Origin of the sequence: Chryseobacterium sp. MA9, assembly GCF_024399315.1 — a bacterium.
Taxonomy (GTDB): Bacteria; Bacteroidota; Bacteroidia; order Flavobacteriales; family Weeksellaceae; genus Chryseobacterium.
The window spans coordinates 4,477,501-4,592,843 of sequence record NZ_CP075170.1 but is presented as its reverse complement, the minus strand read 5'-3'; the positions used below and the strand labels follow the sequence as shown (position 1 = coordinate 4,592,843).

The following is a 115,343-nucleotide window of genomic DNA, read 5'->3' as shown; positions in this document are numbered from 1 at the left end:
ATTTTATATCGCTTTTTTTGAAAGTATATCTGTTGTACTGCCCAATACATTTATGCGCTAATGTTTTAAAAAATTCTAATTCTCCTTTCCAAATTAAAGAATCTCCAATATTTCTATGATTAGGTATATCTAACAGAATAAAATCATTATCAATGAGTGGAGTAAGCCGAGTAGATATTATATTTTTTAATTGTCTTATATTTTCTTTATTGGAATTCATATTTATTTTTTTAGAGAATTTAATTTATTAAAGACCTTTTTAAAAATATCTTTATTAAAATAACCGAACAGTAATAAGGACAATACCGTTAATGGTATTGAAATTAAATGACTACTGTTTAAGTATAACAGGATAATTATACTAAAAACTACCAGCATCTGTATGATGAAAGACTTAATATCTATATCTAATTTCAAAATCTCAGCAGTCTGTCTGTATCTTATAACAAACATAACAAAGAAGCTGACAAATGTACCTAAAGCAGGTGCATAAAGACCAATATACTTAATAAAAGCCATTGAAATAAATACGTTTATCAATGCTCCGATCATACTTGTAATAAAAATCCCTTTCGTTGATTTGGTTTTCAGGTAAATAGCACCTAAAAAACCTGAGATCGACGAAAAGCAGGAGCCAATATACAGAAGGGTGGCATATTTCCAGGATTCATAAAATTTTGAATCAAACAGAACTTCCGTAATTAATGGAGTAGCTGCTATTAAAATGGTTGATAAGCCAATATTTACAGCGATATATTTATTAAAAAGCTTTGAAAAAAAAGGATTATTAGGATCATTCCCAGAGATTGCCATATCCTGCCAGGCCAGCATAAATACAGTATTGAAAATAGTCAGAATAGCGGGCAACCTTGCAGAAACAGCATAAATACCATTATCTTCTATTGTTAAAAATTTTAAAATAATATATCTATCTGATGCATTAATAACCCACCAGCTTATGGAATTCAATATTAATGGGAGCGAATAAAATAGAATCTGCTTTTGTAATGAATAGTTTATTTTTATACTAACATATTTCTTAAACAGAAAGCTTACTTTAAACAACATCAATAAAATTGCAATAAAATTACTGATAAAAAGTGCATAAAAGATACCCTGTACCTTATCATGAAATATATCCGTCAGTAAGAAAAGTAAACTAAAAGAAAATATAAAAAAGCTATTTATAATTCCTATAAATGAATAGTATCTCGTTAATCCTAACCCTCTTAATATTTGCTGAAAAAAGGGCAATAAACATGAGCTTATAATCAGCAGTGACAATTCTTTCTGATAAGGAATATGATAGAAAAGCCCAGCCAGGTAAAGCAATAGTTCAAAGCTGATAAAGGAAATCAATAATAAAATACTACATTGCTTAAATATATTATCAATATAATTTTCTTTTTCGTTTTCTTTGTCCAGAAACCAGCGATAAATTGCCTCATTCATCTGCAAAGAGACAAAAGGAACTAATAAATTGACACTTGTTAACACTAAGTCATATTCTCCTAATTCTTTTCTGGAAAGGTAGTAGGAATAAATAGGAATTAATAGAAAAGATAAAATCTTAGATCCAAAATTACCAATTGTATATATTAATGTACTTTTTATTAAAGTATTGCTATTCATTATTATAGTAATAAATATTTATTTTCGTTCATATTTATTTATAATCTTGAATGACTTTCTTCTAAGATTCCTTTTACGTCATAAATTATTCCATTTTCTTTTAAATGATTTTTCAAATCCAGATCATTGAATTGTTTATGTGCAACGGTAAGGATAATAGCATCATATTTTTCCTGTGGAATTTCATTCACGACCTCTAATCCATATTCGTGTTTTACTTCATCAGGATTAGCCCATGGATCAAAAGTTGTAACCTGTAAAGCATAGTCTTCAAGCCCATGAATCACATCTACTGCTTTTGTATTACGCACATCCGGGCAATTTTCTTTAAAAGTTATTCCTAAATTCAAAACTGTGGCACCATTAATGGTCACCTTGTTTTTAATCATAGTTTTCAATAACTGAGAAGCTACATACTGTCCCATGGAATCATTAAGACGGCGTCCTGCTAATATAATTTCCGGATGATATCCTTTTTCCTGAGCTTTCTGAGCCAGATAATATGGGTCTACACCAATGCAGTGTCCCCCTACCAGCCCCGGTTTGAAGGGTAAAAAGTTCCATTTGGTTCCTGCTGCTTCCAATACTGCATGAGTGTCAATATCTAAAAGATTGAATATTTTTGCCAATTCGTTTACAAAGGCAATATTAATATCCCTTTGGGAATTTTCAATTACTTTAGCAGCTTCTGCAACCTTGATTGTTGGAGCTAAATGAGTCCCCGCAATGATTACGGACTGATATAATTTATTTACTATTTCCCCGATTTCAGGTGTTGAGCCCGAGGTAACTTTTAAGATTTTTTCAACAGTATGCTCTTTATCACCGGGATTAATACGTTCAGGAGAATATCCTGCAAAGAAGTCCTGGTTAAATACCATTCCTGAAACTTTTTCCAGAACAGGAATACATTCTTCTTCAGTAGCTCCGGGATATACGGTAGATTCGTAAATCACTATATCACCTTTGGACAATACTTTTCCTACAGTTTCTGAGGCTTTATACAGTGGAGTAAGGTCAGGACGGTTATGCTGATCCACCGGAGTAGGAACAGTAATAACGTAAATATCTGCATCCTGAATATCCTTGATATCCGCTGAACAATACAATCCTTTTGCAGCATCCTGATTAAAAGGATTATTCTGAATTAATACAGATTCCAATACTTCGTTTTCCACTTCCAGAGTACTGTCTACCCCTGTGTTTAATTCCGCAATTCTTTTCTGATTAATATCAAAACCTACAACCGGATATTGTGTGGCAAACAACCTGGCTAAAGGCAAACCTACATATCCTAATCCTATAATGGCAATTTTATGTTCTTTCTTCATAAAGATTCAATTAAAAAAATGTTTACTTTAAATTTGTCCAATACCAGGTAATAGCTTCTTCTAAACCTTTATCTATATTATGGCTAGGTTTATATCCTAACAATTTTTCTGCTTTTTCAACTGATGCCAGTGAATGTGGAATATCTCCTACACGGTTTGGACCATGAACAGCATCAATGTTGGCAATCTCTCCATCAAATTCGCTAAGATATTTTTTTAGATACCCTATAAGATCATTCAATGTTGTACGATCACCCACTGCTGTATTATAAACTGTATTTACCGCATCCGGATTTTCAGTAAGCATGGCCAGCTCATTCATCTGAATTACATTGTCTATGTATGTAAAATCACGGGAATAATCACCTGTACCATTAATTTTCGGTGACTCATGATTAATCAACTGTTTTATAAATAAAGGAATCACGGCAGCATAAGCTCCGTTGGGATCCTGTCTCCTTCCAAATACATTAAAATACCTCAGACCGATGCATTCCATTCCGTAAGTTTTTCCGAATACATCTGCATACAATTCATTGACATATTTGGTAATAGCGTATGGAGATAATGGTCTTCCGATAACATCTTCTACTTTGGGTAATGATGCAGAATCACCATATGTGGATGAGGAGGCGGCATATACGAAACGCTTTACGTTGGCATCGCGTGCAGCAATCAGCATATTTAAAAATCCTGAAACATTCACATCGTTACTTGTAATAGGATCTTTAATAGATCTTGGAACTGAGCCGAGTGCAGCCTGATGCAGAATATAATCTACATTTTCCACTGCCTTCTGACAAACTTCCAAATCACGGATGTCCCCTTCAATGAGTTTATAGTTTGGATTTTCAAGGAAAGGTTCAATATTATGGCGGTGTCCTGTTGCAAAATTGTCTAAGCACACTACATAATAGCCTTTATTTAAAAAATACTCCGTTAAGTTAGAGCCAATAAAACCCGCTCCACCTGTAATTAAAATTTTATTCATTTTTATGATTTGAAAATTTTACTCCACCAACTTTTTTTATCATTTGTTTGGCTGTAGCCATATCCATAGCTATAGTTATATCCGTAACCTCCTGCACGTTTTGAAACATCATTAACGACAAAAGATACATTATTCAACTTAGAGTCTTTCACCAGGTCATTAGCAAAATCTATCAAAATATTTCTTGATACTCCGGATCTTACTACATATAATGTTGCATCTGCTGTATCAACAATGCTAAGAGTATCTGAAACCAGCATCAGCGGTGCAGAGTCTATAATAATATAAGCATATTGAGAAGACATCTCCGCAATAAGTTTTTGATATCTTCCGTTAGAAAGCAGTTCCTGAGGGTTAGGAGGAATTGCTCCGGCATAAATGACATCACATGAAGGGTTGGTAGTAGATGTATGGATAAGTTCTTCCACGTTTACGGAATTATCATATAAATATTCTGTAAGACCTTTTCTTTTGGTTGGTTCACTGTCATATCGCTGGATCTGAGGGTTACGAATATCTGAACCTATCAAAAGCGCCCTTGAATTTTTATTGGCAATGGTAAGCGCCAGATTCACAGAAACCAGGGTCTTCCCTTCTCCTTTTACCGAAGAAGTTACCATAATTACCTTAGCAGAATCTTTTACAGGTAAAACAAATTTAAGGTTAGAAACAAGAACTCTGAAAGCTTCAGCCAACTCAGAAAAATCGTTTTTCTGTATCAAATGATTTTCATTATCCTTAAGTGAAGGTATATCTACCAATACCCCCAATTCTGAACGTTCTTTAATATCATCTCTGGTATAAATCTTATCATCCAGCATGAAAGCGAAGTATAAAACAGCAAATGGAAATAATAAACCAAGCAATACTGCTCCTAAAAAGATAATATCTTTTTTAGGGGATACAGGTATATCTTCTGTAAATGCAGGGTTTACAATTTTAGCTTTCGGTACATTTACCGACAGATTGATTGCATTTTCTTCTCTTTTTTGAAGGAGAAATAAAAACAACTGTTCTTTAAGGTTTTGCTGACGTTCAATTCCTCTATAGACTTTAGACTGTCCGGGAACTTTTTCAATCATACTATTATTAGTATTGATCTGGTTCTGCAGCTGAGAAATACCAGTCTGCACCGTTTGCTTCTGCTCACGGATATTATCACGGATTACTTCCTTTAAAGAAGCAATTTCCCTGTTCATTTCTATAACAGCAGGGTTTTCATTGGTTGCCTGTTTAAGGGTTTTATTCCTGCTGATAATCAACGAATTATATTGAGAAATCGATTGTTCCAGTGAAGGATTTAGCCCAAGGTTGGATGGCATAAGCTGGTTATTGCCTTTTGAAGCCTCTCCTGAAAGGGAGTTCAGAAGATCCAGCTGGGCCTGCTGCTGAAGGAGAACTTTGGTATTATCACTTGTATTCTGTAGTGCCAGTTCTGCCTGTGCCTGAATGTCTACAATACGATTACGGTTCTCAAAATCTTCTTTTTGATTTTCTACCCCGGAAAGATCTTTGGTAATTACTTCCAGTCTTTTATCGATGAATTCCTGAGTATTCTGAGCTTGTAAGTTTTTATCTTTCTGCCCATCCAGATTATACTGCCTGGTCACCTCATTAAGAATAGCTTCCGATTTTTCAGGAAGAGTTCCTATCAGGTTAATCTCCATTAGCATGGCTTTTTCATCTGGTAAATTTACCTCTATCTTTTTTTCTAATTTTTTTACTTTCTCAATGGGATTCCAAAAAACTATTTTATATTTTGATTTAAAAGCAATAGCAGGATTTCTCTGAAATACCACACTCCCAAAATCCAGACTTATAGGAGTATTAAATTTGCCTTTAAAGGTCTCTTTTTTTTTATCCTGAAGCGTAAACTGATCTCCCTTTAAATCTATCATCGTATATTCAGAGAATATAAAATTCTCATTATTATTATATGATAATATTTTTGCAATAACAGGGACTTTACTAAACAGTTGTGAATCTTTAATTTCTCCTGTATTGAAATATTCTACACTGAGATTAAGATTTTTTACAACCTCCATGAGGATAGGCCGTGAGGTGACTACCGCTCCTTCACTTTTCAGTTCATCAGCATTGCCTAAACCCATACCTAGATTCTCCAGATCAGATAATGCTGAGGAAAGATTACTTTGTTTTTTATCAAATTTGAGGACTGTTGTTGATTGATACTGAGGTACACTGTATCTAAGATAAATGTAGGCTCCTATTACAAAAACCAAAATAGAAGCAATAAACCACGGCCATTTATATAGGTACTGAGAGATAACTTTTTTTAGGTTCAAACCGTCTTCCTTTTCCTGAAATTCTATCTTCTGCATATTTTATTTTCGTGTTAAAGCAATAATAAGCGTACCTGCTGTTAATAATGCACCAATAATCTGGAATGTAAGAGCTCTGTTTGGGTTCGAGTTAGCCTGAACCTGTTTATTGTTGTCCGGCTGTACATATAATATGTCATTTTGTTTCATATAATAGTATGGTGAACTCACGATATCGGATCTGGTAAGGTCGATATTAGCAATCTGGTCAGTCCCATCATCTCCTGTACGGATAAGTTTTACATTTGTACGATCTCCGAAATCTGTCATATCACCGGCTAAACCTAATGCCTGAAAAATGTTAATCTTTTGAGAGACACTTTCTTTCTGCCCAGGGTTTTTTACTTCACCTAAGATACTCACATTGAAGTTTTTTAGAGTAATGCTCACCATAGGATCTGTAAGATATCTCTTAAGTCGAGCCTCCAGGTCTTGTTTCAACTGTATCTGCGTCATCCCTTTAGCATATACATTTCCTATTACAGGGAAGTATATATTTCCTTCTTCATTTACCAAATATTCACTTGGCTGCGAGTATTGATTTATTCCGGTATTAGAATTGCTTCCTACTTTATTTGTCGTATTGAGATTGAAAGGTTTTACCGCTGCTTCATCAAGTGCAGATACAAGAATCAGCAGTACATCACCTTCCTGAATATGTAAGCCCTGGAATTTTGCTTTTGCAACTTCTTCTTCCATATTATGCTTTGATATATATATCATATTCTGTTTCGGTCTGCATGATAATAAAGTAACCGATAACAATATTATATACGCAATAATAGTTTTATTCATATGTTTTTATTCTAAATCTACTTGTGTTATTGTTCTAAAATCTACTTGAGCTAACTTCAATTTTATTAAAATAATTTTTGAAAGAAAGTTAACCTCACATATTTTCTATATTTATTAGAATATTATTTATGTGAAATGTGTTTTAAATTTATATGTTTTAGATTAATTCTTTCTCTAGCAATTTTCATTCCGTTTAAAAACAAAAACAGCTAAAATTACTACTTTCTATTAAATTTTATTTATTTCATTTTTAAATTCCATTCGTATATACTTCACGTTCAGTTATTCTATCCAGAACTTCAAACTCTGAATTATTGCTTATAAATTCCGGCACAATGACTTTTAAGATTTTCACAATTTGTAAACTATTCTTGTTCACTGCCGACATAATAATTTGTTGACACAAAGCTTCTATATCTTCAAACTCCATCACTGGATCTCTGGATATCATAATTTTTTCATGGTGTGTAGGAATAGTCGTAGAATGATCTGTTAGAAGTTCTTCATATAATTTTTCACCAGGTCGCAAGCCTATAAAATCAATTTTAATATCAATACCTGGTGTATATCCTGATAGTTTTATCATTCTTTCTGCTAAATCCAAAATTTTGACGGGTTTGCCCATATCAAAAACATAAATCTCACCCCCTTCTCCCATTGTTCCTGCCTGAAGTACCAATTCACAGGCTTCCGGAATCGTCATAAAATAACGAATAATATCAGGATGAGTAATCGTAACCGGGCCTCCTTTTTCAATTTGTTTTCTGAAATGCGGTATTACAGAACCGTTGGAGCCTAGTACATTTCCAAAACGTGTTGTAATAAATTTTGTTGTATTCTCCGAAGAATTTTGTAAAGATTGTACAAAAAGTTCAGCTGCTCTTTTAGAAGCTCCCATTACGTTGGTTGGGTTTACAGCTTTATCTGTGGATACCATCACAAAACGATTTACACTATATTTTTTCGATAGGAGAGCTAAATTTTTAGTTCCTCCGATGTTTACAAAAATAGCTTCATGCGGATTATCTTCTATTAAAGGAACATGCTTATACGCAGCCGCATGATAGACAATTGAAAACTGATGATCATCAAACAGTTTTTCCATCCTGGAGTAGTTTGAAATATCCGCCAATACAAATTTGAATCTTTGGTTCGGGAATTTCTCCAATAATTCAAGCTGCAGCTCATATAAAGGAGATTCTGCCTGATCAACTACCACAATAAGCGATGAATTCAATTGTGCAACCTGTCTTACAATTTCGCTTCCTATAGACCCGGCACCTCCGGTTACTAAAATAGTTTTGTTAACATGAAAACTCCTCACCTCTTCCCCTTCTATTTTAATAGCCGGACGATTAAGTAAATCTTCAATCTTAAGTGGACGGATACCTTTTACAACATCATCTTCTTTTATTATGCTGGCTATGGGGGCTTTTAATACCTTCAATCCATTATCCAATGCGAGGGTCGTCCATTCTTCCATTTCCCGTTTCGTCATCCTATCCTTGATTAAAACCGCATCAAACCGTTCTCTCAGATTATCGCTTTTAAGAAACTGCTTTTTATTATAAATTTTATGACCTAGCAGCATTGCTTTTTTAGAATCTGATCTGGTACTAAGAAATCCAGCCAGCTGATAAGGATAATCGGGGTTATGAATAATAGCATTCGCTAACGAAACAGAAGCATCACCTATTCCTACAACAGCAATTCTTTCTTTGGATGAAGTATCTTTAGTATCCATAAGTAAACTGAAAAACTGTTTGGTTATTATTCTGAAAAAGAACATCAGAAAAATAGAAATAAAGAAAAATAAAAACAGACCCGGATATAAAAAAAGAGGCTTATCCAACACCAGTCCAGATATAAAATTCAGTACCAATAATGTAATAAGAGCACTACCGGAAGACCACAAAATTTTACAAAAATCTAAAAAAGTAGAATGTCTTATGATTCCTGCATACGTTTTGAACAGGAGTATAAACAGGATATTAACAATAATTACTGAAAATACTTTTTCATTTTGGTACTCAATAAAGTTCAGTTTTACCTCCAGACTTTTTAAGAACAAATATGAAACTAAAACAGAAAAGAAAATAACTGAAATGTCGATAAAAAAAACCGACCATCTGGGTATATACCTTAACTCCCTGATTTTAAAAATATCCCCCATATACAAATAAACCTAAAATATCATTTTCATTAATTCAACACTCAGTGGCTTTTATTATTGGGCGAAGGTAATAATTATTATTAATATTTTTAGTACTACATGTTAATTTTTATTTAAAATATAAATTAACATTTTGAAACAAAATTTCAAAAACCAAACTATTAAAAAGCCCCGTAGACCAACCGTGATATACGGATATTATTTTCCGTCCAACTTTTGTACCTGATCAGTTTCTCACTTTTTGAAATACACACAAAACAAAAAAAATACTGTAAAACATATATTTTACAGTATTTTATACTACTTTCATATTGCAGTTGCGATCCGGACGGGACTCGAACCCGCGACCTCCGCCGTGACAGGGCGGCATTCTAACCAGCTGAACTACCGGATCAATTTTTTTAAAAGAAATTGAGAAAACTTCTGCGATCCGGACGGGACTCGAACCCGCGACCTCCGCCGTGACAGGGCGGCATTCTAACCAGCTGAACTACCGGATCAATTTTTTTTAAAAGAAATTGAGAAAACTTCTGCGATCCGGACGGGACTCGAACCCGCGACCTCCGCCGTGACAGGGCGGCATTCTAACCAGCTGAACTACCGGATCAATTTTTTTAAAAGAAATTGAGAAAACTTCTGCGATCCGGACGGGACTCGAACCCGCGACCTCCGCCGTGACAGGGCGGCATTCTAACCAGCTGAACTACCGGATCAATTTTTAAAGAACGTCGTTTCTTTTTCGTGGTTGCAAAATTACACCTTTTTTTGTTATCTGCAAATTATTTTAGAAAAAATGCCTCCCAATACTGGAAGGCATTCATTATCAAACTTATTTTTTTATAAGTGAGCGCTTAATTTTTCAGCGATTACCTCTTTTGGAGCTACACCTACTAATTTATCTACCACTTCCCCGTTCTTAAAAATAAGAACTGTAGGGATATTTCTAATACCATATTGCATAGAAATCTCTTGGTTGTTGTCTACATCTACTTTTCCAACTACTGCTTTACCTTCAAAATCTGATGCTACTTCTTCGATGATTGGTCCTAAAGTTCTGCATGGTCCACACCATACTGCCCAAAAGTCTACTAATACCGGTTTGTCAGATTTTAAAACCGTATCCTGAAATGAGCTGTCTGTAATTTCTAAAGCCATTTTTGTTTCTTTTATTTTAATTAATATTATTTTCTTTAATCCTCTATTTGGATGTTCAAAATTACGATTTTTAAAGCATAAGACTATCTATGCTCAACATTAGTTTTTTCTATAGTGTAGTCGCTGGAAATTTCTTTTAAAGCATTCACTAATGTATCAATATCCGTTTTGGTTGTCATATGGCTGAAAGAGATACGCAATGGTGTACAATGATCCATTTCGTCTTCAGAAAGCACCATCATCATAACCATTGAAGGTTTTGAAGCTCCTGATGAACACGCACTTCCCTGAGAGATTGCAATTCCTTTCATATCCAGCTGAAGTCCTATCAATGGATTTTTATAAGGTAATAAAGCACTTAAAACTGTATAAAGACTGTTTTCCTTCTCTGCACTTCTTCCGTTGAACTTAATTCCTTCAATTTCGGCAGAAAGTCTTTCAATTGCATAATTTTTAATATCCTGCATATGGTTGGTATATTCATCCATATGATTCAGAGAAAGTTCTAACGCTTTACCCAGTCCTACAATACCACTGACATTTTCTGTTCCGGCTCTAAGGCTTCTTTCCTGAGGTCCTCCGGTAATAATTCCTTTTAAACCTGTTGCTTTTCTGATAAATGCAAATCCAGCTCCTTTTGGTCCATGAAATTTGTGGGCACTACAGGATGCAAAATCTACAGGGATATCTGAGAAGTCAAGGTTCATATGAGCCATTGTCTGTACGGTATCCGAATGGAAAAGCGCATTATGCTCTTTGCATAATTGGGCAACCTTTTTAAGATCAATTATATTTCCGATTTCGTTATTGGCATGCATTAAGCTTACCAGTGTTTTTTTATCTGATGCTTTTAAAAGCTCTTCTAATTTTGTAAGATCAATATCTCCTTTTTCATTCGGACGGATGTAGTTTACTTCTACTCCTTTTCTGTTTTTCATGTCCAGAATACTTTCAGAAACACATTTATGTTCCAGAGGAGAACTGATGATTCTTTCTACTCCAAGGTGTTCTACCGAGGATTTGATGATCATATTGTTGGATTCGGTTCCACAGGAAGTGAAAATGATTTCAGCTGGAGTTACATGAAGATAGTCTGCAACCTGTCTTCTTACATTTTCAATAAGTATTTTTGCTTCCTGGCCAAAGCTGTGCGTTGAAGACGGGTTTCCGAAATTCATCTTCATAGTACCCACCATTGCATCTATAACTTCTTCTGCAAGCGGAGTGGTTGCGGCATTATCTAAATATACTTTATCCATTATTATTTTGAATATTTTAATTCTACAGAGGTAAATTTGTAATCTGTGGGAACAGTAAAAATAAACCATGGACTGGAGATCACCTGAATTTCCATTCCACCGGAAGGCTCTCCGGCCGGAACTTCTACATAAAGAATCTGATTTTTTACAGATACACTTTTGATTTCTTCAACTTTGTGACTTCCTGATCTGAAGGTTCCCAAATTGTATATAACAACTTTTTTATTTTTCGGAAATTGAGGGTATTTGATATAAGATTCTTTTCCAAGGTCTACAATGCCAAAACTTCCTCTGATAATATTACGAAACTCTTTTTCGTCTTTAATTATCCTAAAGCCAGGTTTATCAGTTCCTCCCTGAGATTCAGAAACAAGGAGTTCAGTATTTCCCTGCATGGCAGAAGACTTCTGAGGTGAAGTGCTTGCACAGCTCATAAATATTACTGCACATGCAATTAACAGGCTTTTCATTTTTTACAATTTTATCTTCCAAAATTAGTGAAAAAATTGATAATGTCCCTCATTTGCCCATTTCAACATTGGCCGATCTCCTGAAGTATCCCCAAATGCAATAATTTTATCGTACTTAGAATTGTTTATTTCTTCTTTAATTCTTACCAGTTTTTCTTTCCCATTGCAGTTTTTCCCTACAAAATTTCCTGTGAAAACTCCGTTTTTAAACTCTGCACGCGTAGAAACAAGCTCCATTTTAAGTTCCTCAGCGAAAGGTTTTACCCAAATATCTAAGGATGCAGTCACCAATAAGCTTTGTGTATTATTCCTATCGATATTTTTAATAAAGTCTAATGCATTTTCTCTCACGATTTTAGGATAATGAAGCTCAAAAAATTGTTTAGACTTCATTTCAATCTTTTCCTGGGTCTGTCCTTTTAAAATAGATCCGATAAAACTTTTTTTCACTTTTTCCGTTTCGGCCAGTTTCAGCTTCAGCAGGATAAAGAGAGGTACATGTTTTAAAAATTGTATCCGGTATTTTGTAGAATCGTAGAATTTAAGATACATAAACATGGTATCTTTATATGTCAAAGTTCCGTCAAAATCAAAACAATACAATTTTTTCATTTCTCTTTAAAGCTTTAATTTTTTGAATATAAATTCAGGGATATTCCTGATAATCATCATAATAATACTCCAAACCGGCAAAACATATGCCACGTTTTGCTCCTTTTTGAAGGCTTTATAAATACAGGCAGCTGCTTGTTTCGGCGTTGCTGTCAGTTTCGGGTTTAGAGGCAGACCTTCTGTCATTTTAGTTGCCATAAACCCAGGTTTTATGGTAAGAACGTGTACTTTTTTATCAAAAAGGTAGTTTCTCAAACCACTCAAATAGGCTGTAAACGCCGCTTTCGCACTTCCATAGATAAAATTACTCTGTCTTCCCCTGTCTCCTGCTACTGATGAAAGCCCAATGATCGTTCCGGATCTTCTGTTTTCAAATTTATGAGCAAAATAGTTCATTACAGGAACCAGTTTTGAATAATTAATGTCTATGATACGTTCCGTATTCCTGTTGTCATACAGTCCTTCTTCTGTTCCTTCTCCTAAATATCCTACGGCACAAAATAATACATTTGAATTGATATTATCAAATCTGTTGTAATCAATTTCTTTAGTCAGATCAAGTTCAATGACTTCTGCCTGCTGCAGAAATTTCACATCAATATGTCTTGCAAACCGCTCTGTAGTTTCTTTATTTGAGGTAAAAAGATAGATTTTTTCAAACTTTTCTCCTTCCTGAAGTGCTTTTTCCACAAAAGCCTGTGCCACTTCCGATGTGCTTCCCAGAACTATCATTATGAGTTGTTGTTTATGATTCTTTTGTGCTGTAAAGACACAAATTTAGGATTTTGAATATTTTTCAGATAATTGGTAAGTGATGATCTGCTCATGCTGTCTTTAGTAAGGTAAATTCTTCCTCCGAACTCCTGAACAATTGCATCAAGCTGATCTACCAGTTTTTTCAATTTTGAATTGACTTTAAAATCCAGTGCCAGCGTATACCCTTCCACCGGAAATGAGTTGTAAGCCTGCGGATTGTGTTTTCCAAAAAGTTTTAACACCGCTAAGAATGATCCGTTTCCGCTTTTCGCAATCGTTTCAAGGATTCTTCTCATTCCTTCTTTTCCCGCTTCCTTAGGAATCACCATCTGATATTGTATAAAACCAGATTTTCCATAGATTTTGTTCCAATCATTAATAGCATCCAAAGGATAGAAAAATGTTTCGTAATCAATAAAATTCTTAACTTCCTTCTTAGACTGTTTTTTATAGTAAAGCCAATTAAATATTTTTACCGTAAGTGCATTCAGTACAAATCCCGGAAAATAAAAAGGAACTGTAGGCTGTAATTTTTTCTTTAATCTTAAAGGAGTTTTCGAAAGACTCTGGGGAAGCTCATGTTGAAAAGCATGCTCACCTCTCATCAGGATACTTCTTCCGATATTTTTTCCTTTCTGAAGACAATCGATCCATGCTACAGTATACGTCCAGTTTTCACTTTCATCAAACAGTTTAAAGATTTCATCCAGGTTTTCTGCTTTGATGCTTTCCTGGCGAATGTATGCTGATTCTATATTTTTAAGCTTAAATTTTGCCGTAAGAATAATCCCTGTAAGTCCCATTCCTCCAATGGTAGCCCAGAATTTCTCTGAATTTTCTTCTCTGGAACAGGTAATAATTTCCCCGCTTTCAGTCATGAGCTTAAATTCAATTACATATTCTGAAAAACATCCTTCTGCATGATGATTTTTTCCATGAACATCGGAAGCAATAGCTCCTCCCACTGATATAAACTTTGTCCCGGGAGTAACATACAGAAAATATCCCTGCGGAACAGCGATTTCCAGAACATCTGAAAGCAGTACTCCGGATTCGCATTCTATCACTCCGTTTAAACGGTCAAAATTGATGAACTTATTTAATTTTTTTGTTGAAAATATAGATTCTCCCAACGAGGCATCTCCATAGCATCTTCCGTTTCCTCTGGCAATAATCTCGTTGTGATTGAGTACAAATTCTTTTATTTTTTTGAAACTGTCCTCTGATCTCATTTCTTTCTCCACTACCGGGAAATTACCCCAGTTTGTAACTTTCTGTGTGAAATTCGGCTTCATTTCTTAAAATAAATTTGAATTAAAAATGCAGCAACCCAAAGTAATAGGGTAACCTGTATATAGCGGTCCCTGTACACAATTTTTGTGGGAGATTCCGTTCTGTTGTAAACCAAGGTCTGCTGAAGATATCTTAATAAGGCAAAAACCACGAAGATCACTGTATAAAAAACTCTTTCATGGAATCTTTCCTGAACTTCCGGTGACAGGGTAAACATCAGGTAGCACACAATAGCCAGTGTGATAGATATGGATAATGCAATATCTGCAAACTGAACGTTATATCCGTCTAATGCCCGTCTTGTTTTCCCTGAAACCTGAGCGTTGATAAGTTCTCCCCTTCTTTTTCCTATTGCCAATACGAGTGCCAACACAAACGTTAAGAGAATAGCCCATTGTGAAATACTGATTCCGGTAATATAACCGCCAGCCAATACACGAAGTACAAATCCTATAGCAATAATAAAAATATCGATGATCGGAACGTGCTTAAGTCTAAATGTATATGCCAGATTCATCACTACATAGAAACCTATTATGATTGCAAACTTCCATAACAACTCATGGAAGTAGAGCTGTGTAAAAAATACAAGAACAATATCTGTGATAACCAGACCGATAAGAATTCCTATAGCTTTTGTTTTTGAAATAGCACCGCTAGCCAGGGGTCTTCTCCTTTTTTCAGGATGCTTTCTGTCTGCTTCAATATCATTATAGTCATTCAGGATATACACTACGCTTGCAGCAAGTGAAAATATAAAAAATGCGAAAATACTTTTGACAAGCAGATCTACGTTGGTAATGTTACCTGAAAAGAATAGCGGGACAAATACAAAAAGGTTTTTCACCCATTGCTCTACACGGAGCAGCTTTAAATATTTCTTCATTTATGTTGTTTCAAATACAAAAATAATAAATTCAAAATTTTCTAGCATAAAAATACAAAAAAAACCGCCGGGGCGGTCTTTTACGAAAATATTTATATGTAAAATTAATTACTGCCCTTGTTTGGCATCATTAATCATTTTTTCATTTGCAGTGATGGCAAACTCAACTCTTCTGTTTTTAGCTCTTCCTTCATCAGTATCATTGCTTGCTACAGGCATTGCCTCACCTTCACCTTTTGTAAACATTCTGCTTGATGCAATTCCTTTTCCTACTAAGTATGACTTCACAGCGTCTGCTCTTCTCTGAGAAAGTTTAAGGTTGTAAGCATCTGCACCTTTGCTATCTGTGTAACCATAGATGTTGATATTAGTATCAGGGTTATTCACCAATACTTCAGCCAGCTTATCAAGGTTAGTCTGTGCAACAGAAGTAAGGTTTGAAGAGTCGAATGCAAAGTTAACGATGCTTTCATTCATGGTTACTTTAATACCGTCTCCTACTCTTTCTACCTGAGCACCTGGTAAAGTTTCTTTAATATCTTTTGCCTGCTTGTCCATTTTGTTACCGATAACGTTACCAGCAACACCTCCGATAATACCTCCTAATACAGCTCCGATAGCACCGTTTCCTCCTTTACCTACATTATTACCAAGGATACCTCCAAGTACTGCTCCGGACGCAACACCTACTGCTGTACCTCTTTGTTGGTGATTTGAATTCTGAACCGCTTCACAGCTTGTCAATAACAATGCTGATGACAAGAAAAGGGCTCCTACGTATGTTTTATTAAAATTCATTTTTTTGATCTTTTATGTTGATAAATTATTTCATTCCTGCTCTCTGGAAGTTGTAAACTACTTTTACATTGCCTCCTTCAAAAGGAACATCTTGCTCAAGTGAAAACTGATCTGTAGTCTGATTGATCATCGTAAGACTGTAACCTGCTGTATTTTGTTTGGCTTTAGTACCTGAAGCAATTTTTTTAAACATAAACGTGTTACCGTCTTTTACTTCAAACTTGATAGGTTGTGTAATTGCCGGGCAATCTCCACCTCCGTTCAAAGTATACGCTCCTGTCCAGTTGTTAGGAATCAATCTCCAGTGGCTTCCTACGAAGCACTGTGCGTCTGCACCTTCGTCAAAAGGTTTAATTTTATAACCTTTATCATAATCTATGCTCACAATCTGCCAGTCTCCTTTCATTTTCAGGAAGTCGGCTCTTTGATTTTGAGATGTAGCTGCTTTGTTAACAGAGGAACACGAAACTGCAAAAAGTGATGTTCCCAACATCCCTGCAAGTAGTAACTTTTTCATTTTGTTGTTTATTATTTTGTTACTATAAAGTTACAAAAAACCGTGCCAAAATTTAAAATAAAAAATAAAAAGTCCGAAAAAAATTCGGACTTTTTATGGTTTCTCCTTAAACACAGGGAGATAAATTATTTTTTAACAGCCTTTTTTACGGATTTCGAAGGCTTAGCCACGTTTGATGGCTTTCCTTTGTAGAAATTGGTATAGGCATATTCTGCGGCTTTTTTCAAATCGATAACGCCTCCAGCCTGCGATTGATCCGTGAATCCGTTCGCTGTACTTGGATTGCTGCTTTTCACAAGCGCTTCAATGATCTGATAAGGTTTCAGATCCGGCATGTATGCTAATAAAACAGCTGCACCTCCAGCTACCACAGGAGAAGCCATAGAAGTTCCCTGAAGGTATTTGTATTCGTTTTTAGGAACGGTAGAATAGATTTCTTCACCTGGAGCGAAAACATTTACCATTTTTTTATTATAGTTAGAAAAATCAGCTCTTAAAGCATTGTTTTTATTGGTGCTTGCTCCCACTACAAGAACGTTACTCACAAATGGTTTTTCATCAGTAACATTTTTAAAATTGGTAGGAAATGCCAAATGTTCTGCTACGTCTTCATTTTCGTTACCCGCAGCTTTTACTAAAAGAACACCTTTATCTTCAGCATATTTAAAAGCATCCCAGACTACATTTTTACCTGGAGAAACAGGTTTTCCAAAGCTCATGTTCAAAACTTTTGCCCCGTTATCTACTGCATATCTGATGGCATTGGCAACATCTTTATCTCTTTCATCACCATTTGGAACTGTTCTTACAGACATAATTTTAGCAACTTTTGAAGCTATACCATACTGAATTTCTTTTCCTTGCGGAAGTCCTGCAATGATTCCGGCTACGTGAGTTCCATGTTCTGCATCTGGCCCTTCATAATGGTTGTTACCATAGCTTTTTTCAGAATAATCATCATAGTTATCACCTACAATCTCTTTTCTAGGATCATATGAAAGATCATATTGTTTTGCTGCCGGAGCAAAATGGTCTATTGCCTCCTTCATCTCTTCTTTCATCTTTTTTTCAAATTCAGCGGAAGATTTCCCTTTGAATTCAGGGCTTTGAGAAATCTGGCCCAGGAATTCCAGTGCGATTGCATCTTTCTGATCTGTAGGGGCTTTAATTGCAGAAAGCGTTTCAGCTGTTACAGGCTTACCTCCTAATAATTTTACCATATTAGGAATCAGCTCATTCAGCATAGAATAAGTTTTGAAATTCTGTACTGCCTCGATACTTTTCTTATTGAACATATCTTTGGCTTTCATATACATATCAAACTCTTCTTTCATTTGAGCCTGATTGGCTTTATTCTTAGTAGAATCATTTCCTTCAAAAACAGGTTTGTATTTGGCAACGACTCTTGTCACTTCCATGTTGTCGATATCAACATCACCGTTTTTACCTCCTATAAAGTTCCAACCATGTACATCATCAATATATCCGTTTCCGTCATCATCTTTACCATTTCCGGGAATTTCATTAGGATTTGACCAAAGATTCTTTACCAATCCGGGGTGGTCAACCTGTACACCACTATCCAAAACTCCTACTACAACTGTTTTAGGCTTCAGCCCTTTAGATTCCAAGTATTTATAAGCATTTGCCGTATTTACCCCATATACTTTTGAAGTTGCAAAATCTTTATGATACCATGTCATCAGATCTTTATCTTCATTTGGATCAATACTTTTAACTTTAGATTCCTGTGCAAAAGAGAAACTAAAACCTGCTAAAAAAACTGCAGCTAATAATACCTTTTTCATATGTTGAAATTTATTTTTTTAAGAGATATACCAATCGCCAACTTCATCTGCTGTATGTTGAAAATTTCATGAATAGCGATGGTATGCTAATATGATTGTTTTATATTTTTTATATATACCAATGATTCCGGTCCTTTATTACAAATAAGATCCAGAACTGACAGGTCTTCCAAAAAGCCTAATTTATCAGAAAACGTCTGGTAATACTCTTCCATTTGAAATTCTGAAGGAAGCTTTGCCGAAAACTTTTCTCTGAAATTGATGCTTTCAGGATTTTTGATATATTCTTCATTCAAAGAGTGTGCCTTTTCTGTTTTCAGTATCTGTTGAATGATTTCTATGCCCTTAAGGTTAAAATCAAGAAGATACTTTTCCTGAAGTTCAAATATTTTTCTGAACTTATCTTCATAGTATTCAAAATAGGGGGAACTCTGATACGCTGTCTTGATTGATTTCCAATGAAGGGTTCTCCAATCTTCACGATAAGAGATCTCAACATCTTTAAATTCTCTTTTCCCATTATGATGGATAGGAATTATTAAGGACAATTTTCCGTTGGCTCCGTAGATGTTCGCTCTGTTTCTATAAGTCTGCTTGGGAAAACTTTCAAATTGTTCCAATGTAATTTCATTCTCAGGATTTAATAATACTGAAAACCATGAAATTGGGGGCATATAAAATGCCGGTAATAAAATATTTTGCATAATAATATAATCTAGTTTCTAGGGTAAATTACTCGTCCTACAGCATCTTTCTCATCAATAAAGCCTAAATAACGGGAATCTAAACTTGCATTACGATTATCCCCTAAAAAGAATAATTTTCCACTTGGAACTTTTATTGGTCCAAAGTTATCTGCATTCCAATCTTTATGATAAATTTTGCGAATATCCTGATCTGTATTTGGATTTATAAACCTTTCATGAAAGAAATTATTATTAAGTTCTTTATCACTTAACTGAGTAATGAAGTAATTATCATCAATCTGAAAGATTTCACTTTCTTCAGTTCCTTTAAATAGGAGGTCATTTGCATAGCCTCTGTCTATTTTATAAGAATGCTTCACATTAAACTTACCTATCAATGTATTATTAACGTATAATTCTCCATTCTTAATTAAAATCTCATCATTTTCCGTTCCTATTAATCTTTGCACATAGACACCTTGAGGGTAATCTAAATTATTCTGATTGTATGCAATCATTTTAAACTTGGCATAAGGAAGGATGTTAGTCATCACAATAAATGACTTTTTTTTGATGGTAGGTTCATTGCCTGCCGTTGGTACAAAAGCATATTGCAAAACCCCGGAGAGTTTTGCAATAAAAAAAAGAGTTACAATAAAGCTACCTATTAAAAGGACTCTATTAAATATTTTACTTTTAAACACTATTCTTCAGTTTTTTTCTTTCTGAATAATTTCACGAAATATTCCCATCCGAAGAACAAGATCAGGATCATCGCTGCAATCCACCAGTAAGAGGTTTTATTAGCTTCTCCTGTATTGGTTGCTTTAAACATTCTTTCCCAACGGATTTTGAATGGTGCCTGATAAGTAGAGCTGCTGTCTGCAAAAGCACCCTGAAGGCTCATCCATGTAAACATCGGCTTTCCTACAATATTTTCTTCAGGAACGAAACCAAAGAATCTTGCATCTAATGAAGCATCTCTGTTGTCTCCTACCATCATATAATAATCCTGCTGAATGGTATACTGGCTGGCTTCTTTTCCGTTGATAAAGATCTTCCCGTTCTTTTTCTCTAAGCTGTTGTGCTCATATTCAGAAATAATCCACTGATAGGTTGGAAGTGTTTCCTGGTTGATGGCTACAACGTCTCCTTTTTTAGGAATTCTAAGTGGTCCATACCAATCAGTATTCCAAGGTTTGTTAATTGGGAAGATAGATTGAGTAGTATCAATTTTTGTTCTCGCCTCATCTTTATAAGCAACTCCTGATTCTTCTTTTGCAAAAACTTGTTCTTTTATGTCTGTAACATGAGGAAGTTCTTTAATTTCTTTGGCAACTTTATCCGTTAAACCCTGAAAGGCATACAGATACCCTCCGCTATCCTGTTGAAATTCACGAACCGGTAAAAATCCATACACTTTATATAAAGTTGGAATATCCAATTGGGCATCTGTGCTTACTACATATCCATGCTGTACTTCCTGATCTCCTAAAACTACTTCCGGCTTTCCGTTAACGAAAAGTCTTCCGGCTCTCATTTCAAAAGTATCTCCTGCTGTAGCAACACATCTTTTTACGTAAGGGTCTTTTCTGTCGATCGCTGTATGTACAGAATCCTGAGGATAGTTGAAAACAACCACATCATTTTTCTGTGGCTTGTTGAATTGTAAAATTCTTGTATAAGGAAGTTTTACTCCGTCTACGTAAGATTTCGGATCATCTTTCGGGTTGCCTTTCTGCCCTGTATCCATAATCGTTCCCTGAAGGAAAGGTATTGCTACCGGACGCATTGGAAGTCTGTATCCATAGCTCCATTTGTTTACAAAAAGGAAGTCACCCACCAATAATGTTCTTTCCATAGATCCTGTAGGAATCCCGAAAGGCTGTGTTACAAAAACGTGGATGATGGTTGCAAAAACTACCGCGAAGGTAATTGAACCTACGAATGTATCTTTCTTTTTATCATTCTTTTCTTCGTCTGTAAGAAACAGGTCGTTTTCATTTTCATCTTCTAACTCTACATCTTTAGAATAGTTGATCACTGCCATATAAATAAACGGCAGGATCACAGTAAGAATCTGATCTTTGAAAAGGGTTTTCCCAAACTTTTTCACTAAATAAAGGTGGAAAACAGACATCATGATTGGTCCTACAATCGGAAGATAAGACAGGATCGCCCACCATTTCGGATGCTTTGTTTCTTTCAGAATAATGAAATAGTTGTAGAAAGGGATAAAAGCAAATAAAGGGCTATAGCCCATTTTCTTGAACAGTTTCCAAGATGAAATACCCATCAATACGGATAGTATGAGGACATATACTGTATAAGTTAAAAAATAATTCATAAATTTTTGTGCCTATTCTTATGATAAAAATGATGAGCAATAAATGATAAAAGCAGTCCGCTGTTTACAATTCACTATCCATCATTTTCTGTTTATTGGTCTGCAATTTACAGAATTTGTTACAAATTAAAGCCCCAAAACGTCTTTCATTGCGAAGTTTCCTTTTTTATCTTTAATCCATTCAGCAGCTACCACAGCTCCCAAAGCAAAACCGTTTCTGTTGAAAGCGGTATGCTTGATCTCAATTTCGTCTACTTCACTTCTGTAATACACACTGTGAGTTCCAGGAACTTCATCTTCACGTACTGCAAAAATTCCTAACTGTTTGCCTTCTGTTTCTTCAAGCTTCCAGGCATCAAATTTCGGGTTGTTCTGGATAATTCCTTCCGCAATGGAAATAGCAGTTCCACTTGGAGCATCTTTTTTGTGGACATGATGAATTTCTTCCAGCTGACAAGAGTATTCATCTACGTTTTTCATCAGATCTGCAAGCTTTTCGTTTAAAGCAAAAAATAAATTTACTCCTAAACTGAAGTTGGACCCATATAGGAATGCGGTACCGTTTTCTACAGCCAGTTTTTCTATTTCTTCTTTTTGATCCAGCCAGCCTGTAGTTCCACAGATCACCGGAATTTTATTTTCAAGACACGCTTTGATGTTTTCAAATGCCACTTCCGGTAATGAGAATTCAATCACAACATCCGGATTATTAAGATTCTCAGCAGTTGGGGTTTCCTTAAGACGGGCAACTACTTCATGACCTCTTTTCTGCGCGATCTCATCAATGATCTTACCCATTTTACCGTAACCAACTAATGCTATTTTCATATAATCTTTTTATTTTTAAATACTGCTTTCAACCGGAGTCTTCTGCAGATATGTTGTCTTCTAAAATCTATAACTTAAACTGAAACCTGTTTTGGGAGCACTGTACCCATACTGATCCTGTATAACAGATGGTTTAAAAACCAAATCCGGGTCATGGCGGCTTTCGTAAAGATGTGCATCTACTACAGCGTCTACAATATTCAGAATATAAATAAGTCCTGTAATCGCAATGGCGTAATCTCTTTGTCTCTTCGCTCTGTCCTGAGCATTCCCCAATGCTCTTTTATCTAAAAACGGGTGGCTATCCACAAACTCATTAGGGGTACCATTAAGTTTAGCGATGTAGTATTCGCGGTATTTTTTGTATTGGTTATCGTTCCATACAGCAATACCTACTCCGGCTCCTACCGCACCCCAAACAATGGGAATCTTCCAATATTTTTTGTTATAAAACTGTCCCAATCCCGGTAAAACAGCAGAATACAATCCTGCTCTGGTAGGGTTCAGCTTTATGGTTTTTACTGTGGGACCATTGGCTTTTTCAAGATCTTCAATGATCTTTGCTTCTGTTTTGCCTGGTTTTACCACACGGGGTTCCTCTTTCGGAGGAGTCTGCATCCGAACGGTATCGATAGGTTTCACTTGTGAATAGGCCAATGCAGCGATACACAAGAAAAATGTGAAAAATATTTTCTTCATTATTTAATATGGGATAAAATATATTCCAGCTCTTCTTCGTTTTTGAAGTCCAGGACAATTTTACCTTTTTTACCATTTCCAGAAGCCTTGATCTCTACTTTTACTTCCAAGATATCAGCAATTGTCTTCTGGGCTTTTTTATAGTTATTGGAAAGCTCCACTTTTGCTTTTTTTGCAGCGGGAGACTTTGGATTCTTCAATGCAGCAGCTGCCTGCTCTGCCTGACGAACATTTAATTTTTCTTTGATGATAAGCTCGAACAATACCTGCTGATCTTCTTCACTTTCAAGACTAATGATTGCCCTTCCGTGTCCTGCAGAAATCTCACCGCTTCTGATAGCATTCTGAATATCCGGATTTAATCTTAATAGTCTGATAGAATTAGTAATGGTACTTCTATCCTTTCCTATTCTCTGGCTCAGGTTTTCCTGAGTAAGACCTATTTCCTCTAAAAGCCTATGATAAGTAAGTGCAATTTCGATGGCATCAAGATCTTCTCTCTGGATGTTTTCAACAAGGGCCATCTCAAGAAGTTCCTGATCATTTACTAAACGGATATAAGCAGGAATAGTCGTTAATCCTGCAATTTTAGTTGCCCTGTAACGTCTTTCCCCGGAAATAATTTCAAACTTCTCACCATCTTTTCTCAGGGTAATCGGTTGGATTACGCCTAAGTTTTCAATTGACTGTGCAAGTTCGTTCAATGCTTTTTCATCAAAATAAGTTCTCGGCTGCGTCGGGTTCGGATAGATATCTTCAAGCGCAACTTCTACAATATTTCCTACAAACTTATCTGCTCCTTCATCAGTAGCGGAATTGATAGTTGCTTTGGATTCTGCACTTAAAATGGCGCCCAAGCCGCGTCCCATAGCTCTTTTTTTGTCCTTCATAGATATAATTGATAAATGATGTTTGATAAGTGGTGGCTAGCATCCACCTATTGGCCATTTATTATTAATTTAATTCTTTATTAAGTTTTCGTTCCTCAAAAGAACTTCTTCAGCTAATTGAATATACTGAACAGCTCCTTTACTTTCGGCATCATAATTCAGGATACTTTCTCCAAAACTTGGTGCTTCACTCAGTCTTACGTTTCTGCTGATAATGGTTTCAAAAACCATTTCCGGGAAGTGCAGGTTTACTTCTTCCACTACCTGATTGGATAATCTCAATCGGCTGTCATACATCGTAAGAAGAAGACCTTCAATTCCAAGATCTTTATTGTGGATCTTCTGAACATTTTTAACGGTATTCAAAAGTTTCCCAAGTCCTTCTAATGCGAAATACTCACACTGGATCGGAATAATTACAGAATCTGCTGCTGTAAGTGCATTGACTGTAATAAGACCTAAACTCGGTGCACAGTCGATAATGATATAGTCATAATCGTCTCTTACACTGGCCAGTGCTTTTCTCAGCATATACTCACGGTCCTCCTTGTCTACCAATTCGATTTCCGCAGCTACCAGGTCAATATGTGACGGAATAATATCCAGGTTCGGAGTTGCTGTCCTTTTGATACAAACCCTTGTTTCTGCACTATGCTCCAAAAGATTATATGTAGAATACTGAACATCTTCAACACCCAAGCCGGATGTAGCATTCGCCTGAGGATCAGCATCAATGATTAATATTCTTTTTTCCAATACTCCTAATGCTGCCGCCAAGTTGACAGCGGTGGTAGTTTTACCAACGCCTCCTTTTTGATTAGCAATACCTATGATTTTTGCCATTATTAGAACTTTAAGTTTCAAAAATACACTTTTTTCTTTGCTCTCGGTGAGTGGGGAAAATCAAAATTGAGTTAAAATATTGTTAATAAGCAATTTAGCAATAAAAAAAATTATCCACAAAAAAAATTCTTTGTGGATAACTATTTAAAATGTGTTTTTCCGTATTAATTATCAAACTTCATTGAGATAGGAAATTTGAAATAACTTCTTACGAATTCTCCTTTTTTGTTTTTGGCTGGAATCCATTTTCCTTTGCTTGAGATGTTTTTAATTGTTCTCATGGCCTCACTGTTAAAGTCGGCGTTGGTTCCATTAGCTTTTACCCCAGAGATGGTTCCGTCCATTTCTACAATAAAGGTAACTGTCGTTTTTACAACATCTTCTGATTCAAATCCTGAACCATCGAAGTTGTTCATTACTTTATTTCTGAAGGAGTCTATTCCTCCTGTAAAACTAGCTTCTACACTTAATTCCGTTTCAATCTTTTTAGGATCTGCTTTTTCAACTACCGGATCAGCTTTTACTGTAGGTGGACCATCACCTCCAATCACACGAGGCACAATCGGAATATAGGTTGTATTTGATATTTCTTTACCTTCCGATGTTTGTGTGCTTGCTACCGCATTTGTTTTATCCTCAACTTGTTTTTCATTGGTGACAATTGCTTTAGGTTCCGGCAACCTGTCATCGTATGTTTTTACAGCGGGAGCTGGCGGCGCGGGTTTTACAATCACTACAGGCTGATCCTTCGGTTTTTCTATCTCCTGAATCTCAACAACTCTCGGAAGTTCATATACCGGTTTTGTAGGTACATCTGCAGTTTTCAATGCAGAAATCACAAAAGGTGTAATAGACACTGCGGCCATTAAGCTTGCTCCAATGAAAAGTGCTTTGGTTAATATTCTATCTGATTCGTTTCTTAATGCATAGGCACCATATTCTTTATTGCGGTGCTCAAAGAGAACTTCGTTAAAACGAAATTCCTGGTTTTGATTATGTTGTTTCATCACTACTACTATTTAAACTGTTAAAAATTGTGATTATTAGTTTTGTTAGCTCTTATCGATAAGCAATGTTGTAATATCAAAACATCTGCCAAAATTTTACCAAAACAACATAATATTAGAAAATTTTATGACAATGCTTAAATTTTAACATTTATAAATAGAAAGTTTATACAGAAAAAGAGACCATCAAATGACAGTCTCTTTCTTATTTTATGTTCTAAAAATATTAGAATAATTCTTTTCTGATAATGTTCTGACTTCTTTCAGGACCTACAGAAACTAAGTATACATTGATTCCTAAGTATTTCTCAATAAACTCGATGTATTTCTGAGCATTGTCAGGAAGTTCATCATAGCTTCTTGCTTTTGTAATATCTTCGCTCCAACCTGGTAAATCCTGATAGATTGGCTCATAGTTATATAATTTCTCTGTAGATGAAGTGAAATAATCAATAATTTTTCCATCTTCAGTTTTGTAATGAGTAACGATTTTAAGGTTTTCAATTCCTGTAAGAACGTCAAGCTTCGTAATCACAAGGTTGTTGATTCCGTTGATCATACAAGCATGCTTTAAAGAAACAAGGTCTAACCAACCTGTTCTTCTTGGTCTTCCTGTAGTTGCTCCGAATTCACCACCGATCTGTCTGATTTTTTCACCCAGTTCGTTATCCAGTTCAGAAGGGAAAGGTCCGTTTCCTACTCTTGTACAGTAAGCTTTTGCTACTCCTATAAGGTTCTGAAGTGAAGTTGGCGGAACACCAGCACCTGTACAAACTCCCCCTGTAGACGGAGAAGATGAAGTTACGTATGGATACGTACCGAAATCGATATCAAGCATTAATGCCTGAGCTCCTTCAAACAATACATTTTTACCGTCTCTGATTGCTTCGTTCAATTCCAATTCAGTATCAACGATTCTGTCCTGAAGCTGCTTTCCGATTTCCAAATATTCGTTGTAGATTTCTTCAACGTCTAAAGTTGGTTTTCCGTAATATTTTTCAAAAAGAGAGTTCTTAACTTTTAAGTTTTTCTCGATTTTATCTCTTAAAATTTCAGGATTTAAAAGGTCTACCATTCTGATCCCGACTCTTGCAATTTTATCTTCATAGCAAGGTCCGATTCCTTTTTTGGTAGTTCCGATCTGAGTTCCTCCGTGTTCCTCTTCACGGTAAGTATCCAAAAGGATGTGGTAAGGCATGATCACATGCGCTCTTCTGCTGATAAAGATATGATCTGATCTCAAGCCTTTACTCTCAATCTGACCAACTTCTCTAATAAAAGACTTAGGGTTTACCACTACTCCGTTCGCAATGATACATTTCCCTTTGCATTGAAGAACTCCTGAAGGAAGAAGGTGTAGAACGAATTTTTCATCACCCACATAAACCGTGTGACCAGCGTTGTCTCCACCCTGGAAACGTACTACATAGTCCGATTTTGCTGATAAAACATCCGTGATTTTTCCTTTGCCTTCATCTCCGTACTGAAGACCTACAACTACATAAGTTGACATATTTTACTTTTGTTTTTAGATTCGTGCAAAATTACTTTTAAAAAAAATGACGACCAAATTATAGAGGATATTTATTTTGGGTTGGGGTGAAAATCATGAGGTTGGAAATACTAAAAACGAAATATTAATAAAATTTCTTCTGTATTATTGTACTTAAAAAAAACTAATATGCCAACCTATTCAACTGAATATTTTATTAGTTTTTACTTTCCGAAAAAGTCTAATATAATTTAAAACTCCTATGAAAAACATCATTTATCTACTCTTTTCTATACTTTTTCTAGGTACTTCTTTGAGTTTTTCACCCAAAAGAATGGAAAACGGGAAATATAAACTGACCGGAAAAATAGTAAGCGATATTTCTCCACCTCCAGATTGTGGTTATATTGCTTATGCTACTGTAATAGAATTCGAAATTATTGACTCAAACATAAAAAACTATACAGATAACAAAATTCCCATCATTGTAAAATGTCCTGAATTTTATGGAGATCACTTTTTTGAAAAAGATAAAATTTATACATTAAATATCATTGATAAAAACCAAACTGATATTGGTTGGACTATTTCAAATTTAAGTCTAGAAAAGAAATATAATCTGGATAAAAAATTATGGGCAGTATCAATTAAAAAGGAGGAATAGCTTTTGCTAATCCAAAACCTTTTTATTTCCTATCTTTGATCAACACCTAAACATGTTCCAATGCTAGTTTCTCCAAAGCCATCATACCTTCCATCAAAAATAGACAGTGACTCACAGCTTTTCTACACTCTATTCTCCCCAGAAACCATAAAAGCTACCCTTCTCATTGTCCACGGCATGCAGGAACATAGCGGAAGATATGCAGAAATTGCAAAATATTTTGCAGATCATGGAATTGCTGTATTGACCTATGATCATTTGGGACATGGAAAATCTGTAAAAGACAAAAAAGAGATTGGTTTCTTTCAACTTGAAAAACCAGATGAAAGATTGGTTGCAGATGCAGAAATGATGGCTAATCATCTTGCAGAGCAATATCCGGATGTTCCTCATTTTATTTTGGGACATTCCATGGGATCTTTTATTACCCGCTGTCTTCTTCAAAAGGCAAACAGTAAATTCTCAGGAGCCATCATTACAGGAACCGGCGGACCTTTACCGGGAATAGATGTATTAAGAGGTTATTTATCATTAGCTACAGCCATTGCGCCTCATCACCGTACTTTCTTGAATTCTGTTTTTACCAGTGTCAATAACAAGCATTTTAAAAAGGATAAAGATTTCAGTGATACCAGCTGGCTGAGTGTAAATGCTAAAAACAGAAAAGCTTTTGAACAGGATGAACTTTGCGGGATTCCGTTCACTCATAATGCTTTTTATACTTTATTCACCATTTATAAAAAAGCTACAGCAAGGAATTGGGCTTCTTCTATTTCAAAATCATTTCCTTTTTTATTTGTAAGCGGGCAGAATGATCCGATCGGTGATTTTGGAAAAGGCGTAATGTATACTGTCAACAACTTAAAAGCTGACGGTTTTCAGCATGTAGACGTGAAGATCTATCCGGATATGCGTCATGAGATTTTGAATGAGGAAATACGGGAGCAAGTGTTGGGTGAAATTTATCATTGGATTTTAAAAAATTAAAAGTTCTCGCAGATTATGGAGACTTTGCAGATTTTATAGACTTAAAAATCATGAGAATACATATTTTCGGAGCTTCAGGTTCCGGGGTTACCACTTTAGGAAGAGCATTATCTGAGGAACTCAATCTTGAATACTTTGACAGTGATGATTTTTTCTGGCTTCCAACACCAATCCCTTTTACAGAAAGACAAAACCCTGAAACAAGAAATTCGATTGTTTCAGACAAACTTCATGCGATTGAAAACTGGATTTTTGGAGGTTCAATTATTCATTGGGGTGAAAATGTATTTCCGGCATTCGATCTGATCATATTTCTTTATCTTCCTTCTGAAATAAGAATGGAAAGGCTGAGAAAAAGGGAATACGAAAGATATGGCGATGAAATGATCACCAATCCTGAAAGAGCAAAAAAATTTCATGAGTTTATAGACTGGGCTAAGGATTATGATCACAATACCGGTATTGCGAACAGAACTTTAAAAGCTCATCTGGAATGGCTGTCTGAAATGAATACTCCTCTGATTGAGCTTTCGGGCGATTATGACCTGCCCCAAAAGGTGAATATTATTATGAATAGAATAAAACAGGGAAATCTGCAGACTCAATAGAAATTGCTTTGCTTTTCCCGCAATGACAAATGTTATGCTACTTTCAGGAGAAGTGTTAATGTAAGACACTTATAAAACAAAATCCCGAATAATGATTATCCGGGATTTTGTTTTATAAGTTTTTGCTGAAGCCAATGGAATTTCATTTATATTAATAGATAGGCTAAACTACCCCTATTGAATATTCCCTACATTATACATTATACAAGTATCAATTCCCGATCAATCCCAATCTCCTCCAGAAAAATTTCATCATGGGAAATGACTAGCAATGTTCCGTGATAATCTTTAATGGAATTGGTGAGAATTTCCACGTTCTGAAGGTCAAGGTTATTGGTAGGTTCATCAAGGATGATCATATCCGGAGCGTTGTTACTGATGGAAAGTCCACATAGAAGCAAGCGCAAACGCTCACCTCCACTCAGTACACCACATTTTTTGTCCCAGGTATCTTTACCGAATAAAAATCTGGACAGAAATGTTTTCACCTCAAATTCCTGTAGTGCGTTGTCATTAAAGGTCTGGACAAAATCATAAAGAGTCGAATCATTATCAATCAGTGAATATTCCTGATCAATATAAATGCTGTTAAACTCAGCTCTGTCTATTTTTCCTTCGGGAGATTCAATATTTCCCAGCAGAAGTTTTATCAGAGTTGTTTTTCCTGAGCCATTCAAACCTTTGATCGAAATTCTTTCCCCGCTTCGGATCTCAAGGTTAAGATTGTCTTTCCATAGAATTCCATTTCCATAATTGAAGTTAATATCTTCGGCAGCAATTAAAATCTTCCCTGAATGCAGATTGGAATCATTAAAGTTCACTTTCATCTGTTCAGCATTCTTTAAAGAGGAACGAAGATCTCTTAAACCATCTGAAATTCCATTGATTTTCTCAGCGTGTACACTTTTCAGTTTTGAGGTGTTTTTCTCAGCATTATTCCGGAGCGTATTCATCATAATTCGTGCAACTCCGGATTTCTCCTGCTTTTGCTTGCCTCTTGCATCTAGTTTCTGCTTGCGTTCCAGCGATTCTCTTTCTTTCTCTTTTGCTTTTTTCAATGCCCGTTCTTTGGCATGAATATCATTATGCAAAGCTTCCTCCTCCACTTCTTTTTGTTCCGCATAGAAGTCATAGTTTCCACCATATGTGGCAATTCCCTGATTACTTAACTCAAATATAGTATCAACAAGATTAAGCAGAATTCGGTCGTGGCTTACAATAACTACTGTTGCATCTGTTTTATCAATAAGGTCATACAGTAACTTTCTTCCCTCAAGATCCAGATGATTGGTAGGTTCATCCAATATGATGATATCAGGCTGACTGATCTGAATTCCGGCAAGAAAAACTTTCGTCTTCTGGCCACCACTCAGGCTTTCCAGTTTTTGAGTTAGTTTAAAATTGTCAAGTCCCCAATGTTCCAATGCCTGTTGGCTGCGCTCTTCAATATCCCAGTCGTCATTCAGAATTTCAAAATAAATTTCATCCACCTCTCCATTGGTGATTTTTTGTAGAGCATTCAGTTTCTGATCTATTTTCAGACATTCAGCAATAGTAAGATGGTTAAAGTTCCCGAACATCTGAGGAACATAAAAAATATGACCTGAAATAGTAATATTTCCGCTTAAAGGCTGTATTTGGCCCGCGATAATTTTCAGCAGGGTTGATTTTCCCATGCCATTGCTTCCCACCAATGCAGATTTGGTGTCAGATGGTATCGTTAAATTGGTATAATTAAATAGAAGATCTCCTCCCGGAAACCCAAAGGATATATTTTGCAGTAAAATCATGATTTCTTTCTTAAAAAATGGTTGAACACCAGTAACATCTTAGTTACTGTTTTTATGAATCTGAAAGAAATGATATCCTACATGTCTGTATTTTGGGTTTTGAAAGAACAAAGATACTCATTTTCCGCAATATGCATTTTTATAAATTATCAGGATATATATCATCTCTTTTTTCTTCTGCTTCTCAAACACAGAACATTTATTCTCTTTCAAAGAATTCATTTGTTGAGGCTATAGCTTTCTATGTCGTTCAATGACTTATACTTATTCTGATTTAAACAGCCTTCATCATGATACACCATTCTGTCATCCCTAAACCTTCAAACTTTCAAACTAATAAAAACAGGAAAGTATTTTAATCAAAAATCCGTAACTTTGCCAACTACTAAAAATTTTATGGAAAGCATTAAAGTTCACGACAAAACTTTCGTTCCTTATTTAAAGGATGCCGAAATTCAGGAAATTGTAAAAGAGACAGCGTTAAGAATTTATGAAGATTACAAGGATGAGGTGCCTGTTTTCATAGGCGTTTTAAATGGGGTGGTGATGTTCTTCTCAGATCTTTTAAAATATTACCCGGGGGAATGCGAAATTGCCTTCATTCAAATGAGTTCTTATGTAGGAACTGAATCTACAGGAATTGTTTATCAGAAAATGGAACTTACTAAAGATGTAAGAGACCGTCACATCATTCTTGTAGAAGATATCGTAGATACAGGAAATACTGTTGAAAGTCTTTTCAAATATTTCAAAGAAACACAACGCCCTAAATCTGTAAAACTGGCTAGTTTCTTACTGAAACCAGAGATCTACAAGAAAGATTTTAAACTGGATTATATCGGTAAGGAAATTCCAAATAAATTTGTACTTGGATACGGACTTGATTATGATGAATTGGGAAGAAACCTACCTAATTTATATCAATTGGAAGACGGACAAATCAACCATTAATTATTGTCATTAGCTACTGGCTATTGGCTGTTAGCTTTAAAACTTAATCGAAATAAAAGTAAAATATTAACTTAAAAAAGCTAAAAGCCAACAGTGTATTACTAACGGCTGGAAGCGTATCAACATTATGATAAACATTGTTCTGTTCGGCCCTCCAGGAAGTGGAAAAGGAACACAAGCTCAGAATCTAATCGAAAAATTCAATTTAAAACAGGTTTCAACAGGTGATCTTTTCAGATACAATATGAAAAATGATACTGAACTTGGAAAACTGGCTAAGTCATACATCGATAAGGGAGAATTGGTTCCGGATCAGGTAACAACAGATATGCTGATCGATGAGATCAAAAAACCTACTGATACCAATGGTTTTATTTTTGACGGATACCCAAGAACGACTGCTCAGACAGAAGCTTTGGAAACCATTGTTAAAGAAGTACTGAATGACGATATTGACATCTGTCTTTCATTGGTAGTAGAGGACAAAATTTTGGTTGAAAGACTTCTGAAAAGAGGTGAAACCAGCGGAAGATCAGACGACAGCAATGTAGAGATCATCGAAAACAGAATTAAAGAATATTATACTAAAACAGCAGAAGTTGCCGAGCTTTATAAGCAGCAGGGTAAATATGTAGAGGTAAACGGTGTTGGAGAAATTGATGAGATTTCCCAAAAACTTTTCGCTGAAGTAGAGAAAATTAAATAATCGGGATACGGGTGCGGGATAGGAAATTTCGTCCCGTAGCCTGCAACTCGCAACACAAACTATATGTCTAACTTTGTAGATTACGTAAAGATCCATTGTAAAAGCGGACACGGAGGTGCTGGTTCTGCCCACCTTCGCCGTGAAAAGTATATCCCTAAAGGTGGTCCTGACGGTGGCGACGGAGGTCGTGGCGGACACGTCATCATGAGAGGAAATGCTAATGAATGGACTTTGCTTCCACTCCGATACACCCGTCACATAAAAGCTGAACGAGGTGAAAACGGAGCGAAAAACCAGCTGACAGGAGCTGACGGTTCTGATATTTATATCGATGTTCCCATTGGAACTATCGCTAAAAATGAAGAAGGTGAAATTATCGGAGAAATCCTTGATGACAAGCAGGAAATAATTTTGATGCAGGGCGGAAAAGGCGGAAAAGGAAACGAACATTTCAAATCCTCTACCAATCAGACTCCAAGATATGCTCAACCCGGAATGGATGGTGAAGAAGGCTATGTGGTCTTCGAGCTTAAAATTTTGGCCGATGTAGGACTTGTTGGATTTCCAAATGCTGGAAAATCTACACTTTTAGCATCTGTTTCTGCAGCAAAACCAAAAATTGCCAATTACGCTTTTACAACCCTGACTCCTAACCTTGGAATTGTAGATTACAGAAACTACAAGTCTTTTGTAATGGCTGATATTCCCGGGATTATTGAAGGAGCTGCGGAAGGAAAAGGATTAGGACACAGATTCCTGAGACATATTGAAAGAAACTCTATCCTGTTATTTTTAATTCCTGCTGATTCTGAAGATCACTTCCAGGAGTTTAAGATTCTGGAAAATGAGCTGAAGGAATATAATCCTGAACTTTTGGATAAGGATTTTATTATTTCTGTTTCAAAGTCTGACCTTTTGGATGATGAACTGAAAAAGGAAATTGCAGCAGAATTTCCTGAAAACAAGCAGCCTTTATTCTTCTCAGGGGTTACCGGAGAAGGCCTTATGGAGCTTAAAGATGCCATCTGGAAACAATTGCACGGATAGAAAAACACGGATTCATCAGTTTTATTTTAAAATGGAACTGCAACATAAAAAAACAGCCTCAGAGAAAACCTGAGGCTGTTTTTCTTTATGGTATTTTTCAATAAAATATTTTAAACCATTAAGAAAGATTTAAGAAATAAAGTATAGTTAAGATGAATCATCATGATTCTTAAGTATATAGTGAAGCTTATCTTCATATTACAATCTTAATGGTTCAGAAAAATACAGGTTAAGTAAAAATATAAGAAGATATTCTCTTTGGAATAATTATTGAAAGACCATCTGAAATTTTAAACTATGAAATATTTGCTAGCCATTTGTGCATTTGTGTTTTTAACATCTTGTACAACTTCTCAGAAAATAAATTCCAAATATTCTGCTATTGAATATGAGGCTACTCCCTGTTTCGGATTCTGTCCTGTTTTTAAAATGACAATCAGCCCGGATAGAACAGCGGTTTTTGAAGCGGAACATTTTAATTTTAATGATAAGCCTTCAAAAGATGAGTTTTCCAAGCCCCGTGAAGGAACTTTCAAAGGAACAATCAAGGAAGAAGATTACAATAAATTAATCAGTTTGCTTGATGGGCTCAATGTAAAAAGCTTAAATGACAAATATGGTGAACAAAATATTACCGATCTTCCAACCTCCTATTTAAGAATCAAATTCGCTGACGGAACTTCAAAAAACATTGAAGATTATGGAAAAAACGGAAGTAAAAAGCTTTCGGAAGTGTATCAGTTTTTTGAAAGCTTAAGAAAGAGCCAGCAATGGAATAAAGTGAAATAGTTTCACTAAAAAAATATTATATTTGCAACAGTAATTCCTTCGTTTGGAGGAATTATTTTTTTGTAAAACTATTAACCATTTAAAATAAATATGAAGAAGAACATTTTTTTCATTGCAGTATTTGCTTTCTCAGCAATATTTAATGCACAAGAAAATACAAAAGACCTAGCATCTATGAGCTTTGGTGTAAAAGGAGGATATTCCTTATCCAATATGAAGTTTTTTGAGACTGGGCTGGATTCAAAATCCTATTTTTATGCAGGTATCACAGCAGAACAGCCTTTATCTTCTAAATTTGGTTTGCAAGCCGAATTACTGTACACTCAATTGGGTGGTAAAGATGCTTATCCTTGGTACCAATTGGTAGGCAATGAAGTGGTAAGCATGGGGGAAATAAACTTTGATTACAAATTCAATCAGATACAGGTTCCTATTTCAGTAAAATATTATATTGTTCCAGAGCTTTCTGCTTCTGTAGGGATGAACTTAGGATTTAACATATCATCCAAAGTAAAAATGAATACTGTTTTTGGAGAGACTGAAACCCACAATTACGAATCTTTAAAAACCTTGAATTTATTTCCATTCCTGGGTGCAGAATATAAGATTAATCAAAAGTTTTTTGTTGATGCCAGATACAATTTCAATTTTATAGAAATGAATAAAAACAATTCAGTTCCTATTAAAATTGGATTTCTGCAGGCGGGTGTAGGATATAGATTTAAATAAAAAATAGATTTAACATTGATAAAATGACTGCTCAAATCTGGGTGGTCATTTTTATTTTACATAATTAGAAATATCTTTACAAAGACATAAAACGCTAAAATAATATCTTAATTTTTTTTAAACTACCTTTGCAGAATGTAATTCTTTCAGACTGAAGGAATTTTTATTTAAAATTTTAAAATAATTCATTTGAATTTTACAGACTTAAACTTAATAGAGCCTATTGCAAAAGCAATTCAGGAGCAGGGATATACGACTCCTACTCCTATCCAGGAAAGATCGATTCCTGATATATTAGACGGTAGAGACTTTTTAGGCTGCGCGCAGACAGGAACTGGTAAAACAGCTGCTTTTTCTATTCCTATTCTACAGAATTTATCCAAAAATAAAATTCCCAATAAACATATAAAAGCATTAATCCTTACGCCAACCAGAGAGCTGGCTATTCAGATTGAGGAAAACATTAATGCTTACGGTAAATATCTTCCATTAAAACAACTTGTTATTTTCGGAGGGGTAAAACAAGGAAATCAGGAAGCTGCTTTGAGAAAAGGAATTGATATTCTGGTAGCAACACCAGGAAGACTTCTTGACTTTATTGCCCAAGGCATCATCAGTTTAAAAAATCTTGAAATCTTTGTTCTTGATGAGGCAGACAGAATGCTGGATATGGGATTTGTACATGATGTAAAAAGAATCATTAAACTTTTACCTCAAAGAAGACAGACTTTATTTTTCTCAGCAACAATGCCGGGGGAAATTCAGAAACTGGCTAATTCTATCCTTAATAATCCTGTAAAAGTAGAGGTTACTCCCGTTTCTTCTACAGCAGATACGATCAAACAATCCGTTTATTTTGTTGAAAAGGATAATAAACTGAATTTATTAACTCACATTCTTGAAAATGATATTTCAGATTCAGTACTGGTATTTTCAAGAACAAAGCATGGTGCGGATAAGATTTCAAGAAAACTTCAAAAAGACAATATCTCTGCTGAAGCCATTCATGGTAACAAATCTCAGAATGCGAGACAAAATGCTTTGAATAACTTTAAATCCGGAAAAACAAGAGTTCTTGTCGCTACGGATATTGCAGCAAGAGGAATTGATATTGACGAATTGAAATTTGTGATCAATTTTGAGCTTTCCGATGTTTCTGAAACGTATGTACACAGAATCGGAAGAACAGGAAGAGCCGGAGCTGAAGGTAATTCTATCTCTTTTGTAGACGGACTCGATCTTTTGAATCTAAAGAATACTGAAAAATTGATTGGGAAGAAAATTCCTGTGATCAAAGACCATCCTTTCCATACTGATGATTTGGTTGCTCAGAAAAGGGATTCTAATAATAAGCCTATGCATGCGGGTGGTGAGAAACCTAAAACAGGCAACAATAATAATTCAAGGCCGAATAATAACCGTAAAAAGCCTTCTGCGGGAGCTTCAGTAGGGTTTAAAAAACCTAAGAACAAAAATTTCACAAGAAAGAAATAAAAAACAAACCCCTTTTCAACATTGGAAAGGGGTTTTTATTTATCTTAAAATTACAATTTTACTACTTAAAAAGATTCTTTGCATTCTCTGTCGTGATGCGGTCTATCTCAGAGAAATCTTTCCCATAGATATCTACCAATTTACCGGCTACCAGATCAAGATAGGAGCTTTCATTTCTTTTCCCTCTGTGGGGGACCGGAGCCAGATAAGGAGAGTCTGTTTCCAGAACAATTTTATCCAGTGGAATTTCGCTCAGAAACTGGTCTATTTTCCCATTCTTGAAGGTCACTACTCCACCAATTCCTAAAATGAAATTAAGGTCAATAGCATGCTGTGCCTGTTCCAGGTTTCCTGAAAAACAATGGAAAATTCCTCTCAGCTTCGGATGTTTTTTTCTTTCTAACACTTCAAATGTCTCATCAAAGCTTTCTCTTGTATGAATTACAATCGGAAGATCCTTTTCTATTGCCCAGTCAATCTGCTGTTCAAAGGCTTTCACCTGGATATCCAGCGTTGTTTTATCCCAATACAGATCAATCCCTATCTCTCCTATTGCAGGAAAATGTCTCTGTTCGAGATAATTTTTCACAATTTCAAGTTCTTTTTCCCAAGATTCAGGTTTTACGTAGCAAGGGTGTAATCCCATCATTGAAAAAATCTGTCCCGGATATTCTGTTTCCAGCTGCAGCATCTTCTCATGTGATTCAGAATCGATGGCAGGAAGATAGAATTCTGTAATTCCTTTATCTAAAGCTCTCTGAATAGCTTCTTTTCTGTCTTCATCAAATTCTTCTGCGTATAGATGTGTATGTGTATCAATCATTTTATTTAAAATTTCAATAGATCTTCGTAAGGATTTTCAAGTCCAAGCAACATTCCGAAAGCCGGCTCTGTTTTTATCCCCTGTTTTTTAAGTTCTATTATTTTTTGTTTAAATTCTTCTCCTTTTTCCTGTAATATTTTGTATTCGGCAACCATATGAAGGTATGCATTCTGCTCTATTGTGGGCTTATTCTGTCCGAAAATTTCGATGGGAAACCCATCCAGTACAAAATTTAATGTAATACATTTTTCGCCGTTTACAATGGGATATTCAACGTCCACATCGTAAGGAATAAACCTGCTAAACATTAAATCGTCCAAAAAGTCTTGTTCAAATCTTAAATCCATCTCAAAAATAATATCCAGATCACTTCCTTCTATATCAATTTCAATAGGAACTGTTCCTGCTAAAATGGGTGAATAGTCTTTTAATTTCTCAAAAATACGATGCTTTGCAAGAACTTCATAAGCTTTTTTCTGTCTTTCATTCCCGCTTTTCAGGTAGTCAATTTTTGTAAAATCGAGCATTTAAAATATTTTATGTTTTACCTTTTTACGCTGCACTTCAATTCTTTGATCTAATTTTTCTCTGAATTCTATAAACTTTGGATCTTTCTTATCACTGGTCTTATGCTCCAGAGCCTTGATAATTTTAAAATTTTCTTTGATAAAATTCTGGGTCTCTACTGAAAAATAGGCATTTCCAAATTTCTCAAAAATATAATTAACCGCCTGTGTGCTGGGATGAATCATGTCTTCTTTATAAAAACGGTAATCCCGGAGGTCATCCATCAAAATCTCATAGACCGGCAGATAATGACAGTTTTCAAACATCGAAATAGACTCATGGATAGCTGTAATTAATTTGGATTTACTTAACTGATTTTCTACCATTCCATCTTTAGTATGTCTTACTGGTGAAACGGTAAACAGGATTTGTACTCCTTCTTTACAAATATCTTTAAGGTCCAGAATCGTCTGGTAAATCGAACTCGTCAGCTCCTGATGGGAAAGCAGTCTTTTTTCAAAAAACTTTTGTGGAATTTTGTGACAGTTGGCCACCAGTTTGTTCTTGGGAAGAAACTCATAAATAAATGAAGAACCATAGGTAATAATGATCCAGTCCGCTTCCTGAAGGAAGGCATTTCCGGCTTCAATACCTCCATTTATTTTATCTAAGGTCTGATGAATATACCGGGTATCAAAACTGGTATGGTGATCCAGAGAAATATATTCTTCATTATAAGTAATCAGCTCCTCTTCTTCATAAAACGCAGAATCATGTAACCTATTGATAGCGTTATTAATTGAAAAAGGGTTAAATATCGTTCCAAAGGGATTGTTAAGGGTTTGAAGTTGTCCGTCTTGGAGTAAATCCGTCATTTCAGAGGCAAAACATGAGCCTATTGAAAATATTTTATCTTCAATTTCAATCTTCTTATCTGAGGCAGGAATATCAACTTCTGTTCTGAATTTCATTGTATAGGGGTTAGGTTGCAGAAAATAGGTTGCAGGTAAATTGCTGCTACCTGCCACCTACCCTCTGCTACCTATATTAACTTTCTCTTCTCAACAAATAATTTGCCAGTTCGATAAAAGGTTTTTTCTTTTCTTCAGGAACGTCTATTTTCTGAAGATAGCTTTGTCCGATTTCATTATGTTTTTCAATCAGACGTAAAGCTTTCTCATCTACTTTTGTTCTTCTGAATATCTTTTCTACGCCATAAACTTTATCAACGTTTTCTGTCTTTTTAGAGTACCAGTAATCCAGTTCTTTTCTTTCTTCATCAGTAGCATGTTCTCTTGCTAACAAATACAGAACGGTTTTCTTGTTTTCGTAAATATCTCCGGCATGTTTTTTCCCAAACTGTGCCTGATCACCGAACACATCAAGATAATCATCCATAATCTGGAATGCGATTCCGATATGTTTTCCGAAATTGAAAATAGCCTTGGCATCTTTAAAATCAGCTCTTGCAATTAAAGCTCCAATTTCAAATGACGAAGCACTCAAAACCCCTGTTTTATAAGTAATCATTCTGATGTAGTCATCAAAAGTAACGTCTTCCTGAGTTTCAAAGTTGATATCATACTGCTGTCCTTCACACAGCAGAAGCCCGGTGTGGGTAAATATTCTGATACAAGCTTTGAAGATTTCAGGTTCAAGATCTTCAAAAAACTTATATGCTTTCAGCATCAGTCCGTCTCCAGAAAGAATTCCTACATTAAGCCCATGTAGCGTATGAATGGTTGGTTTATTTCTTCTTAGAGGAGCTTCATCCATAATATCATCATGAATCAGCGTGAAATTATGGAAAAACTCGATAGCCAATGCCGGCTTAATTGCCTGCTTAAGATCTCCGCCGAACATCTCACAAGCCATCAGCACCATAATAGGACGAAGACGCTTTCCACCATGGGAAATAATATAATTCATCGGATCATACAGCTCCGAAGGTTTATCTTTAAAAGTATATTTAGTGATGGCGTCCGCAACAATCTGCTGGTATCTGTCTAAAAATTCCATAAAATCTTTTAATTTGAACAAAAATACGATTTTTCGGGGCTTTATAAAACAAAAAAACTCATCGTTTCGTCAGAATTTTTAATGTAATAGATTTAATAGAATATTCATTATAAAAGCCCCCTTATGATGATCATAAGGGGGCTTGGTTTTGAGAATAAATCCCAATATTGACTATTTATGGTTTAAAAAAATAAGTAGTCAAGTCAAAAGTGTCAGATGAAATATTTTTGTTGAAATATTTTTCTTTTACCTCTGAAGAGTTTCTATATTTTTCTATTTGCTCTCCAAAATATATAATTTTGGGTCTTACCGTAAATTTTTTCTTTTTCTTGAAGACTAAACTATTATTAAAATCCGAAACATTATAGATGATTTCTTTTTTCTCAAGAGGTTTAATCTCAACTACATTCTGGGTAATATATTCTGAAGCAGAGAGATCCTGATCTATTCCGTACATTTTTTCTCTTTGCCTCATAGGTACAATATTAGAGTAATAATTATAGTTTTTCGGATACTCAAAACAAATCGCTAATCTTGCAAAATTACCAGGTGACGGCCATCTGTTTTTATAATCACAAGAGTATACTAAAGCTCTATCATCTGCTATCAGCTTAATCGTTTCAGTGTGGCTGGTATTTTTAATACTCACTAAAATTTTTGACAAATTTAATTGTTTTGCATTAATACTTAAAGATTGAGCAAATAGCAAATTACTCATTAATAATAAACATAATGTTCTCATTATTTCTTTTTATGATATAAATGTTTGTAATCTTTGTATACACTTGTTGTATCACCAAGACTAAAAATAAATTTAAATGCTCTGCCTTCAGACCAATCGGTTAAACTGCCTGTTATTGTTTCAGCATCTTTATAAGTATTCACTGTCTTAATATATTGTGTTTTATATGCCTGTGATCTCATATCAGCTACATGGTAATATTCATGCAATATACTTTTCCCTAAATTTACCCAGCTAGAAAAAGAACCTTTAAACAAAGTTATTACTATTTTTCCTGATATTTCAACACTCAATACTTTACCTTTTACTCCTTTAGTAGTAAAAACTGTTTTTTCTCCCCATCGTGTATCGGCCGCAAAGTCATCATTTGGATTGCCCGTGTTTTCTAAGTCTAACTTAATATCACTGATAGGAACAGCTTTTACTGCTGCTAACATGGCTTTGGTAAACAATTTTTTAACTTTTCCATATGCTTCTTGCACACATTCCATATTCTCGGCCGGTTTCCCATCAGGATCCTCAAAAGCTTTTCTGATTAAATTATTTTCTTCAATCTTATGGGCAAGGAAATTAAATCCTGTTACAATTAGCCCTTGTCCGGCTCCCATCCAGAAGTTTCCACCTCCAAGTACAGAACCTACACCACCACTTATAGCTCCATTAAATAATGCAAAGCCATCACTTCTCAAGATGTTATTTGACCCTACATGATTTGTTGCCATTTCCAATAAATCAGAAGAAGCACTGGAGAATGCACCACTTAATGCTCCGCTCCAGAAGTTTCCTCCTTGTACATAAGATAAGAGCCCTTGTGTTAAAGCGTGAGCTCCTGCTCTGGCCAGAATAGTTCCGGTGGGTCCCAAGGTATTAATTACTGATGCAATTTTAAATACGTCTCCTATCTGCCCGGCAAACCCGGCACTTGCATATGACATGGCCAAGCTACCGGCAAAACGCATTGGATCAAAAGGAGTCTGGGTATAATACATAGTAAAAAACTCTGAAACTATAGCCACTACTGCCGGTACCCACCAAATAAATTCTCCACTCGGATCATTGTACAACAGCGGATTATTCATTACATATCCATACTTATTGTAATTTTGGGTATTATATGGATCCTGAATATTTTCATCGGCATTTAAAAATCTTCTTAATAATGGATCATATAATCTGCCATTCATATGGATGATTCCTACTTCTGCAAAATATTCATGGCTGGTATACCCACGGTCTATCAGTAGAGAAGAATTGTCAATACTATTCTTATCTGTAATAATCGGGCCGTTACCTATTTGCAAATGAGTGAAATTACCCCATGCATCAAAATGTCTCTGCTCTAATTTATTTCCTGCTTCATTGCTTATTGCCAAAATACTTCCTAAATGATCTTTATGCAGAAACTTATAAGATCCAACACTTTCTGTGTAATCTTTTAGAAATACAATATTGCTTTCATATGGTGTTCCTCCAATATACAGAATATGTTTTTCTTTTCCTGTAGCATTATTTTTCAATATTTCATAACTCCCGTCTTCACTATAATATTTTGTAAACTTACCTTCCCCATCAGGGTTAAAATTACCTCCATAAGTAGCTCTTTGTCTCATGTCTGTCAGCCCATACTGAAAAGCCACGTCTCCTTTCATTCCATCAATAAATACAGGGTCATTGTTTTCATTATAAACAATACTTTGAATCAAATCATTGTTATAATTTTGTGTTCCTGCTGCATTAAGGGTCATTCCGGTAGACTGATAAACCTTTGAAGAGTTTTCAAATTTAATCTTACCTATCTGGTCATTTTCTACAATTCTACCTTTAACATCATATACGTTCCTGTTTGATGTAGGCTTTATACCCGTAACAGGATTTGTCCAATTGACCAATCTGTTATTGCTATCATAATCAAAGGACTCCACAATATTAAAATCACCACCTGTAGTTCTGCTTTTTAATTCATTCTTAATAGCATCAAAAGAATAAGAAAGCTGTAAGATACTTGGCTTAGTTTGTGAAGAGTGATTAGTATTACTTAAAAAACCGTTTGTATCATAAGTATTTGTTATCTCTGCAGCCCCCAATTTAGCTTTTAGAATCTGGCCTTTGGCATTCGTTTCATTAAGTTCAGATAATATTTTCCCGGAATTTTTATCTTTTATTTGATACAATTCTCCATTCCATGTACTGTAGACATTTTCTATTTGTACTTTGGTCAAAACACCAGAAGAATACAGTTGCTTTTCATAGGAAATCACTCTTGCTTTATCGTCGTATGTAATTCCTTTCTGAATAAAATATTTCCCATTGCTACTTTCTGAAGATGATACTATTCTTCCCTGAGGATCATAAGAAATAGCAGAGCTATAAGGCAGTCCGTTAGAAGTTCCTGATTTTGAGGTCAACCTTCCTTTGCTGTCATAGATAAAAGATATTGTCTTATCTGTTGCTTTACCTGCGTCAACTACTGAAAGTTCTTTATTTAAAATAAGTTGTCCTAAATTGTTATACGTATATTCTTTAATTCCTTTAGGGCTTATGATCTTTTTCGGTTGTCCAAATCCATCATATTCATATTTGTAAGTTCCGTTAGAAGGGTCGTTAAATTCTGATTTTCTTCCCCATCCATCATACTTGGTTGTTACAATATTTTCTCCATACTGAGCTTTTATCTGTTCACCTGCAGCGTTATAAACAAATTGTATTGTTCCTCCTTTATCCGTACTTGAAATTACATTTCCTAAAGCATCAGAAATCTTAGAAGTAGTTCTCTGATATCCATTTAGTTCTTTTATTGTGGTTGTAAATCCTGAAACAAGCGTTTCTGTTTGTTTTCCGTTGGATGCAGTAGCCGTGGCTTTAGCAGGAAACACTGAATCATCATAAACAATAGCATTCCATAAACCGGATCCCTGTCCCTCAAAATAAGGATCAGATTCCATTGTTTTTCGTCCTAATACATCATACTGAGTTTCCTGAGACACATATTGCCCCTGGCCAAAAGCTTTCGTGGATATCTTATACTCTTGCCCCAGTTTATTGGTGTATTTTTTTGAAATACCTCCATCAGGGTTGTATTCAGTATTAATAATATTAGAATTATCATCCCTTTCATATTGATAAGTTGTTATTCCTCCTAAATTATTCTTAGAAGTCAATAGTTTCCCCCACTTATCATATGTATTGTCTATAGTGTTTCCAAAAGGATCTGTTTGAGTTAAAACCTGTCCCCAATTATTATATTCAATTTGGGTAATCAACCCAAGATTATCTGTTTTTTTATTTACAAATCTCCCTTGTGGTTCATAACCTGTTTTAGTAGTTTGTGCTTGTGAATCGGTACTGTTTGTAATAGTCTTTTCAGTAACATTCCCAAAGCTGTCATAACTATAGGTTTCAAGTAAGTAAGCGGTATTATCCCTATTCCAAGTTTTTAAAGTTTTTAATAAATTACTGTCATAGGTATACTCCTCTTTACTGGATTTGCTATCACCATATGCCTGGGTCACATTATCCTTTAATTTTGGGCGTCCTATATAATAATTTGTACCAACTCCAGACGGATTATGGTAATAATCAAATGTAGAAGTGGTTATTGCTAATCCATTATTAACATTAGAAATACTTTGTTTTGGAAGATAATAATCTCCATAAGTCACATTTCCGGTTATCACTGTTCCGGTTAAGAAATCCTTAGATTTTGTATTACTAGGAACAATGGCTGTGATTACTTTAGCCTTATTCCCATCAGCTACTGCTGCTGTTACAACCTGCCCATTCAGAAGTTTGTCAATTTTATAATCATATTGTTTAAATGACAATAGCTGTGTATTATTCTCAGAAATGTCTGCCGGGAAAATTTTATTTTCATCGTATGTTCTGATAGACCAATCTTTATAAGGCAGTCCTTCATTTAAAGGAGTCATTTCTGAACCAGTCCAGATTTTTGTATTTTCAAAACCATTGGCAAAAAATGTTGATTGGGCTGTTTGTCTAAAGCCAATCATTCCCTTACCATTTAAATGACCAATTAAATCTCTGTATCTGAATTCCTGTTTTCTTTGATCCTGAATCAATTTAGAAACCACATAATAATTAAGGTTTTCTCTAACATTGATATAAGGGTAATTTACGGGATTGGTATCCAGATAAGATTTGTAAATATTTCCTTCGTTGATCAGGGGAGAATATTCTATATCTGTTTTGATACCTCCTTGTGTAATGGACTTTATTCTTGCCATCTTATCCAACTTACCTCCTAAATCCCATGTGATAAGTTTCGTTTTATGGATAATAGCAAAATCAGTATTGAGCTGTGAAAGTCGGAAGCTTCCTATGAGTGGAAAATAATGTTCTCCATAATTAGAATAGTTAATATCTTCATCGTTCTTATCTCCCCATGCTGTTTCTTCCTTAGAAGCAAGGTTGTATGCAGTGGTAAAGATTGGTTTTCCGGTACTGTCAGCTCCATCATTTCTGAAATAAACAAATCCGTAGCTTGAATCCGGGTTATTAATTGCCCATTCTCTGAACCAAACTTCAGACTGAAAGTGAAGGAAATCACTTTTCCCATCTTTATTCAGATCAGGTGTAAAGTAATTTCTTAGTGTTTTTCTTCGTTTAGTAGGTGCTCCTGTATGTTCGGGTTTATAGAGAGTCAGATTTGAATAATAATATTCTATAACTCCATTACCGGTAGAAATAAACATTTTCCAATCTGCAGAATCTTCCGCTACCGGAGACATCACATCCGTTTTTCCATCACCATTAAAATCTCCAAGTAAAGCCACTCCTCTTACTGAAATCTGTGCCGGTGATTGTACTTTCAGCTCAAATTCCTTTGTAGCATTATTTAAGGAATATACCTTGGTTCCACTAAGAAGGCTGATCAGATCTGTTTTTCCGTCACCATCGAAATCCCCAATTGGAACGGGCTTATAATACCATTGATCGGTAAATAAATATGGTCCTATATATTTACTGTAATCACTTAAAGGCAGATTTACTCTTTTCAGAGTTCCTGACAGCGGATCAAAATAAAAATCAAAAACTTCATTTCCAATAACTTCAGCTCCCTGAAGCTCGGGATATCCGTTCCAGTCCTGTCCCCATATTTCCTCCTGTACCATTTTTAAGGTAGAAATAATAAACTCCGATATTCCATCGCCATTAAAATCTCCTTCCAGGAATTTTAAAGTAGAAGTACTTGCCACTAATGGATTAGATTGGCCATATATAGGAGTGTATCCTACAGTACTACCAAAATTGTATGGGGAGAAATCTAGCTCTTTAGAGGTAATCTCTTCAAAGTTGGTTCCATTAAAATCATAAATCTTAAGTCTGGTTTTTCCATCCGGTTCATTATCAGATAAAGTATACAAAACATCTTTTGGGCTAAACTTGCCGTTCTTCAAAAAAGATCCTTTTGATACAGGCGTTCCTGCATACTGTACAGTGAAAAATGTTGAATTTCCATCAAGCCTGCTAAGCATTAATGTATTCTTTTTTACAAAATCTAATTTTCCATCACCATTAAAATCTCCGGAAATAACACCATCTCCATAAATTTCATCAAATCTAGAATTCTGATTAAACATATTTGATGACTGAGGTGATGATTCATTTTCAAAAGTTATAGGATTTGCCGGCTCATTATTAGCGTTATATTCTGTTATTTTATTAACAAATTTATACTTAGTATCATTATTAACATAGTCAATAACATATCTCTTAAACTGACTTCCGTTTGAATTGACTATAACTTCTGATAAAATTTTACTTTGTGTATGTCTCAATCCCTGTACATAGGATTCTTCTACTAAACCTCTGTCATTATAAGTGAACTCAATTAAGTTAAAATGAGGTTTATTTAGCGTTTCATTTCCTCCCCATGCTATTGTGGATATCCGTACAACATTCTTAGAGCTTCTGAATCCTCCGGTGTCAGAGTCAGATTCATAACTATAGCTAATGTAGTTCCCTTGTGCATCTTTCCATTTTACAATATTGTATTCTAAGGGAGTTGTTACTACAACACTTCCTCTAAATCCTCCTTCATTTTTACCATACCACGCTTGTGAGCCATCCTCAAAAGTAACTTCAAAATGTGCAGGACCTGCATCTTGCCCATTGATACCGTAGGTACCAACAGATTTTATTTTAATATTAGAATACTTCTCAGTAACATATTCTGCTCCATCCTTGCCATATTCACCAGACTTAAGAATCAATCTTTGTCCATTGAAACTAAAATAATCTGAATAATCTAACTGAATTCCTTTAGGTTCGCCATCCTTATCAATATTTTTTCCAATTCTTGAAATAGAAGTCATTCCTGATAAGTTCCAGCTGTATCCGGCAATACCGTTTCCTGATCCACTGGCATAGACAAGATTAATTTGTGGAGCTACACTCTTTATACCTGGAGGAAGAGCTATAGGTAAAGTAAATTGGAGCTGACCTCCACCTGCTACTTCAATATTTCCTTTTGTGTCATGGAAACTTTTACCTGCAGGAGCTGAAGTTCCATTGGGATTATTAGCCCCCGCATTTGAATTTGTTGGTCCTCCACCAGGATTCTCCACTGCAGGACCTATTTTTGCAAGAAAAGGGTTTGAAACATCTGATTTCGCAAAAAATCCTTGTGTCATGACCACCGTTTGCGGATCCTGAACCGTCCGTGAAGTGGATTCTGGCTGGTAGAGTATGGTCTGTGCAAATCCCCATACTGAACACAAGGATAATATCAATGATGAAAATAATTTCATTGTTGTATTAGTTTTTTATAAATAGTAATTGATGAATGATAATCAACAAGTAAAATCATGTTGAATAAAGACAAAGAAGAATATTAAATCTTTCAATCCTTTAATCCTTAAATCTCTTGTCTCCTATCTCTTAGTTATGTTTCTACCAAAGACTCTTCCGTCTTTCAAAGTGAAACGAAGAATATAAACTCCCCAGTCATATCCGGTCATATTAATCTTCATCTGACGATTTAACCCAGGAATATTCTGTTGCTGGAATTTCCAATGAACTGTACTATGCTGATATAGTGAAACAGATTCGATCAAGCCGTCTACTTCCTCAGTCCAGTCAATAGTAAGGTAGTCATTCACCGGAATAGGGTAAAGTTTGATCTGCTTCCAGAATGCTTTTTCATCAATGGCAGGAGGTTGTTGGGTAGCAGCAATCTCTTTTGCTTCTTCTAGTTTGATTTCTTTTGGAACAAGTTCCTGAGTATTTTTTCCTGCTGCATTTGTTCCTCTGTATCGTTGATTTCCGGCTTCATCATACTTGAAGTAGACTTCAGTTTGTGAAAACCCCATAAAACCAATCAGTAGAGAAGCTGCAGAAAGTAGTTTTCTTTTCATCAATATTTATTTTTTTGCAGAAAGAAGTTGTTGTACCTGAGCTTTCAATTCTTTGATCTCTTCAGACTGGGATTTTAGCTGTTTGTTCTGTTCTATAGAATAAAGGGTTAATTCCTCTATTTTTTCCAAAAGCTTAGCGTCCATTTCCCCTAAGTTAATACCCTCTTTTTCTACTTCTTTTGCAGAAGGGATATTAGGTAAATGTCCTTTTTCTGAAATGTGCTTTTCTACATCTTCCAGTGAACGAAGTTTGTAGCCTTTCTTGAATACATAATCTGCCCAGCCGTTAGTTGCAGGGTTTTCAACTTTTATCTGTTCTGCTTTAATTCCTTTGCTTACATAAAAAATAAAATTCGAATCATTATCATATTGATCCGTTCCAACAGTTACCTTTCCCGTATTGAAAAGCACCATTAAGCTTTTATGTACAGCATCAGAAAACCGGACTCTTGAAATTCCTGATGAATTTGGAGTACTTGTATCCGAATTGGGATCAATAACATTATCATTATCCATATGGATATTCAGATTATGTCCGCCTAATAATCTCATCACACCATCGTTGGGTTTCGCCCATCCTGAATAACAACTGTTACAAGGAGATAATGCCAACTGCAAGTTTCCAGTTCCCGGAGCTCCACTTCCGATATTGATACTCTGACCATCGAGTTTAAAAATCTGCTGATTGTTCTGCTTAAAAACGATTGGATTATTATCCGTCGTTCCGATAAAGTTGTTTGAAGGATTGGTTCCGGCATTTCCGATAATGTTCCAGCTTTGTGCAAAAATACTGGAAGTCGCAATAGTAAAAACGAATAGTAAAGTACGTTTCATTGAATAGTGTTTAAATTTATTTATTCCGGCTGCAAATTTAGCACTTTTTCGCTGAAAACACCTTTTAGTGTCTTATAATTAAAATTATATAATAAATACATTTCCAATGAGAGGAAATTTATCATACATAAAGCCTCAAAAGGATTTTTCGGGGCTTTATAAAACAAAAAACTTTGCCCAAACGGACAAAGTTTATATAATTGTATGATTTGTTTTTTAGAAAAGGAAGGTTACCACAAGATAGGTAATTCCTGCTACTATTGCAGAGATTGGGATGGTAAGAACCCAAGCCCAAAGTAAGCTTACTGTGATTCCCCATCTTACCGCTGAAATTCTTTTCGTTAATCCTACCCCGATGATAGAACCTGTAATCGTATGTGTAGTAGATACAGGAATCCCGAAGTGGTCTGTAATGAATAAAGTAATAGCACCCGCAGTTTCTGCACTTACTCCTTCTAATGAAGTTACTTTAGTAATCTTAGTACCCATTGTCTTAATGATTTTCCAACCACCACTCATTGTACCTAAAGCAATGGCAATAAATGATACTAAGGGAACCCAGATGTAATGCTGTGCAAAATAATCAAAACGTCCCGCAGAAGGAATATTCAAATACTGTGCATCCTGAAGCATATTAACGTGATAATAAATTACCGCCGCTCCAATGATACCCATTACTTTCTGAGCATCATTCAAACCGTGTCCTAAACTAAACAGTGCTGATGAAGCCAACTGCAATCTTTTGAAAGATTTGTCTGCTTTGTGTGGATTTGATTTTTTATAAAGATGTACAATAATCAATGTGATAATGATGGAGATAATCATTCCTATAATAGGTGCCATGAAAATGAACAGGAAGATAGGAATTACTTTATCAAACTTTACCACACCCTGATGCGTTACCTGGCTGAAAGCTTCTTTAACGGTGCCCCAAATTCCAAGTTCTGGCTGTGCTGCTGCCACATCATGATAATCCATCATGAAAGCATGCATAAGAGCCGCTCCAAGGAAACCTCCGATCAGCGTATGTGATGATGATGAAGGGATTCCGAACCACCATGTAAGCAGGTTCCAGGCAATAGCTGCCACAAGACCGGAAAATATAACTTCTAAGGTGATAAAATTCTCGTTAACTGTTTTGGCAATTGTATTACCAATTTTGAATTCTCCAATAATGTAAGCAGCAATAAAGAAGGCTGCAAAGTTCCAAAGCGCTGCCCAAAGTACAGCCTGGAATGGAGTTAAAACTTTTGTAGAAACAATAGTCGCAATTGAGTTGGCTGCATCATGAAAACCATTGATATAATCGAAGATCAGGGCCAACGCAATAATAACTACAAGTAAAATCGGAAATTCCATTTTTTGCTATGTATTAGGCGTATTTAATCATGATGTTCTCGATTGTATTGGCAACATCTTCTGCTTTATCCGTTACAATTTCAAGGTAGTTCAATACAGATGAAACTTTAATAATGTTGATCGCATCATTGGTTTCAAATAAGTCTACCATTGAATTGGAAAGCAAATCGTCAGCAATATTCTCAATAGAGTTCACCTTAATACAAGCTTCTTTCACCTGTTCCATGTTTTTAAACCCTTTAAGGTTTTTCATTGCATTCTGAATTTCAAGACATGCTTTGTGGATCAATAAAGAGAAGTCTGAATAAGCCTTCATCTCAGGTGATTTGTAAAGGAAAATATATTTTGTGGAAGCGTAGATATAATCAGCGATATCATCAAGTCCTGTTGCCAATGTGTGGATATCCTCACGGTCAAAAGGTGTAATGAAGTTTTTCCCTAATTCTACGAAAATTTCGTGAGTAAGTTCATCATTCTTGTGTTCGAAGTCACTCATTTTCTTCAGCATAGAATCATCATTAAGATCGAAATCTTTGATTCCTGTGTTGAAATCTTCTGACATTGCAACTAGATTTTCAGTTACTTTTTCGAAAAGTACAAAGAAGATTTTATCTTTTGGTTGAAAAGCGTGGAAAATATTACCAATTCCCATTTTTTAGTATTTATAATTCGTGTGCAAATTTCCTAAAAAAGGATTGCACGTGAAACTATATGACATTAAGTTTTGTTAACATTCGCTTAACTACTGATTATCAAATAAAAAAACCGGCATTAAAGCCGGTTTTATATAGTAATTGATGAGATTTAGTTTGCAACTTCAGCTCTCATATCTTTTCCTTTGAACTTCATAGATTGAATATTGCTCAAGACGTTGTCTTTAAACGATTTTTCAACTTCGAAGAAAGAGAATTTCTCTAAGATTTCGATATCTCCGATTTCAGCTCTTTTCTTAGATTTACCATCAGCAGTAGCCTTATTGATAATATCCAAAACATCAAGCTTCTTCAAGTGGTCTTTTTTTCCAAGATTAAAGAAGAATCTTACCATACTCTCATCTCTTCTTCTTGGCTTTCCACCACGGTCTCTATCTCTTCCGCGATCTCTGTCTCTGCTGTCTCTGTTATCTCTATCACGGCCTCTATCTCTGTCTCTATCACGGCCACGGTCTCTTCTTGAGTAATCATCATCTCTGCTGCTCAATTTCTGCTCAACAAGATCGTGTTTGTCTTTGTAATATAAAGCAAGATCCTTCAATTGGAACTGTAGCAGCTGGTGCACCAATTCTTCTTTTGTAAATTTGCTTAGATCCGGAATTAAGCTATCATCGAATTCGAAAAGATCCTCGTGCTCCGTCAATAATTTTTCGAATACACCTCCTACCTGAGCTTTGATAATATCATCACCAGTAGGAATGAATTTTTCGTTGATTTCAATTTTTGTTGAAGATTTGATTTGTTTCAGTTTTCTGCTTTCTTCAGGCTTTATCAAAGCCATAGAAATACCATCTTTTCCAGCTCTACCTGTTCTTCCGCTTCTGTGAACGAATACTTCAGGATCATCTGGTAAAGAGAAGTGAATAACGTGAGTAAGAGAGTTTACATCCAATCCTCTTGCTGCAACGTCTGTAGCTACAAGAATATCAATGTTCTTCAATCTGAATTTCTTCATTACCGTATCTCTCTGTGCCTGAGAAAGATCTCCATGAAGAGCATCAGCTGCATACCCGTTCTGCATCAGGAAATCTGCTACCTCCTGTGTTTCCATTCTCGTTCTACAGAAGATAATGGAGTACTGATTAGGGTTAGCATCGATCAGTCTCTTCAACGCTTCTTTTTTCTGGCGGTACCCTACTACATAGTATTCGTGAGTAATGTTCTTCTTCACTTCGTTGATAGAACCTACTGAAATACGGTGTGGTTTTGTAAGGTAATTTTTGGAAATTCTTTCCACCTCTTTATTCATCGTTGCAGAGAATAAGAAAGTTTGTTTAGTTTCCGGAGTTTCGCTTAGAATGGTTTCCAATTCGTCTTTGAATCCCATAGAAAGCATTTCATCGGCTTCATCTAATACCAACCAATGAATAGCAGAAAAGTCAAGTGCTTTTCTGTTGATAAGATCAATTACTCTTCCCGGAGTTCCCACAATAATCTGTGGTTTATCCTTCAAAGATCTCATCTGATCTACAATACTACTTCCACCATAAACTGCAGTAGTTTTGATGTCTTTCATGTACTTAGAGTAATTCTTTATGTCCTTCGAAATCTGAAGACATAATTCCCGTGTCGGACAAAGCACCAATAATTGGATTTTGCGACTCGTATCGTCAATCATATCCAAAATCGGAAGCGAAAACGCTGCTGTCTTGCCTGTCCCTGTTTGCGCAAGTGCGATCAAGTCGCGAATATCTGAAAGAATAAAAGGGATAGTCTGTTTTTGGATTTCTGTTGGGCTTTCGTAGCCCAGTTCGCCAATTGCCTTAAGGATATCAGGACTTAAATTGGTTTCCGTAAATAAATTCATTAACTATTTTAAAATTTTTGCAAAGATACAATAAATATTTGACTTGTTTTTGAATAAAGTTTTAAATATACAAACTTAAATTCAGAATCTTTTAATATATCTTGAATTTTTTGAAAATTAAATGTAAAAAAACAAGCCTTAGATTAAAAACTTGTTAAACATTATTTTTTTTTATTAAATTGGATTGATTTTTTCGGTGATATTTATGAATTTTCAAAAATAAAACCATAGAACGCAAATTTTTCTTTTTGATATTCTTATGCATAGCTTGGAAATATTTCCCTATGCTCCCAATTATCCGGCTGTCTGAACTCTGAAAAATTGTATTGAATACGCAAAGGGGAATAATATTTCCTTTTATTCTTTAAGGCTTTCAAAAAAACTCAGTCCAACAGGATCTGCTTCAGATAAAAGAAGCCCAAATTTAACCACAACTATTCCAAAAGAAATGTTTTATTTTAGACCGTGCCGTAACGGGATTCTTTTTCAGGTATTATCCTGCATAAAAGCTTCAAAACTTGATCTTATTGAAGTATTAGGATACGAATAGTTTTTGTACATTTGAATTGTAAGTTTCGAGGTTCGGAATTGAGAAACCGTTTCAAATCTGATTTAGCAACAACAATAAAAAACACCCTACACAACATGTCTGCGAGCATTTCTCCCAAAACATTTGATTTTTTAAACAAATTAAATAAAAACAATAACCGCGAATGGTTTAATGAAAATAAAAGCCTGTATACTGAATCTCAGCAAAACGTTATTACATTTCTGGATGAACTCATTAAAGAGATGTCAGGTTTTGATGAAGAACTTGCTAAAATTGACAGTAAAAAAGCACTGTTCAGAATTTACAGAGACACAAGATTTTCAAAAGATAAATCTCCTTATAAAACCAATTTCGGAGCATCTCTGGGAATGGGAAAAGGGAATCAGAAAGGAGGTTACTATCTTCACATGGAACCCGGCAAATCCTTTTTAGCCGGAGGTATCTATATGCCTGAATCTTCTGTTTTGAAAGAAGTTCGTAAAGAAATATCGGTGTACGGTGATGATTTTCTTAAAATTCTCAACAATAAGGATTTCAAAAAGCACTTCCCGCAACTTAACCAGGATGACAAACTAAAAAAGATCCCTCAGGGTTTCGAGAAAGAGGATCCTATGGGAGAATATCTGAAACTTAAAAATTTCATTGTAGTATATTCTTTAAAAGACGAGGAAGTATTGGATAAAAATGCTGTGAAAAATATGAACAAAATTTTTAAGTTGATGAAGCCTTTCAATGATTTCCTAAATACACCTTTTCTTTAATTTATCCTGAAACACAGATGCTTTTTACTCACAGGCTTTCATAGATAACAGCTAACAAACTTTCAATTTCTGAATCTTTTAGAATATTTACATAAGATTGAGGATATTATGATGTCTGTATGACAAATTTAAAATCCATTAAAAAACAGCTGATTACCAAACAGAAACAAAAGATAATTATTGAAAATCAAATTATTATAATTAACATTTTTTAAGAAAGTTTTACATTTTTGCTTATCTTTGCTGTTCGTCAAAACGCTTACGATGTCTTTATACCAAAAAATCGCAGAAAAACTACAATATATAAGTCCGAATTTCTATAAAAAAAGATATTTTAAAACGTTAAATAATCTTAATAAAAATAATTTTTCGGAACGTAATGTAGAACCGGAACTGGTATGGATTAAGGAATACCTTCCAAAAAATGCTGTTATATTGGACATTGGTGCGAATGTAGGAACTTTCCTATACCAGTTGGAAAATACTTTGAACCACGATAACATTTATGGTTTTGAACCCAATAAAAAGCTTTACCGTCGATTAAAAAGACTGTTTCCGGCAATGCATATCTTTCCTCTGGCTCTTTCTGACGAAAACATAATTGCTGAGTTCAAAGTACCTATTATTAATGGAAAAACAATTGCTTCCCGCGGTACTTTAAACACTTCTTATAAAGAAAAAGGAGAAGAAAAAAGCTATACGGAAAAAGTAAAAGTGATCAAACTGGATGAATGGGCAGCTCTGGAACATTTCAAAAGGCTTGATTTTATCAAAATAGACGTTGAAGGAAACGAAATAAAAACGCTTTTCGGAGCGAGGGAAACCATCCGACAGTTTACACCGACATTAATGGTCGAGATGGAACAAAGACACCACAAGACCCCTATATGGAATGAAATATCTGAAGTAATGAGCTGGGGATATGAAGCGAAATATCTGAACAGAAACAGCTTTACCCTGGAAAGTCTTACAGAAGATATCATAACACAAAATACAAACGACGAAAAAAATAAAACTCAGTACATCAACAATATTATTTTTATACCTAAAAACATTTAAAACAACTTATGAGTGTAGTAGCGAGACAAGGCTTCAAATATTCCATTATCGGTTATATTGGGTTTTTGCTGGGTACAGTTTCCGCAATATTCATATTTCCGAATGATTTTGAATTTTATGGAAAGCTGCGCTACATTCTTCCCACTGCAGAAATGCTGGTTCCTTTTGTAGTATTGGGAATTTCCTATTCAAATGTGAAATTTTTTCACACAGTAGAAAGAGACGGTAAAAAACAAAACATGCTGTCATTATCGCTGCTCACTGTCTTTATCAACTTTCTTATTTTCACAGTTGTATTTTTTATACTTCCTTATTTTTATCCAAAGTTCAGGCACTCTGAAGCATGGAAGATCAAGGAAATGATTCTTCCTCTGATTTTAATCCTTTCATTTTGTGCTGTTTTCAACAAATACACTTCCAATTATAAAAGAATTGTGGTTTCCAATATTTTCGACAATCTGTTTCCGAAAATAGCAAACCTGGGAGCTTTTTGCCTTTTCTTCTTTGCTTTATCGCAGAATATTATTGCTGCAACATCGCAGAAAATAGCTTTTGCTTTCTTTTTTGGAATATTCTTTTTAATGCTTTTGGGGTATATCTATTACACCAACAAACTGGAGAAAATCAAGCTTGATTTTAATACGGATTATTTTAAGAAAAACAATTTCTGGAAAGAATTTTTCAATTACAGTTTCTTCGGATTCCTGGGAACTTTTGGAAATTACCTGGCAATCAACAGCTTTATGATCGGAGAGTTTATGGGAATGGAAGAGGTAGGAATTTATTCTGTTTTATATGCCCTGATCTCATTAATCTCTATTCCACAGCTTGGATTATTTAATATCTCTGCTCCTATCATCAACAAAACGCTGGCAGACGGAGATATGGTAGAACTGGACAGGTTTCATAAGAAAACATCTTTAACATTATATTTTCTTGGCGCTGTTTTGTTCTCATGCATCATGGTTGGATTCCCTTATCTGACACAATTTATGCCCAAGAACGGAACTATGCTCAGAGAATATGAGCCTGTAGTCTGGATATGGGGTTCTGCTGTGCTGATAGATCTCGCAACAGGTTTCAACGGAAATATTATTTCTCTTTCAAAATATTACAGATTCAATATTCTGGTGATGCTTTTACTGGCTGGACTAACTATTGGGCTTAATTATTATTTCATTAAAAATACAGATCTGAAACTGATCGGAATTGCTTTATCTACGGCTATTTCCCTTACTATTTACAATGTTGTAAAAATTGTTTTCAATTATATTGTATTTAAAGTTTCGCCTTTAAGCATTGAAATGATTTTTGTTTCTATTATCTGTACTTTAGCTATTACAGTGGCTATTGTGCTTCCAAACTTCAATAGCAATCTGCTTAATCTTGTTTACAAGCCGGCAGTTGTTCTGATACTCATCTATATCGGAAATTATTTCACCAAAATATTCCCGGTTGAAGACTATCTGAATATGAGGTTTATCAAAAGTGTACTTAAGATTAAGTAGGCTTTTTAAAGCGTATTTATTGAATTACATTGATGTTATTTACATCAGAAAACTATTTAAAAACTGTTCCAGTTTTTTCTGCACCACTTCTTTACTGTAAGTTTTATAAAAGTCAAATGGAGTCTCTGATAAAGTTTCCAACTGATTAAGAATATTTTCTTTTTCAGGAATGATAAATTCAAGTTTTGAAGGATAATTTCCAGGAAAAACGGCCAATTTTCCGTAAGCCACTGCATCCCCAAGATTCCCTGTCATTTTAGTCACTCCATAAGTTTCTTTCATGCTGAAAAACTCTGTTTCCTGCTGAATCGGGCACCATAGAATATCTGCTTTCTGCATCCATTTCCCGAAATTTTCAGAAGAGACTCTTTCAGAGAAATAAGTAATACTGATATTTTCAGGCAGTCTTTGAGACATTTGTTCCAGATGTCTTAATTCATGATCCTTTGCTTTTCCAAGAAATACAAACTCACAATGCCTATCTGTCTTTACATTCTGAATAGTCTCAAAAATATAAGCATAATTCCTTCTTTTCTGTGAAACACCGCCTGGAATTACCACTACGAGATTTTCATTTTTAATTTTATCAAAATCTCTGGTATAAAACAGTGGCAAAAACTGATATTTCTCCGAAACCAATGCTTCATCCAGCACAAAAAGGGATCTGGAAGTCTGATAAACTTTAGTTTTATAAAATAATCCTTCTTTCAGCCACAATTTCAGTCTGAAAATAACATCTCCTTTGAAAACACTTTTCATCAGATTCAGTTTTGAAGCTTTTGTAAAATTAAGATTATGGGTAATGATTGCTGTATTGTACTTTTTTGTTATCGCTAAAAATGTATTAAAATAACGATGTACAGTTCCTATGACAACCAGATCATATCCTTTCCCTTTTAACTGATCCAGAATCATAGAACTGTCAGATAAAAAAACAGCTTCATTACGATGATTTATGTGATCTTTGACCCTTTTTGAAAAATAATAGTCTACCTTAAAATCCTGAGACCCTCCCATAACATCTATGAAAGCCTGGGCAATTTCTGCGTGTGTGTCTATTTCTATGTAAGCTATTTTTTTCACAGGGTTAATGGGAATCTTTATAAGTTTTGGCTAAAGCCAATTGATTTTTATTTTTATTAAACGGGCTAAAGTCCGCTCCTATTGAATTTACTAATAATTATTTATAAAACCTGTACAGTTTTACATCCTACATCTTCAGCCATTTCTTTTTCAGCATTCTCCAACGCTGATCATTAACAGTTTTTTGCTCTTCTTTTGTAATTTTAAGTTCCATTTTTTTTGATCTGCAATTTTCGTAGGAATTTATTATATCAAAGAAAAATGATGGTGATTTGCTTTTCATAGCTTCTTTTGAAGAGGCTATATAAGCCAGGAACCTGTTAAGACCTAAGAAATAAAAATACCTGCCATAATAATCTGCAGGCCGTATGGTGTAATCAGCTCCTTTTACTTTTATCAGTTTCACATGGAGTTCCGGAAGGACAACTTCCTTCCATCCCAGGTTTTCCAACAGTATGGAATCAATATTATCCCAGCCCAATGTTTCTCTTAAGCCTCCGATCTGAATAAAACATTCTTTACGGTAAGCCTTCATAGGGCCTCTTACGTGATGTTTATTAGAATTTCCTTCATAGACCCAGTTCCCTTCTTTTTCTATATACAAAAGACCTCCTACAAGTCCATATGCTGGATTGTTGTTAAAAGCTGTTTCTACTGCTGCCAGATAATTTTCGGGAAGAATGATATCGGCATCAAATTTACAGATGACATCAAATTCATCCATAGATTGAGTCCGGAGACCATTTTTAAAAGCATGAACGACTTTAGATCCGGGCTGATGTTCAGATTTCTGAAGGTTGATCGTTTCAAAACGGGAATCAGTTTCTGTATATTTCCTGATAATTTCAGGAGTTCCATCTACAGAACCGTCATTCACTACCACTACTTTAAAATCTTTGCTGCTTTGCAGTTGTAAAGAATCAAGTGTAAAGGAGAGATTGTCTTCTTCGTTATGAGCAGGAATTATGATTAAAAACCTCACGAATTATGGTATAAATGATGAATAATAAGTGATAAATGACCGCTAACAGGATCATTTACCACTTATTGTTTTTTATTATTTATTATGCGGTTTCAGCATATTTTTCGGATCAAGGATTTCATCCAGTTTCTCCTGGGAAAGAATTCCCTTTTCAAGAACAAGGTTATAAACGCTTTTTCCGGTTTCCAATGCTTCTTTAGCAATCTGTGTAGATTGTTTGTACCCGATATAAGGGTTCAGAGCTGTTACAATACCGATGCTGTGCTTTACCATATTCAGACAAATCTCTTTATTGGCTGTAATTCCAACCACACATTTGTCACGAAGGGTATCTAAAGCATTACAAAGGAAGTTGATATTTTCCATAATCGCATGAGAAAGCACCGGCTCCATTACATTAAGCTGTAACTGTCCTGCTTCTGCGGCAAAAGTTACGGTAAGATCATTCCCGAATACTTTGAAACAAACCTGGTTTACCACTTCCGGAATTACCGGATTTACCTTACCTGGCATAATAGAAGATCCAGGCTGCATTGGTGGAAGATTGATTTCAAAAAGACCGGCTCTTGGACCTGATGAAAGTAATCTTAAATCGTTACAGATCTTTGATAATTTCACAGCAAGACGCTTCGTTGCTGAAGAGTAGATCACATATGATCCTGTATCTGGTGTTGCTTCCACTAAATCCGGTGCTGAAACAATTGGGTATCCTGTAATCTGAGCTAAGTTTTTAGCACAAAGTGTAGCATAACCCACCGGAGCATTTAATCCTGTTCCGATAGCTGTTGCTCCCATGTTTACTTCTACAAAGAGGTTTGCATTGTTATTCAGCTTAGAGATATCTTCTTCTAATGTAGCTGCATATGCTTCAAACTCCTGCCCCAAAGTCATTGGAACAGCATCCTGAAGCTGTGTACGCCCCATTTTGATAACATCATGAAACTCCTGTCCTTTTGCACGGAATGCAGCAATAATTTTTTCAAGTTTTTCTACCAGACCGATGTTCATCTGCAGCAATCCCATTTTGATGGCCGTAGGATAAGCATCATTGGTTGACTGTGAAAGGTTGATATGATCATTAGGTGAACAGAATTCATATTCTCCTTTATTTTTCCCTAATTTCTCCAATACGACATTGGCAATCACTTCATTTGCATTCATATTGATGGAGGTTCCTGCCCCACCCTGAATCATATCTACCGGAAACTGGTCATGATATTTCCCGTCTACAATTTCATCACATGCTTCTGCTATTTTAAAATATAGGTTTTCGTCCAGAAGTCCTAATTCATAATTGGTTTTTGCTGCTGCTTTTTTTACAAAAGCCAACCCTTTTATAAAATCCGGATATGAAGACAAAAGCTGTCCTGAAATTTTAAAATTGTCGATAGCTCTTTGTGTCTGAACCCCATAATAAGCATCTAAAGGCACATTCAGTTCGCCTAATAGATCACTTTCTTTCCTGAAATTTTCCATTACAGATATTTTACTGTTTTTGATCGTTTAAAGATAGCAAAAACGCATCTAACCGATGCGCTTTAATTTGAATTATTTTACTGGATATTTTTGATTTAAAGCTTGCAGTATTGCCCATGTTTCGGCATCCATGATTCCGTCATAATTCTGTGGACGGAAGTGGTACTGGAATGCTTCAATTGTTTTTTTGGTAGCATCATCCCATGTTCCGCTAAGATCCAATCCATACCCAAATTTCTGTAATGAGGTCTGAATAAGGAAAATAAAGCTGGTTTCATTATATTTTGCCGTAATATCTGACTGTGCCGCCTCAAGATAAGCCTGCTTTGCTGCTTCATCATACCACATCCCAATCTGGTATTCGTCATACAGCTTTTTCCATGGGAACATAGGTCCCGGATCCTGTTTTCTTGTTGGAGCAATATCTGAGTGAGCAAGTACATAAGTAGGCTGAATCTGATATCTTGTCACAATATCTTTAACCAATGCGGCCACTTTTTTCACCTGATCATCACTAAAAGGAGCAAATGTTCTTTTACCTGCAGCATCTGTAGAATAGCCAGCATTTACAATTTCAATCCCGATAGAAGTATCATTAAGATTTTTATCATTTCTCCATGAGCTTACTCCTGCATGGTATGCTCTTTTATTTTCATCTACCAACTGATAGATCTCGTTATCTCCTGTATTATTTACCAGATAGTGGGCACTCACCGCCTGCTGGGTAAGAACGGTAATCGATTTATCATCTGCAAGAGCTGTATAATGTAATATTAAGTAACGTTGTCTGAAATTTTGAGCTACTGCAGGAAAATAAGTCTTTACAACTTTATATCCTCCTGGTTTTGCAGATACAATAGAACCATAACTTGCCGTATTATCATTTTTTGTTGGGTCTGCTATATTAGTAGTAAAAAAGTCTACTCCATGATCGGATACTACTTTTGGTTTTGGAGCCACCGGCGGTGTTGTCTGAACCTTCGGTTTGGCCTGTGTTATTGGGGTTTTCGGTTTGTAAGTATTTTTTTTCACATTTGGCTGAGAAGTACATGAAAAAACAAAAGTGCTTAATCCGATGATATATAATGTCTTACGCATCAGTTTGGTTTTTGGATGATTTATTACTTCAAAAATACACAAAATTTTCTTGAATTTTATTTGGTAAATAAAGAAATCTGTTCTATATTTGCACTCGCAATAACGGAACAACGATCATTAAAAAATCAACAAAAAGGAGGGTTGCCGGAGTGGTTAACGGAGCAGTTTGCTAAACTGTCGACGCGAAAGTGTCGCAAGGGTTCGAATCCCTTACCCTCCGCTCTTCTTATATATTCGGGGCGTAGCGTAGTCCGGTCATCGCGCCTGGTTTGGGACCAGGAGGTCGCAGGTTCGAATCCTGCCGCCCCGACTGTTTTAGTAGTTTTCTCAAAATTACTTAATGGGTGCGTAGCTCAGCTGGATAGAGCATCTGCCTTCTAAGCAGACGGTCAAAGGTTCGAATCCTTTCGCGCTCACTTAAAGACTTACTGGATACAGTGAGTCTTTTTTGTTTTTATACAATACCAAAAGCTTTTACAGCAAAAAAATAGAGCATCCCGATTTATAATCGGGACGGCAAAGGTTCGAATCCTTTCGCGCTCACAAAAAACCTCATATTTTTTTGAGACAGTTTTTATTTTTTCATCCACCATCAGACTTATATATTTCCCGGAACAAGGAAAACAAGACGAATTGACATCATTTTTCGTATGGCATTATTTTCGGCCAAAGAATAAATAGTTTTCATATAAATCTTTTGTTTTTTATTAAATTTAAAATCAAATAAGAAAGTGAACAAGCATTTAGCAACTGTATAATTTGAATGGATGAAAAAAATACTTTACACTTTTATAGTTTCTGTCATTGCAGTTTTAATCCTGAATAAAATTGTTTTTAAAGATATTCCTGAAAAAGAAAAACAGGAACTCCTGAAAGACGTCCAGCGGTATAAACATCCTATAAAAAGTATTTCTATGGAATACCCAGACAACAGTGACCTTAAGGTTCTGGGTTCTGTGCTTAAAGATAACAGGATTTTAATGTTGGGAGAAAACATTCATTATGACGGAGCTACCATGCAGGCCAAAAGCAGACTCATCAAATATCTTCATGAAAATTTGGGATATAGCGTTGTACTTTATGAAGCAGGACAATATGATACCTGGGTGATGAATGAAGAAATGAAGAACAATAGCCTGAAAATTCCTTCAGCTTCCATAGGAGGAGTGGGACTTTTCGATTTTTGGTGGGATAACAGCGAAACCCAACCTCTGATCAGCTATTATCAGAAAACTAAAACATCATCCCATCCGATAGAGCTGGGCGGATTTGATATACAATTTTCCGGAAAGGAACTTTATGACAAACGAAGTAAGTTATTGAACGATTTTTTAAGCAAAAATTCGATTGACCTTAAGCCATTTCCTCTTCTAAACAAAAACCTTAATCAGATCTCCAATTTTATGTACAAAGGGTTTGCCGGAAAAACTTTATCAGAAAATCAGAAAAAAGACTTTCTCAATGAAATCAGCCGGCTTGAACAGGTGGTTTCAAAACTGAAAAAAACACCTGAAAATAGAATATATACCCGGTATTTACATGATATGAGAAACAATTTTGATAAAATATGGAAATATAAGGCCGGATCTATGCAGAGTATGCAGTTCAGAGACTCTCTGATGGCTAAAAATCTTATTCATCAGATTGATTCTGTGTACCAGGGACAAAAGATTATTGTGTGGTGTGCAAATCTTCATACTTTTGCGAGCCGGTACAACAAAGATTACTTACCTCTGGGCGCTTATATCAAAAGTAAATACGGAAAGGCTTCTTATATGGTTGACTTTTCATCCTATGCCAAATATAATAAAACAGGAACCCCTATGGATAAGCCTGGAAAGCTCGCCATCGAAAATACGTTTCATGCAACGAAGACTCCTTATTTTTTTATCAATCTCAGAAATATCCCGGAAAGTTCTGTACTGAAGAACGAGTTTGTATCCACTATCAATCAGGGAACAGATCAGAAAAAAGTCTGGAGCCAGTTTTTTGACGGAATATTCTATATAGACACCAATACTTTTTTAACCTCTCACGAATAATGGAAAGCATTACTACTCAAAACCTCAGTTATACCATAGGTTCTAAAACTATTCTGAACAATATCAACCTTAACATTCCTGAAGGCAGTATTTACGGCTATCTGGGAAGAAACGGAGCGGGAAAATCGACTACGATTAAACTTCTTCTGGGACTTTTGGAATCATCTGCAGACAATATTTTCATTCAAAATAAAAGCTTAAAACAGAATCGGACAGAGATTCTTGCCAACACAGGAAACCTGATTGAATCCCCTTGTTTTTATACAAAACTTACTGTTTTTGAAAACCTCAAATACCTGGACATTATCTATGGCAAAGGAAACAAAAGGATTGATGAGGTTCTAGAACTGGTAGATCTTCATAATGAGAAAAAGAAAAAGGCAACAGCTCTATCAATGGGAATGAAACAGCGTCTGGGAATTGCGATGGCTATTTTTCATGATCCGAAACTTCTGATCCTGGATGAACCACTCAACGGACTTGATCCTCAGGGAATCTTTGAAATGAGAAAACTCTTCCAGCATTTGAATGAACAGGGAAAAACCATATTTCTTTCAAGCCATATTTTGAGCGAGCTTGAAAAAACGGCAACCCACATTGGAATTATTGAAGGCGGACAAATGATTTTTCAGGGCACAAAAAATGAACTTTTAAGCAATGTGGAAAAAGAAGTTGTTTTAAAAGTTAATCCTGTTGAAAAAGCATTAGCTCTACTCCAGGACACATTTTCCGCAACGCTGAATAATACAAACAAAATTTCTGTAAGAATCAATGATGATAAAGAATTCAATAGCCTTCTCACCACGTTGATCCAAAATGGAATTGAGATCTATGGTATAGAATCTCAAACCACCAATCTTGAGCAGATCTTCATTAATTTAATTTCTAAAAATCATGACTAATACCAATATTTTCTTAAAAGCTTTTTCATCCGAGCAGTATAAACTCTCGAAAAACAAAGAGATTTTCGGAATTCTGCTGCTTCCTGTTTTAATCATCTTTGCGATTGATCTGTACATGGTGTATGATGTGCTCCGTTCCGGAGCGGAAGAAACAGAGGGAACAGTAAATCCCTGGAAAATGTCATTGGGAAGGACTATATTTATGTTTTTCTATCTTCTCTACCCTATTCTGGTATCACTTTTTGTACACGCCTGCTGTGATGTGGAATACAGAAATAATAATTATAAAATTCTTTTCACGCTTCCAGTTTCCAAAACCAAAATATTTTTCTCGAAAGCTATATTTATCCAGATAACTGTTTTTTTCTCTGTTCTTTTCTCTTATCTGACTTTACTGCTAAGCGGATATCTGCTAAGTATCGTTTTTCCACAACTGGGTTTCCAGAATTATGATTTCAGAGAAGTGATATTTTATGTCTTTCTGAAGTTTTTTATTACTCTTTCTGCTATCGCTATGGTACAGCTAACTTTGAGTCTTCTTTTTAAAAACTTCATTTATCCTATTGGTTTTGGAGTATTCATGCTGCTTTTCACGACGATTATCTATCAGAAAAAATTCGCTGATTTTCTGATTTATACCGGAGGCTACAAATCAATGGAAAACTTCATGAACGAAAATATCGCTTTCGAAAGAATAGATTACTGTAATATCGCTGCTATTTTTATCTTCATGGCTACGAGTTTTTATCTTTTTGTAAGGAAGAAAGGGGGTTAAAAGGATGGAAGATGGAAGCTTGAGGATGGAAGTTCATACTACATCAATCGATAGATATCGACCAACTTCCCTCTATCATCTTCACGCTTCTTTATCCAATATTTATGCTACTGCTTTTACTTTTGTTCCGGTTTTGGCGGCCTCGATTTTCTTATTATTTCTAAGCTCACGTTTCATTTTACGGTAATCCCAGGGTGCAACAGCATTCACATCCTGCCAGAGACCGACTTTTCTATATTGTGCATTTTCCTGAATTTTACCTAAAGAAGCATCTTTGGAATAAGAAAAATACCACCATCCCATTCCGGCTTTAATAAGCTCTTTGGAAAGGTATTTCCCGTCATCATAATATACTTTCGCAATAGACCTTCCATAACGGTCTGTAGTGGTTTCTACAAAGCTTACCGTTTTCCCAAATACCTGGGCAGAAGTAAACTGTTTGGCATTTTTCCCGAATGCCTGTCCACTTTCCGGACAATCGACTTCAGCCAGCCTGATTTTTTTTTGCTGATTGCCTTTTAACAGTAAAGTAATGGTATCTCCGTCTGAAATTTTGACCACTTTTCCGGTAGTCTGTGAGAATAGGAATACAGGGAAAAGTACGTACAGCAGCATTAATCGTTTCATGGGGCAAATATAGGGATTAGTGGGTCTTGTTTAATTAAAAAAACCTCGCGTTTTGTGAGGTTTTTTATTACTTTGTACAGAAGTGACACAAGGATAAATACTTATCTAAATTATTCGAAAGATCTATTTCTTAACTTATCTAAATATATATACAACTTATTATCTCTTCTAATAAAATCATAATAATAGTATCTTTTATTTATTATAAAACAATAATTCTCAGTTCCTATTGATAACCTAACAATAGAATCTTTTTTCCCTTTAATAGAAAAAAAATTAAAATTATGTTCATAATTTTCTTCTGTATCTATATATTTTTTTATTATTTCATTATCAAACTCTACTTTAACAGTATCTTTAATACCTGATCTAAATAAAAATTTATATTCATTGTGGTCATATTTTTCTTTACTATTATAATTTAAAATTATCTCATTTGATCCACATTCATTTTTTATTTCCAACGGACCTTTAATCGATTCACATGAAAAAAATAATGTAAATAAAATCACAGAAATTAGAGTCTCTTTTTTCATTTTATTTATCTCCAAAATCAAATTTTTCAATCTTATCAGAATTTTTTATAATTACATCTAAAGAACCTTTTGGTTTTAGTATAGAATCTCCAACAGAAACCTTATCCCACCAATCTCTGTAAACAACTATACTATCTTTATTGCCATAGACCAAAAATGATATATTGTGATTATCATAGTCAATATACTTTTTACTAACTATAGATTTTATACCCTTATCTCTAATTTCATCTAAAAAACCGCCTTCGTCTTTTGACGAAAATATAAACTTATATAAAAAAACTAATGCAGCAACGATTAAAATCACTAATAAATTTTTATTTCTACTCATTTAAAAAATCAATTTTTATATCCTTACAGAAACAATTTCTAACAGACTATGTTTTTAATACCATCACCCGCTAAAAGGCATTGCTACATATGTATTTTCAAAAATATTCAAGGGCAAAGTTTCGGTTATTGTTGAGCAGGCTTTATCACTCTCCACAATGCAGACTTTAAGTAATTCCCCACGATGATGATAGCCATTTAAGATCAATGCCTGAATACCATCAGTATCTAAAATCCTGACAACCGCTCTAAATTTATCTACTGTATCCGTTAATTTCAGAAATCCTAAATCAATATCAGCAAATGATATATTCTCATCGGTCACAATCTGAACAAAACGTTGTCCTGTATCGTATGCAGTCAGGTCTTTAAATTTTTTATCCACAGTTGTAAGATTGGTTTCTAAGCAATCCAGATATACTTTTTGTTCTCCTGACAGATAATTTCGGGTATGCAGCTTAGCTTCCTGTAAGATCTCAATATCATTTCTCCTGAACGCTCTTTTCCACTCATCAATTTTTACTAAAATATCTTCATCTGCATACTCCCATAAAAACGAATACACTTTTTGACCAGGAAAAAAAATTCCCATTTGAATTTCATCTTCGCGATTATAAAACAACCAGAAACTTTCGTACTTCAATTCATTATGTTCAAAAAAATTTGACAGGTAATAAACATTAGTATCTCTATATTTCTTCATAAAATTTTATTTCAATTTTTCGGCAAACCCTTTGGCAGTAATAATTATACTTCCCAATAACCAATATGTACTGGCATTGATGAGTGGATCTTCATAAAATCATCATATTCAAAAGAGTGAGAGTAAAAATCTTCAATATTGATCTCAATTTTATCAATCTTAATTTCCTGATGTAAAAAAAATGTAAGGAATTCTTTTATAAAATCATTGATATTAATGTCTACACTCTCATCAATATATAATCCTCCATTTATCTGATTTTCAGAATAACCACCTCCCCAAAACACAGAATTATTTTCTATAAATGCAATAAAACTGTCTACAACGTGTTCCGACAAATTTTCATGAATCATAATTGTAAACTCAAATATATCTTTCATTATTATTTTAAATCAGTATATAAAGTTGAAGTATCAAAAGGAAATGTAATAGATCTGATGTCCGAATTTTTTGTTTTCCTAAAAATAATATCCGAACCAATGAATAATGATTCAGTTTTCAATAAAAAAACATGATCATTTTTATTATTCTTTTCAAAAATCACATTGATAATGTTCCAATCATCTGTAGTGAGTTTCTTTTTCTCCATTATATCCCGAATTTTCTGAGACGAAATTCTATCTATTTTTACACAATAATATGTTTTCTCTCCATTATTAACATCTTTACGAATACAATTAAAAATATACATATCATTTTCAAATAAAGTAACTGATGTTATAATATCATCATACCAGTCAAGTATATACAATTGAGTAATAACCACTTATTATTTTATTTTTTACTAAAATTAATATTGAACAGAGTTTATTTTAATGGTTTTAAAGATTTTTAAAAACAACTCTTTATTCTCTTCACTCAAATCATTAATAATAATTGCCATCTTATTTTTGTGAACATCTACACTATCAAAATGAACACCGATAGATCCTTTATCCATTTTCTTAGGCAGCATAATCTGAGCCCTGTGCAGATTGATGGTATCGTAGTAGTAGTAATTAACATTATAAATTCCGTTTCTGTAATCTCTATCGGAATTATCTGACAAATAAGTATTAAGCTCGATATTACTCTTAAGCTTTTCAAAAATTTCGGGTTCTGAAACAACCATATAATTATCCTCTTCAAAAGGTTTATAATCACCATAATAAACATATCCGATATGCTTATTTCCAATATTGATACTAAACACCTGAGAATCTTCAGCAGGTTCTTTTTTAACAACAAATGATTCAGGTAAACTAAGAGATATGTTGGCAATTTTATGGGTTACAAATTTTTCATCCCTGCAACAAGAATACATCATCAAAAGGCAGCTGAACAGAAGAAAACGAGCGCCTGTTTTAAAGGCTGTTTTTTTATATTTTGGGATAAGAATGTTTAATGTGAACAAAAAAAGCGGAAATTTTTTCATCATTTTTAAAGCAGGCTAAATCAATGGTTATTAACAGGCTAAAGGTAATAAAAAAGGGTTAATGAAAAATTAATTAAAAATTATCCTTCATTTTATTTTTTTATTAAAAAAAGAATTGCAAATTTGCAGCCCTAAAAACGAAGTAAAATTCGTTATTGATGACACCTTCGGGGCGTAGCGTAGTCCGGTCATCGCGCCTGGTTTGGGACCAGGAGGTCGCAGGTTCGAATCCTGCCGCCCCGACTGTTTTAGTAGTTTTCTCAAAACTACTTAATGGGTGCGTAGCTCAGCTGGATAGAGCATCTGCCTTCTAAGCAGACGGTCAAAGGTTCGAATCCTTTCGCGCTCACTTAAGGAGACACTATTTAATAGTTGTCTCCTTTTTTTATATCCATAAAAATATGTAATCCAAAATTTACTATTGAGACATTTAGAATTTAATTTTTAAAGCCAGAATTGATAAAATTTCCATCTGCACATCAGATTTTCCGTTATATCTACTTTTATGTCAACAAAGACATATCTTTGTTTCTATGTTTATTAAGTTTAACTTTTTCTCATAGTCATTCTGTAACTCTTGGGAGTCCAGCCTGTTTGTGTTCTGAAAAAATAGGAAAAATGAGAGAAATTATTAAATCCAAGCTCAAAAGCTATTTCTTTAATTGATTTATTTGAACTGTGTAACAATTTCTTTGCCTCCAATAATATTCTTTGTTTTATAAATTCTAATGGAGATATTTTATATTGCTTTCTGCACAGAACTCCGAGGTAATTGGGAGTAATACATAGTTCTTCAGCATAAAAGGCTACGCCTTTTTGTGTTTTGTAGTGGGTTTCTACAAGTTCATGGAACCGGAAAACAGGATTATTGTAATCACTCAATGCTGATTTTCCATGCATCTGCTCTATCCAAAGGTTAATCATTAGCGCTAAAAGTCTTACCCTTGCATTAATAAGTTCCGGAAATACTACTTCCGAATGTATTTCTTTACGAATCGCATCAAACTCCATACTGAATTTTTCATAGGCTTCTTCATTTGACTGAATCATTTCGTATGTACTGTGAGGCGAAAAAGTATGCTTTAATGTGGGAGAAAATGTTTCAAGAATAGAATCATTAATGATCAGCCTTCTGCCACTCGCATGTGAAGGCAGATTCCATATATATTTCCTTTTAGGGAGATGAACAAATAATTGCCGGGAATTTAAGGTATAAGTATCAATATCCGTAATACAGTTACCATCAATACATTCATCTAAAATAATGATTGTGAAAGAATTGTCAGGAAAGCGGTTAAGCTCGGAAGAACTTATTTCGCCCTGATAAATAACATCAATGTCTTTTTTATCCTCTTCTTTCAATACAGCTGAATTATTCTTTTGTTGCATCTCTTATTAATGTACGATAAAGTTACTTAAATTCAATATTAATACTCATCAATATCCGGAATTGTGAAATAAATATTGTCTATTATCTGCAAGTATAGAATTACCGTTTTCAAAGAAAAACATTCAGTATATTTGTAATAAGACTTATTATATTTAAATGTTGACAGATCAATTTGGAAGGAGCATAAACTATCTTCGGCTTGCTATCGTAGACCGGTGTAATCTCCGCTGCACCTACTGTATGCCGGAAAACGGTCTTACCTGGATTAAGCAAAAGGAATTAATGACTGACGAAGAAATGCTCAGAATCTGTTCGGTATTTACAGAATTGGGAGTAGATAAAATCAGGATAACAGGAGGAGAGCCTTTTGTCAGAAAAAACAGTATTGAACTCATCCAAAATATATCGCAATTAGATGGACTTACCGATCTCAGTATAACAACCAACGGTCTTCTTACAGAACAGTATATTCCGCAACTTAAAAAATTCGGGATCAAATCTGTCAACTTAAGCCTTGATACACTCGATAAGGAACGCTTTTTCCGAATCACCAGAAGAAATAGTTTTGATCAGGTGATGAAAACTTTAGACAGTTTATTACAACATCATATAAAAGTAAAAATCAACACGGTAGTCATGGAAGGGGAAAATACTGAGGATATCATTCCATTGGTTATGCTCGCAAAAGAGCTTCCGGTAGATGTCCGCTTTATTGAAGAAATGCCTTTTAACGGAAGTGATACTGATATTTCCCTGAAATGGAATTTTACACAAATTTACAGCTATATTAAAGATCATTTCCCAGAAATCCAAAAGACAGATGATCCTAAAAGCTCAACGTCTTACAGTTATAAGATCCCAGGCTTTACAGGAAATATTGGAATCATTGCAGCTTATACCCGTTCATTTTGTGGAGACTGCAACAGAATAAGAATCACTCCTTCTGGTATTCTCAGAACCTGTTTATATGAAGGAACCGGTGTCAATCTAAAAGATGAAATCCGTATGGGAAAAACAGATGAAGAGTTGAAAAACATAATTATCAGCAGCATACAAAAAAAACCGAAAGACGGCTGGGAAGCTCAGAAACTGAGTTTAACCGCCTCACAAATCCATCAGTCAATGGCAACAATAGGAGGATAACTATGGAAATGATTAGCGTACAGCAGGCAGAAGAGATCATACTTTCCCAAATCAAAGACTTCGGAACCGAGGAGATTTTCTATGAAAATGCCTTAGGAAGAATTTTAGCAGAAAATATTTTGGCAGATCGCGATTTGCCGCCATTTGACAGGTCAACAGTAGATGGAATTGCCATCAGTTTTAATTCGTTTGAAAAAGGAATTCGCACCTTTACCATCAAAGCTGTACAGGCAGCGGGAGAAGTTCCAGTTTCTATTGATGACGAAAACGAATGCATAGAAATTATGACTGGAGCAGCTTTGGATTCTTCAATGGACACTATCATTCGTTATGAAGATATTTCGATAAACAAAAATTTTGCAAGCATTACTATCGATGTTAAAAAAGGACAGAATATCCATCTGAAAGGAAGAGATAAAAAGGCAGGAGAAATATTGGTAAAAGCCAATCAAGTGATAACTCCATCTATTCTCGGGATTGCTGCGTCAGTGGGAAAAACATTTCTAACAGTGAAAAGACTTCCCAAAGTAGCCATTATTTCTACAGGGGACGAAATGGTACCACCTGAAACGATCCCTACTCCATTTCAGTTAAGACGCTCCAACGGAATTACTATAAAATCCGTTTTGGAAAAATACAGAATAAATGCTGACTGGCTGCATTGGAATGATGATTTTGAATTCATAAAAAAGGAACTTTCCCAATGCATCGAAAATTATGATATTTTGCTGATGAGCGGTGGGGTTTCTATGGGGAAATTCGATTATCTGCCCAAAGCCTGTGATGAACTGGGAATAGAGAAAATTTTTCATAAAATAAGACAAAGACCGGGAAAACCGTTCTGGTTTGGAAAAAGCCAAAATGAAAAATTGATTTTTGCATTTCCGGGAAATCCGGTTTCCGTATTTATGTGTCTGTACCGGTATTTTATTCCCTGGTTGGAAAAATCTTTGGAGATCCCGAAAACAGCACAATATGCCGTTTTACAAAATGATATAGATTTTCCATCTCCACTTCAGTATTTTGCGCAGGTAAAACTCAGTGTGAACCCATCGGGACAATTAATCGCCGAATCAGTAAATACCAATGGTTCCGGAGACTTTTCCCATCTCGCAGAGACTCATGCATTCATAGAGCTTCCCCTGGAAAAAACTGAGTTTAAGAAAGGCGAAGTGTATAAAATCTGGAAATATAATTTTTAATGTATTTATGACAAACTTTTCACATCTTAATAAAAAGGAACAGCCGGGCATGGTAAATGTTGGCAGTAAAAAAGTTACGCACCGAAAAGCCGTTGCCAGAGCTATTGTGAAAATTCCTGAAAATATCCTGGAAGCACTTCAAAAGGATGATTTTAAAACTAAAAAAGGTTCTGTTTTCCAGACTGCCATCATTGCAGGAATAATGGCAGCAAAAAAAACCGGTGATTTGATTCCTCTCTGCCATCCGATCGGCATGGATAACTGCGAAATAGATATTGAAATCAACTCTCAAAATGAAATTGAAATCTATTGTACTGCAGAGATTGAAGCAAAAACAGGTATCGAAATGGAAGCACTGACAGGAGCTTCTGTTGCTGCACTTACCATTTACGATATGTGCAAAGCAATGAGCCATGACATTGTGATAAAAGAAATACAACTCATCGAAAAAACAGGAGGAAAAAATGATTTCAAAAGAGACTGATTTCCCCAAATTAAACGGACTGATACTGGCAGGAGGAAAAAGCCAGCGAATGGGAAATCCTAAAGATAAAATCAATTGGCATGGCAAAGAGCAGCGGTATTTTGCGGCTGATCTTTTAGCTCCATTTTGTGAGGAGGTTTTTATTTCCTGCAGACAAGACCAACTGGAAAATTTTGATACGGATTACAAGCCCCTTACCGATACTTTTCTGAACATGGGACCTTTCGGCGGCATACTTTCGGCGTTGCGCTCTCAAAGAGATAAAGCATGGTTAGTCGTTGCCTGTGACTTACCTTTATTGGATGAAAAATCTTTAGAATTTTTAATTGAAAACAGAAATACCGAAAAAGCAGCAACCACTTATGAAAGCCCGTTTGATGGGCTTCCAGAACCGTTGATTACCATTTGGGAATCTAAAAGTTATCCTCTGCTCCTTAATTTTTTAGGATCAGGAAATACCTGTCCAAGAAAAGTTCTGATCAACAGTGATACATTAATCCTGAAACCAGGTAACCCAGAAGCTTTGATGAATGTGAACACACCTGAAGATATGGCAAAGGCAAAGGAAATTTTAAGAAAATAGATTTAACCGAAGATAAAAAACATATGAGTGACCCGCTTGAACGTTATCATTGCCAGATGGCTTTACCCGGATTTGGTGTTTCTTCCCAGGAATTACTTAAAAAAGCTAAAATTCTGATAGTAGGTATGGGCGGATTGGGCTGTCCTTCGGCACAATATCTTGCTTCTTCAGGTATAGGGACAATTGGTCTTGCGGATGATGATACAGTCTCAGAAAGCAATCTGCACCGCCAGATTTTATATGCTCCGGAAGATATTGGAAAATCAAAAGTTGACATTGCCGCTACAAAATTACAACAACAAAATCCATCGGTAAAAATCATTCCTTTCAATTTTCGGGTAACTTCCGAAAATGTAATGGATTTGATTTCAGACTTTGATTTAATCATTGAAGGAACTGATAATTTTGAAACAAAATGTTTGCTGAATGACGCTTGTGTTTTATCTGGAAAACCGTTGGTTTACGGAGCAATTTATCAATATGAAGGCCAGGTAAGTATCTGGAATGTTATACAGAAAGACGGTACTTACTCTCCCAATTACCGTGATGTTTTTCCGAATGCGGAAGAATCACAGGTTCCGAACTGCAGAGAAGGCGGCGTGCTTCCTACGCTGGCAGGAATTGTAGGATGTATGCAGGCTAATGAAGCTATAAAATATTTTACAAATCCCGAAGATTCACTGGCTGGAAAACTCTGGATGATGAATGTTCTGAATGGCAAAACGCAGATTATTAAATTAAGAAAAACTTCTGTGCAGATTACAGCTTTACCTCAGGCTGTTGATACCATTACGTTTGAGCAGCTGATGCAGAAGAAAGATCATTTTGAAATCATAGATGTCCGTACATCGCAAGAGCATGAACAGTTTAATATAGGAGGAATTAATCTTCCTGCAGAAGAATTACAGAATCATTCAGATTATATTTCGGGTTGTTCAAAACCTATTCTGGTTTATTGTCAATCCGGGAAGCGAAGTACAGAAGCGGTAAGAAAAATAAAAAAGAGCTTTCCTGAAAAGAAAGTATTTTCTTTAAAAGACGGCATTCAAAAAATACAATAAATACTTCTTAATTTAAAATCATTCAGAAGTAATAATCATCTTCTTTTTTAAGCATCAATCAATAATATTCTGAGTCATTTTCTGCGAAACAGCAATATGTTCTCCCACCATCTCATGAATGGTCTCATCAATCATAATACACATACTGTTCAAGGCTAAATCATTCGCATCCGTTCCAAAAGGCTCCTCAATTTCATCTGCAATCGCTTCAAATGCAACAAATGTATAAGCTACAAATACGACAATAAGAGGCGTAAACCATCCCAGCGAATCTACAAGACCGAAAGGCAGCAAAAAACAATAAATATACACCGTTCGATGCAACAGAACACGGTAACTGTAAGGAATCGGGGTAGAAACTAATCTTTCACAACCTCCTAAAATATCAGAAAGCTTATCAAAATTCTCATCAAAACGCGCCTGTTGGATGGAATCCAAGAAACCTTCATCTTTTGCTTTCTGAGCCCATTCTGCAAGCAACCGCATAATAACTGTAGGCTTATATTTTGATCCTGCAACAATTTTCAGCTGGTCTTCATTAAGCCTTAATTTTAAATCTTCATAAGCATCTGTTCCTCTAAGTTGATGTTTCAGCGCAAAAACAAAGGAACTAAGTAAGTTAACAAAGCTATGGACAGAAATTGTATCGTTCTTTATATTGCTTAGAGTCATTGCCTGTCGAGTCAATGCACGTGTAGTATTCAACAAGGCACCCCATAATTTTCTTCCTTCCCAAAATCTGTCATAACTGGCATTATTTCTAAACCCGAGGAATAAGGCAAGTACAAAGCCAAACAGCGTCAGTGGCGCAGGATTTAACGGAACTTTAAATGAGAGTATTATTCCATGAAAATAAGTCACCAATAAAGAAAGGATTAAAAGCAATCCCAAACGGGGAAGCAAAGCAGGCAAAACAGAACCGTGCCACACAAAAAGCATTCTGAACCAGTGTTCTTTTTTTCTTATGATCATTACTAAATGATAATTTACTTAAGTAATATGTTTTATGGTTGTTCGAGGCTTGTTCCGGCTGCAGCAATGACATGATCATCAATTCTTTTAAAAATTTCGGGACTATGCTTTCGGATTTTGATACGGACATATTTGGAAGCAGGCATGTTAGCTCCATTAACTACATTATTGATGGATACCAATACATTGGTTTCCGGAAAATAGGTCATAGTACTTTTCTGAGGAATTGGATATTTTACGACAATGAAAAGTGGTGCAATCCTTTCGATTCCGTCATCATAATTGAAAAGGTCTACGTGGTCACCTTCTTTGAGACCGGCCTTTTCAATATCTTTTTCATTCATCATGACAACTCTTCTTTCATTGAAAATCCCACGGTAACGGTCATTCAGACCATACACAACTGTATTGAACTGATCGTGTGTTCTGGTTGTTCCCATCAGATATTCATCATCTGCAAGCGAATTATCCGGCACTGCTGTTATATTGAAAGCAGCTTTTCCCGGAGAAAATTCACTGTTGAAAATACCATCCCTTGGTCCGTTCGGAAGATAAAAACCGCCTTTCTGAACAACCCTTTCGTTATAGTTTTCAAATCCGGGAATACATTGTTCGATATCATTACGAACGGCATCATAGCTGTTGATAAATTTATCCCAATCTACAACAGAACGTTCACCCAAAACTGCTTTTGCCATTCTGCAGGCGACGTGTGTTTCATTGATCAGGTTTTTAGAAATCGGATCCAGAACACCTCTTGACCATTCCACAACACCCATTGAGTTTTCTGTACTTACGTGCTGAAGTTCTCCATTGATCATATCTTTCTCACTCCTGGAAATTACCGGCAAAATAAGGGCTTCTTTCCCATGGATAAGATGATTTCTGTTTAATTTTATAGAAACGATTACAGACATTTCCAGCTTCCGCATTGCTTCTGCCGTAAAGGTTGTATCCGGTGCTGCAGAAAGGAAATTACCTCCCATGCAGAACATAAATTTTACCTTTTCTTCGTGCATCGCTTTCAGGGCATTCACAACATCATAACCGCCTTCTCTCGGAACTTTAAAGCCATAATATTCCTGTAATCTGTCCAGTTGTTCAGTCGTAGGATGGTGGTTAATAAGCAGCGTTCTGTTTCCCTGCACATTACTGTGACCTCGAACAGGACAGCCTCCTCCTCCCTGGATTCCTATGCTTCCTTTCATCAGCAGGAGGTTCACGATATTATAAATCATTTCCACTCCGTTGTGCTGCTGCGTGATTCCCATTCCCCAACAAATGATAATACGTTTTTTTGAGGCAATCATTTGTGCGGCTTCCCTTAGATTTTCAATCGGAATTCCACATTCCTCGGATAAAAAATTGAGGTCATACAATTTTAATTCTTCAACCAATTCATTGAAGCCCGCAGTTTTATTAATGATAAAATCGTGGTCAAGAATTTTTCCCGGATTTTTAGCCTCTTCTTCCAATACCAGAATTTGAAGTGCCTTTAAAAGTGCCATATCTCCATTAATTTTTACAGGAAGATATAAATCCGACAATTCATAAGGCTTATTGAGCAAAGCACGAACTTCCTGAGGATTTCTGAAACCTTTTAATCCGGCTTCAGGAAGCGGATTGATTGCCATAATTTTTGCTCCATTTTTCTTTCCTTTAGTTAATGCGGAAAGCATTCTCGGCGAATTGGTTCCGGGATTCTGACCGATGATAATGATGAGGTCTGTATCATAAAAGTCTTCAAGTTTTACCGTTCCTTTTCCGATACCTATGCTTCTTGAAAGCGCATAACCGGAAGTTTCGTGGCACATATTGGAGCAGTCCGGGAAATTATTAGTTCCAAATTCACGGGCGAACAACTGATATACCCAGGTTGCTTCGTTGCTGGTTCTTCCTGAAGTATAAAATATGGCTTCGTTAGGCGAATTCAAAGCGTTTAATTTTTCGGAAATTTTTGTAAAGGCATTATCCCAACTTATCGGCTGATAATGGGTTCCTCCTTTCGGTAAATACATAGGCTCCACGATTCTTCCTAACTGGCTGATTTCAAAATCCGTCAGTTTTGCTAAATCATAAACCGAATTTTCTCTGAAAAACGCTGCATCTATCTTTTTTGAGGTAGCTTCTTCTGCTAAGGCCTTTGCTCCGTTTTCACAGTATTCACCCAATCTGGAACGTTCATCATCCGGGTCGGGCCATGCACAGCTTGGGCAATCGAAACCATCAAACTGATTCATACTGAAAAGAGCTCTTCCTCCACGAAGAACCGAGGCATTGAGAACCAACTGGTCCAATGAATGGATAACAGCAGGAACACCAGCTGCCCAAGCTTTTGGCGGTTTCAGTTTCAAATCCAGCAATTTATATGGAGGTTCTGCAGAAGGTAATCTACTACCCTCTTTTATTTTATCGAATGAATCTTTGTTTTCCATGATTTCTAAATTTTAAAAAATGAAAAAATTAGCATTTTATATTCGGATTGGGATAATTGTCGCTTTGGTCTTCCAACGTATTATCAATACAAACAAAATCTTTTTCTACTAAAAGCTTTACCAATCCTGATTGTCCATCAAAACCTACCCTGTCTGTGGAAATCCACTCATTTATCATAGCTTTAGGCATTTTCAGTACAATTCTGTTTTCGATGAAAACCGCTGAAAGCTCTTCGTTGTCCGTTGTTTCGATAGAATAAATAAACGGACGGTCTACAAATTGTGTAAAGCTTGAGATGACTCCGTTTTGTCCTAATTCTGCAACTTCAGACTGGGTCAAACGGAATCGTATTGAGTTGTCTTTAATTCTTATTTTCATAACAAATTTTCAATTTTAAAATGGCTGCCTGAATGGTAAATATTAAACCTATTATCCCGGAGAAAGCCTAACAAAGTGATATCAAATTCTTTTGCCAGATCTACTGCAAGGCTGGATGGCGCTCCTATTGCTGCAACAATCGTAATTCCTGCCATTGCTGCTTTCTGGATGAGCTCGAAACTGGCTCTTCCGCTTAGAACCAAAATTTTATTGTCGAGAGGAAGTAAATCTGCTGATAATGCATATCCTATAATTTTATCTAACGCATTATGCCTTCCTACATCTTCACGCAGTGCCAAAAGATTGCCTTCCAGGTCAAAAATGCCGGAAGCATGAATACCGCCCGTAGCACTGAAATTATTCTGAAACGACTGCAGCTTTTCAGATAGTTGATACAGAGTTTCCAGGGAAATTTCTGTGTTTTGTTTTGTATGATTATGGAAAGTGCTTACTGTTCTTATGGATTCTATGGATCCTTTTCCACATACACCACAGCTGGAAGTGGTATAAAAATTTCGGTCGGCTTTCATAAGCTCAGGAATACAACCTTCTGTAAGTTCAACAATAACAATGTTTTCGCTGTTTCTGGAGCATTCTGTCTCCGGAAAATATATGCTTTTAACCTGTTGATGGCTGGAAATAATTCCTTCTGTAAACAGAAAACCGATAGCAAGCTCTGCATCATTTCCGGGAGTCCGCATGGTTACAGAGATGTTTTTAGACTCTTTTTTATCTGCTAAATGATAAGCAACCCTTATTTCCAAAGGTTCTTCAACAGAAACATCATCCGTATAATGAAAACTGTCATTGTCTTTAACTTTGACGATTTCTATCTGCTTTACCGATTTATTTGATAACAGATGGGCTTTCATAATTTAATAATTGATACATAAAGGTACAAAATTTTACTCCTCAAACTACGGGTGTGCAGAAACCCATTCTTCTCCGTCCTCAAAAATTTCTTTTTTCCATATGGGAACGGTCTTTTTAATATTTTCAATCATAAAGCTGCATGCATCGAAAACAGCATTTCTATGCCCGTCACTCACCACGATGATCACAGCAGCATCGCCTGGAAATAAAATTCCGGTACGGTGATGAACTACAATATTTTTTACCAAAAATAAAGAAATGGCTTTATCCGTTATTTTCCGTATTTCCTTAATTGCCATAGATTCATAGCATTCATATTCCAAGCGGGTAACAGATTTACCTTTGGTGTGATTTCGTACTGTTCCTACAAATGATGCCATTCCTCCGCATGCAGGATCGGATGCAAGGCTAAAGCAATCCGTAAGATCCAGTATATTCTCTGTTATTTTTATATCAACCATATCTTTTATCCGCCGCTTACCGGAGGAATTATTGCTATTTCGTTAGAGACTGTTACTATCTGATCGTCCTCCGCATATTCATCGTCAACGGCAATAAAATAGGATTTTAATCTCTTCAGTTCCGGAAAATCTTTTTCCAGAAGCTCCTTGAGTGCTTTGACGCTTGCCCCTTCGTTTATTTCTATTTCTTTTTCTGATGTTCCGAAAATATCTTTCGTTATTCCGAATGCTAATATTTTAAGTATCATTTTTAACTTTAACTAATTACCAATATTTTATTAAAACATTTATCCCGGCTACCAAAACCAGGACAGCTGTCATTCTTTTGATGACCAAAGGATTCCATTTCAGGGACATCCTGGAACCTATCTGTCCGCCAATGAATACGGCAAAACACAAACTAAGAATTCTGAAATAATCCATATCTGCAGATAATTTGGACAATTGTCCGAAAATCCCTGATACTGAATTTACCAATATAAAAACACTTGATGCTGCTGCAACTTTTCGTGGGGTATCCCATTTCATGAGGTTTAATAGAGGGGAAAGAAAAATTCCGCCGCCAATTCCCACCAATCCTGATAAAAATCCGATTCCCCCTCCTAAGAATCCGTTTTTGAACGGAGAGACTTTTGCATATTCTGAGGGGGATTCGCCATTTTTTGTTTCCGTCTTGATCCAAAGCAACAATGCTGCAATGATTAAAGTAACACCTAATATCAGAAAAAAAGTTTCCTGACTTATTTTTAAAACAGCTCCCAGATACGCCATAGGAACACTTACAATGGTAAGCGGAAGTATTTTCTTCCAATCAGTCTGCTTATTTTTGATGTAAATAAATACACCTCCTATTACCACAATAACATTACATATAAGTGCTGTTAACCGTATTTCCTGATAAGGAAGACTATACATTGCCAGAACTGCAAGATAACTAGATCCTCCACCAAATCCTACTGAAGAATAAATGAAAGCGATGATTAAAAAAAACAAAAAGATTTCCCAATGCCCCATATATCTGCGGAATTAAATTTCTTACAATAATACTCATTTTTAGGGCGTCATACGAAGGTATAATAAAAAGTTTCTACCGTAATTTGTGAGAAGAATATTCTGAATTGTTTATTTTATAAAAGCAACCTCACCATCCCAACAGCATTTATTAAATTTGATAAATAAAAACTGATATACCCATCTCAATGAATATACTCAGTAAAGTATAGAGCTAGTCAAAACCAACTCTACACTTAATATTCTAACATTCCAATTAAAAAATAAAAGATTATAAATCAAAAAAAACACTCGTAAAATCCAATTAAGATTAGCAGCCAAGGAGTTCGAGGATAATCCTGCCAAGCCATATGAAGACTTACTGGAAACAATGAGTCTTTTTTGTTTTTGCCCAGCTCCTGGTAAAAGTCAGTCTTTTAGTAAACAATTAAAAAAAAATCTAAAACTATGATTATTAAACAAGTATGTTTGATCAAAAAGTATTCACTAAAAATTAATTAAAAATTATTCTTTATTTTATTTTTTTATTTCAAAAAATATTATACCTTTGCAACCGCAAAAACGAAGTAAAATTCGTTATTGATGACACCTTCGGGGCGTAGCGTAGTCCGGTCATCGCGCCTGGTTTGGGACCAGGAGGTCGCAGGTTCGAATCCTGCCGCCCCGACTGTTTTAGTAGTTTTCTCAAAATTACTTAATGGGTGCGTAGCTCAGCTGGATAGAGCATCTGCCTTCTAAGCAGACGGTCAAAGGTTCGAATCCTTTCGCGCTCACTTAAAGACTTACTGGATACAGTGAGTCTTTTTTGTTTTTATTACTTAATCTTAAATCGCTCAATTTAAACTATAGCACTTTATTGTAAACGCAAATTTAAAGGAGGCTAAGAGTTAATCAATTTCATTGATTTTTTCTAAGCGGACGCATAGCAGGAAGTTTTATTTTATGAAATCTGAAGAACAAATTATTTATTTTTCTACAATTTGACAAAATTTGTTTTTTTGTCGAAAATAGTTTATTTTTGTACTCACAATTTCAGATAATTTTCAGACAATGTCATCTCACACAGAACAAGATCAGCTTTCACAACAAATCCTGGAGACCGCTTCAGGACTGTATTTGAAGTATGGTTTAAAGAAGGTGACAATGGATGATATTTCAAAAGCAGTTGGGAAAAGCAGAACTTCAATTTATTATTATTATAAAAACCGGGAGGAAGTGTTTCAGGCGGTTTTGGAAAATCTGATCAAGGAAGTTATTTCTGAGATTGATTCCAATATGAGGAAGAAAAATACTTTTGAAGGAAAAATTCAGGAGTTTTGTATGGCTAAAGTAAAAACATCGGAAGAGAGATCCTCATTTTTCAGAGCTATAGAAGCTGGAATGGACAATGAAGAGAAGTCAAAGCACATCACCGATGCCCACAACCGAATGATGGAGGCAGAAAGAAATCTTCTGCTTAATTTATTTTCAGCGAACATTAACAGTGGTGACATTCCAAAGGTTTCCACCGAAGAACAGGAAACCATCATCTTTATTCTACAGAGCAGCATCAGGGGAATAAGGCGCGAGATGAGTTTAAAAAACAATTTTGAAAACTTAAACAGTACAGTGAACACTCTAACCTCAATGGTTATTAAACATATTGGCTAAAAATTTTTTATTTCAATTTTGACACTTTTACATTATTTGTCAAATAGTCTATTTACAAAAATGAACAAATTAAGCAATATCAGTACATTCCGGGCTTTCAGAAGTACCAATTATACGTTATATTTTTTCGGGCGTTCTGTCTCTCAATTTGGAACGTGGATGCAGCGTACAGCAGTGGTTTGGGTTGTATACAGTATGACTCAATCTGCTTTTATGCTGGGACTCACCATTTTTGCAGAACAATTCCCTTCATTTTTATTTTCAGCGTTCGGCGGTGTTGCTGCAGACCGGTATAACCGGTATAAAATTATACAGATCACTCAAATTTTATCATTAATACAAGCATCTCTGCTAGCTTTCCTGGTAATGACGGGACATCAGAATATATGGAGTTTCATTGTCCTCAGTGTTTTTCTAGGCATCATCAATGCTTATGATATTCCGGCACGACAGGCTATGATTAATGAAGTGGTAACGGATGACGAAGACCTTCCAAGTGCTCTTTCTCTAAGTGCAGCCATGGCAAGTATTGCTAAGTTGGCGGGTCCTGCCCTTTCCGGAATTATCCTCCAAAAATTCGGAGCGGGAACATGTTTTCTTATCAATGCAGCCAGTTTTGCAGCAGTAATGCTTTCGATTTCTATGATGAAGATAAAGATCATTCCGAAAAAAACAGCTAAAAAAGGAACTTTTACAGAATTAGCTGAGGGTTTCAGGTATCTGAAAAAAGAACCATCTATCAGTCTGGTCATCATCATGCTGAGTATTACAGGCTTGCTGATTTTACCTTATGATACGTTAATTCCTGTTTATGCAAAGGAAATTTTCAAAGGTGATGCTAAGACATTCGGTTATATATCCAGTTTCATTGGGATTGGGGCGGTTCTCGGAACGGTATTTTTGGCTTCGCTGAAGAAAGGAGCATCCATGAGGAATATTCTTATTCTGAGTACAGCTATTCTGAGTATTGGACTGATCTGTTTTTCATATGCTACCAATTTCTACTGGTCTATGTTCTTTGCTGCGCTCACAGGATTAGGTGGTGTTGCACAGTTTACTACCTGTAATATTATTGTCCAGTCTGAAGTGATTCCTGAGATGCGTTCAAGAGCGATCAGTATTTTATTGACTGCCATATTCGGGATGCTGCCTTTGGGAAGTGTGCTTATCGGGTTTGTTTCAGAAAAAATAGGAGCACCAAAAACCCTGTTGATGGAAGGAATTGCGGGAATTTTAGTTGCTGTGGTCTTCAGACGTTTATTATTTAAAAAGAATAAAACAAAAGCAGTGAACCACCAACTTTTAGAAGAATCTGAGGAACAATTTATTAATAAAGTGTAATTAAAATGGAAAACACAAAAACAGCATTATTGGTGATGGACATGCAGTCATCAATACTAAGTAACGTACATGATACACAAGAACTGTTATCTAATGTCAAAGAGGCTATTAAAATTGCCAGAAACCGCCAAATTCCGGTTATTTATATTACAGTAGGGTTCAGACAAGGAATGCCGGAAATAAGCTCCAAAAATAAAGCATTTTCAGTAATTAAACAGCATATGGCAAATGTGGATATGAAAGACTGGATGGCTATTCATCCTGAACTTACTCCTAAAGAGCAGGATATCGTGATTACCAAGAAAAGATTCAGTGCTTTTACAGGAAGTGACCTGGAAGTTATTCTCCGCGGACTTGATGTTCAGCATTTAATACTGACAGGAGTATCTACCAGCGGTGTTGTTTTATCTACAGTGAGAGAAGCTTCAGATAAAGATTATCAATTGACAGTGATTGAAGATTGCTGTAAAGACGGTGACGAAGGAGTACATAACATGCTGATGAATAAAGTTTTCCCAAGACAGGCCGACGTTATTAAGATCAATGACTGGTTGCAGGGATAAAAATTTATACATTTATTTTTCAACATTCTTATAAAAAAACCGCTTTATCTACTTACAGCGGTTTAATATATTGAAATACATATTATTTCAGTTTATAAGAACTTCCGTTCCAAAGATAGGTTTTGGAAGAGCTTTTCTTCTTCTCTCTGTCTTTCTCATCCACTTCCATGTCTTCCACTTTTAGGATAAATGCGTTGGATATTCCTCCTTTATCATTGGGAAAAACATATTCTTCGCTATGATAAAAAGCACCGGCATCACCCACATTCGTTAATTGTGGAAGGGTAATCAGTTTTTTATCCTTAAAAAGAACGTACTGATCATAGCTTGCAATTCCACAGGCTTCTCCGGAAACCATTGCTTTCAGGGTAAATTCAACGTTCTGCAGTTTGTGGCTGCTTTCTATATTAAACGCCGCTGACCTCAGCTCCTCCCCTCTTCCTGTATCAAAATATACCTCATCAATGAGTGTATTTCCTTCCATTACTTTTATTCCGGCAATGTTCTGTTTTTCAATCTCATTGTATTCTTTATTCTTTCTGTCAATTGTTTTGGAAAGTCCAAAGAGAAAATCATAGCCGTTTTTGTTACGGTACCCTACACAGAGGTTACCTCCCCAGACATATCCTTCCAATGTATTCTCTCCTTTCTGATAAGAGATTTTATACCAATTGGCCGCTCTTTCTCCCAATTTCAGGACTGTTTCTTCTTTTTTAAGAATTACCACCTGCTGATTGGCCTGTAACGAATCTACAATCTGAGTATTGACTCCTGGATCCAGTCTAACGCGGGTCCAGTCTGTAAAGATTTTCTGCGTTTTATTTTCTTCAAAACCAAAGATTCCATCTGCATATACTTCACTTTCCTGTGCTGTAAATAACTGCAGCATTAGCAAAAGTAAAGCTGTCCATAAAGTTTTCATATTTGTATTTTGTTTTTTGGTATTATTTTTCAAGAAGTAAGCTTACCCATTCTTCACGCTGTAACTGTTTTTTCAGCTCAAGTCCGCTTTCTTTACATACTTCCAGAATATCATCTACATCAAAGAAACATAGTCCTGAAAGTAATAATTTTCCACCGTCATTCAATACTGAAACATAAGTCGGAATATCTGAAATCAGGATATTTCTGTTGATATTGGCTAAAATAACATCAAAATTCTCTTTTCCTAGGTTTTCAGCAGTTCCCTGTTCAATATCCAGTTCCACGTTGTTTCTTACTGCATTTTCTTTTGAGTTTTCTACTGACCATTCATCAATATCGATAGCTTTTGTATCTCCTGCTCCCTGCTGTTTTGCATAGATTGCCAATACAGAAGTTCCGCATCCCATATCCAATACCTTTTTACCATTGAAGTCAATGTCCATCATTTGCTGGATCATCAGGTGGGTGGTAGGGTGATGTCCCGTTCCAAAAGACATTTTAGGCTGAATAATAATTTCATGCATTCCCGGTACAGATTCGTGGAACTCTGCTCTGATCAATACTTTATCATCAATATTAATCGGAGAGAAATTCTTTTCCCATTCTTCATTCCAGTTGATATTAGGCATTTCTTCGAAAGAATATTCGATTTTTACGTTTTCGTTTTCAAAGATCGGAAGTGCTTTCAACTGATCTTCCTGAAACAATTCTGTCTGGATATATCCTAAAATTCCGTCAATTTCTTCTGTAAAGCTGTCAAAACCTATTTCTATAAGTTCTGCCATTAAAATCTCATTCCAAGGCTGCAATGGAGAAATTTTGAAATTGAATTCTAAATAATTTTGCATGTGACTAATTTGCTGCAAAAATACTAATGTTATTACGGTTAAAAAAATGATAGAGGAATTTTTGGCTGAAACCGGGGAGTTTTTTCTGGTTTTTCCCACAGATTACTCAGATGACACAGATCTTTTGAAATGTGAAAATTTCTAAGTTTTGGCTAAAGCCATAAAGTTTGAACAAAAAGAAAGCGGGCTAAAGCCCGCTTCTATTGAATTTTATTATTCAAGGCAGATTAAGAGTTCTTTGTTGACAACCTGAAACTTTAAACCTTGAACTTTAAATTTTAAACCCTTATGGATTCGTAGAGAAAATAGAACCATTTGCGATCAACGCTCTTCTGTTCATTTTTAGAATATCTCTTACCCATTCTGCGAAGTCTTCCGGCTGTAATACTTTATCAGGATTTCCGTCTGTAAGTCCTCCCTGAATGCTCATATCTGAAGCAATGGTACTTGGAGTCAGAGTGATCACACGGATATTTTGCTTTCTCCATTCTGCCATCATCGATTGTGATAAAGATACTACTGCGGCTTTTGAAGCGGCGTATGCGGACATATTCGGACCTCCTTTCAGACCTGCTGTAGAAGCTACGTTTACAATATCACCTTCTCCTTTAGCTTTCATAAACGGGTGAGCTGCTTTTGCTGCGTAATATACCCCGAATAGGTTAGTCTTAATAACCTGCTCCCATGTTTCAGAAGGCATTTCTTCAATACTTCCGAAGTCTCCGATCCCTGCATTGTTGATCAGAATATCAATACCTCCCAATTGCTCCGCCAAAGATTCTATTCCAGCTTTTACCTGAATTTCATTGTCTACAGAAAAAACTGCGTATGCTGAGTTGACTCCCAGTTTCTTGATCTCTTCAACTGTCATTTTAAGATTTTCCTCGTTTCTTCCTGTAATGGCAACATTTACTCCTTCATTGGCTAAAGCTAATGCTACAGCTTTCCCTAATCCTCTTCCACCACCTGTTACGATGGCATTTTTCCCGTTTATATTCATAGTAATAATACTTTTCTTTATACAAAGTTACGAAAGTACATTTTTATGAAGCGGTGAAAACATGGATTTAATTTATATTTTATTAAACCTCTGCAAAAATTAAAACCGGCTTATGAGAACCGGTTTCAAAATCTAAAAAAAGGTATAGTAAAAAAATAAAATGCTTAAGGAATCTGAATTGAATTCTGAACTTCAAATTCTTCTGAAGCAGTGAATTCATTTCCGTACATGTCAACAGCTTTTACCTCAACTTTATGCTTTCCTAATGATAATTTTTTAGGAAAATCTGCTTCCCAGATGTGCTTCGACATTTCAGGATTGGAAGGTCTCCTTCCCGGAAAAATTTTCTCTGTGGCATCCCATTTGAAAACTGAAAGAGCAAAATTTGGATCTATGGTTTCATCATACTCCATTTCTTCCCATTTTCCACCATCTATTCTGTATTCTACCTTATCTTTTTTGCTTCCCATAAAGAAGTTGGCCAATACTTTTGCAGAAGTTCTTGATGTAGGAATCACTTTTGGAACATATAATTTGATCTGATAATCATCCGGTTTTCCAGCTGTTTTGTATTTAACTTTATACTGATTGTCTGCAAAGCTGATGAATGAATATCCTTTTGCCGTTCCGTCTCTCATCGTTGAGGTAGGAAGTCCGGCATCATCCGGTGTTCCTGAATACCAGTCGCCACAAGTGGTCCCTACGTTATATTCATGTAGTTCTTTGATACCGTTCCAGCCTGCTTTTTTACCGTAGAAAATCTGCTGCTGGATGTGTGTATGTGCTGATAGGAGCAATACATTCTGGAAAGGATTTAAGAAATCAAATAATTTCTGACGGTCCGCATTTCTGAAGCTGTCTTCATTGTTATGTTCTAACGGAATATGGAAAGACACCACGATCAGTTTATTTTTATCGACCAATTTCAGGTCATTTTCGACAAACTGAAGCTGATCCTCACGGAATCCGCCCCAATAGCCTTTTCCATCTCTCGGATCGGGATAAAGAATATCATCCAGAATGATAAAATGCACGTTCCCATAATTGAAAGAATAATTGGCAGGACCAAAATTAGATTCAAATGTTTCGTCGGAAAGACGGTCTTCTTTCGCATCATAATTCATGTCATGATTTCCCATTACATTATACCAAGGCAGTCCCACTTCTTTCATCACATCTGCATAAGGCTTTTGAAGGCTTAGGTTATCTCCAACCAAATCTCCCAGGCTGATTCCAAGCACGGCGTTCTTCTTGGTGTTTTTCACTTCGTTTACAATTCCTCTTTTGAAGTAGTCCAGCTCTTTTTCTGTGTAAGGCTGTGGGTCTCCAAAAACAAGGATATCAAAGTTTTTATTTTCGTTTTGCTTATAAAGCGGAAAGTTCAGCTCTTTAGGAAGATCTCCTGTAGCAGCAACTCCTTTGTATTTGAAATCTGCCGGAGATCCTTTTGGTTTATGATGGTAATAGAACTGTGGAAGGTTATTCGCATTTAAAGCAGTCTGGTATCCTGAAGGTTTGATGACAAAAATAGTCTGATCTTCCTGAACCGGAAGACTGTATCGCCCGTTTTTATCAGTAAGAACTACCTGAACACCATTGGAAACAGCTACGCCCTCAACTCCTTTTTCGCGGTTTTCTTTCTTTTGATTTTTGTTGCTGTCTTCGTATACATATCCTGAAGCAGAAGTTTGCGGGAATGCCATTGCTGAAACCAGGATGCAAGGCACTAAAAATTTTATATTGATACTCATTATCTTTTAATCTTTAAATTATTTTCAATTTTTAAATTCGGTTTATTATTTATTCCACCACATTTTTACATTGATGTTGTCTCCTCCCATGGATTGTACTGCTGCGTTATAATTATCCGTATTCATCACCTTTGTAGTGGTAGGATACATGAATCTTACAGGCATCTGTCCTCCGTTCTGAAGCCCTCCGTTATTGGGTAGTACAGGCAGTTTTGTACGTCTGTACTCATACCATTGCTGATGATCCACAAAAAATAAGGAAATGTACTTTTGAAGCATCAGTTTTTGAAGTGAACCATCATAAGCTACATTGTTATTACTGAAATAATTGGCAGGAACTGTTGCTCCCCATTGTTCAATAATTGACTTCACTCCCGTTTCGTAATAGGTCTGCTGATTTCCTGCAATAATTCCTTTGTTAACCAATTCTGCCAGAATAAACTGCACCTCAGAATAGGTCATGATTAAGATCTTCAGCGGTGCTTTTGCCAGGTTTTGGTTAAGGTTAGAAGGCTGATAGTTGAAAGCTGTTCCCAATGCATATCCTGAAGGAGCTCCTTTATAACCAAGATCTTCTCCAGTGGTTGCTTTAGCTTTAGTAAAGAACATACTCATCCTTGGATCATTATTATCTTTCATCGCATTCACAAAGAACTCTCCTGCTGATCTGTACGCCGTAAAATCCTGTGGACGGGCAATTGGTGGCAAGTATGGAGATATTCCGGAAAGCGGTAATACAGCACTGTCCGCATTATTCTGAAAAATAGGGTATTGAGCAGGATTGTTAACTATTTCCTGAATTCTTTCATGTACGTTTACTTCACCGTTTTTGCTCAAGATCCTCGTTAGCAATCTTAATGAAAGAGAGTTACAGAATTTTTTCCATCCTAAAATACCTGTCTGGCTGTTGGTATTGGCATTGTAAAACAAATCTGTTTCTGCTAATGCCTGGTTGGTATTGAATAATGAATTAGCTGTCTTCAGGTCATTTAAAAGCTGGATGTAGATATCTTTCTGTTTGTCATATTTCGGTTTCAAAATATTCTCTTCAATTTTCACAGCTTCAGATAAAGGCACATCTCCGAAAGCATCAGTAAGATTGGAAGCGATCCATGCATTCAGGACCATTGATATCGCCAGATAATTATTATTCTGTTCTTTCGTGGCATATTTTCTAAGGTCGCTTACCTGCTTAAGCCATTTATAAGAGGTATTCCAGTATCCGTTACCACTTTTTTCGTCCATATAATATCTGCTGTAGGTATTTCCTTCATTTGGAAAGTCTAAAGCAATCTGCATGATATCAAAGGTAAAATCATCTGCTCTGTTATAGCCATAACTTGCCATTTCATACTGAATAGGAGCAAGAAGACTTCCCACAGAAGGATCTTTTATTTTGCTGGTATCTGTATTGATTTCTTCAAAGGTTCTGTCACAGGACTGAAGCATAAAAACAGAAGCAGCTAATGTCAGATTTATGATTATTTTTTTCATTTTTTTAAGATTTTAGAATTTAAGATTTAACTGAAAACCGACTGTTCTTGCCGTTGGAAGCTGTCCCATTTCAACCCCTGGAGTAATGGTTGCATTATCCAGCGTAGCGACTTCAGGATCAAACATTGGGAACTTCGTCCACATCCACAGATTTTTTCCGAAAATGGCAAGAGTAAGATCATCTAGACCCAGAGATTTTATGGTCTCTTTCGGGAATGAATAGGCAATTCTTGCATCTCTCAGCTTAATAAAATCTGTACTGAAGCTGTTGGTTTCCACATTGGCTCTTCTATAGTAATCTCCATAATAAGAAGACACCAGTACTCCTTTTATATTTGGGCTGAAAGATCCGTCAGGATTCTGAACAACACCGTCTCCTACAATCATTCCGCCAGGATTGTCTCTTCCCGGAAGGGTAGATTTCAGTTTACCCTGCTCAGACATTTTATGATGTGACTGTGAATACGCAATACCTCCGTACTGCCCGTCAAATGAGAAGCTGACTGTAAAGTTTTTGATCTTGAAATCATTCTGAAGACCGGCTCTCCATTTCGGAAATGCATTTCCTACTTTTTCAATATCTGCAGGTCTTCCCGGAAGTCCGTTATCTCCGTAAATTACTTTTCCGTCCGGAGTTCTTAATAATTTAAATCCATACATATCTCCAAGAGAGCCTCCCACTTCCATTTTATAGAAAACAACATCACCTACGTTGGACACAATTCCGTCAAATCCTTCAGGTAAAGTCATCACTCTGTTTTCGTTGGTAGACCAGTTCCCACCTACTTTCCATGAGAAATTTTCTGTTTTTACAGCAAATACATCTGCTGAAAGTTCAAGACCTCTGTTTCTGATTTTCCCTGCATTGATAACCCTTTTGGAATATCCGCTTTCGGAAGGTAATGAAACAGGGATAATTTGGTTTTCACTGACGTTCTGATAAGCGGTAAGATTCACATTCAACCTGTTTTTGAAAAGGCTGAAATCCATACCTGCTTCAATATTAGTATTTTTCTCAGGTTTAAGGGAAGGGTTATTAAAAGTAGTAGGTGCTACCACACTTCCTGTAATATTACTTGCTGTATAGTAGTTATCCAAAAGATAGGGATCACTGTCTATACCTACTTTTGCCCATGAAGCTCTCAGTTTCCATAGATTCAGGTTATTACTTTTCAGATTAAAAATATCTGATAAAATAAAACTGGTACTTACTGAAGGGTAAAAGAATGATCTGTTCTGTTTTGGAAGTGTAGAACTCCAGTCATTTCGTCCGGTAACATCTACAAATACTTTATTGTCATATCCCAACGTAAGCAATCCGTAAACACTGTCTACATGTTTATCTCTTGGTGCAGGATATTTGACTGGAATAGAAAGAGCATTGGTAAGGCTGTATTCGCCTGCTGTTTTCAATCCGATGGCCTGATAATCAGTCATCAGATATTCATTATAACGGATACTTCCTCCTGCTGATGCTGAAATACTGAATTTATTCCAATCTGCTTTGTAAGAGAATAAAAGGTCATTATTATATTCCTGATTTTTGATAAACTGTTCTCTGTAGAACCCTTTAAGATAGTTTGCAGAACTCCATGGTCTTTTGGTTGTTCTTTTTTCATTCAGAATTTCAATACCTGACCTCAGCATCAAACTGAAATTTTTATTAAACTGATAATCTGCTGTAATGTTTCCTGTAATCGTTTTCTTTCTGACACCATTCAACATTTCGTAAGCGATCATATAAGGATTGTCAATAAAGGAACTAAAAGGATGGATTTGATCAACCTGTCCCTGACCCGGCTTCCAGATCGGCTTATACCATTCAAGATCCACATTGGGATTCTGAAAGATCATGAAATAAGAGATCGACTGGTTGTTGTATCCCGTCGCAGGAAGATTATCACTGGAAGTAGTGTTATAGGCAAATTTTGTAGAGATTTTTAATTTTTTAGTAAGCTGATGTGCAAAAGATAGGGCAAAATTGAATCTGTCAAAGCCGGTATTTGGCATCATCCACTCATTATTAAGGTACGTAAGTGAAGATCTGAAACTTGTTTTGTCGTTTGAGCTTTCTACCGAAATACTGTTTGAGTAGGTAGAACCTGTTTGCCAGAAGCCTTTAATATTATTTTCATAAGGTCTCCACAATTGTCTTTCCTTGCTTTGTCCCACTACATTAGGATCATATTGAAAATAATACTGTCCGGCGAATTTTGGCCCGAAAGCACTACTTGTACCTCCTGTGCTTGGTCCATCTGCGGAAAGCCCATAAGAGTAGTAAAAATTTCCTGCTGTATTGGTTGCCAGAGTTCCCTGTCCGTATTCATACTGCCAGTCCGGCCATTTCAATACGGAATCAAAGCTTGAAGAAGAATTAAAAGTTACTCTCAGCTTTCCGTTCTTTGTTTTTCCGGATTTTGTAGTGATCATTAATGCTCCGTTGGCTGCGCGGGATCCATATAATGCGGCTGCAGAAGCTCCTTTTAATACAGTTACAGATTCAATATCATCCGGATTGATGCTGTTCAGTCCGTTTCCAAGATCAATAGGAACATCTCCTCCGGAACCTGCTCCATAAGCTGCAGTACCGGAACCTGTAGTAGAATTTCCCAATGGAACGCCATCCACTACAATGAGAGCGTAGTTATGATCCATCATAATAGATTTTTCTCCTCTTAAAGTAATTCTGGAAGTTCCAAGCGGCCCTGCTCCGGCAGTCTGAATTTTAAGACCTGCCACTTTCCCTTCCATTGACTGTGCCCAGTTGTTATTCTGGGTTTCTTCAAATGTTTTGGCTTCTACTTTTTCTGCAACATATCCCAAAGCCCTGTCATGTCTCTTGATCCCTAAAGCAGTTACCACCACTTCATCAAGTCCTTTAATCGTGTCTTTTTTAGCTTTCTGCTGAGCTGCCAGATTAACGCTGACGAATCCTAACAGTGACAAAACCAACAGTTTTTGTGTCTCTTTACGCATTTCCTTTTTGTTTGCGCAAAATTAAAGCGACATTACAAGGATGATCTTAACACAGTTTTAACGTTTCTTAAAAATTTATTAAACGATATATTAATCTACCCTTAACAACATTAGATAAACATCTAATTAACAAACAATTAAGTAATTAAGTCTTTTTAATACTATTCTACAGCCATATTTATGTATCTTTATTGTCTTTACTTGAGATAATACTACACAAAATACATAAAAACCTGATTTACAAAACATTAAATAAATATTAATTACGCTATTTTTTTGTTATTTCTTAATATAAGGGGCTTAGCCCTTAAAAAAGAAACAGTCTGCCTTTTATAAAGGGCAGACTGTGTAAATTGTTAATTGTTGCGAATCTGGCGAGAAGTGTTGTAAACCACCCTGTCAAAAATTCTTTGAGTTTTCGCCACCCTTCCGGAGGAGAGGAATGTTTCATTCTTCAGTTGTACTCTTTGTGAGAAATTTTCAACTGTTATTTATTCTTCAACTGATCAGGAATATTGGTTGTTACAAACCCGATTCCTTGCTTTTTCAATTCATCATATACGGCAACGTCATTTACGGTCCATGAATTGGTAATTAATCCCAATGCTTTTGCATCAGCAATCCAGGTAGGGTTTTTCTGGAAAACACTGTAGTGATAATCCATACCATCCAATCCCTCTTTTTTGATCTGCTCAGGAGACAGTTCTCCATTCAGATACTGAACTTTAAAGGAAGGTGCCTGTTTTTTGATCTCTTTACAGATATTAAGGCTGAAAGAAATAAACTCACTCTGAGATTCCAGCTTCATATCTTTGATCATTTTGATTGTTTTCTGCGTGATCTCATTTTCAATTTCCGGAGTCTTGGCTGGTTTGATCTCAACGATCAGCTTCAGAGCTTTATCTTTTTTTCCCTGTTTCAAATAGTCTTTTAATGTGGGAAAGTTTTCTCCATTGGATAATTTCAATGCTTCCAGTTCTTTGAATGTAGCTTCAGAAATTTCCATTTTACCATGATGTTCATCGTGATTGACCACCAATACACCATCTTTTGTCATTCTTACATCAAATTCAGACCCATATATTTTTAATTTCTGGGCATTTTCCAATGATTGAATTGAGTTCTCCGTTGTAGGAGGCTGAGCCTGGAAATATCCTCTATGGGCAATGATCTGGGTTTGTGCTTTCATCATAACTGTACTTAAAACTGCTAACCCTAAGATAAAATTTTTCATAATATAATTTAAATTATTAAAAATAAAGTCGTGAAACTTCCTGATAAAGGTAGTTATTAATAAATGAAAACCACAAAGACATAAAAGATTTACGGATTACAGCTAAGTAAGATTTACAATAGCTGACTCATTTTCTTTTATGCCTTCAGTGATTGAAAAAGATAATTATTAGAAGGAATACTTCGCACCAATCTGGATCTGGTATGGATTTCCTGTCATTGGAACCAAACCTCCTCCACTTACGTTTTTGGTATATTCATACTGCATGGTATCCTTATTAAATCTGGTTACTTTATACAGAGAGGTATTTCCATATGAGTTATTTACACCCCATTCTTTATTAAGAAGGTTTGCTACGTTGAAGATATCTACAGAAAGTTCAAAAGCCCCCACTTTATCGAATTTAATTTTTTTCGCTACACGAACGTCCCAAACGCCGTAGAATCCATTTTTACCACCGTTACGTTCTGCGATTTTTCCGTTGTATTCGTTGATATAATCTTTCAGAGCTTGTCCTACCTGTGGATCATCCAAAATAGATTTGGTAAGGTTCGGGAAGATAAAAGCAAGGTCATTGGAATCTACAAAGTCACCATTGATATTTCCGCCTGTTGTTGCAGAGAAACGAGTTCCTCCGATTCCTGAATATCTGATTCCTAATGTAAATCCTGCAATGGTAGGAGAGTTCCCATAGATGACCACTTTATTTCTGAACTGGTTGTCAGAATAAGTCATTCTTAAATCTCTCGGATCACTCTGAATCATGGTAGATAATGTTGCAGAGTTTGCTACGTTTCCATTGTAAGAAGTATTGTCTTTGATGTCAGACCATGTATAACTTGCCGTGATTTCCCCATCTTTCCAGTAACGGTAACTTGTATCTATCACGAATGAGAACTGATTTACTTTACCATCACTCACCAATTCCAGTACTCTTCCGAAATTATTATTAATTCTTCCCTGTTTCCAGTCAAAACTTACACTTTTTGAATTATCATTATTGGTAATAGCTCCTGTAGGGATAAATACTCCTCTGCCTCCTTCGTTCGCTAATGTAAAGAAAGGGTTGGCTACCATATTTCTGTCATAGTAAAAATAATTATTTCTACCCAAAGCCATGTAGCCTGCAATTCCTGCTCTGAATCTTTCATTGAAGAAATGGGTATAAGAAATATTTGCTTTATAAACAATTGGAATTTTTGCATCTTTACCGGTATAGTTAATGGTTGGAATCTGATACTGGGAAAGAGACGGAACCGAGTTATAATCATTTCTGTAGCTGTTGAAATCTGGGAACGGAACATCTTTACCTGTTACATCCACTGTAGCAAGATGCTTTCCATCGAATACAAGGTTGTTAATGATCATATAGTTGTTGATATCCGAAGAGAAAATTCCGGCACCGAACTTAAGGAAGTCTTTATTTCCTTCATTGATATTCCAGTCAAACTGGAATCTTGGCTGAATTACAAATGATTTGATCTGATTATCAGTTCTGATTCCCATTTCATCAAACAGTTTCTGGTTGAATTCTGCTTTCGGGTAACCACCGTAGTCTAATCTTAAACCAGCCATTAAATCAAGACCTTTAGCCACTTTAGTCTGGAATTGCCCGTATAGACCGATGTTCCATATGTTTGATCTTACAGACGGATCGGCCATCAAAGGAACTTCTCTGTAGAATTTGTAAGGCGTCATTGCATCAAAATTGCTCATTCCCTGGAAATGGAATCTTCCATTCACCTCACTTCCGTATACCGATTTTGCTGTTGTATACATCAGATCTGCTCCGAAAGTATATTTTACTTTATCTGTATTGTAATATAAATTATCTACAATCTGAAATACATTATTTCTAAAACTTTCCTGGGCAAAACGGTGTCCTCCTATCTGAATATTGGTAGACCCTGCACTTGAAGACACTCCCTCCACAATAGCTCTCGGGACAGGTTTACCCAATTGGTTGTTCTGATAACTGTCCTGGAAAGTATAAAGATATTGCGCTTTCAATTCATTGGTTAAATTAGGCTGCAGGTTTGATCTTAAAGTTAATAACAAGCTGTTATCAAAGTTTTTGTCATTCCCATAAGATTCAAAGAAATTGATATTGGTATTATCGCCAAGACCGTTTTTATTAAGGTCGTAAGTAAAATTATTTCTAAGTGTTAATAAGTTCTTTTCGTTGATCTGCCAGTCAAGACGTAAGAAAGCGGCATCAGAGTTTCTCACTTTATCAAATGTTCCGAATTGCGGGCTGCTTCCTACCCCATATTTTGCCCGTGCAATATCCAGAAACTGATTAAGCGTCTGCGTGGTAGTATTGAATCTCTTTTCATCATCCTGAGATCTGATATCTGCAATCACTAAAGGTCTTGAATCCAGCTGGTGATCCCATGCTACGAAGAAATGTAATTTATTTTTAATGATAGGTCCACCCAATGAAAACCCGAACTGAGAAGTAGAGAAATCATTGTTTCTTTTGTTTCCTCTGATGTCATATGGACTGGAAAGCCAGTTTGTTCTTAAATATTCCCAGGCACTTCCTGAAAATTTATTGGTTCCTGATTTGGTAACAGCACTTACCGTTCCTCCTCCACTTCTTCCCAATGTCACATCATATTGGTTGGTAGTAATTTTAAATTCACGTACTGCTTCAATGGAGATAGAGAAAGGGGCGCCGCTTCGGCTGGTAGTAGCTCCTGCAGAAGTAGGGTTTTTGGCCGTCATCCCATCAATCGTAAAATTGGTAGAAGATCCCAGCTGCCCGGAAAGATTTCCGCCTTTTCCGCTTAGTGGTGATAACTCTGCAAGATTGGCAAAGTTTCGTCCGTTCACCGGAAGTATGCTGATATTTTTCGCTGAAATTGCTGTAGCAGCTCCAAGATTTCCGATCTTGTTTTTCAGGTTTCCGATAATTTTTACCTCCTCAATACTCTTTTCATTCCCCAGATCCATATTTACAGTGACCTGATCTCCAAAGTTCACATTGTAACCTTCTTTTTTATCATCGTTTACAATAACTGTATAAGGGCCTCCAAGAGGAATTTCCTTAAAAATATACTCCCCTTTTGAGTTTGTTTCCGTTTCCGTTCTGAATCCTGTAGACTCATTCACGATCGTTACTTTCACTTTTTCCTGAGCCATACTTCCCGGCCCAATAACTTTCCCTACAATAGAAGCTTGTGTGGTCTGTGCATAAGCCATTGTCCCAAGCCCTAAAAACAATAATCCCAGTACAATCTTTACTTTTTTCATTTCTTCCGAAGATCTTTATGATTAATTTTTTGATATTCGCCAGGAAACCTCTTTGATTTTCATGTTAATAGATCAGGTTGAGGTTTCTTTTAATCAGATGTGCAAAGGTATTTTGACTTTAACACCAGGGTGTTTAAGAAAGCTTTAACATTTTTTTAATTAAATCAGAACGTTATGTTAAATTACTTTAAACAAAAGTTTTATTTCTAACAGAACCAATCTGTTAAGACATATTACGTATTTTTAATTTTCCTGTACTATTTAATTCTGTTATTTTTTAAATGCATTACTTTAGTTATTTTTGCTCAAAAGATTAGAAAACCAATGTCTGAAAACATTCAACAAAAGATAGAACAGCTCCGCAAAGAGCTTCACCAGCATAACGACAACTATTATCAACTGGATACACCCACCATTACGGATTTTGAATTCGACATGCTTCTGCAGGAACTTCAGGATCTGGAGGCTAAATACCCAGAGTTTTATGATGAGAACTCGCCTACTGTACGTGTAGGTGGTGGTGTTACCAAAGTTTTCCCTACCATTCAGCATAAATTCAGAATGTACTCTCTGGATAATTCTTATGATTTTGACGACCTGGAAGACTGGGAAAAAAGAATTATCAAAACCATTGAAGACCCTGTAGAATTTGTTGCTGAACTAAAGTATGACGGTGCTTCCATTTCTATTCTTTATGAAAACGGAAAACTTTCACAGGCAGTTACCCGTGGCGACGGCTTCCAGGGAGATGAGATTACCCCGAATGTACGTACCATTTCAGATATTCCTTTGACATTAAAAGGTGATTTCCCGGCTCAGTTTTTTATGCGTGGAGAAATTTATCTGACCAGAAAAAACTTTGATAAAATCAATAAGCTTCGTGAAGAAGAAGGTCTTGACCCTTTCATGAATCCAAGAAATACAGCCAGCGGAAGTTTGAAAATGCAGGACAGCGCTGAGGTGAGAAAACGTGGACTTTCTTCTGTACTGTATCAGTACATATCTGAAGATATTCCTGCAGAAACACATTGGGAGCTTCTTCAGAAAGCACAGAGCTGGGGTTTCAAAACGTCTCAGCAGGCAAAATTATGTAAAACCATGGCTGAGGTACAGGAGTTTATTACTTTCTGGGATACAGAACGTCATAATCTTCCTTTTGAAATTGATGGAATTGTTTTAAAAGTAAATTCATTGCAGCAGCAGAGACAGCTTGGTTATACGGCTAAATCTCCTCGTTGGGCAATGGCATATAAATTTAAGGCAGAAAAGGTAGAGACAGAACTTCAAAGTGTTTCTTATCAGGTAGGAAGAACGGGTGCCATTACTCCTGTTGCTAATCTTAAACCTGTTTTACTGGCCGGAACTATCGTAAAAAGAGCTTCTCTGCATAATGAGGATATCATCAAGAAACTGGATCTTCATGAACATGATTTCGTATATGTAGAAAAAGGAGGTGAAATTATTCCAAAAATTGTAGGCGTAAACACGGATAAAAGAACTGAGGAAAGCAAAGAAATTGAATACATTAAACATTGTCCTGAATGTGGAACAGAACTGGTGAAAATTGAAGATCAGGCCATCCATTTCTGTCCGAACGAACTTCACTGCCCGCCACAGGTGGTTGGAAGAATGATTCACTATGTTTCCAGAAAAGCATTGAATATTGACAATCTTGGAAGTGAAACTATTGAACAGCTGTACCGAGAAAAACTGATCGAAAATCCTGCAGACTTCTATGTTTTGACGAAAGAACAGCTTCTTCCGTTGGAAAGAATGGCTGAGAAATCAGCTCAGAACATCATCTCAGGAATTGAAAAATCCAAAGAAATTGCTTTTGAAAAGGTATTATATGGAATCGGGATTAAGCATGTAGGAGAAACGGTTGCCAAGAAACTTGTCAAAAACTTCCCAACGATTGAGGAGTTAAAGAATGCAACTGTAGAAGAGCTTTGCCAGGTAGAAGATATCGGGGCTAAGATTGCAATAAGCATCGTAGAATTCTTCCAGAATTCCGAAAACGTATTGATGATCGAACGTTTAAAATCTTATGGTGTACAGCTTGAAAAAGGAGAAAGCACGAATGAAGTATTATCCAATGTTCTGGAAGGGAAAACATTCCTTTTCACCGGAAAACTGTCTTTATTCACCAGAGAATCTGCTGAGGAAATGGTAGAAAAGCATGGCGGAAAAAATATTTCTGCAGTTTCAAAAAACCTCAACTATCTTGTAGTAGGTGAAAAAGCCGGAAGCAAGCTGAAAAAAGCTCAGGATATCGGAACAATTACAATTCTGGATGAGCAGCAGTTTCTGGATCTGATTGAAAAATAATAAATATTTTTAATAATTATTTACTAAACCATTAAGATATTCCTCTTAATGGTTTATTTTTGCTTTATAATTACAAAAATAACTATAAACTAATAATACATGAAAAAAATCTACCTCATCGTTTCTATGATGCTTTTTGCGGTATTTCAAGCGCAAAATGTGAATATCCCGGACGCAGCTTTTAAGAATTTCTTGTTAACAGCTAATTACAGTAATGGCTATGCAAAAGATCAATATGGAAGCAATATTCCCGTTGACACTAATAACGATGGCATCATACAACAAAGTGAAGCCAATAATGTTGTAAAGCTGTCTGATCTTTATTATGGAAACAGAGTAAATATTCAATCCATCGAAGGGATTAAAAGCTTTACTAATTTAACAGAGTTGTATCTATTCGGAACTTCTGTTTCTACTGTTGACGTAAGTACTATGACTAACCTCATCGCTTTAACAGTAAACTATAATTCACAATTAACTTCTCTGAATATTGCAGGTTGTACATCTTTAGCAACAATGTCTTCCGAGCATAATAATATTACGAATTATAACTTACAAAGCAATTCATTGAAAAGTCTGCTTATTAACAATCTGAATTCTACGCAACCTATAAATGCCATTAATCTTAGCCTTTGCCCTAATTTGAAATCTTTGGAGATCAATAAGACTAATATCCAATCTTTGGATTTTAGTAATATGAGTGCTTTGGAATGGCTTCAAATAAGAAACAGCACTTCAACAAATAATATTAATTTAACCGGTTGTACAAATCTGAATAATTTGGGAATTTATAATTGTACTTCTTTAACAACGCTTCAGTTACATAATCTACAAAACCTAGATACTGTATATCTTTCACAAAGCCCGATCTCCACATTATCTCTGGTCAGTACAACGAACATAGAGTCTCTTGGGTTACAATCTACAGGTCTGACAGCTATAGATCTTTCCATTTTTCCAGCTTTAAGACAGTTTAGTACTTTAAATAATAATCTTACAACACTGGATTTAAGTATGAATCCTTTATTGGAAAACATCACGATCTATGACAATGCACTTCTGAAAAATATTAATCTGAAAAGCGGAGGAAATATACTGAATGTCACATCCTGGTTTCATATTAATAATAACAATCCTAATCTTAAATATATTTGCTGTGATGATGGAGATTTCGCGGCGATCAGTAATTATTTATCTACGCATTCTCTCAATACTATTAATTTAAATTCTTATTGTTCATTTACACCGGGTGGTACTTATTATAAAGTTACCGGAAATACAAGATATGATATTAACAACAATGGCTGTGATATCAATGATGTTAACAAATCTTTCCAAAAATTTTCGATTACAAGCGGTTCTGTTTCCGGAAATATGATTGCTGATTCATCAGGAAATTATTCTATTCCTTTACAAACAGGTGCTCATACAATTACGCCAATTTCAGAAAATCCAGCCTATTGGACCATATCTCCAAGTACTTTAACAGTAAACTTTCCGGCACAAACAAGCCCTTTGAATCAAAATTTCTGCTTAACAGCGAACGGAACTCATAATGATCTTGAAGTCCTGATTATTCCTGTAACAGCTGCTATTCCAGGATTTGATACCAAATACAAAATTGTTTACAAAAACAAAGGAACTGTGGCCCAATCAGGAAATATTGTTTTCAATTTCAACGACAATCTGATGAATTACATGAATGCAACAGTTGCTCCGGATACACAATCTACTGGTATTTTAACATGGAATTTCAACAATCTTCTTCCTCTTGAAACCAGAGAAGTCACCGTAACACTGAAATTAAATACCCCAATACAGACTCCATCGTTAAACAGCGGTGACATTCTGCATTACACATCACAAATCAATGGAGCTACTGATGAAACACCAGTTGACAATAATTTCACGTTGAACCAATCGGTAGTCAATTCTTTTGACCCGAATGATAAGACTTGTCTGGAAGGAACTACTATTACGCAAACCCAGGTTGGAGATTATGTGCATTATCTGATCAGGTTTGAAAACACAGGTACCGCAAATGCACAGAATATTGTGGTAAAGGATGTTATTGATACTTCTAAATTTGACATATCAAGTTTAGTTGCATTGAACGGAAGTCACAATTTTGCAACAAGAATTACCAATCCGAATACAGTAGAATTCATCTTTGAAAATATCCAACTGCCTTTTGATGATGCAAATAATGACGGATATGTTTCATTCAAAATTAAAACCAAGTCTACCTTAAATCTTGGTAATAGCTTCAGCAATACAGCCAATATTTACTTCGATTACAATGCTCCGATTATTACCAATACTTATACAACAAGCGTTCAAAATGTATTAGCAACAGCAGAAACTGATAAAGAAAACAATGTTATTTCCATATATCCGAATCCGGTAAGAGATATTTTAAATATTCAATCTAAAAATGAAATTATAAAAGCTGAAATCTATGATGCAGCCGGAAGAATTATCAGTTCAACAAATGTAAAAGGAAACTCAATTCCTGTTTCTGAGCTTTCTAAAGGAAACTATATTCTCAAAGCCTTCACAAAAGACAAAATAATTGTACAAAAGTTTATTAAGGATTAAACTTACCCAATATTCATGTAAAAAGGCTGTGATAGATTTCACAGCCTTTTTTATATTTTTCAAATCTACATTAAAATTCAGATTTTATTTGAAAACAATAATGGTGTACGGATTTTTTTGCCCTGCTTTAGGCAAGATCAACCTGATATGTTCTTTATTTCTATAGTAATCTACATAAGGCTCTTTGGTAATAATCTTTCCCTTCTCAGTTTCTTTATATCCAGCTGCCAGTATCAGCTTAAGGTACTTATCATATTCTTTCTTGTCTTTAAACTCAAATTCAATCCTATCTTCCGATTTTTCTTCAGCATATTCAAACTTTCCGATTTTCGATGTGTAGTCCGGGGAATCATATTCTGTTAAGAGGAAACCTAAGCCTTCTGTTCTGTCATAAAATTTGAACTGAAGCTGTTTCATCTCTTTTTTAAACTCATCCATGGTAAGTTTGTTGAATCCCTTAAGCTGTTCTAACGTGAATGTCTGAGCAGAGACCCGGATACTTAGCAAAACTGAAAATAATAAGAGTCCTATAGTTTTTCTCATTGTTATTTTTATCGCAAATATAAAGAATAGGATTGTTAGTTTTTAATTGAGAAGGATCTGATTTTTTTATTCAAATAGATGAATACACCTTATAGGTTTATAAAACCTATAAGGTGTTTAAATACGTTATTTAATCCTTATGAAACTGGCAGTCTGAAGTAAAATGTACTTCCATTATTTAAAGAACTCTTCACTCCGATTTCTCCATGCTGTTTTTCAATAAAATTTTTCGAAATGGCCAAACCGAGTCCTGTTCCATTCTGATGTTCTCCCGGAACCTGGAAATAACGGTCAAAGATCTGGCGGGTGGTATTTTTCATCAATTCCGCTTCCGGTATCAATAATACTGAACTGAATGAACGAATCCAGTTTTTACCACAATCTTAATATTTTCATCCTGAAAAGAGTGTTTTACGGCATTGGTCAGGAAATTATTCATTACCCAGACTGTTTTGTCAAAATCTGCAGTTACACCATCAGTTTCTTCCAGAAGATATTCTGTGCTGATGGAAATATTTTTCTGCTCGGCAAGCTTTTCAACATTCTTTACAGCAGTTTGTACTATTTCTTTAGGGGAACATTTCTCTACAGTCAGTCTGATATTTCCGGATTCTACCTGAGAAAGATTAAGCAATTCACCTGTAATATCCAATAATCGCTGTCCGTCTTCATTGATGCTTTTTAACAATTCCTGCTGCTGCTCATTCAGTTCTCCGAATTTTTGATTTCCAAGGAGCTGAACGCCCATTTTTATGGCTGAAATTGGAGTTTTCAATTCATGGGAAATGGTTGCAATGAAGTTCGTTTTGGCAAAATCCAGTTCTTTAAAAGGGGTAATATTTCTCAGTAAAATTACCTTTCCAATATATTTTTTCTCCTTTTCACCTGTTTTTACAATATTGATAGGAATAATATCCTGTTCAAAATAATTTTCTTTGTTATCGCGAACAATCTTAATCGGATCTTTTACCGGGTGGTCAACATTTTTCAGCAGTTCACGTATCAGATCATTGTTGATTGCTACTTCATGAGCCGTTTTTCCAATAATATCTTCTTTATGGAGATTGGTGATCTTCAAAGCTTCATCATTGATCATGTAGATAAAATGATTCTCATCCAGGCCAATAACCGCATCATGCATGTTGTTGACCAATGTTTCGATACGTTTTTTATCCATCAACTGTTTGGAAAGCGTACTACTTTCGTACTCCTGAAGTTTCTCCGCCATCGTATTGAATGAATCTGCCAGACTGCTGAACTCTTCACTTCCTTTAAAATGAACTCTTTCATTATAGTTTTTATCGGCAATCTGTTTGATACTGAAGGTAAGCTGATTGATAGGCTCTGCAATGGTTTGTGGTAAATTGAAAAGCAGGATAAAAGCAATCAGAAAGCATACAGTTCCTAAACTTACGATCCAAAAAGTAGCGTTTTCTGCTGTAATGATCGCAATGTCACTCTTGCGTTCTATGCCTTTCATATTCAAAGACATGATCTTGGCCAGATCCTCACGGATGAGTTTTTCTTTATGGATATCCGGTGCTTTCAGATAGCTGCTGAAATGCATATTGAGGTTCTGAGTGGCCTCTTTTTCCCCAAATTCTGTAAGGTTTTTTTCCTGCAGCTTGTTATTTTTTCTAAAATCTGCTATTGCAACAGTACTGTCTGTACTGATGTTATCCAGCGCCAGAAGCATATTTTTGGAAAATTCCAGACTGTTATAATTGGCAGTAAGGATCTTTTCAGTATCGGATTTTAATTTATTGATATACACAGAACCTATCACTGAAAGCAGAACGATCAGCAGAAATAAAAGGCCAACGCCTAAAGTAAGTTTCGTTTTAAGTTTCATTATTTTTATGATAAAATAATAATATCTATCTGTCTTTCATTCAGCCTGTTCATGAGGGTATAGATCCAGCTGTAGCCCAGCATTCGCTGCCAGAAACTGGCATGAGGCTTTCCAATGCAGACCGTTGTGATATTATGGGCAATCACATATTCCAGTATCCCATTATAAACACTGCTTTCTTTGACCCGGACTACTTTGGCGCCCAATTCCTGTGCTAAATTAAAATTATTAATTAAATACCGCTGTTTATCAAGTGCAATTTTTTCCGGATTTTCAGATGGCTTCTGAACGTACAAAACAGTCCATGGACTGTTATAGTAGCTGGCTAATCTCGCTGTTTTCCTGATAATCGTTTTGGCAATTTTCTCGTTGCTGCTGATACAGGCCAGGAATTTTATGGGTTTAAAATTTTCAGTTTTGATCTCCGTTTCCACCTTCCTTTCTACATGGGTAGCCACTTCTTTTAGAGCCAGCTCACGAAGTTGTAGAATATGCCCACTCTGGAAGAAATTACTGAGTGCCGTCTGAATTTTTTCTTTTTTATAGATTTTCCCTTCTTTTAAGCGGGTCAGCAGTTCATCAGCCGTTAAGTCAATATTAACTACTTCATCTGCAAGTGCAAGAATCTTGTCTGGAACCCGCTCTGCTACTTCTACTCCAGTGATTTTCTTGACTTCTTCATTCAGGCTTTCGATGTGCTGGATATTCATGGCACTGATGACATTGATTCCGTTATCAAGGATTTCCAGGACATCCTGCCATCTTTTTTTATTTTTGGAACCTTCTACATTGGTATGAGCAAGTTCGTCAACCAAAACTACTTCAGGATGTTCATTGATAATGGCCTGAAGATCCATTTCCTCAAGATTTTTTCCTTTATAAAAGACCGATTTTCTTTCAATCTCAGGAAGTCCTTCTACCAGCTCCACGGTTTCTTCCCGGCCATGGGTTTCTATATAGCCAATCTTTACATCAATGCCATTCCGCAAAAGGGAATGCGCTTCCTGAAGCATACGGAAGGTCTTTCCTACACCTGCACTCATCCCGATATAAATTTTGAATTTTCCTTTACGGGATTTCTGGATAAGTTCTAAAAAATCTTTTGCTGATGACATTGATTTTATTCTTTTTAATTTTATTTTAAACACTTTTCACTGTGATTAAACTGGCTGCTAAAACCAGACTGCAAGACTTGTTGTAATGAAGAAATTTCCTTTTCTAAATTCATCATTTTTCGCAAAAATGGCATCTTTAGCAGTAAAGCCTCTTGCCTCTGTACGGAAAACTACATTTTTAAAGATCGCATAATCTACGTTAAGAGAATATCCGAAGGTCTGAAATCCATTAGGAGTTTCGGTATTAATAATCACACCGTTCTTATCATTGTAATATTCTAATCTTCCTGCCAGCGCCCATTTGCTGTCTAATTGATATTTCATCAGAACATTCGGGCTGTACCAGATACTATACTGCTCACTTCCTTTTGATTTCTGCTCTGCTCCGATATCAAATCCCAATACCGCGGAAAACTGATCTGTCAGCTGAAAGCTTCCATACAAATCATGGAAATAGCGCATTCTTTTGTCTTCTTTAGCTTTATCATTCCCAATAAATGAACTGCTGTTCAGGGTAATTTTATCATTAGGTTTATAGGTCACCTGATATCCGAAAGAAATACTCTGATTTCCTTCCGGTTTTGCAATTCTCTGCCAGCCATTCAATACTAATCCGCTTAAAAACCATTTTCCATTATCTGAAGTATAAGAAATTTTGGCGCCTGTTTCAAAATAGGGAGAATTTTCGGCAGCAAAACTTCGGGTCAGATTGATATTATCTTTTCCTATAGCACTTTCCCAGCCGATATGAGATGGCATGATCCCTGCATCAATCCACAGGTTTTTATTTTTAGAAATTTTGATCCCGATATTGGCTTCATTGACATAACGCAGTGCATTTTGTTCAGCAGCCATATTATCCTGGGCATAAGTTCCTGCCATTAAAGCTACATTGGCACGGAGATTTTCACTCTGATAGCTGGCCTTAACCAATCCCAGATTAAGATTCACTTCATTGTGTCTGTTATATGAGTATAAAAAGTTTTGACGCATATGATTGCCCGGTTCATTAAAATCATAGGTATAAAAAAGTTCTGCATAAGCGGAAAATGTCACTTTATTCCCTATTTTCAATGAATCTGATGATTGGGCTTTTGAGAAAAACATTCCCAATACAGCACCTATAACTAAATATTTTTTCACGTTATTTTTATATTATTTTTAGACAGTAAGAAGAATTTAGCTATTAAGAAAAGTTAAGGATTTGCAGGCGAATTATAAATGAAAAATATTTTAAAATCATAGATTTTCTTAATGCTGCTTGGCTCCTTCAATCAGCTTAATGGTTCAATTCTTCTTTTTGTCATATATGAATTGAATTATTTTAATTGATCCAAAGCGATATTAAGCTTCAGAACATTTACTTTTGATGGTCCGAAAAGTCCTAAGAAAGGCTTTTCAGTTTGATTATTAATTAAGCTTTTAACTTGCTCTTCTGAAATATCTCTCACTTTAGCAATTCTCTTTGCCTGATACAAAGCTCCTTCTTCAGAAATATCAGGATCCAGTCCGCTACCACTGGCAGTAACCAGTTCTACAGGGACTTTCACACCTCCCATTTGAGGATTGTCTATTTTTAAAGTGTCAATTCTTTTTTGTACAATCTCCAGATATTCCTTGTTGCTTGGACCTTTGTTGCTTCCCCCACTTCCTGCTGCATTATAATTGACAGATGAAGGACGGCCGTGAAAGTATTTTTCAGATTTAAATTCCTGCCCGATATTGGCATACAATTTCTGCCCTTTATTGTAAACAATTTCTCCGTTTCCTTTGTTGGGAAGTATTTTAGAACCTGCATATACAACTGCCAGATAAATACCTGTAACCACCAACATTACAAGAGTTAATCTGAATGCTGAAACAATATGATTTTTCATTTTTTAAATTTTAATAGAATAAACTGATTACCAGATCAATGATTTTGATCCCGATGAACGGAACGATTACCCCGCCAAGACCATAAATCAAAAGGTTTCTTCTCAATAATGCGCTTGCGCCAATTGGTTTGTAAGCCACACCTTTCAACGCTAGCGGAATCAGGAACGGAATAATTACTGCATTGAAAATAACTGCTGATAATATGGCTGTTTCCGGACTGTGAAGATTCATAATATTCAACTTCTGAAGCGAAGGAATAAAAGTGATAAAGAGTGCCGGAATAATGGCAAAATATTTCGCAACGTCATTAGCAATACTGAAAGTCGTTAAGGTTCCTCTTGTCATTAGCAGCTGCTTCCCGATTTCCACGATTTCGATCAATTTTGTAGGGTCGTTATCAAGGTCTACCATATTACCCGCTTCTTTTGCAGCCTGTGTTCCACTATTCATTGCAACACCTACATCTGCCTGAGCCAGCGCCGGAGCATCATTTGTACCATCACCCATCATGGCCACCAGCTTACCTTCCTGCTGTTCCTTCTTGATGTAATTCATTTTATCTTCAGGTTTAGCTTCAGCGATAAAATCATCTACTCCAGCTTTCTCTGCAATGAATTTTGCTGTCAAAGGGTTATCTCCGGTTACCATTACCGTTTTCACTCCCATTTTTCTCAGTCTTTGGAAACGTTCCTGGATTCCTGTTTTGATGATATCCTGAAGTTCAATAACACCCCATACTTTTTCATTTACGGCTACTACCAAAGGTGTTCCTCCGTTTTCAGAAATTTTGGTCACCGCATCCTGGGTTTCCTGTGGGAAGATATTCCCGGCTTTTTCAGTCAGTTTTTTTATCGTATCATAAGCACCTTTACGGATTCTTGTTTCATCAAAATCAATTCCTGAAGTTCTCGTTTCCGCTGTAAAATCGATATACGTAGGATTGGCAACCAGCAAATCTTCGGATTTCAAAGCGCTCAGTTCAATGATTGATTTTCCTTCCGGAGTTTCATCGGCTACAGAACTTAGTGCGGAAGCTTTAATAAATTTGTCTAGCTGAATTCCGTTTGAAGGATGAAATTGAGTTGCCTTACGGTTCCCGATGGTAATTGTTCCGGTTTTATCAAGCAGTAAAACATCAATATCTCCCGCGGTTTCTACTGCTTTACCACTTTTTGTAATTACATTTGCTCTCAATGCTCTGTCCATCCCCGCAATACCGATTGCAGAAAGCAGACCACCGATTGTTGTCGGAATAAGACAAACGAAAAGAGATATAAATGCCGCTATGGTAATCGGAGTCTGCGCATAGTCTGCAAAAGGCTTTAAAGTGAGGGTAACAATGATAAATGTAAGGGTAAATCCTGCCAGAAGTATGGTTAATGCGATTTCGTTAGGTGTTTTCTGTCTTGATGCTCCTTCTACAAGAGCAATCATTTTATCTAAGAAGGATTCTCCGGGTTTTGTAGTTACTTTTACTTTAATTCTGTCTGACAGTACTTTTGTACCTCCTGTTACAGAACTTTTGTCTCCTCCGGCTTCACGGATTACAGGTGCGCTTTCTCCGGTAATGGCAGACTCATCAATGGTTGCAAGACCTTCAATAATCTCACCATCCATAGGAATCTGATCTCCGGCTTCACAAAGGAAAATATCACCTAATGTCATTTCAGCAGACATCTTCAGTCTTGTTTCTACCTGAAATCCGGGTTTATTATCAACCACTAATTTGGCTGGAGTTTCTTCCCTTGTTTTTCTGAGCGTATCAGCCTGTGCTTTTCCTCTTGCCTCTGCAATAGCTTCTGCAAAATTGGCAAACAGAACGGTGAAAAATAAAATAATAAATACTAAAAAGTTATAGGAAAAGCTTCCCTGGGTTTTATCACCAGTAAGACTGAACATGCTTACAATAAACATGACAATGGTTCCGATCTCCACCAGGAACATTACTGGATTTTTAAACATAATTTTCGGATTCAGCTTTACGAAGGACTGTTTTATGGCTTCGTTTACCAAATCTCTCTGAAACAATGTTTGTGACTGATTTTTCATTTTTTTGAAAGAATTTATATCATTGTAAATCAATAGTAACCATCAAGGCCTGCCAGATAATGAGGATTGATATGGATAATATTAAGTGAACGTTTCAGTAAGTGTCAGACTAGCTTCCTCCAACTTTTCGGCTTCCTTAATGGTTGAATATTGATTTTAATTTTTAATGTTCACATTTTTATTTTGAGAAATACTGAATCTGCTCTGCAATAGGACCTAATGTCAATGCAGGGAAGAATGACAATGCTGCAATCAGTAAAATCACCGCCAGGGTCATAAAGCCAAAAGTAGCCGTATCTGTTTTCAGTGTTCCTGAGCTTTCAGGGATGTATTTCTTCTGTGCCAATAGTCCTGCAATTGCTACTGGTCCTATAATCGGGATGAATCTTGAGAGCAACAGTACAATTCCTGTTGAGATATTCCACCATGGTGTATTGTCTCCAAGTCCTTCAAATCCGGATCCGTTATTCGCTGCGGAAGAAGTAAATTCGTACAGCATTTCACTGAAACCATGGAAACCTGGATTATTTAATGTTTTTGCTCCAAATTCTGGTAGATAGGCCGTTAAAGCCGTTCCTGCAAGAATTAAGAAAGGATGGAATAAAGCCACAATCATAGCGATTTTCATCTCTTTGGCTTCAATCTTTTTCCCCATAAATTCAGGGGTTCTCCCTACCATCAGACCACTGATGAATACAGCCAGAATGATAAAGATGAAGTAGTTCAGAATTCCAACCCCGCAGCCTCCGTAGAAGCAGTTGATCATCATGGCAAGCAGCTCATTCATCCCCGAGAGAGGCATTGTACTGTCATGCATGGAATTCACAGATCCTGTTGAGATAACTGTGGTTGCAATACTCCAATAGCCGGATGAAGCACTTCCAAAGCGGATTTCTTTGCCCTCCATTGCTCCCAGGCTGCTGTCTGCTCCCATTTGTGTAATCAGAGGATTTCCACTTGTTTCATTCACAACATTCGGAATGGTAAGAGCGAGAAAACCGACTGTCATTACGGTAAAGATCACCCATGACAGCTTTCTTTTATTCAGATAAAAACCAAGGGCAAATACCAATGCAAAAGGAATGATCATTTGAGTAACCATTTCTGTCATATTGGTGATATAATTAGGATTTTCAAGCGGATGTGCCGAGTTGGCTCCGAAAAATCCACCTCCATTAGTTCCTAAATGTTTAATTGCAACAAATGCAGATACAGGACCTCTGGAAACATCAGCCTTCTGTCCCTCCAATGTGATGATATGATCCTTCCCTTCAAAAGTCATAGGACTTCCGTTGACAGAAAGAATTAAAGCAACAATCACACTTATAGGAACTAAGATTCTGATCATTGATTTTGTGAAATAATCATAAAAGTTCCCTAATTCTGTACTTGTTTTTTCTTTAAAAGCTTTGAAAAGGACAGCCATTGCCGCCATACCTGTTGCTGCGGTTACAAACTGTAAAAACATCAGATAAAGCTGGCTCAAATAGCTTACCCCGGTTTCTCCCGAATAATGCTGTAAATTACAGTTAACCAAGAATGAAATGGTTGTATTAAAAGCCAGATCGGGAGACATATTCGGGTTTCCATCAGGATTTAAAGGCAGCCAGGCCTGATTCAGCAAAAGAAGAAAACCAATGATGAACCAGATCAGATTGATCGCCAGCATGGCATACATATTCTGTTTCCAGTTCATCTGGCGGGCAGGATTAATTCCCGAAATTTTATAAATTAACTTTTCAATGGGTTCAAAAACCGGATCAAGAAAAGTTTTTTTGTATCCATAAACATTAGCTATGTATTTACCTAAAAATATTCCGATAACTAACGTGACAGCAAACATTGCTATAATGCCTAAAATTTCTGTATTCATGACCAATTAAAATTTTTCAGGTTTAATTAAAACATAACAGATATACACAAAGGCAAGTATTGAGAGGAAAAATAAACTCCACATAATTTATATTCTATCAAAAAATTCAACTGATTTATATAAAAGCCAAAACAACACTGCGAAAAGCAGAATTAAACTTATAAGCATCATATCTTAATCATTAGGGTTAAAAGAGTCAACAATACATACGATACAATCAGCAAACTCAAAGTTGAATGCTCCCGCTTTTTAAACGTTTTTCTTGAAATTGTCATTTTTAAATATTTTATTCAGAGACTATATGCCAAAAGAAAGCCCATTTCGGAAATAACTTACATAAAATAATGATTATCAATACATTAATTCAAAAACCAAAACTATATAAAAACAGAAAAGCCTATCAAAATGATAGGCTCTTTATTAAAATGATAAAAGATTTATTTCAATCCATATTCTTCAAGCTTTCTGTACAGCGTGGCAATACCAATCTCCAGTAAACGGGCAGCTTCTGCTTTATTTCCTTTTGTGTACTGTAATACTTTCTGTATATGTATTTTTTCCAGCGACCGAATGCTCAATGAGTCACTTTCCGGAGCTGCTTTTTCAGAATAATGAGGAAGACTCCCAGCATCCAGGATATTATTATCCATTAAAATCAAACTACGTTCTACAGCGTTTCTCAGCTCACGGATATTTCCTTTCCAGTCATTTATCTCCAGCGCTTTATAATAGTCCGGACTCACCTGAACAGAGGACAAGTGAAGTTTGTGAGAAAAAAGATCAATAAAGTTCTTTGCAAGTACTTTCAGGTCTTCTTTTCTATTACGCAGAGGCGGAAGACTGATTTCAAATACATTCAATCTGAAATAGAGGTCTTCTCTGAAGTTACCCTGCTTGATTTCATCCTCCAGATCTCTGTTGGTTGCCGCGATTAATCTAAAGTCAGATTTTGAAACTTTCGTCTCACCCATTTTGATAAATTCTCTGGTTTCCAAAACTCTGAGCAACTTAGCCTGAAGTTCTATCGGCATCTCTCCAATTTCATCCAGAAATAATGTTCCTCCATTAGCTTCTTCAATCAATCCTTTTTTATCTTTAATCGCACCAGTAAAAGCTCCTTGTTTATGACCAAAAAGCTCACTTTCAAGAATCTCCTTACTAAATGCTGAACAGTTGATCGCCACAAAGCTGTTTTTCTTCCTGTCACTCCCTTCATGAATAGCGCTGGCAAAGACTTCTTTACCCGTTCCTGTTTCTCCTGTAAGAAGCACAGCAGCATCCGTTAAAGCCACTCTTTCCGCCAACTTTTTAGCCTGTAAAATTAAAGGTGATTTACCTATAATCTGATCAAAACCTTTGGTAACAACCTGCTGGACTATTCTTGACTTGTTATCTTTCACCTTATCAAGAGCTTTATACACCAATGGGATAATTTTCTCATTATCATCTCCCTTCACCAGATAATCATAAGCGCCATTCTTCATGGCTTGTACTGCATCAGTGATGTTTCCAAATGCAGTCATTAAAATAATTTCCAACTGAGGATATTTAGTTTTAATAGACTTAACCAATTCTACTCCAAAAGCATCAGGAAGACGAACATCACTAAGAACAACATCAAAGTCATATTGCTCCAGCATTATCATCGCTGAGCGTGCTGTAGAAGCTTCTTTTACATTAAAATTTTCTTGGGAAAGGATCATTCCTAACAATTTAAGGAGTTTGATCTCATCATCGATGATCAGAATATTTCCTGACATTATAATTATTTTTGGAAAACTGATACAAACTTATTGAATTTATTCGAGTAAAACGGGTTTCTACAGGGAAATAGTTTAGTGAACAACTGGTGATATTTCAGGAGCCTTTTCCCGCTATTCATTCATACTCCTCACGCCAGCACTCTCCCGAACTCCAACCCAATGTCTCTCCCACACATGCTGCGGGGTAACCATTACTATCGGGGCTATAAGGAAGAGAATTATGAATTATAAGTTATGAATTAGGAGATCCGGATTTCAGGCTGCAAATGATCAACTTTGATTATAGATATTAGAGATGCTAAACGGTAATAGTGACAGCAAAGAGGTATCAGCTAGTAAGATGAAGAATGGATAATGAGAATGGATAATCAGTAACGGGCAATAATAGCGATCTATTCACATATTGATGATTGCTTATTATCTATTACTTATTGCTCATCATTTATCTGTAAGTTGGGCTGGGTTGGGTCGAACTGGGCTTAGCCGGATAGGTGGGGTTATACAACAAAAAAAAATCCTTTATCATAAGATAAAGGATTTTTAAAAATAAAATAAAAACTGGCGGCGGCCTACTCTCCCGCTTTCGCAGTACCATCGGCGCTGGTGGGCTTAACTTCTGTGTTCGGAATGGGAACAGGTGAGCCCCACCGCTAAAACCACCCTAAAGAAGGTATATAGCATCTGGCTTTTTGCTCATTGCTTTTGGCTTTTTGCCAATCGCTAACTGCTAGTTGCCAATTGCGTTTTTAAGCGATAAAAACTTTCACAAAGACAAAACCTTCAATGCACATAAAGCACCTGGTTTATATAGTAACCATAGACTATAAATCTACGGGTAATTAGTACTACTCGGCTATGACATTACTGTCTTTACACCTGTAGCCTATCAACGTCGTCATCTCCAACGACCCTTAAA

Annotated in this window: 96 protein-coding genes, 11 tRNA genes, 2 rRNA genes and 1 pseudogene (2 of these 110 only partly in view); 32 read left to right on the top strand and 78 right to left on the bottom strand. The window is 35.8% G+C overall.

Features of this window, described 5'->3' with window-relative positions; all coding sequences use genetic code 11:
- The 30 genes from KIK00_RS21080 to KIK00_RS20935 form a co-directional block, all read right to left on the bottom strand.
- Positions 1-220, bottom strand: the beginning of a protein-coding gene (locus KIK00_RS21080; RefSeq protein WP_255814228.1) for a polysaccharide pyruvyl transferase family protein. Its footprint begins 776 nt before the window's first position; 220 of the gene's 996 nt are visible here — the first part of the coding sequence; the start codon lies at positions 218-220; its stop codon lies off the left edge, out of view.
- A 2-nt stretch (positions 221-222) separates the two neighbouring features.
- Positions 223-1,632 (bottom strand): lipopolysaccharide biosynthesis protein, encoded by a 1,410-nt coding sequence (locus KIK00_RS21075; RefSeq protein WP_255814227.1) that lies wholly within the window; start codon positions 1,630-1,632, stop codon positions 223-225.
- A gap of 38 nt (positions 1,633-1,670) precedes the next feature.
- Positions 1,671-2,963 (bottom strand): nucleotide sugar dehydrogenase, encoded by a 1,293-nt coding sequence (locus KIK00_RS21070; RefSeq protein ID WP_304664983.1) that lies wholly within the window; start codon positions 2,961-2,963, stop codon positions 1,671-1,673.
- 22 nt (positions 2,964-2,985) lie between these two features.
- Positions 2,986-3,954 carry an SDR family oxidoreductase gene (locus tag KIK00_RS21065; RefSeq protein ID WP_255814226.1) on the bottom strand — a complete coding sequence of 323 codons (969 nt, stop codon included), beginning with the start codon at positions 3,952-3,954 and terminating at the stop codon, positions 2,986-2,988.
- A 2-nt stretch (positions 3,955-3,956) separates the two neighbouring features.
- A complete protein-coding gene (locus KIK00_RS21060) occupies positions 3,957-6,296 on the bottom strand; it encodes a polysaccharide biosynthesis tyrosine autokinase (protein WP_255814225.1) in 2,340 nt (779 codons plus the stop codon).
- A gap of 3 nt (positions 6,297-6,299) precedes the next feature.
- On the bottom strand, positions 6,300-6,995 hold the full coding sequence (locus KIK00_RS21055; RefSeq protein ID WP_255814224.1) for a polysaccharide biosynthesis/export family protein: 696 nt from the start codon (positions 6,993-6,995) through the stop codon (positions 6,300-6,302).
- A gap of 346 nt (positions 6,996-7,341) precedes the next feature.
- On the bottom strand, positions 7,342-9,264 hold the full coding sequence (locus KIK00_RS21050; RefSeq protein ID WP_255814223.1) for a nucleoside-diphosphate sugar epimerase/dehydratase: 1,923 nt from the start codon (positions 9,262-9,264) through the stop codon (positions 7,342-7,344).
- A gap of 320 nt (positions 9,265-9,584) precedes the next feature.
- Positions 9,585-9,658 (bottom strand) — tRNA-Asp (locus KIK00_RS21045).
- Between the two features lie 32 nt (positions 9,659-9,690).
- Positions 9,691-9,764 (bottom strand) — tRNA-Asp (locus tag KIK00_RS21040).
- Positions 9,765-9,797: 33 nt separating this feature from the next.
- Positions 9,798-9,871, bottom strand: a tRNA-Asp gene (locus tag KIK00_RS21035).
- A gap of 32 nt (positions 9,872-9,903) precedes the next feature.
- Positions 9,904-9,977 (bottom strand) — tRNA-Asp (locus tag KIK00_RS21030).
- A gap of 124 nt (positions 9,978-10,101) precedes the next feature.
- The gene (gene trxA / locus KIK00_RS21025; RefSeq protein WP_027374941.1) at positions 10,102-10,419 is read right to left on the bottom strand and encodes a thioredoxin; all 318 of its coding nucleotides are present in this window, start codon (positions 10,417-10,419) and stop codon (positions 10,102-10,104) included.
- Positions 10,420-10,502: 83 nt separating this feature from the next.
- On the bottom strand, positions 10,503-11,678 hold the full coding sequence (locus KIK00_RS21020; protein ID WP_255814222.1) for a cysteine desulfurase family protein: 1,176 nt from the start codon (positions 11,676-11,678) through the stop codon (positions 10,503-10,505).
- 2 nt (positions 11,679-11,680) lie between these two features.
- Positions 11,681-12,148 (bottom strand): hypothetical protein, encoded by a 468-nt coding sequence (locus KIK00_RS21015; protein ID WP_255814221.1) that lies wholly within the window; start codon positions 12,146-12,148, stop codon positions 11,681-11,683.
- 24 nt (positions 12,149-12,172) lie between these two features.
- Complete coding sequence (locus KIK00_RS21010; RefSeq protein WP_255814220.1) at positions 12,173-12,760, bottom strand: HAD-IB family hydrolase; 588 nt, start codon at positions 12,758-12,760, stop codon at positions 12,173-12,175.
- A gap of 6 nt (positions 12,761-12,766) precedes the next feature.
- Positions 12,767-13,492, bottom strand: coding sequence for an SDR family NAD(P)-dependent oxidoreductase (locus KIK00_RS21005; RefSeq protein WP_255814219.1), 726 nt, complete (start codon positions 13,490-13,492; stop codon positions 12,767-12,769).
- Positions 13,492-14,811 (bottom strand): FAD-binding oxidoreductase, encoded by a 1,320-nt coding sequence (locus tag KIK00_RS21000; protein WP_255814218.1) that lies wholly within the window; start codon positions 14,809-14,811, stop codon positions 13,492-13,494. The genes KIK00_RS21005 and KIK00_RS21000 overlap by 1 nt, the downstream gene beginning before the upstream one ends.
- Positions 14,808-15,695, bottom strand: a complete 888-nt coding sequence (locus KIK00_RS20995) for a decaprenyl-phosphate phosphoribosyltransferase (protein WP_255814217.1) — start codon at positions 15,693-15,695, stop codon at positions 14,808-14,810. The genes KIK00_RS21000 and KIK00_RS20995 overlap by 4 nt, the downstream gene beginning before the upstream one ends.
- 108 nt (positions 15,696-15,803) lie before the next feature.
- Positions 15,804-16,493 (bottom strand): OmpA family protein, encoded by a 690-nt coding sequence (locus KIK00_RS20990; protein WP_255814216.1) that lies wholly within the window; start codon positions 16,491-16,493, stop codon positions 15,804-15,806.
- Positions 16,494-16,518: 25 nt separating this feature from the next.
- Positions 16,519-17,010 (bottom strand): lipocalin family protein, encoded by a 492-nt coding sequence (locus tag KIK00_RS20985; protein ID WP_255814215.1) that lies wholly within the window; start codon positions 17,008-17,010, stop codon positions 16,519-16,521.
- A gap of 125 nt (positions 17,011-17,135) precedes the next feature.
- On the bottom strand, positions 17,136-18,818 hold the full coding sequence (locus KIK00_RS20980; RefSeq protein WP_255814214.1) for a S8 family serine peptidase: 1,683 nt from the start codon (positions 18,816-18,818) through the stop codon (positions 17,136-17,138).
- A gap of 86 nt (positions 18,819-18,904) precedes the next feature.
- Positions 18,905-19,522 carry a WbqC family protein gene (locus KIK00_RS20975; protein WP_255814212.1) on the bottom strand — a complete coding sequence of 206 codons (618 nt, stop codon included), beginning with the start codon at positions 19,520-19,522 and terminating at the stop codon, positions 18,905-18,907.
- A gap of 11 nt (positions 19,523-19,533) precedes the next feature.
- Positions 19,534-20,208 carry a signal peptidase I gene (gene lepB / locus KIK00_RS20970; protein ID WP_185097805.1) on the bottom strand — a complete coding sequence of 225 codons (675 nt, stop codon included), beginning with the start codon at positions 20,206-20,208 and terminating at the stop codon, positions 19,534-19,536.
- The gene (gene lepB, locus KIK00_RS20965; protein ID WP_255814211.1) at positions 20,208-21,851 is read right to left on the bottom strand and encodes a signal peptidase I; all 1,644 of its coding nucleotides are present in this window, start codon (positions 21,849-21,851) and stop codon (positions 20,208-20,210) included. Before lepB (KIK00_RS20965) ends, lepB (KIK00_RS20970) begins: the two co-directional genes overlap by 1 nt.
- A gap of 126 nt (positions 21,852-21,977) precedes the next feature.
- Positions 21,978-22,679 carry a 4-hydroxy-tetrahydrodipicolinate reductase gene (dapB, locus tag KIK00_RS20960; RefSeq protein ID WP_255814210.1) on the bottom strand — a complete coding sequence of 234 codons (702 nt, stop codon included), beginning with the start codon at positions 22,677-22,679 and terminating at the stop codon, positions 21,978-21,980.
- A 60-nt stretch (positions 22,680-22,739) separates the two neighbouring features.
- Entirely contained in the window at positions 22,740-23,378 is a 639-nt protein-coding gene (locus KIK00_RS20955; RefSeq protein WP_047380957.1) for a DUF5683 domain-containing protein, read from the bottom strand.
- Positions 23,378-24,268 (bottom strand): ParB/RepB/Spo0J family partition protein, encoded by an 891-nt coding sequence (locus KIK00_RS20950; protein WP_255814209.1) that lies wholly within the window; start codon positions 24,266-24,268, stop codon positions 23,378-23,380. Before KIK00_RS20950 ends, KIK00_RS20955 begins: the two co-directional genes overlap by 1 nt.
- Positions 24,269-24,337: 69 nt before the next feature.
- The gene (locus KIK00_RS20945) at positions 24,338-25,111 is read right to left on the bottom strand and encodes a ParA family protein (protein WP_047374161.1); all 774 of its coding nucleotides are present in this window, start codon (positions 25,109-25,111) and stop codon (positions 24,338-24,340) included.
- Positions 25,112-25,275: 164 nt separating this feature from the next.
- Complete coding sequence (locus KIK00_RS20940; protein WP_255814208.1) at positions 25,276-26,118, bottom strand: energy transducer TonB; 843 nt, start codon at positions 26,116-26,118, stop codon at positions 25,276-25,278.
- A 226-nt stretch (positions 26,119-26,344) separates the two neighbouring features.
- Entirely contained in the window at positions 26,345-27,631 is a 1,287-nt protein-coding gene (locus KIK00_RS20935; protein ID WP_255814207.1) for an adenylosuccinate synthase, read from the bottom strand.
- Positions 27,632-27,944: 313 nt separating this feature from the next.
- Here KIK00_RS20935 and KIK00_RS20930 point away from each other — a divergent pair, with 313 nt between their 5' ends.
- Genes KIK00_RS20930 through KIK00_RS20920 form a run of 3 tightly spaced genes read left to right on the top strand, consistent with a single transcriptional unit; the run spans position 27,945 to position 29,869 of the window.
- The gene (locus KIK00_RS20930) at positions 27,945-28,274 is read left to right on the top strand and encodes a hypothetical protein (RefSeq protein ID WP_255814206.1); all 330 of its coding nucleotides are present in this window, start codon (positions 27,945-27,947) and stop codon (positions 28,272-28,274) included.
- Between the two features lie 60 nt (positions 28,275-28,334).
- Positions 28,335-29,261 carry an alpha/beta fold hydrolase gene (locus KIK00_RS20925; RefSeq protein WP_255814205.1) on the top strand — a complete coding sequence of 309 codons (927 nt, stop codon included), beginning with the start codon at positions 28,335-28,337 and terminating at the stop codon, positions 29,259-29,261.
- 50 nt (positions 29,262-29,311) lie between these two features.
- Positions 29,312-29,869 (top strand): AAA family ATPase, encoded by a 558-nt coding sequence (locus KIK00_RS20920; RefSeq protein WP_255814204.1) that lies wholly within the window; start codon positions 29,312-29,314, stop codon positions 29,867-29,869.
- A 200-nt stretch (positions 29,870-30,069) separates the two neighbouring features.
- Here KIK00_RS20920 and KIK00_RS20915 read toward each other — a convergent pair whose 3' ends face one another.
- Positions 30,070-31,659 carry an ABC-F family ATP-binding cassette domain-containing protein gene (locus tag KIK00_RS20915; protein WP_255814203.1) on the bottom strand — a complete coding sequence of 530 codons (1,590 nt, stop codon included), beginning with the start codon at positions 31,657-31,659 and terminating at the stop codon, positions 30,070-30,072.
- 396 nt (positions 31,660-32,055) lie between these two features.
- Between KIK00_RS20915 and KIK00_RS20910 the strand changes: the two genes are divergently transcribed.
- The 6 genes from KIK00_RS20910 (at position 32,056) to KIK00_RS20885 (ending at position 37,375) form a co-directional block, all read left to right on the top strand.
- Entirely contained in the window at positions 32,056-32,610 is a 555-nt protein-coding gene (locus KIK00_RS20910) for a phosphoribosyltransferase (RefSeq protein WP_047374145.1), read from the top strand.
- A gap of 127 nt (positions 32,611-32,737) precedes the next feature.
- A complete protein-coding gene (locus tag KIK00_RS20905) occupies positions 32,738-33,316 on the top strand; it encodes an adenylate kinase (protein ID WP_047374143.1) in 579 nt (192 codons plus the stop codon).
- A 63-nt stretch (positions 33,317-33,379) separates the two neighbouring features.
- On the top strand, positions 33,380-34,363 hold the full coding sequence (obgE, locus tag KIK00_RS20900; protein ID WP_255814201.1) for a GTPase ObgE: 984 nt from the start codon (positions 33,380-33,382) through the stop codon (positions 34,361-34,363).
- Positions 34,364-34,660: 297 nt separating this feature from the next.
- A complete protein-coding gene (locus KIK00_RS20895; protein ID WP_255814200.1) occupies positions 34,661-35,152 on the top strand; it encodes a DUF6438 domain-containing protein in 492 nt (163 codons plus the stop codon).
- 90 nt (positions 35,153-35,242) lie between these two features.
- Positions 35,243-35,881, top strand: coding sequence for a porin family protein (locus tag KIK00_RS20890; RefSeq protein ID WP_255814199.1), 639 nt, complete (start codon positions 35,243-35,245; stop codon positions 35,879-35,881).
- A 189-nt stretch (positions 35,882-36,070) separates the two neighbouring features.
- Positions 36,071-37,375, top strand: a complete 1,305-nt coding sequence (locus KIK00_RS20885; RefSeq protein ID WP_255814197.1) for a DEAD/DEAH box helicase — start codon at positions 36,071-36,073, stop codon at positions 37,373-37,375.
- 61 nt (positions 37,376-37,436) lie between these two features.
- Here the strand turns inward: KIK00_RS20885 and KIK00_RS20880 are convergent, their stop codons facing one another.
- The 11 genes from KIK00_RS20880 to KIK00_RS20830 all read right to left on the bottom strand — a co-directional run bounded on the left by KIK00_RS20880 (position 37,437) and on the right by KIK00_RS20830 (position 53,552).
- The gene (locus KIK00_RS20880; protein WP_255814196.1) at positions 37,437-38,198 is read right to left on the bottom strand and encodes a TatD family hydrolase; all 762 of its coding nucleotides are present in this window, start codon (positions 38,196-38,198) and stop codon (positions 37,437-37,439) included.
- A gap of 5 nt (positions 38,199-38,203) precedes the next feature.
- Positions 38,204-38,725: a DUF4269 domain-containing protein gene (locus KIK00_RS20875; protein WP_255814195.1), complete on the bottom strand. Its 522-nt coding sequence runs from the start codon at positions 38,723-38,725 to the stop codon at positions 38,204-38,206.
- A complete protein-coding gene (locus tag KIK00_RS20870; RefSeq protein WP_255814194.1) occupies positions 38,726-39,676 on the bottom strand; it encodes a GSCFA domain-containing protein in 951 nt (316 codons plus the stop codon).
- A gap of 76 nt (positions 39,677-39,752) precedes the next feature.
- Complete coding sequence (locus KIK00_RS20865) at positions 39,753-40,724, bottom strand: polyprenyl synthetase family protein (protein ID WP_255814193.1); 972 nt, start codon at positions 40,722-40,724, stop codon at positions 39,753-39,755.
- Positions 40,725-40,899: 175 nt separating this feature from the next.
- Positions 40,900-41,388, bottom strand: a complete 489-nt coding sequence (locus KIK00_RS20860; RefSeq protein WP_255814192.1) for a hypothetical protein — start codon at positions 41,386-41,388, stop codon at positions 40,900-40,902.
- 77 nt (positions 41,389-41,465) lie between these two features.
- Positions 41,466-48,233: an FG-GAP-like repeat-containing protein gene (locus KIK00_RS20855; protein ID WP_255814191.1), complete on the bottom strand. Its 6,768-nt coding sequence runs from the start codon at positions 48,231-48,233 to the stop codon at positions 41,466-41,468.
- 123 nt (positions 48,234-48,356) lie between these two features.
- Complete coding sequence (locus KIK00_RS20850; RefSeq protein WP_255814190.1) at positions 48,357-48,839, bottom strand: hypothetical protein; 483 nt, start codon at positions 48,837-48,839, stop codon at positions 48,357-48,359.
- 6 nt (positions 48,840-48,845) lie between these two features.
- A complete protein-coding gene (locus tag KIK00_RS20845; protein ID WP_255814189.1) occupies positions 48,846-49,673 on the bottom strand; it encodes a cell wall anchor protein in 828 nt (275 codons plus the stop codon).
- A gap of 216 nt (positions 49,674-49,889) precedes the next feature.
- The gene (locus KIK00_RS20840) at positions 49,890-51,032 is read right to left on the bottom strand and encodes an inorganic phosphate transporter (RefSeq protein ID WP_255814188.1); all 1,143 of its coding nucleotides are present in this window, start codon (positions 51,030-51,032) and stop codon (positions 49,890-49,892) included.
- 13 nt (positions 51,033-51,045) lie between these two features.
- Positions 51,046-51,684 carry a DUF47 domain-containing protein gene (locus tag KIK00_RS20835; RefSeq protein ID WP_047374124.1) on the bottom strand — a complete coding sequence of 213 codons (639 nt, stop codon included), beginning with the start codon at positions 51,682-51,684 and terminating at the stop codon, positions 51,046-51,048.
- Positions 51,685-51,836: 152 nt separating this feature from the next.
- Positions 51,837-53,552 carry a DEAD/DEAH box helicase gene (locus tag KIK00_RS20830; RefSeq protein WP_255814187.1) on the bottom strand — a complete coding sequence of 572 codons (1,716 nt, stop codon included), beginning with the start codon at positions 53,550-53,552 and terminating at the stop codon, positions 51,837-51,839.
- 645 nt (positions 53,553-54,197) lie between these two features.
- Between KIK00_RS20830 and KIK00_RS20825 the strand changes: the two genes are divergently transcribed.
- The 3 genes from KIK00_RS20825 to KIK00_RS20815 all read left to right on the top strand — a co-directional run bounded on the left by KIK00_RS20825 (position 54,198) and on the right by KIK00_RS20815 (position 57,430).
- Positions 54,198-54,863, top strand: a complete 666-nt coding sequence (locus KIK00_RS20825) for a DUF2461 domain-containing protein (protein ID WP_255814186.1) — start codon at positions 54,198-54,200, stop codon at positions 54,861-54,863.
- 264 nt (positions 54,864-55,127) lie between these two features.
- On the top strand, positions 55,128-55,922 hold the full coding sequence (locus KIK00_RS20820; protein WP_255814185.1) for an FkbM family methyltransferase: 795 nt from the start codon (positions 55,128-55,130) through the stop codon (positions 55,920-55,922).
- Positions 55,923-55,930: 8 nt separating this feature from the next.
- Complete coding sequence (locus tag KIK00_RS20815) at positions 55,931-57,430, top strand: lipopolysaccharide biosynthesis protein (RefSeq protein ID WP_255814184.1); 1,500 nt, start codon at positions 55,931-55,933, stop codon at positions 57,428-57,430.
- A gap of 39 nt (positions 57,431-57,469) precedes the next feature.
- On the opposite strand, the gene KIK00_RS20810 is transcribed toward KIK00_RS20815, so the two are convergent.
- From KIK00_RS20810 to KIK00_RS20795, 4 genes are all read right to left on the bottom strand, one after another.
- Positions 57,470-58,513: a hypothetical protein gene (locus tag KIK00_RS20810; RefSeq protein WP_255814183.1), complete on the bottom strand. Its 1,044-nt coding sequence runs from the start codon at positions 58,511-58,513 to the stop codon at positions 57,470-57,472.
- Positions 58,514-58,640: 127 nt separating this feature from the next.
- On the bottom strand, positions 58,641-59,495 hold the full coding sequence (locus KIK00_RS20805; RefSeq protein WP_255814182.1) for a glycosyltransferase family 2 protein: 855 nt from the start codon (positions 59,493-59,495) through the stop codon (positions 58,641-58,643).
- Positions 59,496-59,570: 75 nt separating this feature from the next.
- Positions 59,571-60,971 carry an aspartate ammonia-lyase gene (gene aspA / locus KIK00_RS20800; protein ID WP_255814181.1) on the bottom strand — a complete coding sequence of 467 codons (1,401 nt, stop codon included), beginning with the start codon at positions 60,969-60,971 and terminating at the stop codon, positions 59,571-59,573.
- 72 nt (positions 60,972-61,043) lie between these two features.
- Positions 61,044-62,069 (bottom strand): N-acetylmuramoyl-L-alanine amidase, encoded by a 1,026-nt coding sequence (locus KIK00_RS20795; RefSeq protein WP_255814180.1) that lies wholly within the window; start codon positions 62,067-62,069, stop codon positions 61,044-61,046.
- A gap of 135 nt (positions 62,070-62,204) precedes the next feature.
- On the opposite strand from KIK00_RS20795, the gene KIK00_RS20790 reads away from it, so the two are divergent.
- The 6 genes from KIK00_RS20790 to KIK00_RS20765 all read left to right on the top strand — a co-directional run bounded on the left by KIK00_RS20790 (position 62,205) and on the right by KIK00_RS20765 (position 65,788).
- A tRNA-Ser gene (locus KIK00_RS20790) sits at positions 62,205-62,289 on the top strand.
- A gap of 15 nt (positions 62,290-62,304) precedes the next feature.
- A tRNA-Pro gene (locus tag KIK00_RS20785) sits at positions 62,305-62,379 on the top strand.
- A 32-nt stretch (positions 62,380-62,411) separates the two neighbouring features.
- A tRNA-Arg gene (locus tag KIK00_RS20780) sits at positions 62,412-62,485 on the top strand.
- Between the two features lie 351 nt (positions 62,486-62,836).
- On the top strand, positions 62,837-64,111 hold the full coding sequence (locus tag KIK00_RS20775) for an erythromycin esterase family protein (protein ID WP_255814179.1): 1,275 nt from the start codon (positions 62,837-62,839) through the stop codon (positions 64,109-64,111).
- Positions 64,111-65,013, top strand: a complete 903-nt coding sequence (locus tag KIK00_RS20770; RefSeq protein WP_255814178.1) for an ABC transporter ATP-binding protein — start codon at positions 64,111-64,113, stop codon at positions 65,011-65,013. Before KIK00_RS20775 ends, KIK00_RS20770 begins: the two co-directional genes overlap by 1 nt.
- The gene (locus tag KIK00_RS20765) at positions 65,006-65,788 is read left to right on the top strand and encodes an ABC transporter permease (protein WP_255814177.1); all 783 of its coding nucleotides are present in this window, start codon (positions 65,006-65,008) and stop codon (positions 65,786-65,788) included. The genes KIK00_RS20770 and KIK00_RS20765 overlap by 8 nt, the downstream gene beginning before the upstream one ends.
- Positions 65,789-65,890: 102 nt before the next feature.
- On the opposite strand, the gene KIK00_RS20760 is transcribed toward KIK00_RS20765, so the two are convergent.
- From KIK00_RS20760 to KIK00_RS20735, 6 genes are all read right to left on the bottom strand, one after another.
- A complete protein-coding gene (locus KIK00_RS20760) occupies positions 65,891-66,415 on the bottom strand; it encodes a thermonuclease family protein (protein WP_255814176.1) in 525 nt (174 codons plus the stop codon).
- 110 nt (positions 66,416-66,525) lie between these two features.
- Entirely contained in the window at positions 66,526-66,951 is a 426-nt protein-coding gene (locus KIK00_RS20755) for a hypothetical protein (protein WP_255814175.1), read from the bottom strand.
- 1 nt (position 66,952) lies between these two features.
- Positions 66,953-67,282, bottom strand: coding sequence for a hypothetical protein (locus tag KIK00_RS20750; protein ID WP_255814174.1), 330 nt, complete (start codon positions 67,280-67,282; stop codon positions 66,953-66,955).
- Between the two features lie 63 nt (positions 67,283-67,345).
- Positions 67,346-67,984 carry a hypothetical protein gene (locus KIK00_RS20745; protein ID WP_255814173.1) on the bottom strand — a complete coding sequence of 213 codons (639 nt, stop codon included), beginning with the start codon at positions 67,982-67,984 and terminating at the stop codon, positions 67,346-67,348.
- A gap of 44 nt (positions 67,985-68,028) precedes the next feature.
- The gene (locus KIK00_RS20740; protein WP_255814172.1) at positions 68,029-68,364 is read right to left on the bottom strand and encodes a hypothetical protein; all 336 of its coding nucleotides are present in this window, start codon (positions 68,362-68,364) and stop codon (positions 68,029-68,031) included.
- Between the two features lie 410 nt (positions 68,365-68,774).
- Positions 68,775-69,401 (bottom strand): hypothetical protein, encoded by a 627-nt coding sequence (locus KIK00_RS20735; RefSeq protein WP_255814170.1) that lies wholly within the window; start codon positions 69,399-69,401, stop codon positions 68,775-68,777.
- Between the two features lie 165 nt (positions 69,402-69,566).
- Between KIK00_RS20735 and KIK00_RS20730 the strand changes: the two genes are divergently transcribed.
- Positions 69,567-69,641 (top strand) — tRNA-Pro (locus KIK00_RS20730).
- A 32-nt stretch (positions 69,642-69,673) separates the two neighbouring features.
- Positions 69,674-69,747, top strand: a tRNA-Arg gene (locus KIK00_RS20725).
- Between the two features lie 197 nt (positions 69,748-69,944).
- Here the strand turns inward: KIK00_RS20725 and KIK00_RS20720 are convergent.
- Complete coding sequence (locus tag KIK00_RS20720) at positions 69,945-70,787, bottom strand: AraC family transcriptional regulator (RefSeq protein WP_255814169.1); 843 nt, start codon at positions 70,785-70,787, stop codon at positions 69,945-69,947.
- A 157-nt stretch (positions 70,788-70,944) separates the two neighbouring features.
- Here KIK00_RS20720 and moaA point away from each other — a divergent pair, with 157 nt between their 5' ends.
- Genes moaA through KIK00_RS20695 form a run of 5 tightly spaced genes read left to right on the top strand, consistent with a single transcriptional unit; the run spans position 70,945 to position 75,261 of the window.
- Positions 70,945-71,931 carry a GTP 3',8-cyclase MoaA gene (gene moaA, locus KIK00_RS20715; protein ID WP_255814168.1) on the top strand — a complete coding sequence of 329 codons (987 nt, stop codon included), beginning with the start codon at positions 70,945-70,947 and terminating at the stop codon, positions 71,929-71,931.
- A gap of 2 nt (positions 71,932-71,933) precedes the next feature.
- Positions 71,934-73,133, top strand: a complete 1,200-nt coding sequence (locus KIK00_RS20710; RefSeq protein ID WP_255814167.1) for a molybdopterin molybdotransferase MoeA — start codon at positions 71,934-71,936, stop codon at positions 73,131-73,133.
- Positions 73,134-73,140: 7 nt separating this feature from the next.
- Positions 73,141-73,617 (top strand): cyclic pyranopterin monophosphate synthase MoaC, encoded by a 477-nt coding sequence (moaC, locus tag KIK00_RS20705; protein WP_255814166.1) that lies wholly within the window; start codon positions 73,141-73,143, stop codon positions 73,615-73,617.
- Positions 73,598-74,200 (top strand): NTP transferase domain-containing protein, encoded by a 603-nt coding sequence (locus tag KIK00_RS20700; RefSeq protein ID WP_255814165.1) that lies wholly within the window; start codon positions 73,598-73,600, stop codon positions 74,198-74,200. Before moaC ends, KIK00_RS20700 begins: the two co-directional genes overlap by 20 nt.
- 23 nt (positions 74,201-74,223) lie before the next feature.
- Positions 74,224-75,261, top strand: a complete 1,038-nt coding sequence (locus tag KIK00_RS20695) for a HesA/MoeB/ThiF family protein (RefSeq protein WP_255814164.1) — start codon at positions 74,224-74,226, stop codon at positions 75,259-75,261.
- A 54-nt stretch (positions 75,262-75,315) separates the two neighbouring features.
- Here KIK00_RS20695 and KIK00_RS20690 read toward each other — a convergent pair whose 3' ends face one another.
- From KIK00_RS20690 to KIK00_RS20660, 7 genes are read right to left on the bottom strand one after another with little or no spacing between them, the layout of a single operon-like run.
- Positions 75,316-76,233, bottom strand: coding sequence for a bestrophin family protein (locus tag KIK00_RS20690; RefSeq protein ID WP_255814163.1), 918 nt, complete (start codon positions 76,231-76,233; stop codon positions 75,316-75,318).
- Positions 76,234-76,265: 32 nt separating this feature from the next.
- Positions 76,266-78,668: an FdhF/YdeP family oxidoreductase gene (locus KIK00_RS20685; RefSeq protein WP_255814162.1), complete on the bottom strand. Its 2,403-nt coding sequence runs from the start codon at positions 78,666-78,668 to the stop codon at positions 76,266-76,268.
- 28 nt (positions 78,669-78,696) lie between these two features.
- Positions 78,697-79,047, bottom strand: a complete 351-nt coding sequence (locus KIK00_RS20680) for a hypothetical protein (RefSeq protein ID WP_255814161.1) — start codon at positions 79,045-79,047, stop codon at positions 78,697-78,699.
- Positions 79,044-79,919 (bottom strand): formate dehydrogenase accessory sulfurtransferase FdhD, encoded by an 876-nt coding sequence (gene fdhD, locus KIK00_RS20675; protein WP_255814160.1) that lies wholly within the window; start codon positions 79,917-79,919, stop codon positions 79,044-79,046. The genes KIK00_RS20680 and fdhD overlap by 4 nt, the downstream gene beginning before the upstream one ends.
- A 45-nt stretch (positions 79,920-79,964) precedes the next feature.
- Complete coding sequence (locus KIK00_RS20670) at positions 79,965-80,381, bottom strand: molybdenum cofactor biosynthesis protein MoaE (RefSeq protein WP_255814159.1); 417 nt, start codon at positions 80,379-80,381, stop codon at positions 79,965-79,967.
- Positions 80,382-80,386: 5 nt separating this feature from the next.
- Positions 80,387-80,629, bottom strand: coding sequence for a MoaD/ThiS family protein (locus KIK00_RS20665; RefSeq protein ID WP_255814158.1), 243 nt, complete (start codon positions 80,627-80,629; stop codon positions 80,387-80,389).
- A gap of 16 nt (positions 80,630-80,645) precedes the next feature.
- Positions 80,646-81,395: a sulfite exporter TauE/SafE family protein gene (locus tag KIK00_RS20660; RefSeq protein WP_255814157.1), complete on the bottom strand. Its 750-nt coding sequence runs from the start codon at positions 81,393-81,395 to the stop codon at positions 80,646-80,648.
- Between the two features lie 589 nt (positions 81,396-81,984).
- Here KIK00_RS20660 and KIK00_RS20655 point away from each other — a divergent pair.
- The 5 genes from KIK00_RS20655 (at position 81,985) to KIK00_RS20635 (ending at position 84,946) form a co-directional block, all read left to right on the top strand.
- Positions 81,985-82,059 (top strand) — tRNA-Pro (locus KIK00_RS20655).
- Between the two features lie 32 nt (positions 82,060-82,091).
- Positions 82,092-82,165: transfer RNA gene (locus KIK00_RS20650), tRNA-Arg, on the top strand.
- Positions 82,166-82,442: 277 nt separating this feature from the next.
- Entirely contained in the window at positions 82,443-83,042 is a 600-nt protein-coding gene (locus KIK00_RS20645) for a TetR/AcrR family transcriptional regulator (RefSeq protein ID WP_255814156.1), read from the top strand.
- A gap of 60 nt (positions 83,043-83,102) precedes the next feature.
- Positions 83,103-84,383, top strand: a complete 1,281-nt coding sequence (locus tag KIK00_RS20640) for an MFS transporter (RefSeq protein ID WP_255814155.1) — start codon at positions 83,103-83,105, stop codon at positions 84,381-84,383.
- 5 nt (positions 84,384-84,388) lie between these two features.
- The gene (locus tag KIK00_RS20635) at positions 84,389-84,946 is read left to right on the top strand and encodes a cysteine hydrolase family protein (protein WP_255814154.1); all 558 of its coding nucleotides are present in this window, start codon (positions 84,389-84,391) and stop codon (positions 84,944-84,946) included.
- A gap of 82 nt (positions 84,947-85,028) precedes the next feature.
- Here KIK00_RS20635 and KIK00_RS20630 read toward each other — a convergent pair whose 3' ends face one another.
- The 8 genes from KIK00_RS20630 to KIK00_RS20595 form a co-directional block, all read right to left on the bottom strand.
- Positions 85,029-85,868, bottom strand: a complete 840-nt coding sequence (locus KIK00_RS20630) for an SH3 domain-containing protein (protein ID WP_255814153.1) — start codon at positions 85,866-85,868, stop codon at positions 85,029-85,031.
- Positions 85,869-85,890: 22 nt separating this feature from the next.
- Positions 85,891-86,718 (bottom strand): 50S ribosomal protein L11 methyltransferase, encoded by an 828-nt coding sequence (prmA, locus tag KIK00_RS20625; protein WP_255814152.1) that lies wholly within the window; start codon positions 86,716-86,718, stop codon positions 85,891-85,893.
- A gap of 286 nt (positions 86,719-87,004) precedes the next feature.
- Positions 87,005-87,718, bottom strand: a complete 714-nt coding sequence (locus KIK00_RS20620; protein WP_077415804.1) for a 3-ketoacyl-ACP reductase — start codon at positions 87,716-87,718, stop codon at positions 87,005-87,007.
- Positions 87,719-87,882: 164 nt separating this feature from the next.
- The gene (locus tag KIK00_RS20615) at positions 87,883-89,469 is read right to left on the bottom strand and encodes a calcineurin-like phosphoesterase C-terminal domain-containing protein (RefSeq protein ID WP_255814150.1); all 1,587 of its coding nucleotides are present in this window, start codon (positions 89,467-89,469) and stop codon (positions 87,883-87,885) included.
- A 45-nt stretch (positions 89,470-89,514) separates the two neighbouring features.
- On the bottom strand, positions 89,515-90,963 hold the full coding sequence (locus KIK00_RS20610) for a SusD/RagB family nutrient-binding outer membrane lipoprotein (RefSeq protein ID WP_255814149.1): 1,449 nt from the start codon (positions 90,961-90,963) through the stop codon (positions 89,515-89,517).
- A gap of 12 nt (positions 90,964-90,975) precedes the next feature.
- Entirely contained in the window at positions 90,976-93,939 is a 2,964-nt protein-coding gene (locus KIK00_RS20605; protein ID WP_255814148.1) for a SusC/RagA family TonB-linked outer membrane protein, read from the bottom strand.
- 487 nt (positions 93,940-94,426) lie between these two features.
- Complete coding sequence (locus KIK00_RS20600; RefSeq protein WP_255814147.1) at positions 94,427-95,173, bottom strand: glycerophosphodiester phosphodiesterase family protein; 747 nt, start codon at positions 95,171-95,173, stop codon at positions 94,427-94,429.
- A 168-nt stretch (positions 95,174-95,341) separates the two neighbouring features.
- Positions 95,342-98,428 (bottom strand): TonB-dependent receptor, encoded by a 3,087-nt coding sequence (locus KIK00_RS20595; protein WP_255814146.1) that lies wholly within the window; start codon positions 98,426-98,428, stop codon positions 95,342-95,344.
- 324 nt (positions 98,429-98,752) lie between these two features.
- On the opposite strand from KIK00_RS20595, the gene ligA reads away from it, so the two are divergent.
- Both ligA and KIK00_RS20585 read left to right on the top strand, forming a co-directional pair.
- Entirely contained in the window at positions 98,753-100,756 is a 2,004-nt protein-coding gene (ligA, locus tag KIK00_RS20590; RefSeq protein WP_255814145.1) for an NAD-dependent DNA ligase LigA, read from the top strand.
- 99 nt (positions 100,757-100,855) lie between these two features.
- Positions 100,856-103,354 carry a T9SS type A sorting domain-containing protein gene (locus KIK00_RS20585; protein WP_255814144.1) on the top strand — a complete coding sequence of 833 codons (2,499 nt, stop codon included), beginning with the start codon at positions 100,856-100,858 and terminating at the stop codon, positions 103,352-103,354.
- An 84-nt stretch (positions 103,355-103,438) separates the two neighbouring features.
- Here KIK00_RS20585 and KIK00_RS20580 read toward each other — a convergent pair whose 3' ends face one another.
- The 10 genes and pseudogenes from KIK00_RS20580 to KIK00_RS20535 all read right to left on the bottom strand — a co-directional run.
- The gene (locus KIK00_RS20580) at positions 103,439-103,897 is read right to left on the bottom strand and encodes a hypothetical protein (RefSeq protein WP_255814143.1); all 459 of its coding nucleotides are present in this window, start codon (positions 103,895-103,897) and stop codon (positions 103,439-103,441) included.
- 137 nt (positions 103,898-104,034) lie between these two features.
- Positions 104,035-105,749, bottom strand: a pseudogene (locus KIK00_RS20575) (ATP-binding protein).
- A gap of 5 nt (positions 105,750-105,754) precedes the next feature.
- The gene (locus KIK00_RS20570; RefSeq protein ID WP_255814142.1) at positions 105,755-106,864 is read right to left on the bottom strand and encodes a sensor protein KdpD; all 1,110 of its coding nucleotides are present in this window, start codon (positions 106,862-106,864) and stop codon (positions 105,755-105,757) included.
- Between the two features lie 57 nt (positions 106,865-106,921).
- Positions 106,922-107,971, bottom strand: a complete 1,050-nt coding sequence (locus tag KIK00_RS20565; RefSeq protein WP_370647755.1) for a porin — start codon at positions 107,969-107,971, stop codon at positions 106,922-106,924.
- Positions 107,972-108,183: 212 nt separating this feature from the next.
- Entirely contained in the window at positions 108,184-108,741 is a 558-nt protein-coding gene (gene kdpC / locus KIK00_RS20560; protein ID WP_255814140.1) for a potassium-transporting ATPase subunit KdpC, read from the bottom strand.
- Between the two features lie 10 nt (positions 108,742-108,751).
- On the bottom strand, positions 108,752-110,791 hold the full coding sequence (gene kdpB, locus KIK00_RS20555; protein WP_255814139.1) for a potassium-transporting ATPase subunit KdpB: 2,040 nt from the start codon (positions 110,789-110,791) through the stop codon (positions 108,752-108,754).
- A 178-nt stretch (positions 110,792-110,969) separates the two neighbouring features.
- Complete coding sequence (gene kdpA, locus KIK00_RS20550) at positions 110,970-112,664, bottom strand: potassium-transporting ATPase subunit KdpA (protein WP_255814138.1); 1,695 nt, start codon at positions 112,662-112,664, stop codon at positions 110,970-110,972.
- A gap of 437 nt (positions 112,665-113,101) precedes the next feature.
- Complete coding sequence (locus KIK00_RS20545) at positions 113,102-114,424, bottom strand: sigma-54 dependent transcriptional regulator (RefSeq protein WP_255814137.1); 1,323 nt, start codon at positions 114,422-114,424, stop codon at positions 113,102-113,104.
- A gap of 559 nt (positions 114,425-114,983) precedes the next feature.
- Positions 114,984-115,091: ribosomal RNA gene (rrf, locus tag KIK00_RS20540) — 5S ribosomal RNA — on the bottom strand.
- A 155-nt stretch (positions 115,092-115,246) separates the two neighbouring features.
- Positions 115,247-115,343 (bottom strand): 23S ribosomal RNA (locus tag KIK00_RS20535); it runs 2,661 nt beyond the window's last position.

What these genes read in the sequence shown, in the direction of transcription:
- KIK00_RS21075 (WP_255814227.1), bottom strand. Translation starts at nt 1,632, where the DNA reads ATGAATAGCAATACTTTAATAAAAAGTACATTAATATATACAATTGGT.
- KIK00_RS21070 (WP_304664983.1), bottom strand. Translation starts at nt 2,963, where the DNA reads ATGAAGAAAGAACATAAAATTGCCATTATAGGATTAGGATATGTAGGT.
- KIK00_RS21065 (WP_255814226.1), bottom strand. Translation starts at nt 3,954, where the DNA reads ATGAATAAAATTTTAATTACAGGTGGAGCGGGTTTTATTGGCTCTAAC.
- KIK00_RS21060 (WP_255814225.1), bottom strand. Translation starts at nt 6,296, where the DNA reads ATGCAGAAGATAGAATTTCAGGAAAAGGAAGACGGTTTGAACCTAAAA.
- KIK00_RS21055 (WP_255814224.1), bottom strand. Translation starts at nt 6,995, where the DNA reads ATGGAAGAAGAAGTTGCAAAAGCAAAATTCCAGGGCTTACATATTCAG.
- KIK00_RS21050 (WP_255814223.1), bottom strand. Translation starts at nt 9,264, where the DNA reads ATGGGGGATATTTTTAAAATCAGGGAGTTAAGGTATATACCCAGATGG.
- trxA (WP_027374941.1), bottom strand. Translation starts at nt 10,419, where the DNA reads ATGGCTTTAGAAATTACAGACAGCTCATTTCAGGATACGGTTTTAAAA.
- KIK00_RS21020 (WP_255814222.1), bottom strand. Translation starts at nt 11,678, where the DNA reads ATGGATAAAGTATATTTAGATAATGCCGCAACCACTCCGCTTGCAGAA.
- KIK00_RS21015 (WP_255814221.1), bottom strand. Translation starts at nt 12,148, where the DNA reads ATGAAAAGCCTGTTAATTGCATGTGCAGTAATATTTATGAGCTGTGCA.
- KIK00_RS21010 (WP_255814220.1), bottom strand. Translation starts at nt 12,760, where the DNA reads ATGAAAAAATTGTATTGTTTTGATTTTGACGGAACTTTGACATATAAA.
- KIK00_RS21005 (WP_255814219.1), bottom strand. Translation starts at nt 13,492, where the DNA reads ATGATAGTTCTGGGAAGCACATCGGAAGTGGCACAGGCTTTTGTGGAA.
- KIK00_RS21000 (WP_255814218.1), bottom strand. Translation starts at nt 14,811, where the DNA reads ATGAAGCCGAATTTCACACAGAAAGTTACAAACTGGGGTAATTTCCCG.
- KIK00_RS20995 (WP_255814217.1), bottom strand. Translation starts at nt 15,695, where the DNA reads ATGAAGAAATATTTAAAGCTGCTCCGTGTAGAGCAATGGGTGAAAAAC.
- KIK00_RS20990 (WP_255814216.1), bottom strand. Translation starts at nt 16,493, where the DNA reads ATGAATTTTAATAAAACATACGTAGGAGCCCTTTTCTTGTCATCAGCA.
- KIK00_RS20985 (WP_255814215.1), bottom strand. Translation starts at nt 17,010, where the DNA reads ATGAAAAAGTTACTACTTGCAGGGATGTTGGGAACATCACTTTTTGCA.
- KIK00_RS20980 (WP_255814214.1), bottom strand. Translation starts at nt 18,818, where the DNA reads ATGAAAAAGGTATTATTAGCTGCAGTTTTTTTAGCAGGTTTTAGTTTC.
- KIK00_RS20975 (WP_255814212.1), bottom strand. Translation starts at nt 19,522, where the DNA reads ATGCAAAATATTTTATTACCGGCATTTTATATGCCCCCAATTTCATGG.
- lepB (WP_255814211.1), bottom strand. Translation starts at nt 21,851, where the DNA reads ATGAATTATTTTTTAACTTATACAGTATATGTCCTCATACTATCCGTA.
- dapB (WP_255814210.1), bottom strand. Translation starts at nt 22,679, where the DNA reads ATGAAAATAGCATTAGTTGGTTACGGTAAAATGGGTAAGATCATTGAT.
- KIK00_RS20955 (WP_047380957.1), bottom strand. Translation starts at nt 23,378, where the DNA reads ATGAAGAAAATATTTTTCACATTTTTCTTGTGTATCGCTGCATTGGCC.
- KIK00_RS20950 (WP_255814209.1), bottom strand. Translation starts at nt 24,268, where the DNA reads ATGAAGGACAAAAAAAGAGCTATGGGACGCGGCTTGGGCGCCATTTTA.
- KIK00_RS20945 (WP_047374161.1), bottom strand. Translation starts at nt 25,111, where the DNA reads ATGGCAAAAATCATAGGTATTGCTAATCAAAAAGGAGGCGTTGGTAAA.
- KIK00_RS20940 (WP_255814208.1), bottom strand. Translation starts at nt 26,118, where the DNA reads ATGAAACAACATAATCAAAACCAGGAATTTCGTTTTAACGAAGTTCTC.
- KIK00_RS20935 (WP_255814207.1), bottom strand. Translation starts at nt 27,631, where the DNA reads ATGTCAACTTATGTAGTTGTAGGTCTTCAGTACGGAGATGAAGGCAAA.
- KIK00_RS20930 (WP_255814206.1), top strand. Translation starts at nt 27,945, where the DNA reads ATGGAAAACGGGAAATATAAACTGACCGGAAAAATAGTAAGCGATATT.
- KIK00_RS20925 (WP_255814205.1), top strand. Translation starts at nt 28,335, where the DNA reads ATGCTAGTTTCTCCAAAGCCATCATACCTTCCATCAAAAATAGACAGT.
- KIK00_RS20920 (WP_255814204.1), top strand. Translation starts at nt 29,312, where the DNA reads ATGAGAATACATATTTTCGGAGCTTCAGGTTCCGGGGTTACCACTTTA.
- KIK00_RS20915 (WP_255814203.1), bottom strand. Translation starts at nt 31,659, where the DNA reads ATGATTTTACTGCAAAATATATCCTTTGGGTTTCCGGGAGGAGATCTT.
- KIK00_RS20910 (WP_047374145.1), top strand. Translation starts at nt 32,056, where the DNA reads ATGGAAAGCATTAAAGTTCACGACAAAACTTTCGTTCCTTATTTAAAG.
- KIK00_RS20905 (WP_047374143.1), top strand. Translation starts at nt 32,738, where the DNA reads ATGATAAACATTGTTCTGTTCGGCCCTCCAGGAAGTGGAAAAGGAACA.
- obgE (WP_255814201.1), top strand. Translation starts at nt 33,380, where the DNA reads ATGTCTAACTTTGTAGATTACGTAAAGATCCATTGTAAAAGCGGACAC.
- KIK00_RS20895 (WP_255814200.1), top strand. Translation starts at nt 34,661, where the DNA reads ATGAAATATTTGCTAGCCATTTGTGCATTTGTGTTTTTAACATCTTGT.
- KIK00_RS20890 (WP_255814199.1), top strand. Translation starts at nt 35,243, where the DNA reads ATGAAGAAGAACATTTTTTTCATTGCAGTATTTGCTTTCTCAGCAATA.
- KIK00_RS20880 (WP_255814196.1), bottom strand. Translation starts at nt 38,198, where the DNA reads ATGATTGATACACATACACATCTATACGCAGAAGAATTTGATGAAGAC.
- KIK00_RS20875 (WP_255814195.1), bottom strand. Translation starts at nt 38,725, where the DNA reads ATGCTCGATTTTACAAAAATTGACTACCTGAAAAGCGGGAATGAAAGA.
- KIK00_RS20870 (WP_255814194.1), bottom strand. Translation starts at nt 39,676, where the DNA reads ATGAAATTCAGAACAGAAGTTGATATTCCTGCCTCAGATAAGAAGATT.
- KIK00_RS20865 (WP_255814193.1), bottom strand. Translation starts at nt 40,724, where the DNA reads ATGGAATTTTTAGACAGATACCAGCAGATTGTTGCGGACGCCATCACT.
- KIK00_RS20855 (WP_255814191.1), bottom strand. Translation starts at nt 48,233, where the DNA reads ATGAAATTATTTTCATCATTGATATTATCCTTGTGTTCAGTATGGGGA.
- KIK00_RS20850 (WP_255814190.1), bottom strand. Translation starts at nt 48,839, where the DNA reads ATGAAAAGAAAACTACTTTCTGCAGCTTCTCTACTGATTGGTTTTATG.
- KIK00_RS20845 (WP_255814189.1), bottom strand. Translation starts at nt 49,673, where the DNA reads ATGAAACGTACTTTACTATTCGTTTTTACTATTGCGACTTCCAGTATT.
- KIK00_RS20840 (WP_255814188.1), bottom strand. Translation starts at nt 51,032, where the DNA reads ATGGAATTTCCGATTTTACTTGTAGTTATTATTGCGTTGGCCCTGATC.
- KIK00_RS20835 (WP_047374124.1), bottom strand. Translation starts at nt 51,684, where the DNA reads ATGGGAATTGGTAATATTTTCCACGCTTTTCAACCAAAAGATAAAATC.
- KIK00_RS20830 (WP_255814187.1), bottom strand. Translation starts at nt 53,552, where the DNA reads ATGAATTTATTTACGGAAACCAATTTAAGTCCTGATATCCTTAAGGCA.
- KIK00_RS20825 (WP_255814186.1), top strand. Translation starts at nt 54,198, where the DNA reads ATGTCTGCGAGCATTTCTCCCAAAACATTTGATTTTTTAAACAAATTA.
- KIK00_RS20820 (WP_255814185.1), top strand. Translation starts at nt 55,128, where the DNA reads ATGTCTTTATACCAAAAAATCGCAGAAAAACTACAATATATAAGTCCG.
- KIK00_RS20815 (WP_255814184.1), top strand. Translation starts at nt 55,931, where the DNA reads ATGAGTGTAGTAGCGAGACAAGGCTTCAAATATTCCATTATCGGTTAT.
- aspA (WP_255814181.1), bottom strand. Translation starts at nt 60,971, where the DNA reads ATGGAAAATTTCAGGAAAGAAAGTGATCTATTAGGCGAACTGAATGTG.
- KIK00_RS20795 (WP_255814180.1), bottom strand. Translation starts at nt 62,069, where the DNA reads ATGCGTAAGACATTATATATCATCGGATTAAGCACTTTTGTTTTTTCA.
- KIK00_RS20775 (WP_255814179.1), top strand. Translation starts at nt 62,837, where the DNA reads ATGAAAAAAATACTTTACACTTTTATAGTTTCTGTCATTGCAGTTTTA.
- KIK00_RS20770 (WP_255814178.1), top strand. Translation starts at nt 64,111, where the DNA reads ATGGAAAGCATTACTACTCAAAACCTCAGTTATACCATAGGTTCTAAA.
- KIK00_RS20765 (WP_255814177.1), top strand. Translation starts at nt 65,006, where the DNA reads ATGACTAATACCAATATTTTCTTAAAAGCTTTTTCATCCGAGCAGTAT.
- KIK00_RS20760 (WP_255814176.1), bottom strand. Translation starts at nt 66,415, where the DNA reads ATGAAACGATTAATGCTGCTGTACGTACTTTTCCCTGTATTCCTATTC.
- KIK00_RS20755 (WP_255814175.1), bottom strand. Translation starts at nt 66,951, where the DNA reads ATGAAAAAAGAGACTCTAATTTCTGTGATTTTATTTACATTATTTTTT.
- KIK00_RS20750 (WP_255814174.1), bottom strand. Translation starts at nt 67,282, where the DNA reads ATGAGTAGAAATAAAAATTTATTAGTGATTTTAATCGTTGCTGCATTA.
- KIK00_RS20745 (WP_255814173.1), bottom strand. Translation starts at nt 67,984, where the DNA reads ATGAAGAAATATAGAGATACTAATGTTTATTACCTGTCAAATTTTTTT.
- KIK00_RS20740 (WP_255814172.1), bottom strand. Translation starts at nt 68,364, where the DNA reads ATGAAAGATATATTTGAGTTTACAATTATGATTCATGAAAATTTGTCG.
- KIK00_RS20735 (WP_255814170.1), bottom strand. Translation starts at nt 69,401, where the DNA reads ATGATGAAAAAATTTCCGCTTTTTTTGTTCACATTAAACATTCTTATC.
- KIK00_RS20720 (WP_255814169.1), bottom strand. Translation starts at nt 70,787, where the DNA reads ATGCAACAAAAGAATAATTCAGCTGTATTGAAAGAAGAGGATAAAAAA.
- moaA (WP_255814168.1), top strand. Translation starts at nt 70,945, where the DNA reads ATGTTGACAGATCAATTTGGAAGGAGCATAAACTATCTTCGGCTTGCT.
- KIK00_RS20710 (WP_255814167.1), top strand. Translation starts at nt 71,934, where the DNA reads ATGGAAATGATTAGCGTACAGCAGGCAGAAGAGATCATACTTTCCCAA.
- moaC (WP_255814166.1), top strand. Translation starts at nt 73,141, where the DNA reads ATGACAAACTTTTCACATCTTAATAAAAAGGAACAGCCGGGCATGGTA.
- KIK00_RS20700 (WP_255814165.1), top strand. Translation starts at nt 73,598, where the DNA reads ATGATTTCAAAAGAGACTGATTTCCCCAAATTAAACGGACTGATACTG.
- KIK00_RS20695 (WP_255814164.1), top strand. Translation starts at nt 74,224, where the DNA reads ATGAGTGACCCGCTTGAACGTTATCATTGCCAGATGGCTTTACCCGGA.
- KIK00_RS20690 (WP_255814163.1), bottom strand. Translation starts at nt 76,233, where the DNA reads ATGATCATAAGAAAAAAAGAACACTGGTTCAGAATGCTTTTTGTGTGG.
- KIK00_RS20685 (WP_255814162.1), bottom strand. Translation starts at nt 78,668, where the DNA reads ATGGAAAACAAAGATTCATTCGATAAAATAAAAGAGGGTAGTAGATTA.
- KIK00_RS20680 (WP_255814161.1), bottom strand. Translation starts at nt 79,047, where the DNA reads ATGAAAATAAGAATTAAAGACAACTCAATACGATTCCGTTTGACCCAG.
- fdhD (WP_255814160.1), bottom strand. Translation starts at nt 79,919, where the DNA reads ATGAAAGCCCATCTGTTATCAAATAAATCGGTAAAGCAGATAGAAATC.
- KIK00_RS20670 (WP_255814159.1), bottom strand. Translation starts at nt 80,381, where the DNA reads ATGGTTGATATAAAAATAACAGAGAATATACTGGATCTTACGGATTGC.
- KIK00_RS20665 (WP_255814158.1), bottom strand. Translation starts at nt 80,629, where the DNA reads ATGATACTTAAAATATTAGCATTCGGAATAACGAAAGATATTTTCGGA.
- KIK00_RS20660 (WP_255814157.1), bottom strand. Translation starts at nt 81,395, where the DNA reads ATGGGGCATTGGGAAATCTTTTTGTTTTTTTTAATCATCGCTTTCATT.
- KIK00_RS20645 (WP_255814156.1), top strand. Translation starts at nt 82,443, where the DNA reads ATGTCATCTCACACAGAACAAGATCAGCTTTCACAACAAATCCTGGAG.
- KIK00_RS20640 (WP_255814155.1), top strand. Translation starts at nt 83,103, where the DNA reads ATGAACAAATTAAGCAATATCAGTACATTCCGGGCTTTCAGAAGTACC.
- KIK00_RS20635 (WP_255814154.1), top strand. Translation starts at nt 84,389, where the DNA reads ATGGAAAACACAAAAACAGCATTATTGGTGATGGACATGCAGTCATCA.
- KIK00_RS20630 (WP_255814153.1), bottom strand. Translation starts at nt 85,868, where the DNA reads ATGAAAACTTTATGGACAGCTTTACTTTTGCTAATGCTGCAGTTATTT.
- prmA (WP_255814152.1), bottom strand. Translation starts at nt 86,718, where the DNA reads ATGCAAAATTATTTAGAATTCAATTTCAAAATTTCTCCATTGCAGCCT.
- KIK00_RS20620 (WP_077415804.1), bottom strand. Translation starts at nt 87,718, where the DNA reads ATGAATATAAACGGGAAAAATGCCATCGTAACAGGTGGTGGAAGAGGA.
- KIK00_RS20615 (WP_255814150.1), bottom strand. Translation starts at nt 89,469, where the DNA reads ATGAGTATCAATATAAAATTTTTAGTGCCTTGCATCCTGGTTTCAGCA.
- KIK00_RS20610 (WP_255814149.1), bottom strand. Translation starts at nt 90,963, where the DNA reads ATGAAAAAAATAATCATAAATCTGACATTAGCTGCTTCTGTTTTTATG.
- KIK00_RS20605 (WP_255814148.1), bottom strand. Translation starts at nt 93,939, where the DNA reads ATGCGTAAAGAGACACAAAAACTGTTGGTTTTGTCACTGTTAGGATTC.
- KIK00_RS20600 (WP_255814147.1), bottom strand. Translation starts at nt 95,173, where the DNA reads ATGAAAAATTTTATCTTAGGGTTAGCAGTTTTAAGTACAGTTATGATG.
- KIK00_RS20595 (WP_255814146.1), bottom strand. Translation starts at nt 98,428, where the DNA reads ATGAAAAAAGTAAAGATTGTACTGGGATTATTGTTTTTAGGGCTTGGG.
- ligA (WP_255814145.1), top strand. Translation starts at nt 98,753, where the DNA reads ATGTCTGAAAACATTCAACAAAAGATAGAACAGCTCCGCAAAGAGCTT.
- KIK00_RS20585 (WP_255814144.1), top strand. Translation starts at nt 100,856, where the DNA reads ATGAAAAAAATCTACCTCATCGTTTCTATGATGCTTTTTGCGGTATTT.
- KIK00_RS20580 (WP_255814143.1), bottom strand. Translation starts at nt 103,897, where the DNA reads ATGAGAAAAACTATAGGACTCTTATTATTTTCAGTTTTGCTAAGTATC.
- KIK00_RS20570 (WP_255814142.1), bottom strand. Translation starts at nt 106,864, where the DNA reads ATGTCATCAGCAAAAGATTTTTTAGAACTTATCCAGAAATCCCGTAAA.
- KIK00_RS20565 (WP_370647755.1), bottom strand. Translation starts at nt 107,971, where the DNA reads ATGTTTTTCTCAAAAGCCCAATCATCAGATTCATTGAAAATAGGGAAT.
- kdpC (WP_255814140.1), bottom strand. Translation starts at nt 108,741, where the DNA reads ATGAAAAATCATATTGTTTCAGCATTCAGATTAACTCTTGTAATGTTG.
- kdpB (WP_255814139.1), bottom strand. Translation starts at nt 110,791, where the DNA reads ATGAAAAATCAGTCACAAACATTGTTTCAGAGAGATTTGGTAAACGAA.
- kdpA (WP_255814138.1), bottom strand. Translation starts at nt 112,664, where the DNA reads ATGAATACAGAAATTTTAGGCATTATAGCAATGTTTGCTGTCACGTTA.
- KIK00_RS20545 (WP_255814137.1), bottom strand. Translation starts at nt 114,424, where the DNA reads ATGTCAGGAAATATTCTGATCATCGATGATGAGATCAAACTCCTTAAA.